The following is a 110,684-nucleotide window of genomic DNA, read 5'->3' as shown; positions in this document are numbered from 1 at the left end:
GAACTGCGCGACTTCAACCGCAAGCCGGTGTGGCTGGCGCTGGGCATCGGCGCGATCGGTTTCGCCGGCATGTTCTGCGTCTTCAGCTATCTCGCGCCGACCCTGGTGCACGTCACCGGCGTGCGTGAATCCTTTGTGCCGTTCGGGCTGATCGCCTTCGGCATCGGCGGCATCCTCGGCACGCTGGGCGGCGGCTGGCTGTTCGATCGTTTCGGCTTCCGTGCGGTCCCGCGCGTGCTGCTGTGGTCGATCGCGGTGCTGCTGGTGTGGCCGCTCGCGGCGAAATCGCCGTGGACGGTGCTGCCGACGGTGCTCGCGGTCGGCACGATGGGCGCGCTGGCGACGGTGTTGCAGGCGCACCTGATGGACGTCGCGCGCGAGGCGCAGACGCTGGCCGCGGCGTCGAACCACTCGGCGTTCAACTTCGCCAACGCACTGGGGCCGTGGCTGGGCGGAATGGCGATCACGGCGGGGTACGGCTGGACGTCGACCGGTATCGTCGGTGCGGCCACCGCGGTGGGCGGCTTGCTGATCTATGCGTGGGCGCGGGCGGATCTGCGGCGCGGTGAGGCTGCCGCCGACGAGATGGCGTGAGCCGCACGCTACCGTTGTAGCCGTTGTAGCCCGGGTAAGCGGAGCGCACCCGGGTTTCAGCCGCCCCAGCGCAGGTTCCCCGGGTGCGCTCCGCTTACCCGGGCTACAACGGCTTTCCTCGCGCCAGCGCTTCCTCCACCTCGGTGAACGCCGAATGCGCCCCGCGCGGTGCGTCCTCCACGCCGGTGGCGAAATACACCACGCCCTTGCCCGAAGCGCGGTCGATCCACAGCCCCGACAGCAACCCGTACGCCGAACCCGCGTGCCCGAAGCGTTCGACGCCGTCGCCGAACGGATCGTCGCGGCAGCCCTCGCGCTTCGTCGCCAGCGTCTGCACCGCCAGTCCGTAACGGCAGAAGAAACCGTGCCGCGACTTGCCGCTGGCATCCTCTTCCACGGTGAGGCCGTTGTCGGGTGCGTACGTCCACACCGGCTTCGTCAGCGTGCGCACCGAGGCGGGCGACAGCACGCGCACGCCATCGAGCTCGCCTTCGCCGAGCAGCATGCGACCGATCCTCGCCAGTCCATTTGCTGAAATGCGCAGCCCGCCCTGCGGCGAGAACAGGGCGCCGTTGCGGCCGGGCTTCCATTGCGACAGATCGCAGTCGCGCTTCGTCGAGCGGATCACCGCGCAGTCCGGCTTGCCGCCGCGATGGTTGTCGTACACCGGCTTGCGCGCGGCGTCGTACTGCACCACCGCGCGGCCTGCGGTCTCGCGGCTGCAGCTTTCCCAGTTGAAGCACGCGTCGATGCGCAGCGGTTCGAACACCAGCCGCTGCATCAGCCGGTCGAAGCGTTCGCCGGTGGCCTTCTCCATCGCCGAGGCGACGATGGGGAAATTGACGTTGCCGTAGCGGAAGAACGTGCCCGGCGCATGCGCGTCGTCCCACGCGCGCGGGTCGTCGGTGATGTCGCGCAGCGCACCGTCGAGCGGAACCGCGTAGTAGCCCGCCGCGTCCGTCAGGCCGGCGCGATGCGAAAGCAGCAGCCGCAGCGTTATCGGTTCGTCGGGATACGCCGGGTGACGCAGCCGCCAGCCGAGCAATGGCGACAGGTCCGCATCGAGATCGAGCTTGCCCTGTTCCACCAGCCGCATCGCGCCGATCGCGGTGACGAGCTTGGAGATCGACGCGATGCGCACCGGATCGTCGGCGCCGACCTTGCGCTGCGCGGCGATGTCGGCGAATCCATTCGCCTGCATGGACACGAGGCCGTCGCGATCGAACGCGATGCGCACGCTCGCCACCGGCGTGACCGCGCTGGCAGGCGAGGCCAGCAGGCCCAGGAGGATGGCGGTGGCGGCGGATCGGATCGCGTGCATCGGCCGGCTCGATGGGGGACGGACTCAAGCGTAGCGGCACGCGCGCGACGTTGCAGCGATGAAACGACGCGGCCCAACCGAATTTGCACGCGATCCTTCACGGATAACGTTCGTGGCGCGTCGCACACTGGCAGCGAACTCCGCGGGATCCGGCCATGAACGACCAGACGTGCCCCCCGGCGGTGGACGAACAGGTCATCAAGGAAATGCTCTGGGCGTTCGCCGTGCGTTCGCCCGAACACGCCGCGCTGCTGATCGGCACCGACGGCCGGATCACGTGGACCAACGCCGGCGCGGAGGTGATCCTGGGCGCGCAACCCGGCGGGCTGGTCGGCCTGGATCTGGCGCGCATCTTCACCGCGCGCGACGTGGAAGCCGGCATTCCCGACCATGAACGCGTGGAAGCGCGCGCTCGCGGCACGTCGTCGGACGATCGCTGGCTCGCGCGGCTGGACGGCTCGCGTTTCTGGGCGTCGGGCGTGACCGTGTACCTGGGGCCATTCACCGCCGAAATGGACTGCTGCGCGTTCCTGAAGCTCTTCCGCGATCTCACCGAGGTGAAGATGCAGATGGAGAGCAGCCGCAAGCGCTGCCGCGCCGCGACCGAGGCGAGCGAGAACAAGAGCGCGGCGATCGCGCTGCTCGCGCATGAACTGCGCAATCCGCTGTCGGGCATCAGCCTGGCGGCGGGGATGCTCCAGCGCAGGATCGGCGACCAGGTGCCGAACACGGACGAGCCGCTGCTGGTGATCGAGCGCAACGTGAACCTCGCCGTGCGCCTGATCGAGGACCTGATGCAGCACAGCAAGGTGGCTTCCGATGGCTTCCAGCTGCAGAAGAGCCGGACCTCGCTGCGCGATCTGCTGGAGAGCTCGGTGCGCATCGCGCAGCGGCAGATGCAGCAGGAGACGCGCCTGGTGCGCGTGCTGCTGCCACAGCACGAGATCGTGCTCGATGTGGATCGCATGCGCGCGCAGCAGGTGTTCGTGAACCTGATCGCCAACGCGCTGCGCTACACGCCGCTGCCGGGGCGCATCTGGGTCAGCGGCACGCTGGAAGGCGCCGAGGCGATCGTGCGCGTGGCCGACGAGGGCATCGGCATCGCGCCCGACCGGCTGGAGCGCCTGTTCGAGATGTTCACCCTGCCGCGCATGGACAGCTCGAAGCTGGGACTCGGCCTGGGCCTGGCGCTGGTGAAGAAGATCGTCGAACTGCACGGCGGCAGCGTGCAGGCGCGCAGCGAAGGGCCGGGGAAGGGCAGCCAGTTCGTGGTGAGGCTTCCGATGCGGTGACGTCCCCGGTGCCTCCCGAATCCCGAATCCCGATTCCGAATCCCGCTACAGCGCCCCGGTCCTCACATGGAACCCCAGCGCGCCCGCCACCATCCGCAGCGCCTCGTCGTCGCGCTGCCGCGTGATGAAGCCGGCCTGCGCGGGCTCGCCGGTTTCCCACGTCCACAGCGTGTAGTGGTGTTCGCGCAGGCGGTCGAAGGCGACGTTGATGAGCGCGGGGACTTCGGCATCGGCGAGGAAGTCGTCGTCGTCGGTGTCCTCGCCCCAGTCGATGCGCAGCCCCAGGCGCGAGGCGAGTTCGTCCAGCACCTCGATCAGGCCGGCCGGATCGGACTCGTCCACATGGAAGCCCGCGCGCCAGTCGATCGCCTCGCGCAGCGCCTGCACGGGCTCGGTGCCGTTGGCGAGGGCTTCGCGGCAGGCGGCGAACTGCTCCAGCGCGGCGTCCTCGTCGCCGGGATTGACCAGCAGCAGGAATTGCCAGGCCACCGCTTCGAGCGCGGCGTCCTCGTCGAGGTCGGCCTCGTCGTGGAAGGCGCGGGCGAAGTTGTCGTCGGGGTCGTATTCGGAATGCATGGCGCTGCACCGCGTGGGGCGCACAGGATACGGCGTGGCGTGGCGCCGGCGCGTGCAGGCGAAAAAAAAGGCTGCCGAAGGATGCGGCAGCCCTGAAAGGAGTGGACGCCCTGGGGGAGAGTGGGCGTCCCGGCCGACTCGCAACGGCCGCAGTCAGGGTCGTTGCAGGCGCGGTGTGCCCTCCATAGGACGAATCCGAAAACCGCCTTCTGTCGGGAGGTCGGTCGCGGGCATGGCGGGCACGTGCTGGCGGGGCCACGCTGCACGGAATCGTCCATGCGGAGCGATGCCTTGGCTTCGATCCAGCGCGACATCGAGGTGGACGTTCCGCTGCGCGATGCGTGGGATGCGCTGCGGGATGTCGGCAACATCCACCGCCGGCTGGTGCCCGGCTTCGTCTCCGACTGCCGCATGGAAGGCCGCGTGCGCGTGGTGACCTTCGGCAACGGCTCGGTGCTGCGCGAGCCGATCCTGGACGTCGACGACGCACGGCATCGCGTGGCGTGGGCCGGGGTCGGCGGCACGTTCGAGCATTACAACGCGTCGGTGCAGGCGTTCGAACTGGACGGCGATCGCGTGCGACTGCGGTGGATCGCGGACCTGTTGCCGGACGAGTCGGCGCCAACGGTGGCGGGGATGATCGAAGAGGGGCTGCGGGTGATGAAGCGGACGCTGGAAGGCGCGCGCTGATCGCTCCAGCACCTGCTTGCAGGGGAGGGGTGTGGAGGGATGGCGTGCACACCGCGGAAGCATTTGCGCCATGCAGCGGCCACATCGATGCATCGCACGCCTTGACCCGCACCCAACCCCTCTCAGCTCTGCACTCCCTGCGGTCGCCGAAATGAGAGGGGCTGGACCCATGGCCTCACGGCAACGCTGTCCCCTGATCCGCGATCGCCAGCCAACGGTGCCCGTCATGGCTGTAAGTCACGCCCGTATACGCATGCTGGCGAAAGCCGATGCGCGGGATCTCGTACACCGTCTCGTACAGGATGAACGCGGAGTTGCAGCCGTCGACCACGCGGTACAGCTCGGTCCAGGTCCACTGCGCCTCGCGGTTGGCGAAGTGGCTGGCCAGCGCGGTCATGATCGCGTCGACGCCGACGAACTTGTGGCCGCTGGCGAAGATGGTGACGGCGCGCTCGTCGTGCACGGCGCGGAAGGTTTCGGCGTCGTAATCGCGGAAGGATTCCATGTCCATGCGCTGGGCGAGTTCGAACTGGCGCGCGCAGCCTCGGGCACGGCCGTCGCCGTCCTGGTCGCCGGCGAAGGCGGGCGCGAAGGTGGACAGGAGCAGCAGCGCTGCACAGTGGCGCAGGAGCGGGCGGATCGTCATCGTCGTGTCCTCGACGTGGGGGAGGCTCGACGTTAGGCCCGCGAACGGCTCCCTTTAAGAGCCAATGCCGGGGCGGTTCGTGGGGCCAATCCGGCATCGCCTGCAAGCGCGCCTGCCGCCGCCGCGCCACAAATCGCCCGCATAATCGAACTCCCCACGTCCCCGGAGCCGCTCCCATGACCCTTCTCGTGACCGGCAGCGCAGGCCATCTGGGCGAAGGACTGATGCGCGAACTGCGCGCCGCCGGGCGCGCCGCCGTCGGCATCGACATCAAGCCGTCCGCCTTCACCGACCACGTCGGCTCGATCGCCGACCGCGACTTCGTGCGCCGCCACATGAAGGGCGTTCGCGCGGTGATCCACGCCGCGACCCTGCACAAGCCCCACGTGGCGACGCATCCGCACCAGGACTTCATCGACACCAACGTCAGCGGCACGCTGGCGCTGCTGGAGGAGGCACTGGCCGCGAACGTGGAGTCGTTCGTCTTCACCAGCACGACCAGCACGTTCGGCGCCGCGCTCACGCCCGCGATGGGCGAGCCGGCGGCGTGGATCGACGAGAGCGTCGCGCCGATCCCGAAGAACATCTACGGCGTGACCAAGCTGTCGGCGGAGCAGCTGTGCGAGCTGTTCTACCGCAAGCGTCGGCTGCCCGTGCTGGTGCTGCGCACGTCGCGTTTCTTCCCCGAGCCGGACGACAGCATCGACGTGCGCAACGGGTTTTCGACCGCGAATGCCCAGGCGAACGAACTGCTGTACCGGCGCGTGGACATCGCCGACGCGGTGGATGCGCACCTGCTGGCGGTCGAGCGCGCGAAGACGATCGGTTTCGGCCGCTACATCATCTCGGCGACGACGCCGTTCACGCGCGAGGACCTGCCGGAACTGCGGCGCGATGCCGCCGCGGTGATGGCGCGGCATTTCCCCGACGCGCCGGCGCTGTACGCCTCGCGCGGGTGGCGGATGTTCCCGCAGGTCGACCGCGTGTACGTGAACGCGCTCGCGCGCGAGCAGTTGGGCTGGCGGCCGAAGTACGACTTCGCGCGCGTGCTCGACGCGCTACGTCGCGGCGAGGATTTCCGCAGCCCGCTCGCCGAGGCGGTGGGCAGCAAGGGGTATCACGACGAGGTGTTCGCGGAAGGGCCGTATCCGGTGGCGTCGTGAGCGCGGCGCTTGGGCCCCTCTCCCTTCGGGAGAGGGTTTGGGGGTGAGGGGCGGGGCGGGCGGCGACACCGGCGCATCGGTTCTTGTAGCCCGGGTAAGCGAAGCGCACCCGGGGTGGGCGTGACAGGTCCCGGGTGCGCTTCGCTTACCCGGGCTACAAAGGCAGGCCGGAAACGCTGCGCCGTCTACCGTCCCTTCGCCCGCACCTGCACCGCCGCCGCTTCGGTGAACGCGACGCGCAGCATGTCGCCCACCTTCAGCTGGCCCAGCCGTGCCTGGTGCTCGGGCTTGCGCACGTCGAGCGTGACGACGTTGCCGCGCGGGCCTTCGACGGTGATGGTGTTGTTCTTGGTGTCGATCGCGCGGATCGGCGCGAGCACCGTCACGACTTCGGCCGCACCGGCACGCGGGCGCTCGCCCGTCCTGGCGACGTCCTCGTCGCGCTTGATGTAGGCACCGGGTTCGGCGCTGCCGGCGGGCTGGATGTCGACGGTGACGGCGCGCAGGTAATCCAGCGAGACCGTGTCGCCGACGCGCACCTGCTCGAAGTTGCGCACGGTCTCGTCGGCGTGGACCTGGACTTCGTTGCCCTCCGGCCCTTGCACGGTGATGAGGCGGTTCGGCGTGTCGATGTCGGTCACCTTGCCTTCGACGGTCACGGTGACGGCGGCGGTCTCGCTGCGGTCGGGATCGGGCGGCGTCGGCTTGGCCGCATGCGCGGCGGTGATGGCGAAGACCAGGGCGACGGCGAGGGAAACGGGGCGGAGCGGGAGCGGGGAAGTCTTCACTGCGTCCTCCGTGCGTTGGGATCGCGCATCGCGCAGGGGCGACGCGCTCGCGCCGCCCGGGTGGGCGGCGCGGTTCAGTCTGTGCACGGAAAAGTGAAGGCGGCGTGTGCCGGGCGCGGCGCGGCCGATCAGTGCAGGGTGGGGCCCTTCTGCTCGCGATGGCGCACCTTCTCCACCGCGGTGTCGCCGGCCGCGTCCTGCTTGGCCTTGGCGGCCGATTTGGGCTGGCGGCGGTTCTCCAGGTCCTTCTTCTGGTCCTTGGCGCCCGATTTCTGCTGCGCCTGCAGTTTCTGCTTGTCCGGTCGCATGGCGTCCTCCTCAGTGGTGGCGCTTGTCGCTGCCGGTGCGGTGGTCGTCGCGGCCTTCGTCGCGCGTGGACGGTTCCTTGTGCACCGCGTGCTTGCGTTGGGTCGGCCCGTCTTTGCCCGCGCGCATCGCGTGGTCGCGGTCGGTGTCGCGATTGCCGCCCGAGGGCGGCGTGGTGTGGCCGCTCTTGACCCGTTCCTGCGCGTGCTTGTTGCTGCCCATGGTGTCTCCGCTGGTGGTTGGAACGGCCACCCTAGGGACTGCCGCGTTAGCGGCGGCGCACCGCGGCGTAAGGCGGGCGTTACCGCGCCCGTGTTCAGCGTGGACGAAAAAAGGCCCCGGAGTCCGGGGCCTTTCCAGCGATCTGGGCGCGACGCGATCAGTGATGCAGCAGCACGTCGGCGATGATGCCGGTGGCGACCGCGATCAGCAGGTAGCGGCCGTCGTCGCTGCGCACCCAGCGGTGGCCCGGCGGCGGCGCATGCAGGTGGTAGCGCGGGTAGTCGTCGACGTAGATGCGGCGTTCGACGTAGACCACGCCGCGGCGGTAGTCGTGCTTGTAGTGGCCCTTCTTGCGACCACGGTCGTGGTGGTCGTCGTGGTCGTCGTAACGGTCGTGATGGTCGTGGCCGCGGCCATGGCCGTGACCGCCCTTGTCGTACGCGGAGGCGACGACCGGCGAGAGCAGCAGGAAGCCGACGGCGAGGGTCGAAATCAGGCGCTTCATGGAATCCCCTGTTGAATGCGAGTGCGTGGTGGTTCTTGTGCCACCGATCCTGACTGCGCCGCACGCGCTGGCAAGTCGGGTTCGTGCGGAACCATGACGCAGTTCGCGGTTCCGCATCGAAATGCTTCACCGGGCCTTTAGGTAAGCGCTTACAGGGAAGGCCGAAGGCGAAAAAAGACCGGGGCGACGCGCAAAGCCCAGTCCGCGCGCCGCCCCGGATAAGTCTCCCTGACGAGGAGCGCGCGCAGTCTGGCAGCCGGCCGTCGCAGGACACGAGACGGGCGCCGGGCCGCCCCCTAGACTCGGCCGGAACGTGATCGCCGAAGGGGAAGGGAATGAAGCGTCGTGCCGTCGCGGCCTTGGCGGGCCTGTCCGTTGCGCTGTCGATCGCCGCCGCCGTGTCGGCGCAGGGCCCCGCGCCTTCCGCGCCCGCCTCGGCCCCGCCCATCGTGTTGAGGGCCGCGCACCTGTTCGACGGACGCAGCGGCCGGCTGGTCTCGCCCGGCGCGGTGGTCGTGCAGGGCGGGCGCATCGCCGCGGTCGGCGATGCCGCCGTGCCGCCCGGCGCGAAGATCATCGACCTGGGCGACGCCACGCTGCTGCCGGGCTTCATCGACGCCCACACGCACATCGCCTCCAACCACGACGACAACTGGGCGCAGGGCTTCTACGAGAACCTGCTGCGCTTCCCGGTCGAGCAGTCCTTCCACGCCGCGCGCAACGCGAAGCTGACGCTGCAGGCGGGCTTCACCACCGCGCGCGAGGTCGGGGCGCCGGATTTCGTCGACGTCGCCCTGCGCAACGCGATCCGCGACGGTCTGGCCGAAGGCCCGCGCATGCTGGTCGCCGGGCATGCGCTCGGCTCCACCGGCGGACACTGCGACGCCGCGCCGTTCCCGCCGGAGCGCGTGGCGCCGCTCGGCCCGCGCGACGGCGTGTGCAACGGCGCCGAGCAGTGCCGCCTGGCGACGCGCGAGCAGATGAAGTACGGCGCCGACCTCATCAAGATCTGCGCCTCCGGCGGCGTGCTGTCGGAAGCCGATCCCGTGGACGTGCCGCAGCTCACGCCCGACGAGCTGCGCGCGATCGTCAGCGAAGCCCACGCCTGGGGCCGCAAGGTCGCGGCGCACAGCCATGGCGACCTCGCCGCGAAGCTCGCGGTGGAAGCCGGCGTGGATTCGATCGAACACGGGAGCTTTCTCACCACGCCGACGCTGCAGCTGATGAAGAGCAGGGGCACGTACCTGGTGCCGACGCGCATGACGCAGGTGTGGGTGGTCGAGAAGGCCGACACCTATCCGCCGCAGATCGGCGCCAAGGCGCGCGCGGCCGGCGCGGCGCACGAGACGATGTTCCGCGAAGCGCTGCGCGTGGGCGTGCCGATCGCACTGGGCACGGACGCGGCGGTGTACCCGCACGGGATGAACGCGCAGGAATTCGGCGACATGGTCGACCTGGGCATGACGCCATCGGCGGCGCTGCTCACCAGCAGCCAGGGCTCGGCGAAACTGCTGGGCATCGAGCAGGAGACCGGTACGCTGGAAGCCGGCAAGGCCGCCGACATCGTCGCTGTCCCGGGCAACGTGCTGCAAGACATCCGCGCGACGCAGACGCCGCTGCTGGTGATGAAGCAGGGCGTGGTGGTGCGCGGGCCGTAGGCGGGCAGGGCGTCGCGACGACATCGGTCGGTTTTCGAGAAGCGGCGTCGTCGGCGCCGCGTCAGCATCGCATCCGTCGGGCCGCACCGTGCGGCTCGCGCGCACGAGGAGCGCTCGAATGAACTGGAACAAGTGGATCCGCCAGGCGCATCGCTGGCTGTCGATGGCCTTCACGGCGTGCGTCATCGCGAACTTCGCCGTGATCGGGCGCGGGGACATCGCGCTGTATGTGGGCTTCGCGACGCTGGTGCCGCTGGCGCTGCTGCTGCTCAGCGGGATCTATCTGTTCGCGTTGCCGTACGTGACGCGGCGGCGTGGGGCGGTGTTGGAGCGGACGTGAGGCGGGAGTTGGGGCATTCCCCTCCGTTCCGTCCCGTCTCGTCCCCATTCCCCTTCATCCCGGCGGAGGCCCGGATGAAGGGGGAAGGTTGTGATTCCGGGTCTTTTGCAGCCCGGGAAGGCCGAGGCCTCACCCGGGGTTGCCGTCTCCGGAGCCGTTGATCCCGGGTGCGCTTCCCTTACCCGGGCTACAAAGGCTGCGGCCGCAAAACACGCAGGCGCTTGCGCCGACCCAATTACCTGACTAAAGTCAGGCAATGGACGCACGCCAGATCGAGCAGGTCCGCAGTTTCAACCGGTCGGTGACGCGCCGGATCGGCGCGCTGTCCGACGACTTCCTCGGTCGCGGCCGGCCGCTCGCGGAGTCGCGGCTGCTGTTCGAGATCGGCCGCGACGGCGCCGACGTGCGCGACCTTCGCGCGCGGCTGTCGCTGGATTCGGGTTATCTCAGCCGCCTGCTGCGCGGGCTGGAAGCGCAGGGACTGGTCCGCTCGCAGCCGGCGCCCGACGACGCTCGCGTGCGGCGCGCAAGCCTGACCGCCAGGGGCCGCCGCGAATTCGAGGCGCTCGACCGCCTCTCCGGGGATTTCGCGACCGCGCTGCTCTCGCCGCTGGGCGAATCGCAGCGCGAACGCCTGACCAGGGCCATGGCCGAAGTCGAACGCCTGATGCGCGCCGCCGCCGTCGTCATCGCGCCGGCCGATCCCGCCAGCGCGGACGCGCGCGCCTGCATCGACGCCTACCTGCGCGAACTCGACGAACGTTTCGAATCCGGCTTCGACGCATCGCGCGGCCCGAGCGCCGATCCGCAGGAGCTCGTGCCGCCGTCCGGCGTGCTGCTGCTCGCGCGGCTCGACGAGGAGGCGCTCGGCTGCGGCGCGCTGAAAGTGCTGGGCGCGGGCGTCGGCGAGATCAAGCGCATGTGGGTCGCGCCATCCGCGCGCGGCCTCGGCATCGCGCAGCGCATGCTAGACGCGCTGGAAGCGGAGGCACGCGCGATGGCGCTGCACACGCTGCGCCTGGACACCAACCGCACGCTGCTGGAAGCGCGCGCGTTGTACGCGCGCAACGGTTACGTCGAAATCCCGCGCTACAACGAGAATCCGTACGCGGACTACTGGTTCGAGAAGCGCCTGGGTTGAGGCTTCACGCCCCCACGCGTTCGCGCACCGCATTGAAGTCGCGCACCGGGCGCACTTCGATGGAACCGAAGCGCGACCACGGGAACGAATGCGCGATCTCCACGGCGGCTTCGATGTCCGGCGCCTCGATCAGGTTGAACCCGGCGAAGACTTCCTTCGCCTCGGCGAACGGGCCGTCGTACACGTGCGTGCTGCCGCCGCGCGTGCGCATCGAGCGCGCCGTGCTCGGCACCTCGAGCTGCTGCGAATCCAGCAGCACGCCGCGCTCGCGCAGCGCGTCGGCCTTCTCGATGCAGTCCTTCATCAGGCGGTCGTACTCGCCGGCGGGCAATGCGTCCAGCAGCGTCTGGTCGGTGTAGATCATCAGCAGGAATTTCATGGCGCGCAGGCTCGACAGGTCCTTGGAACGCGCATTGTGGACCACGACGGCGACGCGGCGCTGTACCGGAAGGCACCCCTCGCGCATTCGCCCGCTCATGGGACGGTTTTTCCCCGCGATGCGGACTTATCGAAGGCGCGTGCGCTGCCTACCCTGTCGCCTCCCCCGATGCACGGAATGCCCGCATGCTCACGCCACGCCAGGCCGGTTTCGCCTTCGTTCCACTGGTCGTCACGCTGATGTCGGGCGTGATGAGCTTCGCCATGGTCGTTCTGCATCGGGGCTTCGGCCCGGGGCTGGTCGAGGCGTGGCTGCGCGGATGGCCGGTCGCGTTCGCCGTGGCGCTCCCGGCGGCGTGGGTGATCCTGCCCGGCGTGCGCGCGCTGCTGGGACGCGTGACGAAGGCGTGCGACGAAGCGACGGCGCCCGCGCGGCGCCTTGGACGCATGGGATGACGGACGTCGCGCACGCGCCGCTCCGGTACGATGCCGCAGGTTCAACGCAGGAAAGGGAACACCGCATGGCGCCGACCGCCGGCACGCAGAGCCAGGACCCCGTCATCGATGTGAGGGGCCTCACCAAGACCTACGCCACCGGTTTCCAGGCGCTGAAGGGCATCGACCTGTCGATCCGGCGCGGCGAGATCTTCGCGCTGCTCGGGCCGAACGGCGCGGGAAAGACGACGCTGATCAGCATCATCTGCGGCATCGTCAACGCCAGTTCCGGCAGCGTGACCGCCGACGGACACGACATCGTCCACGACTACCGCGCCGCGCGCGCGAAGATCGGGTTGGTGCCGCAGGAGCTGTCCACCGACGCGTTCGAGAGCGTGTGGGCGACGGTGAAGTTCAGCCGCGGCCTGTTCGGCAAGCCGCGCGACGACGCGTACCTGGAAAAGGTGCTGCGCGACCTGTCGCTGTGGGACAAGAAGGACAGCAAGATCATGGCGCTGTCGGGGGGCATGAAGCGGCGCGTGCTGATCGCCAAGGCGCTTTCCCACGAGCCGACGATCCTGTTCCTCGACGAGCCCACCGCAGGCGTGGACGTCGAACTGCGCCACGACATGTGGGAGATGGTGCGTCGCCTTCGCGAGAACGGCACGACCATCATCCTGACCACGCACTACATCGAGGAGGCCGAGGACATGGCCGACCGCATCGGCGTGATCAACAAGGGCGAGCTGGTGCTGGTCGAGGACAAGGCCACGCTGATGCGCAAGCTCGGCAAGAAGCAGCTCACGCTGACGCTACAGGCGCCGCTTGAACGCATTCCCGACGACTTGGCCGAATACCCGCTGGAGCTGACCGAGGATGGCCATTCGCTGGTTTACACCTTCGACGTGCAGGCGCAGGAAACCGGCATTACCGCCCTGCTGCGCCGGTTGACGCAGCACGGCATCGACTTCAAGGACCTGCATTCCAGCGAGAGTTCGCTGGAGGACATCTTCGTCAGCCTGGTCCGCCAGAACCGGGAGGCGCGCGCATGAACCTGCACGCGATCCGCGCGATCTACCGCTTCGAAATGGCGCGCACCTTCCGCACGCTGATGGAGTCGATCGTCTCGCCGGTGCTGTCCACGTCGCTGTACTTCATCGTCTTCGGCGCGGCCATCGGCGGGCGCATGGGCGATGTCGACGGCGTGAGCTACGGCGCCTTCATCATCCCGGGCCTGATCATGCTGTCGCTGCTGAGCGAGAGCATTTCGAACGCGTCGTTCGGCATCTACATGCCGAAGTGGGCGGGCACGATCTACGAACTGTTGTCGGCGCCCGTATCGGCGCTGGAAATCGTGATCGGCTACGTCGGCGCGGCGGCGACGAAATCGCTGATGCTCGGCACGCTGATCCTGCTCACCGCGCGCTTCTTCGTGCCGTACGAGATCCAGCATCCGTTCTGGATGCTGTGCTTCCTGGTGCTGACGGCGCTGACCTTCAGCCTGTTCGGCTTCATCATCGGGTTGTGGGCCGACAGCTTCCAGCGCCTGCAGCTGGTGCCGCTGATGATCGTCACGCCGCTGACGTTCCTGGGCGGCGCGTTCTATTCGATCAGCATGCTGCCGCCGCTATGGCAGAAGGTCGCGCTGTTCAACCCGGTCGTGTACCTGATCAGCGGCTTCCGCTGGAGCTTCTTCGGGATTTCCGACGTCAACGTCGGCATCAGCGCCGCGGCGATCACCGGCTTCCTGCTGCTGTGCCTGGGCGTGGTGTACTGGATTTTCCGCACCGGGTGGAAGCTGAAGCAGTAGGAACGAGATAGGAGCAGGAACCAGAACCTCGAGAAAGGCATCGCCGCCGTTACTCGTTTCCCGTTCCTGTTTTCTTCTCGTTCCTCGCCTCACGCTTCCGGCTTGGCGGCAAGCTCATCCGCCAGCCACCGGTCGATCATGCGCTTCTCGAAGCGCAGCGGATCGGTATTGAGCGACGAGCTGTCGCTCATCATGAAACCCGGATCGCTGAGCTTGCGCTCGCCCTGCGCGATCACGTTGCCGCTCGCGTCGGTGAGGCGCATGTTGAGCGTCATGCGCGGCGGATAGACCTCGCGGATGATGCGCGTGTTCTGCAGGTTCGGCCCGCGCCACGGTTCGAAGGAACCGGCGCGGCGGATGTCGATGATGTCCACGTCCAGCCGCTGGCCTTCGGGCAGGCGTTTTTCCGCGCGATCGCGCAGGTAGGTGGCGAGCTGCTGCACCCAGTCGCCGCGCGAGGCTTCCCATCGGTTGCCGCTGTAGCGCAGTTCGCTGAAGCGCGAAGGGTCCTCCCATCGCACGTTGACCGAATCGCTTTCGGGCAGGGCGCGGGGGGCTTGCGGATCGGTGACGGTGCGGGTGCCCGCGATCGCGCCGGATGCGAGCAGGGCGAGCGCGAGGGAAAGGACGACGAGGCGCGGTTTCATGGCGGCCTCCGCAGAGGGGATGCCTCCGGATTCTCCCACTGCGCGCACGCGGCGGCGATGCGCATCGTGGCGGCGTACAGGCGCCGTTCGCATGCGCGTGGGGCAGCTGAACGATGGTGGCGGATCGCATTCGGCTGAACAGGTCAAGGGCCGCGCCTGAGACTTTTTCGGACACGTCTCATATCGATGCCGGGGCCCGATCCGGAGACTCCCTCCTGCGCCCCACGGCGCTCACGCCCGGCCCGCTGCCCACGCCGGAACACCCCCGCCAGGAGTCCACCTCGCGTCCGCAGAGCGGACGCGGCCGATACCCCACGGAGTCACCCATGTCCCCCGCCGTACGCAAAGCCCTTCGTCCCCAACGCTGCGGCTGGCGCAGCAGCCTGCAAGTGATCTGCGTCGCCGTGGTCCTCATGGCCGCCACCAGCATCGGACCCGGCTGGACGCGAACGCGCGCGTCGGCGCCGGCCGGGGTCGCGCTGGTCGTGCCGGGCATGGGCGGACCGTACATCCCGCCGGCGCAGTCTCCGCGATACGACCTCGCCACGGACCTTTACAAGGCGGACGCGATCCAACCGGGAAAGACCGGCGGGGTGCTCGACCTCTCCGCCGCGGCGTGGAACCCGCGCAAGCCGGTCTGGCACGAGCACCTGCTGCGGCTGCTGCCGGTGGCGCCGGTGCGGATCACCTCGGGCTTCGGCCGCCGGCACGACCCGTTCGGTCGCGGCGATGCCTTCCACAGCGGCATCGACTTCGCCGGCACGACCGGCACGCCCGTGCGCGCCAGTGGCGACGGGGTCGTCGTGCAGGCGCGTTACAGCAAGGATTACGGCAACGTGGTGATGATCGACCACGGCCAGGGCGTGGTGACGCTGTACGCGCACAACAGCCGGCTGGAAGTGCGCCCCGGCGACATCGTGCTGGCGGGGCAGGAGATCTCGAAGATGGGCTCGACCGGCCGTTCGACCGGTCCGCACCTGCATTTCGAGGTGCGGCAGTACGGGCAGCGGATCGATCCGGGCCGATATCTGGCGGGGCTTTGAGGGCCAGGTCGTCCCGGCGGAGGCGGGGGTCCGGCTCGTTCCGGGCTGACCGGTAGGGCGCGACGGCCGAGGCCGGCCCAGCCCAGCGTTACTCCGCCGCGTCCGCCTCGTCGCCGCGGAACCAGGCCTCGACCTTCCCCTTGTGCTTCATCGTCATCGGATTGCCGCGACGGTCCAGCGCCTTGCCCACCGGCAGCCGCACCCAGCCTTCGCTGATGCAGTACTCCTCGACATTGGTGCGCTCCACGCCGTTGAACCGGATGCCGATGCCGCGCTCGAGCACCGCCTCGTCGTAGAACGGGCTGCGCGGGTCGTTGGAAAGGCGGTCGGGAGGCGTGGCGGTCATGGTCGTTTCCGTGTGGCGGGTCCGGCGTGCGGCCGGGGCCGCACAGGATACGTGCGCCGGTGCGATCCCGCAGCCCGGGCGTGCGGCCTCAGGGATGCTCCCCGCGGCCCTGCGCCTTGGCGCGCGCGATCACCGCCCGGACCTGGGCGCGGTCGTGGTGGCGCGAGATGGCCACCGCGCCGAGCTCGATCGCCCGCTCGCGCAGTTCCGAGGGCACGTCGTAATGCGCCCCGGAGGTCTTGTTCTGGAAGGCCCGGCGCGGGATATCCAGCCGCCCGGCCATGTCGTGCAGCTCTTCCAGCGTGTCGGCCATCAGGTGCGCCCAGCGGCGACCGCGCCAGAGATGGACCGCATCGTCGACGTACACCGTCATGGCCCGACCACGACCTCCCGGGGAAACCTGAACGGGGATCGTATCTGAACCGTCCAGCTCGTTTCGGATTTGCAAAGCCGACCAAACACGTCCAACATGCCTGCGCTGCGTTAGCCAAGGGTCACGGTGAATGTGACCCGATGTGGATTCCGTTCTTCATCGTTGCACCTCGCTTTCTCCTTGCGACCAGCTCCATCCGCCGCCAAGTGCGGTCCCACCATCCGTATAGGAGAAAGTCATGTCGAACCGTGAAACCGGTACCGTCAAGTGGTTCAACGATGCCAAGGGCTTCGGCTTCATCAGCCGCGAGAACGGCGAGGACGTGTTCGTCCACTTCCGTTCCATCCAGGGCTCGGGCTTCAAGAGCCTGCAGGAAGGCCAGAAGGTGTCCTTCACCGTCGTCCAGGGCCAGAAGGGCCTGCAGGCCGACGCCGTGCAGGCGCTGTAAGCCTTTCGCACACGCGATACCAGAAAAGCCCGGCTCCGGCCGGGCTTTTCTTTTGGGCGCTGGAAAGTTCAGTCGCGCCGCAGGCGCACCATGCGGTCCATCAGGTGCTCCACCGCATCCGCCGGATGCAGGCAGCGGCCCAGGTGCACGGGCGAGGTCTGGATGATCGAGCTGCGTTTGGCGGTGAGCCAGTGGAACCGCGCGCGCTGCGGGAGCAGGCCGATCGGGCCGCTGCCGGGGCCGCCGGCGCAGATCGCCTCCATCGCGGCGAGGTGGCGACGCACCGTGTCCAGGTCGATGTCGGGATCGAGCGCGCGCAGCCGCGCTTCGTCCACTTCGATGCGCGCTTCCAGGAATTTCGCCGTCGGGCACGACAGCAGGATGCCGACGTTGACGAACTCCTCGCGCTCCACGCGCGGGACCACGCGGATCACCGCGTAGTCGTAGGTGTCGCGGCGCGGCGTGTCAGGCGCGTGCATGGATCGCCTCCTCGACGAACCGCTGGCGCTGCGCCAGCCGCTGCATGAAGTGTTCGACGTACGCGGCGCGGTGCTCGCGCGGATCGGCCGGCGTGTCCGCGCCGATGAGCCACGCGTCCGGTACGAGCGCGAGGATTCCTTCGAAATCGGCGCGCGTGAGCTTGCCCGACAACCGCGCATCGGCGCCGGCGATGTCGTCGGCCTGCGGCAGCAGCACGTGTTCGCGGATCATCGGGAACGCGCTGCCGGCGTGCGTTGGCGAACCGTCCCAGCCGTGATGGAAATACAGGGTGGCGCCGTGGTCGATCAGCCACGTGTTGCGATGCCAGACCAACAGGTTCGGATTGCGGAAGCTGCGATCGACGTTGCTGATGAAGGCGTCGAACCAGACGATGTCGGAGGCGAGCGCGCCGGGCACGCGTTCAGCGACCGGATCGAAGTTGATCGCACCGGGCAGGTAATCGAGCGCGAGGTTGAGGCCGTCGCTGGCCTTGATCAGTTCCTGGATCTCCGGGTCCGGCTCGGTGCGCGCGAGTTCCGCGTCGAGTTCGACGAAGACCAGCTCGGGAATCGGCAGTCCGAGCGCCCGCGCGATTTCGCCGGCGACGAGCTCCGCCACCAGCGCCTTCGCGCCCTGGCCGGCGCCGCGGAACTTCAGGACGTAGAGGCCGTCGTCGTCGGCTTCGATGATCGCGGGCAGCGAACCGCCTTCGCGCAGCGGCGTGACGTAGCGGGCGGCGGAAACGGTGCGCAGGGCCATGGGTCGCGGCGTGTGGAAGCCGCGACAGTGTGAGGCAGAAACGAGGAACTGGAAACGAGGAGCCGGAAACGAGTGGGCATCGCACGCCCACCCGTTTCTCGTTTCTCTACGCCCGTTCCTCGAACTCAGCGCCTATCCGCATCCTTCGCCGGTTCGGCGCCCGGCGCGGCGGGGGCGGAATCGCGCTGCGCGCCGCCGCTGAAGCCCTTCCAGTCCTTCTCGTTCTTCTTGGTGTTGCGATCGCCGGAGCTGTGCTCGTATTCGCGCTGGGACTTGCCGGCGGACTTGGGATCGGTCTCGACGTGACGCTGGCCCATGGCGGTCTCCCATCGTGTGGATGCCGCGTCGAGCCTGCGCGATCTGGCCTGAACCTGCCGTGTTGGCGATGTAAGCGCGGCGCGAAGGACGCGCAGTTCGAACGCGAGCTACCAGGTGTCCTCGAGCATGCGCGGACGGCTCGCGAGCCAGCCGCCGTAGAGCAGCGCGAGCAGGCACAGCGCCAGGAACGCGAACGGCCACGCCCAGCCGTGCGTGCCCTCGTGCAGCCAGCCGAACAGCAGCGGACCGAGGCAACTCAGGCTGTAGCCCACGCCCTGCACGAAGCCCGACAGCCGCGACGAACCGCCCGGCGTGCGCGTGCGCAGGTTGATCAGCGTGAGCGAGAGCGGAAACGTGCTCGGCCCCAGGCCCAGCAGTGCGACCCACAGCAGCGGCGCGGCCATCGGCGCGAGCAGCAGGCCGGCGAATGCGGCGAGGTAGCTCACGCCGCACGCGACCACGATCGGGAACGGATTGCGGATGCGCACCGCCAGCGCCGGCAGGAACAGTGCGCTCAGCAGGCCCATCGTCGAGAACAGCGCGACCATCGAGCCGCCCAGCGTCTGCGTGCCGCCGGCCTCGGTGAGCAGCTTCGGCAGCCAGGTGAACATCGAATACGTGGTGAGCGAGGTCATGCCGAACATCAGCGTGAGACCCCACGCGACCGGCGAGCGCCACACGCGGCCCGTCGCGGCCTGCGTGCCGTCGAGTTCGGGCGCGGGATCGCCGCACGCGACGGCGCGATCGTGCGCATCCGTCAGCGCCTTCGCCTGGCGCGAATGGCCGAAGCGTTCCATCCACAGCACGCCGATCCACGGCAGCGCCGCCGCCGCCGCGACCAGCGACCACGCGCCGAGCGACACGCGCCAGCCGGCCGCGTGCGCGATCGGCACCGCGAGCAGCGCCGGCAGGATCGTGCCCAGCTGCAGCACGGTGATGTAGAGCGTGCTGACGGTGCCGACGCGATCGCCGAAATAGCGCTTCACCAGCGGCGGCAGCACGACGTTGCCCATGCCCATGCCGGACAGGGCGATGGCCGAGGTGACCAGCAGCATCGACGTGTCGCCGACGAAGGCGCGCGCGAACAGGCCGATGGTGGCCAGCGCCATCGCCAGCAGCGCCGTGCGCTCCAGTCCCAGGCGATGCGCGATGGCCGGCGTCACCACGCCGAACAGCGCGAACGCCGCCGTCGGCACCATGCCGAGCACGCCGGTCATGGTCGGCCCGAAGCCGAAGGTTTCGCCGAGCGTGTCGAGCAGCGGCGTGAGCGAGGTCACCGCCGTGCGCAGGTTGAAGGCCGACATCGCGATGCCCGCCAGCACGAGCGCGCGGTCGCGCCACAACGGGCGGGCGAGCGGGGCGGCGAGGGCGTCTGCGTTCATCGGAAATAACCTGTGCGTCCCGCGCGGGGCGGGTGCGGGTGTCGTTCGGATTCGTGTCGCGCGCGTCGCGCGGGGGAAGAAAGCCAGCAAGGGCCGCGTGCAGTGTGCTGGAACGACGTCCGCGCGGCCACCGTTCATGCGACAACACTGGGTTCCACGGCCGATTGCGCAAAGGCGGTCTTCACCATGAGCTCACCATCCTGACCTCACCCGAACGCGCATCGCGCGAAACGGCCCGGATTCACCACCGATTCGCGTCCCCGGAACAAGACTCCAGTCCCCTGCCAGACAAAGAGGCTCCGGATGAAGAAGACCCTCATGCTGATCGCGCTGCTCCCCGCCATGGGCGTGGCCTTCGCGCAGAACGCCGCACCGACGGAGCCGCTGACGCAGGCGCAGGTGCGCACACGCCTGACCGAGCAGGGCTACACCAACATCAACGACGTGAAGTTCGAGGACGGCGTGTGGAAGGCCGACGCGCGCAGCGCCGAAGGCGAGCGCGTGGACCTGCGCCTGGACGCGAAGACGGGGCAGGTCTACCCCGACCAGCAGGTCGCCAACCTCGGCGAAGCCGACGTGCGCGCCCGCCTGTCCGCCGCCGGCTACACCAACGTGCACGACGTCGATTACGAGGACGGCATCTGGAACGCGGAGGCGGACGATCCGTCGGGCAAGGACGTCGAACTGAAGATCGATCCGGCGACGGGGAAGATCATCGGGAAGGAGAAGGATTGATCGTTGACCTTCCTGCCTTTTGCTCCCTCCCCTGCTTGCAGGGGTGAGGAGGGACGCATGCGCGTCACTGGCGCGCGTCCCGACGAACGCCATCGGGCTATGCCCGATGGTCGTGGGGTTGGGGGAGGGATGAAGCCCACAGCGCCTTATCGTTCGGCTTGACCTGCAAGCGCGGCGGAGCCAACGGCCACCCATGCCCAACGTTGGCTGGCACCCCGCCGCGACGCTCCTTACCATCGGCCGGCACTCCGCCCTCAGGTCCACTCCATGAAGCTACCGGCCGTATCGCTGCTCGCGCTGTCCCTCTCGCTCGCCCTCAACCCCGCGTTCGCCGGCAAGCCGGCCGCGACCGACATCGATCCCAAGCGCCTCTCGCAGGACGTCAAGGTCCTGTCCTCCGATGAATTCGAGGGCCGCGGCCCCGCCACGGCCGGCGAAACCAGGACCATCGACTACGTCGTCGCGCAGATGAAGGCCGCCGGCCTGCAGCCGGGCGGCGACCTCAAGGACGGCAAGCGCGAATGGACCCAGGCCGTGCCGCTGGCACGCGCCGAGATCAAGGGCACGCCGACGCTGTCCGTCGCCGTGAACGGCAGGTCGCAGACGCTGGCGCAGGGCGAGCAGATCGCCGTGCGCGCCGCGCAGGACGGCTCCACCGCCATCGACATCAGCAAGGCCCCGCTCGTCTTCGCCGGCTATGGCGTGAGCGCGCCGGAACGCGGCTGGGACGACTTCAAGGGCGTGAACCTGAAGGGCAAGATCGCCGTCGTCCTGATCAACGATCCGGACTTCGAAGGCGGCGAAGGCGACTTCGGCGGCAAGGCGATGACCTATTACGGTCGCTGGACCTACAAGTACGAGGAGGCCGCGCGCCAGGGCGCGCTGGGCCTGCTGATCGTGCACGAGACCGACCCGGCGTCGTACGGCTGGGCGACGGTGAAGAACTCCAACACCAACACGATGTTCGACGTCGTGCGCGACGATCCGGCGTCGGTGCATCCCAGGCTCGAAGGCTGGATCCAGCGCGATTTCGCGCAGCAGCTGTTCAAGCAGTCGGGCCTGGATTTCCACGCGCTCAAGGCGCAGGCGAAGACCAAGGCGTTCAAGCCGGTCGAATTGAAGGGCGCGACGCTGAGCGCGAAGTACGACGTGGATCGCCAGATCATCACCTCGCACAACATCGTCGGCCGCATCGATGGTACGAAGCGCCCGGACGAGACGGTCATCTATTCGGCGCACTGGGACCACCTGGGCGTCGGCCAGCCGGACGCGAAGGGCGACAAGATCTACAACGGCGCCGTCGACAACGCGACCGGCACCGCTGCGCTGATCGAAATCGGCCGCGCGTTCGCCAAGGCACCGACGAAGCCGGAACGCTCGGTCGTCTTCCTCGCCGTGACGGCGGAAGAGAAGGGCCTGCTCGGTTCGGAGTACTACGCCTCCAAGCCCCTGTACCCGCTGGGCAAGACGGTCGCGGTGATCAACATGGATGCGCTCGATCCGCACGGTCCGGCGCGCAACTTCACCACCTCCGGCAGCGCCAAGCAGGAGCTGCTGGATGAGCTGATCGATACCGCGAAGAAGGTTGCGAACCTGGATTACGTCAGCGATCCGAAGCCGGAAGCCGGCCACTTCTTCCGCTCCGATCACTTCCCCTTCGCCAAGCGCGGCGTGCCGGCGGTGTCGTTCGGCTCGGGCAACGACCTGGTCGACGGCGGCCTGGAAGCGGGCAAGAAGATGGAAGACGCCTACGTCGCCGACCGCTACCACCAGCCGGCCGACGAATGGGAAGCCGACTGGACCTTCCTCGGCATGGCGCGCGACCTGGGCCTGCTCTACACCGTGGGCCGCAACCTGGCCGATTCGGATCGCTGGCCGAACTGGGACGCGTCGAGCGAGTTCCGCGCGGCGCGTGACCAGACGGCGGGTGATCGGAAGTAAAGCGTCGTGTGATCTGCTTTGCCCCCTCTCCCGCGAGCGGGAGAGGGGTTTTTACCGCCGAGGGTGAGAGGCTCGACCGCAGGCAGATGAGGCGCTCAGCCCGCGCGGGCTTCCACCAGCCGCAGCGCCTCGATCACCGCCCCGCTCTCCTCCACCTGCGCGAACTCCGCCCGCAACGTCGCCAGATGCGCGCGCTGTATCGCGTCGGCGGGGATCACCGAGCCGTCGGCATCCTTCAGATCGAAACACGCGCACGCATCGCCGATGACGATCGTGCGATAGCCCAGGTTCGCCGCGACGCGTGCGGTCGTCGACACGCACATGTCCGTGCTGATGCCGAACAACACGACGGTGTCGATGTTCAGTCGACGCAGGCGCAGGTCCAGATCGGTGCCGATGAAGGCCGCATTGACCGACTTGGTCACCAGCGGCTCGCCTTCCAGCGGAACGAAACCCGGACGATGCGCGTTTCCCGGATGCCCCGGCGCCAACACCGAGCCTTCCATCACCGAATCGTGCCGCACGTGGATCAGCGGCAAGCCGGCGCGGCGCCACGCATCCAGCACGCGCAGCGCATTGGCTTCCATCGCCGGGTTATTGCGCGGCGGCCACGGCGGCAGGTCGAAACCGCACTGCACGTCGATGGGAATCAGCGCACTGCGCGTGTCAAGTTCGAGGGCGGAACGCGGGGCATTCATGGATCGGGGGATCTCGCGGGTCGGTGGGCGCCACGATGCGCGCTCGCCAGCGCCGGTCTCAACCCGGCAGAATGCCGGCGACACCGGCACTCCCGTTGCGATGAAGAACCTCGACGCCATCGATCGCCAGCTCATCGCCCTGCTGCAGGACAACGCGCGGATGTCGACGGTCGCGCTGGCGAAGGCGGTGGGCCTGGGGCGGAGCACCGTGCAGGAGCGCCTGCAACGGCTGGAGAACGCGGGCGTCATCGCCCAGTACACGGTGCGGCTGGGCAGCGCGGGCGATCCGCTGCAGGCCTGGCTGATGCTGCGTTATGCGGACGGCTTCAGTTGCGACGACGTGATGCCGCTGCTGGTCGCGATGCCGCAGGTGCGGCTGTGCCACAGCGTCGCGGGCGAACTCGACCTGCTGGTGCTGGTGCAGGTCGATTCGCCCGGCGAGCTGGCCGACCTGCGCGAGCGCATCATCGGCTTCAAGGGCGTGGACGACGTCACCACGGTGCCGGTCCTGCGCACGACGCTGGACCGGCGCTGACTGGCAGGCCCCTCCTCACCCCAGCTTGCGTGAAGCCGCATAGGCCAGCAGGTTGCCCAGCCCCGTCACGCCGAGCAGCACGGCGACCACGCCGGGGGTGATCTCGCGCCAGCCGAAGGCCTCGATCAGCGCGAATCCCACGGCGACCGCCAGCAGCAGGATGCCCCAGCGCAGCGACGCATGCCGGCGCTGCAACGCTTCGGCCTGCACCAGCGAGCGGATCAGCTCTTCCGAACCGTTGCTGGCGATGAGCTTGGCGCGGGTGCGGGCGTCCACGACCACCTTGATGGCGTAGACGACGCAGATGAACATGACGATGGGGATCAGGAATTCGAAGTTCATGGGTGTTCTCTCGGGCCGTGACGGTGGGTACGGAACGGGAGATACGGCCGGGCGGCGATCGGTTGCAGGGGCCGGATGCATTCCCGTGAAGGCCGCGTTGCAACCATCGGGCCCCTGAACGTATCCACACAGGTCATGACCGGTGAAACCCCGTGACCGAGGACGACCGCAAGCTGGTGGACGCCGTGCTGGGCAACGTGCCCGGCGCGTTCGAACGCCTTGTGCGCGAGTACCAGGGCCTGTGCTGGCACATCATCCAGCGCATGGTCCGACAGCCGGAGGACACCCGCGAGCTGTGCCAGGAGGCCTTCCTCCGCGTGCACCAGTGCCTGCACCAGTACCGTGGCGAGAGCGCGCTGAAGTCGTGGATCGGGCAGGTGGCCTATTCAGTCGCCAAGCGGCACCTGGAGAAGCGCCGCATCGCGATCGCCGAACCCGTGGGCGACGAGGACGACGGCCTCTCGCTGCTCGACCAGATCAGCGACGGTTTCGACCTGGAGACCGCCTGCGCCGACGCCGAGATCGCCGCCGGGCTGCACGAGGAAATCGAGGCGCTGCCGCCGTTGCAGCGCACGCTGCTGACGCTGTATCACCTGGATGAAGTGCCCATCGTCGAGATCGCCCGCATCACCGGTCTCGCCGAAGGTACGATCAAGAGCCATCTGTTCCGGACCCGCGCGCGGTTGCGCGAACGCCTGCAGGCCCGGATGGGAGTGACCGCATGAACACGCCCGGAAGCCATCGCCCCGACGACCCCAACGACCCGCCCGTGAGCCGTCCCGGCTGGCGCGGCCTCGACGCGTTGCGGCTGGAAGCCGAATGGCAGGCGCAGGAGCGCGCGTTGGAACAGGAACGCCGCGGCCTGCCGCTCGATCCCGCCGATTCGCGACTGGCCGAATACCGCCTGATCGCGCGCGCATTGCGCACGCCGGCGATGGAGTCGGTGCCTTACGACCTCGCCGCGCAGATCGTGCGCCACGTGGAAGGCACGCCGGCCGCCGGCGAGCTGCTGGAGCGCTGGCTGCTTCGCGTGCTGGCGACGGTGTTCGCGCTGGCGGCGATCGCGGTGGTGGGCGCGTACGGCGCGCAGTGGCTGCCCGCCTTCGCCCGGATGTGGCCGACGCTGTCGCCTCAATCGGCCGACTGGGCCGGCCTGCTGGTCGGCTGCCTCGCGGTGTCGCTGGCGTGGCAGGGCGTGGTGCGGTTGATGCGGCAGGATGCGGAGATGCCGGCTGGTTTGGCGTGATGCTTTGAGTCCCTCTCCCAGCGGGAGAGTGGCTTGTGGCCCTTGTAGCCCGGGTAAGCGAAGCGCACTCGGGAGCCTGCGCTGAGGCGGCTGAAACCCCGGGTGCGCTTCGCTTACCCGGGCTACAGAGGCTGCTTGATAGGGGTCGAAGCGCCGCTTCGAATGAAGCGCCGCTTCGAAGGACGCGAACGATGCCATCCATGGCCAGGCGTTCGGCAGGCCACGCGGCAGTGCCGCGAAGCACGGGCTTCGAACGGGCTGCCACTGCCATCCCTGGCGTCACACACCGGCTTCGGATCGCCCGGCCCGGCCATCCATGGCCGGTCGTTCGCGGCCGCGCGCGCCAGTGGCGCGCAAGCGCGGCCGCTCACCCCTTGATGCACACCACCTGCCGCAGCGTATGCACGATCTCCACCAGGTCGCGCTGCGCCGCCATCACCGCGTCGATGTCCTTGTACGCGGCGGGCGACTCGTCGATCACGCCCGCGTCCTTGCGGCATTCGACGTGCGCGGTGGCCTCGCGATGCTCCTTCAGCGTGATTCGTGCGCGTGCGGCGGTGCGGCTCATCACGCGGCCGGCGCCGTGGCTGCAGCTGTGGAAGCTGTCCGCGTTGCCCTTGCCGCGCACGATGAAACTGCGTGCGCCCATGCTGCCCGGGATGATGCCGAGCTCGCCCTCACGCGCGCTGACCGCGCCCTTCCGCGTGACCAGCAACGATTCGCCGAAGTGGTCCTCGCGCTGCACGTAGTTGTGATGGCAGTTCACCGCCGACTTCTCCGTCTGGAACTTCGGCAGGCGGTGGCGCATCTCGTGCAGCACGCGCGCCATCATCGCCTCGCGGTTCACACGCGCGTAGTCCTGCGCCCACGAGACCGCTTCGACGTACTCGTCGAACAGCGGCTCGCCTTCGAGGAAGAACGCGAGGTCGCGATCGGGCACGTGGAAACCGAGCACGCGCTTCTCCAGCTCGCGACGCGCCAGTTCGATGAAGTACGTGCCGATGAGGTTGCCGGTTCCGCGCGAACCCGAATGCAGCATCACCCACACGCGATCGGCCTCGTCCAGGCAGATCTCGATGAAGTGGTTGCCGCCGCCGAGCGTGCCGATCTGGCGATCGAGCTTGTCCGGACGGATCTTCGGATGCTTCTGGCGGATCTTCGCCAGCCGCGCGACGAGGTTGGACTTCTCCAGCGCCGTCTCCACGCTGTCGGGAATCCGGCGGTGCTCGCCGCCCGGACCGTTGCCGACCGGGACGCTGCGCTCGATGGAGTTGCGCAGCAGCGACAGGTCGTCGGGCAGGTCGTCGGCTCGCAGCGTCGTGCGAACCGCGGCCATGCCGCAGCCGATGTCGACGCCGACCGCGGCCGGGATGATCGCGCCCTTCGTCGGCACGACCGATCCCACCGTCGCGCCGATGCCCAGGTGCACGTCGGGCATCACCGCGACCCACGGCCCGACGAAGGGCAGGGTGGTGATGTTGCGCAGCTGCTGCCGCGCCTGGTCCTCGACCGGCACGCCGTGCGTCCAGCCCTTGATCGGCGTGGTCGCACCTTCGGCGTGCAGCAGGTCGAATGAAGCGTGTTGCGTGTTCATGGTTCCATTCCTTGTGAAAAACCGTGCGGCGCGTATCCGTTCGCCCCGCACGGAAGCTTACTGCTTGAGGCTCACCAGCTGCTTCATCACGCCGTCCAGGCCGCCGAACACGGTGAGCTTGTCGATCTTCTCGGTCACCTTCTCCAGAGCTTCCAGCTCCTTCAGGCGCATCAGTACCGGGCTCTCCTCGATCAGCTTCGCGGTGTTGAGCAGGGAACGCGTGGCGTTCGCCTCCTCGCGACGACGGATCACGTTGGCCTGCGCCGACTTTTCCGCCTGCACGACGCTGTTGAGGATCTCCTTCATCTCGCCCGGCAGGATCACGTCCTTCACGCCCACGCCGAGCAGCAGGGCACCGACCTCGCCGACGCGGCCGCGCACGTAGCCGAAGATGTCGGCGTCGAGCGATGCCTTGTCGCCGAGCAGTTCGTCCAGCGTCTTGGCGGAGACCGCCTTTCGCAGGCCGAACTGCAGCTCGCGATACACGTACTCGGCGTACTTGCCGACCTTCGTGATCGCGGCGACCGGATCGACGATGCGCACGCTTGCGGCGAGGTTCACGCGCAGGCTGACCTTGTCGCGCGTAAGCAGCTCCTGGCCGGAGACCTCGAGCGACTGCACGCGCAGGTCGACCGCCTGCACCACGACGTTCTTCCGGAAATTCCAGAAGGCGTACGAACCCGCGCCCACGACGCGCACGAGCTTGCCGTCGACGAACACCAGGCCGGCGAACTCGGCCGGGACCGGCAGCACGACGGCGACCTTCTCCAGCACGCCGAGCTGGCGCAGACGCGTCGCGACGTCGTTCGGCACATCCGGCTCGTCCTGCAGCGCGAGCGTGCGCACCTCGATCGCAATCGGGCCCTTCCAGTACAACCGGCGCGAACCCGGCGCGAGGATTTCCTCCAGGCGGCCGTTCTTCATCACCAGGCCGACTTCGTCCACGCCGATGTCGGCGAGCACGAACGTGGCGGCCAGGCACGTGCCCAGCGCGTCGATCAGCGCGTTCTCGTCGCTGCCGACGTACTCGGCGCGCAGCGCGATGTTGTGCACCTTCACCTCGACCGCGCCGAACGGGTCGAACCACGTGTGCACGCCCGGCGCGATGACGCCTTCGAATTGACGGTTGCGATACACCAGGCCGCGCTCGCCGTCGCCGATCACGACCTTCTTGGTCCAGAACATTGGAATGTCCTCCTTGTTATTGGCTCTGATGTTTCGATCCGCTTGGTGCGCGAGGGACCGGTTGCCGCGTTTGATTGGCGTCCCGGCGAAAGCGCCGCGACGCAGGAAAAAGTTGGAAACGCCCCGGACGTCGAATCCGCGGAGCACGTCGCGCCCGATGCATTCGATGCGATGGCGACCTGGATCGCGTCGCAGACCGACATCGCCTGCGACCGAATCCGTGCAGCCAGCGCACGCATGCGCGAGGGCGACGGCCCGGCGGATCCACCGCTGCGATATTCCGATCGCATCCGCATGAAGCCGGATGCGACACGGAACGCCGCAAGGGGCGTTTCCGATGGAGGGACTTTCGTCCCGATGTAACGACGTGAAAGGTCGTTTGGAGCGGGAATCGAACCCGCGACTCTCAGGCTTCGGACCTGATGCTCTACCCGACTGAGCTATCCAGTGGTGGACAAGCCGGAATCGAACCGGCGGCCAATGGCATGCGCCATTGCTCTACCTCTGAGCTACTGTCCAAGCACGACGCACTGCAATCCATCCCCGGCATGCGCCACGGCAATGCCGCGCGCACCGGGCAGGCACGGCTTCCGCCGCGAACCTGCGCCGCTGTGGACGTTTCGCATGGTGCGTCGTTCATTGGCGTCGCGATCCACCGCAAGCGATGTGCCGTGACGCCAATCCTGTGTGCGAATGCAACCGCCCGCCGCCCGCGCCGAAGCATCCAGGCGCAGCGCTGATGCGCTTCACGGCATTCCCCTCATCGAAACCAGCATGTTCCGGATGCTTCGGGATGCGCGATGCAATCGCGTTGTGATCGTGTGTGGTTGGCCTTTGCGAACGCTGGAAAACAAAACGCCCCCGGGTACGGACCGAGGGCGTTCGCGTTGCCTCGGGGAGATCGGGGTGACCGATCTCCCTCAGGAAGATCAGTCGTATCGGACCGTTTCGTCGCGCAGCCACGGCGCGCGCACGAAACCGCAGCAGCCGATGGGCCGCAGTGCGATGTGCTTTGCGATGTGGGCGAAGGATTTCATGGCGTGACGAAGATCGTGATGGTTTGTGTGCAACGAAGGGCGCGCACGTTACGCGTTCGAAAAAGCGAATGCAATACCGTTCGTCGGGGTCGAGCGGGCGAATGCGTCGTGCATGCGATCGAACGCACTCAGCGCAACAGCGGCGCGAGCTGCGTCCACACGTGATCGCGCAGCTTCGGTTGCGCGCTCGCGACCGGATGCAGGTTGTCGTCCTGGAACGCGTTGCGATCCAGCGCGATCGGTTCCAGCAGGAACGGTAGCAACGCCACGCCGTGCTGCTTCGCCAGCGCGTTGTAGTTCTCGCTGAAGCCCTGCGTGTATTCGCGACCGAGGTTGGGCGGCATGCGCATGCCGATCAGCAGCACCTTCGCGCCGCTTTTCTTCGACGCGGTGATCATGCGATCCAGGTTCGCACGCGATTGCGCCAGCGGCAGGCCGCGCAGGCCATCGTTCGCGCCGAGCTCGATCACCACCACCGCCGGCTTGTTGCGCTTGAGTTCGCCGTCGATGCGCGCGGCGCCACCGGCGGTGGTCTCGCCGCTGATGCTCGCGTTCACCACGCGCCAGCCGGGTTTGGTCTTCGCGATGCGGTCGGCGGTGAGCGACACCCAGCCCTGCGAGGCCGCCAGCCCGTATCCGGCCGACAGCGAATCGCCCATCACCAGTACGGTGCGGACCGCCTGCGGCGCGGGCGCGGCCTTCGCCGCGGGCTGGGCGAAGGCCGGGAATGCGACCGCCAGCATCAGCGACAGCGCCGCGACCCAGCCGATGGCACATTGAACCCGATGCGCAAAACCGGCATATCCGGACAGTGCGGCGGCTGAACCGCGGGCATTGGTCGTCTTAAAGAACATTTAATCCGCGCTCCCAAGAATGGATGTACAGCTGGACACGATGAACGAACACAGCATAAGGACGAACATGGCCGATTCCATCGCACCGCGCACACGCGCACAAGCCGCGCTTCAGGTGAGCGCGCTGGGCAAGCGCGTGATGCTGCCTTCTGGCGAGCTGACGATCCTGAGCGAGGTGTCGTTCGACATCGCGCCCGGCGATACGGTGGCGATCGTCGGAGCGTCCGGCTCGGGCAAGAGCACGCTGCTGTCGCTGCTTGCAGGGCTGGACACGCCCAGCGACGGGCGCGTGGTGCTCGACGGCGAAACGCTGTCCACGCTGGATGAAGATGGTCGCGCGCGCGTGCGCGGCGAGAAGGTCGGCTTCGTGTTCCAGAACTTCCAGCTGCTGCCGTCGCTCACCGCGCTGGAGAACGTGATGCTGCCGCTGGAACTGCGCGGCGACCGCGAGGTCGATGCGCCGGCTCGCGCGATCCTGGAGAAGGTCGGCCTCGGCCAGCGCCTGGACCACTACCCGCGCCAGCTGTCCGGCGGCGAGCAGCAGCGCGTCGCGCTCGCGCGCGCGTTCGTCACGCGGCCGTCGCTGCTGTTCGCCGACGAACCCACCGGCAACCTCGACACGCACACCGGCCAGGCCATCATCGAACTGCTGTTCGAACTGAACGCGCACGCAGGCACGACGCTGGTGCTGGTCACGCACGACGAACACCTCGCCTCGCGCTGCGGTCGCCTGCTCCGCCTCGACAGCGGCCGGCTGGTGGCGTCATGAAGCCGGGCAACGGCATCGTCGCGCTGGCCTGGCGCCAGTTGCGGCGCGATCTCGCGGCCGGCGACGTGCGCATCCTGATCGCCGCGCTGGTGCTCGCCGTCCTGGCGGTGACGGCGGTCGGCTTCGTCACCGATCGCGCCGAACGCGCGCTCGCGATCGAAGCCAACCGCCTGCTCGGCGGCGATGCCGTGGTGCGCGCCGATTCGCCCATCGTCGGCGCGGTGCGCGACGCGGCCAACGTGCCGGCGCTGCAACGCACGGAAACCATCGAGCTGCAGACGATGATCCGCGTCGGCGAACGCCTGCAGCTCGGCGACCTGCGCGCGCTGGGCGAAGGCTTCCCGCTGCGTGGCGCGTTCCGCATCGCCGGCACCGACCATGTCGAACGCGATGCGGGCGGCGTGCCCGCGCGCGGCACCGTGTGGATGAGCCGCGCCGGCGCCGACACGCTCGGCGCGAAGCCCGGCGACGAGATCTCGCTGGGCGACGCGCGCCTGCGCCTGGCGGCGCTGGTGGTGCAGGAACCCGACGCGGCGCTCGACTACTTCAACGTCGCGCCGAAGGTGTTCCTCAACCTCGCCGACGTGCCGTCCACCGGCCTCGTGCAGGAAGGCAGCCGCATCCGCTACCGCCTCGTCGTCGCCGGGCCTGCCGCCGCGGTGGAGACCTTCGTCGCGAAGGCGAAGCCGGCGCTCGGACGCGGGCAGCGCCTGGAAACCATCGCCGACGCGCGGCCGGAGATCCGCTCCGCGCTCGACCGTGCCGGCCGCTTCCTCGGTCTCGCCGCGCTCGTCTCCGTCGTGCTCGCCGCCGTCGCGGTCGCGATGGCCGCGCGGCGTCACAGCGCACGGCATCTGTCCGGCACCGCGGTGATGCGCTGCCTCGGCGCGAGCCAACGCACGCTGGTCGGCATCCAGGTCGGCGAACTGCTGATGCTCGGCGTCGTCGCCAGCACCATCGGCGTGCTGCTCGCGTTCGCGCTGCAGTGGGCGATCGGCGGCTGGCTCGCGCAGGCGCTGAAGCTGTCGATTCCGCCGGCGGGCTGGATGCCGGCCTTGCAGGGTTATGGCGTCGGGCTGGTGGTGCTGATGGCCTTCGGCGCGCCGCCGGTGCTGGCGTTGCGTCGCGTGCCGGCCTTGCGCGTGCTGCGTCGCGACCTCGATCCCACCGAGCCGAGCGCGTGGCTGGTCGGCATCGCCGGCTTCGTCGGGCTCGCCGCGCTGCTGTGGTGGAAAGCCGGTTCGGCCGCGCTGGGTTTCTCGATGCTCGGCGGCATCGCCGCGACGCTGCTGGTGCTCGCGCTGCTGGCGTGGGCGCTGATCGTCGTGGTGCGGCGCGTGCGGTCGCGCCTGCGCGGCAGCCTTCGCTACGGCCTGGCGAACGTGAGCCGTCGCGCCGGCACGAGCATCGCGCAGGTGTCGGCGCTCGGCCTGGGCCTGATGGCGCTGCTGCTGCTGACCTTCGTGCGCACGGACCTGCTGGACCGCTGGCAGCTCGCGCTCGCAAGCGATGCGCCGAACCGCTTCATCATCAACGTGCAGGACGACCAGGTCGACGCAGTGCGTGCGTTCATCGCCGAACAGGGCGTGGCCGCGCCGACGCTGTATCCGATGATCCGCGGGCGCCTGGTCGAGCACAACGGCAAGCCCGTCACCGGCAAGGATTACGAGGAGCAGGGCGCACGCGCGCAGCGGCTGGCCGAACGTGAGTTCAACCTGTCCGTCGCAGACCGGCTTCGCGACGACAACCGCGTCACCGAAGGCGAGTTCTGGACGGGCAAGCCCGCCAAACCCGAAGTCTCCGTCGAGGAGGAATTCGCCAAGCGGCTGGGCTGGAAGATCGGCGACCGCATCGCGTTCGACATCGCCGGCCAGGCGTTCGAGGCGACGATCACCAGCCTGCGCAGCGTGGAGTGGGAGAGCTTCCGTCCGAACTTCTTCGTGATCGCCTCGCCCGGTTCGCTCGACGGTTTCCCGGCCAGCCACATCACCGCGGTGAGCGTCCCGCCGCAGCGCACGCGCTTCACCGCCGAGCTGGTCGAGCGCTTCCCGAACCTGTCGGTGATCGACATCGACGCCGTGCTCAAGCAGGTGCGCAGCACGGCCGACCAGGTCTCGACCGTGGTGGAAGTGGTCTTCTACTTCTCGCTCGCCGCCGGCCTGCTGGTGCTGATGGCCGCGGTGAGCGCGAGCCAGGACGAGCGGCTGCTCGAAGGCGGCGTGATGCGCGCGATCGGCGGCAGCCGGCGGCAGTTGCGGCTGGCGCAGGCGTCGGAGTTCACGGCGATCGGCCTGCTGTCGGGACTCACGGCGGCGATTGCTGCGTCGTTGCTGGCGGGCGTGGTCGCCACGCAGGTGTTCGACCTGCCGTGGGAAGCGGACTGGCGCATGGCCGCGGTCGGCGCGGTGGCGGGCGTGCTCGCGGCGCTGCTCGCGGGCATGTTCGCGACGCGGCGCGTGCTGGATGCGCCGCCGTCGGTGACGTTGCGCGAACTACAGGGCTAGCAAGCTCCTGTAGCCCGGGTAAGCGCAGCGCATCCGGGATTGCCTCGCCGTTGCTGCAACCCGGGTGCGGCCTGCGGCCTTACCCGGGCTACAAATGCTGCAAACGCATCGCAACCGGATCGCGCTACTGCACCACTCCCTGCGGCTGCGCACCGAAGCGCCGCGGATAGTCCCGCTCCTCGATCACCCGATCGACTTCCTCGGTCGCCAGATCCGGCGCGCCGTAGACGGCATAGGCGATCTCGCCGTCGCGCACGCCGATCTGGTGCAACCGATAGCGCGGCCGGCCACCGCCGGTGTTCTCGGGGTAGTGCAGCGGCGGCTCGGCGCCGTCCATGTCCAGTTCGCTGTTGTCGACCGTTCCGCCGACGAAGAGGGCGCGCATCGCGGTTCTCCTTCTGGGCCTTTGCACGCGATGGTGGCCCGCGCGGCGTTGAATCGGCATGAAACCGCGCGCGGATGCCGCATCGCGCACAGGTAGAATTGACGGCGATCACCTTTCACGCAGCCCCGGACCCGCCCATGCGCGCCGAAGACGGCGACGTCGCACTGGAAACCCTGTTCCTGCCGTTCATCGACGGTTCGCTCGCGTGGCCGTCTTCCGGCGGTGCGTTGTTCCTGCGCGCGCGCGATGGCTGGCCGCTGCACCAGCGCGCCTGGCCCGGACTGCGTTGCGAACAGAGCTTCCGGCCCGCGGCCGATGCGCTCGAACGCTCCGGCATGACGCGCGCCGACGAGGACGAAACCACGCGTTTTCCGCTCGTTCTCGTGCTGCCGCCGCGCCAACGCGACGAAGCGCGCGCGCTGTTCGCACGCGCCGTCGCGCGCTGCGCGCCGGGCGGTCGCATCGTCGCCTGCCTTGCGAACAACGAAGGCGCGAGGTCGGGCGAAGCGGACCTGGAGCGCATCGCCGGCGCCGTCGCGAGCCTGTCGAAGAACAAGTGCCGCGTGTTCTGGACCGCGCCCCTGGACGGCCCGGCCGACGCCGCGCTTGCCGCGCAATGGGCCCAGGCCGACGCGCCGCGACCGGTCGCCGAGGGCCGCTTCATCAGCCGCCCCGGCGTGTTCGCCTGGGACCGCATCGATGCGGCCTCGCGCCTGCTTGCCGAACACCTGCCGCACGATCTCGCCGGGCACGCGGCGGATCTGGGCGCCGGTTACGGCTATCTCTCGGTGGAACTGCTCACGCGCTGTCCGGGCATCCGCGCCGTCGATTTGTACGAAGCCGAACGACGCGCGCTGGATCTCGCGCGCGTGAACCTCGCGCCGTTCGCCGATCGCGCCGCGCTCGGTTTCCACTGGCATGACGTCACGCGTGGCGTGGACGGCGCATTCGACGTGGTGGTCTGCAATCCGCCGTTCCATGCGCAGGGCCGCGCGGACCGCCCCGACATCGGCCGCCGTTTCATCGCCGTCGCAGCGCAGGCGCTGAAGCCGGGCGGGCGGTTGTGGCTGGTGGCGAACCGCCATCTGCCCTACGAGTCCGAGCTGGACGCGCGCTTCGGGCGCGCACGCATCGTCGCGCAGGAAGGTGCTTTCAAGGTGGTCGAAGCCGTGCGCTCGCAACAGGGATCCACTGCATGAAGCTCGTCAAACTCATCGCCAACCTCGGCTACGGCAGCCGCAAGGACGTGACGGCGATGTTCCGCGAAGGCCGCATCACCGATCCGCAGGGCGAGGTGCTGTACGCCGACGACAAGGTCGGTCACGACGCCATCCGCGTCGACGGCGAACCGCTCGATCCGCCGCCCGGCATGACGCTGATGCTGCACAAGCCGGTCGGCTACACGTGTTCGACGAAGGATCCCGGCCGCGTCATCTACGACCTGCTGCCGCCGCGCTTCCGCCTGCGTTCGCCGCTGTTGTCGAGCGTGGGCCGGCTCGATCGCGACACCAGCGGCCTGCTGCTGATGACCGACGACGGCGCGCTGCTGCATCGCATCGTCTCGCCCAAGGCGAAGCTGGCGAAGGTGTACGAGGCGACGCTCGCGCAGGACCTGCGCGGCGACGAAGGCGCGGTGTTCGCCAGCGGCACGCTGATGCTCGAATCGGACACCACGCCGCTCGCGCCCGCCGCGCTGCACGTGCACGATGCGCGCCACGCCGCGTTGACGCTGACCGAAGGCCGCTACCACCAGGTGCGGCGCATGTTCGCGGCGGTCGGCAACCACGTCGAGGCGCTGCATCGCAGCCGCATCGGCGGACTTTCGCTCGGCGACCTGCCCGCCGGCCGCTGGCGTTTGCTGGACGCCGGCGATCTCGACATCCTCTTCGGAGCCAATGCATGAGCCTTCTCGCGCCCGTGGACTTCACGCCCGCCGCGGTGCTGTTCGACATGGACGGCCTGATGATCGAAAGCGAACGCGCGCTGCTGCAGTGCTGGCGCGAGGCGTCGCAGGAGCTGGGGCTCGAACTCGAGGACGCGCTGTGGCTGTCGTTCGTCGGGCTTTCCGATCGTGCGTGCCATGAGCTGCTGCGCGCGCGCCTGGGCGACGAGGACATGCTGCAGGCGCTGCTGCACGGCCTGCAGGTGCGCTACGACGCGCACGTCGAGGCGGGCCTGCCGTTGAAGGTGGGCGTGCTGGAGCTGCTCGCGCTGCTGGAGGAGCGCGGCATCCCGCGTGCGGTCGTCACCTCGACGCGCCGCGAGCGCGCGCTGCAGAAGCTCACCACGACCGGCCTGCTGCCGCATTTCGACGAGGTGGTCGCCGGCAACGAGGTGCGGCACACCAAGCCCGCGCCGGACATCTACCTGCTCGCCGCGCAGCGCCTGCGCGTGTCGCCGTCCGACTGCGTCGTGCTGGAGGATTCCGTGCCCGGCGTGCGCGCCGCGCTCGCGGCGGGCATGACGCCGATCCAGGTGCCGGACCTGGTGATTCCCGACGACGCCGTGCGCGCGCTCGGCCATCGCATCGTCGATTCTCTGGTGCATGCGCGGGCGTTGATCGAGCCGGCGCTGAAAGCCTGTGATTGAAGGCCCTCTCCCTCGGGAGAGGGGTGGGGTGAGGGGTAACGGAAGGGAAGCGTACGAAAAGCAGGTGCGGTGAGTGCCGCGAGCTTCGACCTTGCCCCTTCGTCGCCCCTCATCCGCCCTCCGGGCACCTTCTCCCGCAGGGAGAAGGGAAGGGATCACTCCATCAACCGGTCCCAGCCCTCAGGCCCCAGCTTCTCCAGCGTCGCGATGTTCCGCTCCACGATCACGTCAGGATCCGGAAACGCCGCCACCGCCCGATCGATGCTCGCCTCGCGCAACAGATGCAGCGTCGGATACGGCGAGCGGTTGGTGAAGTTGCCCATCTCGTCGGCATACGTGCCGGCGAACCGGTACTGCGGATGGAAGCTCGCGACCTGGATCTCGCCTTCCAGGCCCAGCGCCGCGACCGCAGCATCAGCGCGATCGAGGAAATCGTTGTAGTCGAGGAAGTCCGCCAGCACGCGCGGATGCACCAGCAGCGTGGTGTCCACGACGTCGGGATCCGTACGCGCGAGCAGCGACAGTTCGGAGGCGAGCTCGTCCAGCAGCGCGTCCGGCGTGGTCGCCTCGCTGAGCACGAAACGCACCTGCTGCTTCACGTACACGGCTTTCGCGAACGGGCACAGGTTGAGCCCGATCACCGCGCGTTCCAGCCAGCGGCGGGTCGCGGCGATGGGGTCTTCGACGTCCACGCGCGTCAGTCGCGGAAGTTTTCGAACTGCAGCGGACGCTCGAATTCGACGCCGCGCAGCAGCGCGATCGCCGCCTGCAGGTCGTCGCGTTTCTTGCCGGTCACGCGCAGCTTGTCGCCGTTGATCTGGCTGTCGACCTTGAGCTTGGCGTCCTTGATCGAGCCCTGGATCTTCTTCGCCAGCTCGCGCTCGATGCCCTGCTTCACCGTGATCTTCTGCCGCGCGCCGGCCAGGTTGGTTTCCACGTCGCCGAACTCCAGGCAGCGCACGTCGATGCCGCGCGCGATGAGCCGCGCACGCAGGATGTCGTTCATCTGCTTGAGCTGGAAATCGCTCGGCGCCGATTGCGTGATGACCTGGTCCTCGAGCACGAACTTCGCGTCCACGCCCTTGAAATCGAAGCGCGTGCCGAGCTCGCGGTTGGCCTGGTCTACGGCGTTGGTCAGTTCGTGGCTGTCGACTTCGGAGACGATGTCGAAGGAAGGCATGAGCGGCTCCGTGGACGGTTTCGGGGGCGCAAAGGGTAGCGCAGCGGGCGCGAAGGTGCAGCGTTGGAACGCTGTGTCGACGCCATGCCGACCATTGGCGCACGGTGCGCGCATGCCGGCGCGACTAGACTTCCCGTCATCCGCCGCATTCTCAGGAATCCCCATGTCCAAGACGCCCGCCTACGCCGCGCTCGGCGCGACCACGCCGCTCGTTCCATTCGCCATCGAGCGCCGCGAGCCCGGTCCGCACGAAGTCCTCATCGACATCCTCTACTGCGGCGTGTGCCACTCCGACATCCACCAGGCGCGCGACGGCTGGGGCGGCTCGGTGTTCCCGATGGTGCCGGGCCACGAGATCGTCGGCCGCGTGTCCAGGGTCGGCAGCGAAGTCGCCGCGTTCAAGATCGGCGATGCGGTCGGCGTGGGCTGCTTCGTCGATTCGTGCCGCACGTGTCCTTCGTGCGAAGCCGGCGAGCAGCAGTACTGCGATTTCGGCATGACCGGCACGTACAACAGTTTCGAGCGCGATCCTGGCGACCGTCGCCGCCAGGACCGCACCCGTCCGACCTACGGCGGCTATTCCACGCAGATCACGGTCGATGCGGGCTACGTGCTGCGTATCCCCGATTCCATCCCGCTCGACCGCGCCGCGCCGCTGTTGTGCGCGGGCATCACGACGTATTCGCCGCTGAAGCATTTCGGCGTCAAGGCGGGCGATCGCGTGGCGGTCGTCGGACTGGGCGGACTGGGCCACATGGCGGTGAAGCTGGCCGCGGCGATGGGCGCGCACGTCACGGTGCTGAGCACGTCCGAGTCCAAGCGCGCCGATGCGCTCGCGCTGGGCGCTCGGGATTTCGCTGCGACGCGCGATGGCGACGTGTTCAAGGCGCTCGCCGGCCGTTTCGATTACATCCTCGACACCGTCTCGGCCGAACACGACTACAACGCGTACCTCAACCTGCTCAAGCTCGACGGCACGATGGTGCTGCTCGGCCTGCCGGAAGCCCCGGAGCCGGTCGCCGCCGGTGTGCTGATCCGCAAGCGCCGGCGCCTGGCCGGCTCGATGATCGGCGGCATCGCGGAGACGCAGGAGATGCTGGATTTCTGCGCTGAGCATGGCGTGGCGTCGGACATCGAGCTGATCCGGATGGACCAGATCAACGAGGCGTACGAGCGGATGTTGAAGTCGGATGTGCGGTATCGGTTCGTGATCGATATCGACAGCCTGCGGCATGCGGCGGGGTGAGGCCGCGCGCTTGCGAGCCACTGGCTCTCGCGCGGCCGAACGCCCGGCCATGGATGGTCGGGCAGGGCGACGCGGAGCCGGTGCGTGGCGCCATGGCCGGGATGGCGGGATTGCCCGCGAAGACGGTGCTGCTCTTGTAGCCCGGGTAAGCGAAGCGCACCCGGGGTTGGAGAGGCGAACGCGCTCCCGGGTGCGCTTCGCTTACCCGGGCTACAAAGGCTACAAAGGCTACAAAGACTTCAAAGGCGGGCATTGTTTCCGCACCTCGCCGTCGCGTCCTTACGGCAACAACGAGAGCGATCAAAGCGGCCCCACCGCGCGGAAAGACACACGAATCCGGCCCCTGCCGCCCCAACCCCCGCGCGCCGTATAGTGCCGACCCCACCCGTCGGTTCACGCCATGTCCCCCTCCCGCAATCCGCAACAGGGCCGCGCCATGCTGACCATGCTGGTCGCGGTGGCGATGTTCGCGATGATGGACGCGGGGCTGAAGCAGCTGGCCACGCACTATCCGCCGTTCCAGGTGGCGTCGCTGCGCGGTGCGGCGTCCCTGCCGCTGGTGCTGGTGTGGGCGATCGCCACGGCCGGCATCGCGCCGCTGCTGCGCGTGCGCTGGTCGCTGCACCTGCTGCGCGGCGTGCTGGGCGTGGCGATGATGGCGACGTTCGTCTATGCCGTTGCCCGCTTGCCGCTGTCGACGACCTATTCGATCTTCTTCGTCGCGCCGCTGCTGATCACCGCGCTGTCGGTCCCGGTGCTCGGCGAGAAGGTCGGACCGCGGCGCTGGGCCGCCATCGTCGTCGGCCTCGTCGGCGTGATCATCCTGCTGCGCCCCACCGGCGAGGGCATGATCAGCCTGGCCGCGATCGCCGTGCTCGTCGCGGCGGTGATGTACGCCGTCAGCGCGATCACCGTGCGCGTGCTCGCGCGCACCGACAGTACGCAGTCGATGATGGTCTGGCTGATGGTGATGATCGCCGCCGGCGCGGGCGCGATGGCGTGGCCGGACTGGGTGGCGATCCGTCGCGAGGACCTGTGGCTGATCGCCGGCATCGGCGTGGCCGGCGCGCTGGGACAGTACGCGATCACCGAGGCGTTCCGCCTCGGCGAGGCGTCCGCGATCGCCCCGCTGGAATACACCGCGCTGGTATGGGGCGTGCTGTTCGACCTCACGTTCTGGGGCGTGTTGCCCGATGCGATCACCTGGATCGGCGCGGCGATCATCGTCGTCAGCGGCCTGTACCTGATCCGGCGCGAGAAGGTGCACGCGGAGGCGGAGCATCCCTGAGGGCGAGGAAAGCGTGGAGGGGAACGAGGAACGAGAGACAGCCAGGACGCCTCGTTCCCCGTTCCTCTAGACCCGTTCCTGGCGGTAAAGCTTCTGGCACCGCTCGCAGAAAAACGCCCGCCGCTGCGCGCGTCCCAGCTTCGCCCGGTACGTCAGTCGCTGGCCGTCGCGCGGGCAGAGCGTCTTCGTATGCACCTGGTAGTGCTTGCGCAGCACGTAGGCCTTTTTCCAGCGCAGGAAATCGAAGCTGTATTCGCGCGCCTGCGTCACCAGTTCGCCGAGCTTGCGCGAGGACAACGCACCCACCCGGCTCTCCGGATGCACGCGGATCCGGTGCAGCACCTCGTTCTTGATGATGTTGCCCACGCCGGAAAAGATCGTCTGGTCGAGCAGCGCGTCGGCGGCGAGCATCTCCGGCCGCGCGCGCAGTTTGCGTCGCGCCTGCTTCGGGTCCCAGGCGTCGGCCATGACGTCGGCACTCCAGTCGTAGACCGTGTCGAGGTCGCCTTCGATGTAGCGCAGCGAGCAGGCGTAGAAGTTCAGTTCGTCGCCATCGTCGAAGCGCAGGCTCATGCGCGGCGCGGCTTCGCGGCGTTCGTTGATGCGGTAGCTGCCGAACAGCATGAAATGCACGCGCATCGTGAACGCGGGAAAACGGATCAGGAAATGCTTGCCCCAACTGCACAGCGCGGTGATGCGTTCACCGCGCATGCGTTGCAGGTCCAGCCGGCTGTTGCCGGCGACCTGCGTCACCAGGCGCCCTTCGAACCCCGCCGCCTCCTCGCGCAGGATGACGATCGAGGGACCTTCGGGCACGGCGGATCAGCGTTCGGTGCTGGCCGAAAGCGCCGCGTTCAACGCCGCGTTGCCGTTCACCAGGTCGGCCCAGCGCAGCTCCTGGCCGTTGCGTCGGCCCTTCTCCACCAGCTTCAGGCCATCGCCGTCGATGGTCAGGGTGTAGGCGCGTTCCTCGATCTGGATCTCGCGACGAAGGGGCTTGTCGAGCTTCGTGGTCATGCGCAATTCCTCGCAGGGGTGAATTCCGGGGATCACCGCGACCCTACGGGGAGGCGGTTAGCGTGGCGTGAATACGTTCAGCGCGCGGTCGAGCTGTCCCCGCGCGCGCGTCGGCGACGTACCGCGGCCGACATGAAACGGGCCCCAAACGGGGCCCGTTTCGCCGTGCATGGAACGATGCGACGCGGGGCGCCTTAGAAGCGCGCGCCCAGGCCCACGCCGACGGTGACCGGGTTCAGTCCGGCCTTGCCGACGTTGGTGCCGTCGACGGTGACGTTCGGCTGGCCGGTGGTGTCGTGCATGTAGCGCACGTCGGCGCGGGCGAACCAGGTCGGGGTGATGTTGACGTCCACGCCGGCGGTGGCCATCGCGCCCTTGGCGGTTTCCACGCCGATGCGCTGGCCGGCGAGCGCGCCGGTCGGCTCGGCCTTCTCGCCGTCGGTGTTGGCTTCGAAGTAACCCAGGCCCACGAACGGACGCACGATGCTCTGGGTGTTGCCGAAGTGGTACTGGCCGCTCAGCGCGTAGGGCTGCGTGTCGACGCTGGCGATCTTGCCGTTGGGCGTGCGCACGCGGTTGCCGAACTTGTCGGCCGCGCCCCACGCCTCAATGGCGATGTTGTCGGTGACGTAGTAGTTCGCGCTCAGCGTGGCGGCGCCGTCGCCGTCGACGTTGGTGCGCGTGCCGTCGATCTGCGGGTTCTTGGTCGGCTCGGCCAGCGAGTAGCCGCCGACCACCGCGAAACGCTTGCCGCTGGTGTCCGGACCGGTGATCTCCTGCGCGAATGCGGCAGGCGCGATGGCGAGGGTGGCCACGACGGCCAGGGTCAAATGACGAAAGTGCTTCATGGAGACATCTCCTGTTATTGGATTCGTGCCTTGGGGGAGGCAGCCTTCGAAAGGCGCGGCCAACGTAGCGATCGGTCGATGAACCGTTCTTGCGTCGCGATCGCGCGATCACGGAACTTTCGCGATGCGGACGTCGCCGCGCGTTGCGCGCGTGCCTGCCATGGGCTGGATGAACCACGCTTGACCATGCCGCCCCGGCGTTGACGAACGCTCCACGCCACGGCTTTCCGACGAACGTGCGGGTGCGGTGGAGGACAGCGCGCCGCGCCCGAGGCAAGATGGCAAGCCACGGACCGGACGGGGAAGCGCTCCATGAATCGACTGTTAGCGTCGTGCGTGCTGTGCGCCGCGTGCGCGGCGAACATCGCGCCCGCGGCGGAGATCGAACTCGATGCGTCGTGCGACATCGACAGTGACTACGACCTGACCATCGACGAACGCAGCGTCATCCTCACGCGCGAGGCGGGTACGCCCCACGCGATCGTCATGCGCCAGGGCCGGCTGTTCGTCGACGACCGCTGGGTCGGGTTGAACGCCGCCGACCGCCAGCGCATCGCCGACTTCGAGAAGGGCGCGCGTGCGGCGATGCCCGAGGCGCAGGCCATCGGCCGCGACGCCGCCGACATCGCCTTCACCGTGCTGGGCGAGGTGGCGGCGGGTTTCGCCAGCGATCCGAAGCTCGTGCAGCAGAAACTGGATCGCGCGCGTGCGCAGATCGACGCACGGCTGGCGCGTTCGGTCACCGCGACCCGCTTCAACGGACGCGAGCTGGGCGACGGCATCGGCGAGGCGGTGGCCGAGGTGATCCCGAGCATGATCGGCGACATCGTGTCCGGCGCGATCGGCGCGGCCTTCAGCGGCGACGCGTCGCGGCTGAAGCGGCTGGAGGACCTCGACGCGCAGATCGACGCCCGTGTTGAACCGCGCGCCCGGGCGCTGGAGAAGCGTGCGCAGGCGTTGTGCGGGCGGCTGGCCGAACTCGACCGGATCGACGATGCGCTGGAATTCCGCCTGCCCGGCGGCCAGCCGCTGGGCCTGCTGGAGTCGCGCCGCGCGGACGGCGGCACGCCCGCCGCCGATGCCGCCGAACAGGCCGCCCGGGCGGAACCGGCCGGCGAAAGGACACGTTAGGTACTGGATACCGTGACGTACGGCCGGCGCGGTTGGCGCATGGGCCGGCAAACCGCACAATAGGGTTTTCGCGTCTGCGGGACCCCCCACACATGGCTGAGCTCAAAGAAGCACGCGTTCCCGACATCGGGAACTACGACGGCGTGCCGGTGATCGAATTGCTGGTCGCGGTCGGCGACACGGTGAAGCTGGACCAGGGACTGGTCACGCTGGAATCGGACAAGGCCACCATGGAGGTTCCGGCGCCGTTCGCCGGCGTCATCCGCGAGATCAAGGTCAAGATCGGCGACGAGCTGGCCGAAGGCAGCGTCGTGGCGCTGATCGAGCCGACCGACGGAGCGCCGGCCGCCGAAGTGCCGCAGCCCGCCGCCGCTCAGGCTCCGGCTCCGGCCAAGGCCGCCGCGCCCGCGCGTGCCGAGCCGGCCGCGCCGTCGCAGCAGGTCAAGACCGCCGAGACCGGTGCCAAGGTCGAGCCCGTCGTCGTGCCGCAGCAGCCCGACCGCATCGCCCAGGCCTCGATCGACGCCTCGCGTCCGGGCGTGGATCCGGAAGCGATGCCGCCGCGCAGCCCGCCGGTCACCTTCGACTCGGGCGAGTTGATGCCCGACAAGGTGCCCTACGCCAGCCCGGCAGTGCGCCTGTTCGCGCGCGAGCTCGGCGTGGACCTGTCGCACGTCGCCGGCAGCGAGCGCGGTGGCCGCATCAGCCGCGAGGATGTGCAGAAATTCGTGAAGTCGGTGATGGAAGGCGGCGCCGCGCCGTCGGCCGGTGCCGCGCCGGTCGCCGGTGGCGGCGGCCTCAACCTGCTGCCGTGGCCGAAGGTCGACTTCGCCAAGTTCGGCGAGATCGAAAGCAAGCCGCTGTCGCGCATCCAGAAGCTGTCCGGCGCGAACCTCGCGCGCAACTGGGCGATGATCCCGCACGTCACGCAGCACGACGATGCCGACATCACCGACCTGGAAGAGCTGCGCGTCGCGCTCAACAAGGAAAACGAGAAGAGCGGCGTCAAGCTCACCATGCTCGCCTTCCTGATGAAGGCGTCGGTCGCGGCGATGCAGAAGTACCCGACCTTCAACGCATCGCTCGATGGTTCCGGCGAGAACCTGGTGATGAAGAAGTACTTCCACATCGGCTTCGCCGCCGACACGCCGAACGGGCTGGTCGTGCCGGTCGTGCGCGACGTGGACAAGAAGGGCGTGCTGCAGATCGCCCAGGAAACCGCCGAACTCGCCAAGAAGGCGCGCGACGGCAAGCTGGGCCCGGCCGACATGAGCGGCGGCTGCTTCTCGATCAGCTCGCTGGGCGGCATCGGCGGTACCAAGTTCACCCCGATCGTGAATGCACCGGAAGTCGCGATCCTCGGCGTGTCGAAGTCGGCGATCCGTCCGGTGTGGGACGGCAAGCAGTTCGCGCCGCGCCTGATCCTGCCGCTGTCGCTGAGCTACGACCACCGCGTCATCGACGGCGCCGCCGCCGCGCGCTTCACCGCGTACCTGGCGCAGCTGCTGGCCGACATGCGGCGCGTGCTGCTGTGACGTTCCGCGCGCTGGGCCTGACGCTGGCGGCCTTCGCCGCCCTCGCGACGACGTCCGCCGCGCACGCCGACGAGGCGTGCGCGCTGGACCTCGGCCGCGGCTGGCCGCCGGCGACGGAGAACTACGGCACCGCCGTGGAGCAGCTGTTCTTCGGCGGCGACAAGCCCGTGCTCAGCCTGACCCGCCTGCCCGCGCGCAGCGCCGAAAGCGGCGTGCAGCTGTTCGCCGGCGAAGGCGAGGGCGACTGGCGCCTGCGCTACACGCAGGCCGACGAACGCATCGAAGTGTGGAGCGGCGGCAAGCGCGAACTGCGCATCGGCCAGCAGCCCGAGGTGATCGAAGTGCCGATGCCGGCCGCGCTCGCGCGTCGCGTCGTCGCCGACTGGCAGCGTGCGCTGAGCACGCAGGTCCCGGCCGATCGCACCGCGCAGTTCCACGAGGGCGAGGTGCTGCTGTTCGTCGTGGACGATGCGGCGGCCGGCGGGTCGCTGCGCGTCAGCGGCCTGCAGCCCGGCTGCGGCCCCACGGCCGAACTCATGGAACAGGTCGGCCTGCTGATCGAGGCCACCGACGATAGCGACGAGAAACGCTACAAGCGCTGGCGCGAGCTCGAGGAATCGCTCGACGAACTCGACGTGCAACTGGAACAGACGCTCGCCGGCGCCACCGGCTGAGCCGCAGGAGAACCCCACAATGGCGACCATTGAAGTCAAGGTGCCGGACATCGGCGACTACGACGGCGTACCGGTGATCGAGCTGCTCGTCGCCGTCGGCGATACGGTGAAGAAGGACCAGGGCCTGGTCACACTGGAATCGGACAAGGCGACGATGGAAGTCCCGTCGTCCGACGAAGGCGTGGTGAAGGAGATCAAGGTGAAGGTCGGCGACAAGGTCGCCGAGGGCGCCGTGATCGTCGTGCTGGAAGGCGCCGGCGAAGCCGCCGTGCCGAAGCCGGCCGAAGCCCCCGCGCCGGCCGCCGCCGCGCCGTCCCCCGAGCAGACGAAGCCGCCGGTCGCGCCGTCCCCGGCCGCGCCGCCGAGCGAGGCGCCCAAGCCCGCGCTCGGTACCGGTCGCAAGGCCGACATCGAATGCCGCGTGGTCGTGCTCGGCTCGGGTCCCGGCGGCTACACCGCCGCGTTCCGCGCGGCCGACCTCGGCCTCGATACCGTCATCGTCGAACGCTACGCCACGCTTGGCGGCGTTTGCCTCAACGTCGGCTGCATCCCGTCGAAGGCGCTGCTGCACGCGGCGGCGCTGATCGAGGAAGCCGCGCATTCGGCCGACATCGGCATCAGCTTCGGCAAGCCGAAGATCGACCTCGACAAGCTGCGCGACTTCAAGCAGAACAAGGTCGTGTCGCAGTTCACTAAGGGCCTGGCCGGCATGGCCAAGCAGCGCAAGGTGCGTTCGGTGCAGGGCGTCGGGAAATTCGTGTCGCCCAACGAACTGGAGATCACCGGCGACGACGGCAAGACGCAGCTGCTGCGTTTCGAGCAGTGCATCATCGCGGCCGGTTCGCAGGCGGTGAAGCTGCCGAACTTCCCGTGGGACGACCCGCGCATCATGGATTCCACCGATGCGCTGGAGCTGGCCGAAGTGCCGAAAAAGCTCCTCGTCGTCGGCGGCGGCATCATCGGCCTGGAAATGGCGACGGTGTATCGCGCGCTGGGCAGCGAAGTGACCGTCGTGGAATTCATGGACCAGCTGATGCCGGGCGCCGACAAGGACCTGGTGAAGCCGCTGGCCGATCGCCTGAAGAAGCAGGGCGTCGTCGTCCATCTCAAGACCAAGGCCGCGAAGGTCGAGGCCGCGAAGGGCGGCATCACCGTGTCGTTCGAAGCCGCCGACGCCGGCGCGACGCCCGCGCTGGAGAAGGGCACGTGGGATCGCGTGCTGGTCGCCGTGGGCCGCGCGCCGAACGGCAACAGGATCGACGCCGACAAGGCCGGCGTGCAGGTGACCGAGCGCGGCTTCATCCCGGTCGATCGCCAGATGCGCACCAACGTGCCGCACATCTTCGCCATCGGCGATCTCGTCGGACAGCCGATGCTCGCGCACAAGGCGACGCACGAGGGCAAGCTCGCGGCGGAAGTGATCGCCGGCGAGAAGCGCGAGTGGGTCGCGCGCGTGGTGCCGTCGGTGGCCTACACCGATCCCGAGATCGCGTGGGTCGGCGTCACCGAGACCGAAGCCAAGGCCAAGGGCCTGCACGTGGGCGTGGGCAAGTTCCCGTGGGCCGCGTCCGCCCGCGCGGTCGGCATCGGCCGTGGCGAGGGCTTCACCAAGCTGGTCTTCGACGAGAAGACGCATCGCGTCATCGGCGGCGGCATCGTCGGCGTGCACGCGGGCGACCTGATCAGCGAAGTGGCGCTGGCCATCGAGATGGGCGCCGAAGCCGGCGACATCGGCGCGACGATCCATCCGCACCCGACGCTCAGCGAAACGGTGGCGATGGCGGCCGAAGTCTACGAAGGCACGATCACCGACCTGTACATCCCGAAGAAGAAGTAGGTCGGGGTTCCAGGCGGCAGCAACGAAACAGGCGCGGAGTTCCGCGCCTGTTTCGCTTTGGTGCGTTGCAACTTCGATCAGAACGAGAACGACACCCCCGCGACCGGCCCCTTGAAGCGATGGTCGAGGCCGAGCGATCCATCGCGTCCGCCGCGACGCGCATCGAGCTTGAACCAGTCGTAGCCGACGAATGCGCCGAACACCGGCGTGAAGCGGTACTCCACCGCCGCGTTCGCGCGCGAGATGCTGCCGTCGTAGTCGCCGAAGTCGCCCCAGTCGGCGTCCAGGTACTGGCCCTGCAGGTTGATCAGCCACTTCTCGCCCGGCGCGAACGTGAACCGCGCACCGACCACGGGTGCGTAGCCGTCCTGCTGGTCGCGGTCTTCATACCGGTACGGGCCGGCTTCCGCGAGCAGGCGTCCGTCGAGCTTCGCCCATTCGGCGCCGATCTGCAGGCCCAGTTCGAAGGTATCGGTGTCCACCACCGCGTAGTCGTACATCAGGCTCGCCAGCGTGAACTCGGCTTCGGCACGCGCGAAGCTGCCCGCGGGGATCGTGACCTCGCCGAACGACAGGTCGCCATCGAGCGTGGTGGTGTTCTCCTTGTCGTACTGGAAGTAGTCGAATACCAGCCGCTGGCGTTCGCTGAAACGGAAGGTGCCGTCGATTCGCGGCGACACCTCGTTGCTGCCGAAATCGAATTCCTGGCTGTAGCGATAGTCCTGCCCCATGAACTGCGTGCGGGCGGTGAGTTCGCTGGACGCGTCGGCATCCATCACGCCGAGGCGAAGGGTGAAACGATCGTTCTGTTGCGCCTGCGCGGCGCTCGCGAAGAGCAGGGAAGACAGGCCCAATGCAAGGCCCAAATGCTTCAACTCCATCATCAGTCCACTCCATCGAAACGAATGCGAGTGGCTATGGAGCCGCAGGCGCGATGCAGCAGAAGTGAAAGTCGCCGCGTCGTGCGCGTCGATGCGGCGACGACGCGTTCGAGGGCATATGCGATCACATGCGGCTCACGCGCATCGCAGCGCGACTGCGCGATTCGCGATGGCCGGACAAGGCGAAGCCCCGGCGCGAGCCGGGGCTTCGGAGGGCCCACCGGGACTGCCGTTGACGAGGAGAGACCGTCGGCGGGCGATCGGTGGATGGGACCGGGGGACTCGGGAAAGGTTCCGCAACCGGTCGCGATGGGACGCCGGAAGCGGAACTGCGTCACAACGCGACGGCGCCGCTCGCAGCATCGGGTTGGCGCGCGGCCTGGCCGCGCGCTTCGATGCGCTTCCACACCTTCTCGTGGAAGTGGAACGCGACCGTGTTGCACGCCGGCTCGACCAGGGCCAGCGCACCGCCCACCCAGACGCTGCCGGTCATCAGGTAGCCGACGGTGAAGGCGACGCTGAAATGGACGGCGGCGAAACTGAAGGTCTTGGCCATGAGCGGGTCCTCAAATGAGAGTGGTTCTCATTATGCAGCTGCGGCCCTCGCGGTCCAATCGAATGTTCCAGCGGCGGCGATAGGTTGCGGCTATCGTTCAGGAAAATGTCGCAGTCGGGGCGAAACGTGGGGATTGGCCCGAAATCCGGCCTCCGTAACCCTCGCCGGTTGCCCGGACTTAAGGCGACCTTTATACTTTTGCGGCTCTACCGGGCGCTTTGCGCCTGCCCCAGACCGACGAGTCCCGCGTGCACGATCCCTTGTCCGCAGGCCGCCGGCTGGCGTCGCGCGCGGCTGCCTGGCAGGCCGCCGCGGCAGCGCTGGTCGCGCTGGCGTTCATCCCCCTCGGGGCGCCCATGGCGCTGGCGGCGGCGGTGGGCGGCGGCGCAGTCGTCGCGGGCGGGGTGGTGGCGGCCCTGATGGCCCTGGGCGGCGGCATCCAGCCGGCCGGCATGGCGATGGGGCGGCTGCTCGCCGGGGTGATGTTGAAGTGGGTGGTGGTGTTTGGAGTTTTAACCCTCGGCCTGGCCGGGTTCAAGCTGCCGCCATTGCCGATGCTGGTGGGAGTGCTCGCGGCGACGCTGGCATTCGTACTGGCCAATCTTTTGAAACGATAAGGTGTCTTTCGTGAGCGAACAGACCGGTTCGGGCGGCCTGAACGAATACATCCAGCATCACCTGCAGCAGAACACGATCGAAGTGTTCGGCGGCGCGTTCCATATCGACACCTGGGCGGTGTCGCTGGTGCTGGGTCTGATCTTCATCGGCTGGTTCGCGCTCTTCGCGCGCAAGGCCACCGCCGGCGTGCCGTCCAAGGGGCAGGCATTCGTCGAACTGATTCTGGAGTTCATCGACGGCCAGGTGAAGGACAGCTTCCACGGCGACCGCCGTTCGATCACGCCGCTGGCGCTGACGATCTTCGTCTGGGTCGTGCTGATGAACTGCATGGACCTGTTGCCGCTGGATGCACCGCATACGGCGATCACGCTCTTCGCAGGTGCGGAAACCGCTCACCACACGTATTTCCGCTGGGTCCCGACGGCCGACCTCAACACCACGCTGGCGATGTCGGTGGTGGTGTTCTTCCTGATCCTGGGTCATTCGATCAAGGCCAAGGGCGGCTTCGGCTTCGGCAAGGAACTGCTGACCGCGCCGTTCCACGCGCATGGCGCCGGTGCCAAGATCGCGCTGGCGCCGGCCAACCTCGGCCTCAACGTCATCGAGTACCTCGTCAAGCCGGTCAGCCTGGCGATGCGACTGTTCGGCAACATGTATGGCGGCGAGCTGGTCTTCATGCTGATCGCCGGCCTGCTGGGCGGCAGCATCCTCATGTTCATCCCGGGCGTGTTCTTCAACATCGCATGGGCGCTGTTCCACATCCTGATCGTGCTGCTGCAGGCCTTCATTTTCATGATCCTCACGGTCGTCTACATCGCCGGCGCGTACGAGAGTCACTGATTTCGCTTTACCGCTTCACCTTCCAAGCTTCACCTTCCTTAGTCGTCCAAACCAAAACGTTTCAGTAGGAGAAAACCATGGAATTCATCGCCAGTGTGCAGGGCCTGACCGCTATCGCGATCGGCATGATGGTCGGCCTCGGCGCGATCGGCGCGTGCCTCGGCATCGCGCTGATGGGCTCGAAGTTCCTTGAGTCGGCTGCCCGCCAGCCGGAACTGGTTCCGATGCTGCAGGGTCGCATGTTCCTGCTGGCCGGCCTGATCGACGCGGCGTTCATCATCGCGCTGGCCGTCGGCCTGCTGTTCGCCTTCGGCAATCCGCTGCTGGGCGCGCTGCAGACCGCTGCTGGCGCCTGATCCCGGGCCGCAAGCCGATCTATTGAGCCGTCCGAGACCCGGACGGCTCTCCCGGGCGTAAAGCCCGAAAAACCCGCGTTCCATCGGAGCTGTCATGAATCTCAACATGACCTTCTTCGGCCAGATGATCACGTTCATCGTGTTGATCTGGTTCACGATGAAGTTCATTTGGCCGCCGCTGAACAAGGCGATCGAAGAACGTCAACAAAAGATTGCCGAGGGCCTGGCTGCCGCCGAGCAGAGCCAGAAGAACCTCGCGCAGGCACAGCAGAGCGTCGACGCCGAGCTGCGTAGCGCGCGTACCAAGGCCAACGAGATCATCGAGCAGGCGCACCAGCGCGCCAATCAGATCATCGACCAGGCCAAGAACGACGCGATCGCCGAAGCCAACCGGCAGAAGTCGGCGGCCGAAGCCGAGATTGCGGCGGCATCGAACCGCGCCCGCGAGGAACTGCGCAAGCAGGTCTCCACGCTGGCCGTGACCGGCGCCGAAAAGCTGCTTAAGCGCGAAATCGACGCCAACGCCCACAAGGCGCTGCTCGACGAGCTGGCAGCCCAGCTTTGATCTGTGCACACGGCATCACCCAGGCTCGCTCGAGCGGAATGATCTGAAATGACCCAGGCCTTGACCCTCGCCCGTCCGTACGCACGTGCCGCCTTCGCGCTTTCGCGCGAGGGCGGTCGCACCGCTGCGTGGTCGCAGGCGCTCGCCTTCGCTTCGCGCGTGGCTGCCGATCCGCAGGCGCAGGCGCTGCTCGGCCACCCGCTGCTCAACCCCGCCGACGCGGTCGGCCTGCTTGCGCCGGACGGCGCCGATGAAGCCTTCACCCGCTTCCTCGGCCTGCTCGCCGACAACCGCCGCCTCGTGCTGCTGCCGGAAATCACCGGCCAGTTCGAAGAGCTGCGCGCCGAAGCCGAGCGCGTGGTCAAGGCGAAGGTCACCGCTGCGAGCGAGCTGCCGTCCGCCGAACTCGACGCCATCAAGGCCGCGCTGAAGAAGCGCTTCGGCCGAGAGGTCGAGATCGAGACGGCGGTCGATGCCTCGCTGATCGGCGGCGCGGTGATCGACGCGGGCGACGTGGTCATCGACGGCTCGCTGAAGGGCAAGCTCGAGCGCCTGCAGTCGACGCTGTCGCAATAACGAATTCATCTGCAATTCCGGTCTATGCCGGATCAAGGGACTCAACCCATGGCAACCACCACGCTCAACCCGTCCGAAATCAGTGAACTGATCAAGACCCGCATCGAGAAGGTCAAGCTGACCGCCGAAGCGCGCAACGAAGGCACCGTCACCTCGGTGTCGGACGGCATCGTGCGCATCTACGGCCTGGCCGACGTGATGCAGGGCGAAATGATCGAGCTGCCGAACAGCACCTACGCGCTGGCGCTGAACCTGGAGCGCGACTCGGTCGGCGCCGTGGTCCTGGGTGACTACGAGCACCTGCGCGAAGGCGACGTCGCCAAGACGACCGGCCGTATCCTCGAAGTGCCGGTGGGTCGCGAACTGCTCGGCCGCGTCGTGAACGCGCTGGGCGAGCCGATCGACGGCAAGGGCCCGATCGGCGCCTCGCAGACCGCTCCGGTGGAGCGCGTCGCCCCGGGCGTGATCTGGCGCAAGTCGGTCGACCAGCCGGTGCAGACCGGTTACAAGACCGTCGACGCGATGATCCCGATCGGCCGCGGCCAGCGCGAGCTGGTCATCGGCGACCGCCAGACCGGCAAGACCGCCCTGGCCATCGACGCGGTGATCAACCAGAAGGGCACGGGCATCAAGTGCGTGTACGTGGCGATCGGCCAGAAGGCCTCGACCGTCGCGAACATCGTGCGTCGCCTGGAAGAGAACGGCGCGCTGGCGCACACGATCGTCGTCGCCGCCACGGCGTCCGAATCGGCCGCCATGCAGTACATCTCGGCCTACTCGGGCTGCACGATGGGCGAGTTCTTCATGGACCGCGGCGAAGATGCGCTGATCGTGTACGACGACCTGTCCAAGCAGGCCGTCGCCTACCGCCAGATCTCGCTGCTGCTCAAGCGCCCGCCGGGTCGCGAAGCCTACCCGGGCGACGTGTTCTACCTGCACAGCCGCCTGCTCGAGCGCGCCGCGCGCGTGTCCGAGGAGTACGTCGAGAAGTTCACCAACGGCGAAGTGAAGGGCAAGACCGGTTCGCTGACCGCGCTGCCGATCATCGAAACGCAGGCCGGCGACGTGTCCGCGTTCGTGCCGACCAACGTGATCTCGATCACCGACGGCCAGATCTTCCTGGAAACCGACCTGTTCAACGCCGGCATCCGCCCGGCCGTGAACGCCGGTATCTCGGTGTCGCGCGTCGGTGGTGCGGCCCAGACCAAGATCATCAAGAAGCTGTCGGGCGGCATCCGCATCGCGCTCGCCCAGTACCGTGAGCTGGCTGCGTTCGCGCAGTTCGCCTCCGACCTGGACGAAGCCACCCGCAAGCAGCTCGAGCGCGGCCAGCGCGTCACCGAGCTGATGAAGCAGAAGCAGTACGCGCCGATGTCGATCGCGCTGCAGGCCCTGTCGATCTACGCCGTCAACGAGGGCTACCTCGACGACGTGCCGGTCAACAAGATCCTGGCGTTCGAAGAGGGTCTGCACGCCCACTTCGTCAACACGCAGGGCGAGCTGGTCAAGACGATCAACAGCACCGGCAACTGGAACGACGAGATCGAGGCGACCTTCAAGAAGGGCATCGCCGAGTTCAAGCAGACCGGCACCTGGTGAAGCCGTGATTCGTGATTCGGGATTGGTGATTCGCAAAAGCAGCACGCGGATCGCCAACCATACGAATCACGAATGACTAATCACGAATCACGAGCGAGCAGAGCGAGCGACAGATGGCAGGCGGACGCGAAATCAAATCCAAGATCAAGAGCGTGCAGAACACCCGCAAGGTGACGCGCGCGCTCGAGATGGTCTCGGCTTCCAAGATCCGCAAGGCGCAGGAACGCATGAAGGTCTCGCGTCCGTATGCGCGCGTGATGAAGCAGGTGATCGGCCACCTGGCGCAGGCCAACTCCGATTACCAGCATCCGTACCTGGTCGAGCGCCAGGACGTGAAGCGCGTCGGCTACATCATCGTGTCGTCGGACCGCGGCCTCGCCGGTGGCCTGAACAACAACCTGTTCCGCAAGCTGCTCGGCGAGTTCCGCAAGTGGCACGAGCAGGGCGTCGAGATCGACGTCGTCACCATCGGCCAGAAGGCCTCGGTGTTCTTCCGTCGCATCAAGGTCAACATGGTCGGTTCGGTCACCCACCTGGGCGACCAGCCGAAGCTGGAAGACCTGGTCGGCGTGGTCAAGGTGATGCTGGACGGCTACAGCAGCGGCAACCTCGACCGCGTGTTCGTCTGCTACAACGACTTCGTCAACACGATGACCCAGCGTGCGGCGTTCGACCAACTGCTGCCGCTGCCGCCGGCGGAGACGCAGGTCGCCAAGCACGACTGGGACTACATCTACGAACCCGATGCGGCGACCGTGCTCGACCACGTGCTCAACCGCTACGTCGAGTCGCTGGTGTACCAGGCGGTGCTGGAGAACGTCGCGTCCGAGCATGCCGCGCGCATGGTCGCGATGAAGGCCGCCTCCGACAACGCCACCAAGCTGATCGGCACGCTGAACCTGGTCTACAACAAGGCCCGCCAGGCTGCGATCACGCAGGAAATCTCGGAAATCGTCGGCGGCGCCGCGGCGGTGTAAGGCGGTGATTGGTGATTCGGGATTGGTGATTCGTTAGAAGCAGCGTTTCGCGCTCGACCGAATCACGAATCACCAATCACGAATCACAACGAATCAATCGGGCGACGCAAGCCGCCGAAACGAACAAAGTTAATCGGAGCAACCACAATGAGTCAGGGCAAGATCGTTCAGATCATCGGCGCCGTCGTCGACGTCGAGTTCCCGCGCGAGTCCGTGCCGAAGGTGTACGACGCGCTGAAGGTCGACAACACCGCCATCACGCTCGAAGTCCAGCAGCAGCTCGGTGACGGCGTCGTCCGCACCATCGCCCTGGGCTCCACCGACGGCCTGAAGCGCAACCTGGTCGCCACCAACACCGGCCGCGCGATCGCGGTGCCGGTCGGCGCCGGCACGCTCGGCCGCATCATGGACGTGCTGGGCAACGCCATCGACGAAGCCGGCCCGGTGCAGGCGGCCGATCATTGGGAAATCCACCGCGCGGCCCCGACGTACGAAGACCAGTCCTCGGCCAACGAGCTGCTGGAAACCGGCATCAAGGTCATCGACCTGATGTGCCCGTTCGCGAAGGGCGGCAAGGTCGGCCTGTTCGGCGGCGCCGGCGTCGGCAAGACCGTCAACATGATGGAACTGATCAACAACATCGCCAAGGCGCACTCGGGTCTGTCCGTGTTCGCCGGCGTGGGCGAGCGTACCCGCGAGGGCAACGACTTCTACCACGAGATGAAGGACTCCAACGTCCTCGACAAGGTGGCGATGGTGTACGGCCAGATGAACGAGCCGCCGGGTAACCGCCTGCGCGTCGCGCTGACCGGCCTGACGATGGCCGAGTACTTCCGCGACGAGAAGGACGCCTCGGGCAAGGGCCGTGACGTGCTGCTGTTCGTCGACAACATCTACCGCTACACGCTGGCCGGTACCGAAGTGTCGGCACTGCTGGGCCGCATGCCGTCGGCGGTGGGTTACCAGCCGACGCTGGCCGAGGAAATGGGCGTCCTGCAGGAGCGCATCACCTCGACCAAGACCGGTTCGATCACCTCGATCCAGGCCGTGTACGTTCCCGCGGACGACCTGACCGACCCGTCGCCGGCGACCACCTTCGCCCACCTCGACGCCACCGTCGTGCTGTCGCGAAACATCGCCTCGCTGGGTATCTACCCGGCCGTGGACCCGCTCGACTCCACCTCGCGCCAGCTCGATCCGAACGTGATCGGCCTGGAGCACTACGAGGTCGCGCGCAAGGTCCAGTCGACGCTCCAGAAGTACAAGGAACTGAAGGACATCATCGCGATCCTGGGCATGGACGAGCTGTCGGAAGAAGACAAGCAGGCCGTGTCGCGCGCCCGCAAGATCGAGCGCTTCTTCTCGCAGCCGTTCCACGTGGCCGAAGTCTTCACCGGTTCGCCGGGCAAGTACGTGTCGCTGAAGGACACCATCCGCGGCTTCAAGGGCATCGTGGAAGGCGAGTACGACCACCTGCCCGAGCAGGCGTTCTACATGGTCGGCGGCATCGAGGAAGCGGTCGAGAAGGCCAAGAAGATCACCGGTTGATCGGTTGATCTTGTTCCCTCTCCCATCGCAGCACTGAACGGTGCGCGAAGGTGAGAGGGTCAGGGTGGAGGCTCCGCTTCCGCCCTCACCCCAACCCTCTCCCGCAGGCGGGAGAGGGGGACGCAGAAGAAAGGCACGTTCTCCATGGCATCCACGATTCGTTGTGACATCGTCAGCGCCGAGCAGGAAATCTTCCACGGCGACGCCGAGCTGGTGGTCGCCACCGGTGAGATCGGCGAGCTCGGCATCGCGCCGAAGCACGCGCCGCTGATCACCCGCCTGAAGCCGGGCAAGGTCGTGGTGACCCTGCCCGGTGGCGAGCAGCTGGACTTCGCGATCTCGGGCGGCATCCTCGAGGTGCAGCCGACGGTCGTCACCGTGCTGGCCGACACCGCCGTGCGCGCGCAGGACATCGACGAAGCCGCCGTCCGCGCCGCGAAGGAAGAAGCCGAGCGGATCCTGTCGAAGAAGGATCCGAAGATGAGCATGGAAGAAGCCCAGGCCCAGCTGGCCATGAGCATCGCCCAGCTCAGCGCGCTGGAGCGTTTGCGCAAGAACATGAAGCACTGAAGGACGGGATTGGGGATTCGGAACAACGAACTCCCTTCACCGCGGACAAGGCGACGGCGACCCCGTCGCCTTTGTCGTTTCTGGGCCCCGGCAACTCACGGAGCCGCGTACGCTCTTCCCGAATCCCGAATCCCGAATCCCGAATCCCGAATCCCGAATCCCGAATCCCGAATCCCGAATCCCGAATCCCGAATCCCGAATCCCGAATCCCGAATCCCGAGTCCCGAGTCCCGAGTCCCGAGTCCCGAGTCCCGAGTCCCGAGTCCCGAGTCCCGAGTCCCGAGTCCCGAGTCCCCAGCAGGGGAGCCAAGGTCGCGTACATGCAAGATAATGCGCCGAACTTTCACCGAACCATCACGATGGATACCCCCGTTCGAGTCGCGGTCGTCGTTCCCTGCTACAACGAGGCCACGACGATCGCCAAGGTCGTGACGGATTTCCGCGCGGCGTTGCCGGATGCCACCGTGCACGTCTTCGACAACGCGAGCACGGACTTGACGGCCGCCACGGCCGAAGCGGCCGGCGCGCGCGTGACCCGCGTTCCCATGAAGGGCAAGGGCAACGTCGTGCGCGCGATGTTCCGCGAAGTCGATGCCGACATCCTGCTGATGGTCGATGGCGACGATACCTATCCCGCGGCCCATGCGCGCGAACTGCTCGCGCCGGTCATCGCCGGCTCGGCGGACATGGTGGTCGGCACCCGCCTGGAGCAGCATCACGATGGCGCGTTCCGGCGATTCCACGGATTCGGCAACCGGCTCGTGCGCGGCGTGATCACGCGACTGTTCGGTTACGGGATCTCCGACGCGCTGTCGGGCTATCGCGCGTTCAACCGCCGGTTCGTGCGATCCATGCCGGTGCTGTCGCAGGGCTTCGAGATCGAGACGGAAATGACCGTCTTCGCGCTCGCCAACGGCATGACCGTCCGCGAGATCCCCGTCCCTTACGGCGCGCGGCCCGTCGGCAGCCATTCGAAACTCCACACCTTCCGCGACGGCTACCGGGTGCTGCGCACCATCGCGTTCCTGTACAAGGATTACCGCCCGCTGCGGTTCTTCGGATGGCTCGCGCTGCTGTGCCTGCTGGGCGGTATGGCCGCCGGCTCCATCGTCATCGGCGAATTCGCCACCACCGGGAAGGTCACGCATCCTTCCACGGCGGTCCTGGCGGCGGCTCTGGTGCTTTCGGCGTTGCTGTCGGTTGCCACCGGCCTGATTCTCGATACCGTGAATCGCAGGAGCCAGGAGCTGATGCGCCTGCTGGCAGACCAGGTGGTGCATGCCATCCGCAAGTAAGGATGCTGGCCGGAAGATTCACCAGAACAACTGCTGCGCCGGGCAGAAAATCTTCCCGGGCTGAGGCGTGGGGCTGCCAACACAAGCGTGGTGAGCTCGGCGTTCATAGCGCGTGTCAAAGCACGCGCGCAGCTGATTGCGCACTGTCCGTGCGCGGGAGCGTCGTGCAACGTCGCGAAGCAGGGAACGTTCCCGCACAATGCCCAACGACGGGCGCCGGATCGTGTCCGGTCCGGCGCATGACTTCAATCGCCCAGCAGTCGATGCAGCGGCTGCCTGGGTTCCGACGCGATGTCGAAATTGAGCCACGACAGGATCAGCTGGCTACCCAGGATCAGGGGCAGGGCCGCCAGCATCACGGTGCCCGCGGTGGATACCTCTCCCAACGCGATCGAACGGCACCACGCGATCGCTCCGAAGATGACACCAAAGGCCAGCATCGGTATGCCGACCAGCAGCTCCAATGACGCCACCGAGAAACCGCGAACGAAGTAGCTGTAGATGAGGCGACGGAAAGCGTTGCGCGAATGTCCTGCAAGAAAAGGACCAATCACGCGCATCGGGCGCAGGCTCGAAGGCTCGCCTTCGTAACGTGCGGACATGGGCATCTCCGCCACGACAGCGCGAACCTGATTGAGCTGGTACAGCATGTCCGACTCGAAAAAGTAACGTCTGGCCACGCGGTCCAGCGGAATCTCGGACACCACCTTGCGATGGATCGCCGTGAAGCCATTGGTCGGGTCGAACAGCTGCCAGTAGCCGCTGGACAGCTTGGTCATGAAGGACAACACCGCGTTGCCGATCAGGCGGACGGCCGGCATTGCGGCCACGTCGGCAATATGGTGGAAGCGATTGCCTTTGGTGTAGTCCGCGCGCCCGGCGAGGATCGGCGCCGCCAACCGGTCGATCATGGCCGGATCCATCTGCCCGTCGCCGTCGATCTTCACGATGGCCACCGCGTCGCTTTCCAGTGCCGCCGTGTAGCCGGTGATCACCGCGCCGCCCACGCCCTGGTTCTTCTCGTGATACAGGACGGTGACCCGTGGGTCACGGCATTCGCGTTCGACCAGTCGTCCGGTGGACAACGGGCACTGGTCATCCACGACGTAGATCCATCCCGCTTCCGGCCCGATGCCGGCGATCACATCGAGGACCAGGGCACCGACGCCGTAGCACGGAATCACGACGGCAAGGCGAGGCGGAGTTCGTTCATTCATGGGCGTTTCCGTCCTGCTGTTTGCGCACGAATAGCGAAGCAATGGATTGGCGGAGCCCGCTCGCGAGATCCCGATCGCGGGCGACATCGGAAGCCGGGATCGTGGCGGCGCGAATCAGGGAGAAACGCATGGGCTTGGTTGGCGAAGCGGTCACCACGAACTCCTTGACCGGTTCGTTCAGCGTGAGCGCGTTCTCGATGCTGGCCACTTCCGAAGTCGTGCAGGTGGCCCAGCGCGACTCCAGATGCGTTTCGCCGGGGCGGTCCGCGTAACGCGCCGACCAGGAGACGATGATCGGGACGTTCACCTGGTCGCAGTGCATGGAAATGCTGGAATCGAACCGTCGAACGTCGCCCGACACCGGATAGCGGACCTTGATGTACTCGGGCTTCTCGACAGTCGTGGCGGCCGGCAGCGAGATACCGGCTATCTCCCAGATTTCATAATTGCCCACGCTCGACACCTGGCGGCTCTCGCTGGAGCGCAGGGCCGCGCTCAACGCCGGACTCGGCCTCTGCGTGTCGACCACCACGACTTCCACGCCGAAGTCCGAGAGCAACTTTCGCCATGCCTTGCCGGTCGGATCCGAATCGGCGGCGGCGGCAAGTCCTCTGAGACGCCAGTCGTACCAGGCTGTCGTGTACGCGGTCCCCGCCAGTTCGGCGTTGCCGTGCGAAATCACATTGTGGAAGAGGGCCTGCTTGCTGCCGTGGTACAGATCCCGAACGCGGGCCGCGACCTCACGCTGCGGAACGAACTTCCGCAACGCCTCCCTGCTGCCTTCGAGCAGGAACACATGCAGCATCCCGCCGTGGATCTGCCAGTAACCCGTGGAAAGCAGGCTCAGGTTCAGAACGACGATCGCGCCGACAGCTGCCAGCGTCTGCCTGCGCAGCTCAAGCTGGTTCAAGCCGGCCATCGCGACGGGCACCAGCAGTGCGAAGGACGGATGGACGTAGCGCACGTACTGGATCTGGAAGAAAACCAGCAGGAAGCAGCCCAGGCCCACCAGAGCCAACGCACGCGCGCGACGTCGGAGCAGCGCAAGCAGGGTGCCGGCGAAGATCAGCAGGAGCGCCATTCCGGATGCGCCGTCCTTGGCGCTCAGGTAGCGCGTGGTATGGAACGTCAGGTCCCAGGGCGTCCTCCAGTTCACACCGGCATCCCACAGCTCGTCCTTCCAGTTGATCGGCTGGAAGTAGGGCGACTGGAAGATGCCGTTGAGGAAGGGCAGGGTGGGATTGCCGGTGAGCAGGTATGCGTAGAAGTAGCTCGATGCGGCAACGAGGAGACCCAGCGCGCTGGCCGGCAGCAGCCACTTCCACGGCAGCCCGCGACCGGCTCTGGCCACCAGCCAGACGCCCATCGGAATCAGCAACAGTGCATTGGACAGTTTCAGCGCCAGCAGCAGGCCGGCGAGTACGGCAATCAGGCAGAGCCGCTTTCGGCCGTAGACGGCAGGCCTGCCGATCGCGATGGCGAGCCCGAGCAGCGTGGCCGTCGTGGCCGTCTCCGTCTGCATGCCCGCCAGCAGGGAACTCGACATGGGGAACGTGACGTAAAGCGCGATCGCCATCCAGCGCAGTGCGGAGGGCAGTCCAAGCAGGAGGCCGAGCTGCCAGAGCGCTCCGCAGATGAGCAGCAACCAGATGCCGTTGACGGCGCCGCGCGCCTCGCTCCCCGCGAGCAGCTGCGCAATCGCATGCACCACATCGCTCGCCCACGGCGCCACGGCCCAGAGCGAATCGCCCGCGGCCATGCGGTAGTAGCCCAGTTCCTGCAGTTGCCACGGCAGCGCCAGGTGGTAGCTGACGTCGTCGGACTGCGCGGTGGGCAACCAGGCGGCGGTCGATGCGATGCCCACGCAGGTGATCGCGACGAACGCGGCCACAGGGGCCTGGTCGATGGCGGAAACGAACCGGCTACCGAGCGGTCGTACCGCGGACACGATCGCCCGGCGTCGCAAGGAGATGACGAGCGCGGCGACGAGGAAATACACCGAAGGACGATGGATCGGAAACGGCAGCAGCCAGCCGACCGCCGCGCAGATGATGCCAAGGCCGGCAAGCAGTGCGAGCTCCGCACGGGCAGGCTCGTCGTCGGCCACGAGCAACGTACCCAGGCCGAGGGCCACGGCCGCGATGACGAGGGCTGCCGCCGTCGGCCCGAGTCCGGCGAAACACGCCAGCGCCACGAGCCACGCCCCGGCAGCCGTCGCGACGAACCGGCGTCGCTGCACCATCCACACCAGGCCCGTGATGGTGGTGATCGCAGCAGCGATGAGGGCATAGTCCACCACGGTGAATACCGCGACGTTGCGCCACGTCGAATGGAAAAGGAAGCCAAAAACCGTCAGTAGCGGTGTGACCCACAGGATCAGCTGCCGCACGGACGACGGCAGCGACAACGTTCGGGGAACTGCGTCCATGCACTCTGCGCCTAGGGAAATCGGCCTAGTCTATCTGCGAAAAAAGACGACTGTCTGCGAGAACAGTTCGGCTGGGCCGGGGTGGTGGGCGGGCCGGGCCTGGAGCGATCAGCGCCGGTACACCCAGTGCCGCGAGAGAAGGAATCCGACCGCACTCAGCGCCAGGTCGATGGCCGGCTTGGCCAGCCACGCCCATTTGAGGCCAACCGCCGCGTCGATGTTCGCCATGGCCCACGTGCTCACTGCCGTGGTCCCGAGCCACATCAGCACGAAGCGCGCGAACTGGCGCCGCCCCAGGGTGCCTTCCGAGCCGAAGGTGAACCGGCCGTTGAACCAGAACCCGAGCACCGCGCCACTGACGCGACCCACCACGTTGGCGGGCTCGACGGCGACGCCGGCGGCGCTCAGGCTCACGAAAACGGCCCAGTCCACCAGCAACTGCAACATGCCGATCAGGAAGTAACTGCCGCCCTGCCGGAGCAGTGTGGGGGTGGGGATCAGTCGGCGCATGCCGTGATTCTAGACCAGCCGTCGGTCACACTTGCTGAAGGCCGCGCCGCACGGGAAGCCTGTCGCCGGACCATTGCTAAGATTCCGCTCGCGGCGTCGACGTCCGGGCCGGCATCAGGAACAGAACAGGAACACGCATGAACCAGTTGCACGTCGTCATCCTCGCCGCCGGCGAGGGCAAGCGCATGAAATCGTCCACGGCCAAGGTGCTGCAGAAGATCGCCGGCAAGCCGATGCTGGGGCACGTGATCGACACCGCGCGCCAGCTCGGTGCGGCCGGCGTTCACGTCGTGTACGGGCACGGGGGCGAGCAGGTGCGTGCGGCGTTCGCCGACCAGCCGGACCTGCACTGGACCGAGCAGGAGCAGCGCCTGGGCACCGGCCATGCGGTGCAGCAGGCGATGCCGTCGGTGCCGGTCGACGCGCGCGTGCTGGTGCTGTACGGCGACGTGCCGCTGATCACCGCGCAGACGCTGCAACGCCTGTTGCAGGCGCCGGGACGCATCGCGGTGCTGGTCGCCGATCTCGACGATCCCACCGGCTACGGCCGCATCGTGCGCGATCCGCAGGGTCGCGTCGGCCGCATCGTCGAACACAAGGACGCCGACGACGAGCAGCGCGAGATCCGCACCGTCAACACTGGCATCCTCGTCGCCGACGGCGAGGCCCTGCGCCGCTGGCTGCAGCACCTGGGCAACGACAACGCGCAGGGCGAGTACTACCTCACCGATGTCTTCGCCTCCGCCGCCGCCGAATTCAACGCGGCCGAGATGGTCCACGTGCAGGATCCGATCGAAGTCGAAGGTGCCAACGATGCGTGGCAACTCGCGCAACTCGAACGCGCCTTCCAGCGTCGCGCGGCGCGTGCGCTCTGTGTGCAGGGCGCCCGCCTGGCCGACCCGTCGCGTTACGACCAGCGTGGCGAGGTGAGCGTCGGCCACGACGTGGAGATCGACGTGGACGTGGTGCTGGAAGGCAAGGTCGTGCTCGGCGACGGCGTTCGCATCGGCCCGTTCTGCCGCCTGAAGGACGTCACCCTCGGCCCCGGCACCGAAGTGCGCGCGCATTGCGACCTCGATGGTGTCGTCGTCGAAGGCGCGGCGCAGATCGGTCCGTATTCGCGCCTGCGTCCGGGCACCGTGCTCGCCGACGGCGTGCACATCGGCAACTTCGTCGAGACCAAGAACGCGCGCATCGGCGTGACCAGCAAGGCCAACCACCTCACGTACCTCGGCGATACCGTCATCGGCTCGCGCGTGAATGTCGGCGCCGGCACGATCACCTGCAACTACGACGGCGTGAACAAGTCGACCACGATCATCGAGGACGGCGCGTTCATCGGCTCCAATTCCTCGCTCGTTGCGCCGGTGACGATCGGCCGTGAGGCGACGATCGCCGCGGGTTCGGTCGTCACGCGCGATGCGCCCGAAGGCAAGCTCACCGTGGCGCGTGCGCGGCAGTCGGTGGTGGAGGGGTGGCAGCGGCCGGTGAAGAAGCCCAAAGGCTAGGAACGAGTGAAAGGAACCAGCAACGAGCAGGGCGTTCTTCACTCGTTTCCCGTTCTCCGCTCGTTCCCCGTTACTCGGCGGGCAGCGTCAAACTCACCGTCAGCCCGCCGCCGTCGCGATTCGCCAGGCCGATCCGGCCCCCGTGCGCCTCGCAGATCTCGCGCGCGAGCGCCAAACCCAGGCCACTGCCACTGCGCTTGGTCGAGTAGAACGGCACCAGCGCGTTGGCGAGCACCGCATCCGACATGCCCGGACCGCGATCGCTCACTTCCACCCGCAGCACGCGCCCGACCTGCCGGACCGACACGGTCACGTCCTCGTGCGCGGAGCCGGATTCGTGCGCGTTCTTCAGCACGTTGATCAGCGCCTGCTCGACCTGCGCGGGATCGAAGCGCGCCGGATCGTCCGGCACCGGGCCATGCTGGAACGCGTAATGCTGCTGCAGCCGCGACAGGAACGGCGCCCATTCCACCGTTTCCAGTTCCGGCACGGGCAGCTTCGCCACGCTCGAGTACCCGCGCAGGAAGCCGTGCAGATGCCGCGCGCGTTCCTCGATGGTTTCGAAGATGCGCCCGAGCTTCTCGTAGTCCTCGCGCCGCAGCAGCTCGGCGCCCGAATGCGCCAGCGACGTGATCGGCGCCAGCGAGTTGTTGAGCTCGTGGCTGATCACGCGGATCACCTTCTTCCACGTCGCCACTTCCTGCCGGTTCAACTCGGCGGTGAGCCGCTTGAACATGTACAGCGTGTGCACGCGGCCATTGAGATGGAAGTCGCGACGCGCGAGGTGGTAGGTCTCTTCCTGCCCGGCATGCTCGAAGCTGAAAAGCCGGTCACGGCCTTCGCCGAGTGCCTCGCGCAACGGCGCGGGCGTGTGTTCCATCAGCTGCGCGAACTTCAGTCCTTCGACCTTGCGCCCGTCATGGAACAGCTGGCGCGCGGCGACGTTGCCGTACACGATCGCGCCGCGGCTCTCGGTGAGCAGCAGCGCGGTCGGCGTGTTCTGCACGACCGTGTCGAGCAGCAGTTCGCGCTGGAACAGCGACTGGCGCTCCTCGCGCAGAACGCGGCCGAGTTCGTTGTGCGCCTCGACCAGGTCGTCGAGTTCGTCATGCGACCGGCGCGTCACGCTGAAACTGAAATCGCCGTCGCGGAAGCTCGCCACCGAACCCGACAACGCGCGGAACAGACTGAGTTGTCGGGCGAGATAGCGTTGCGCGATCCATGGCGCGACGATCGCACAGGCCAGCATCGCCAGGCTCGCGCCGAGCAGCGCGTTGTCGAGCCAGTCGATCAGCAGCGCCGCGAGCCCGGCGGCGCCCAGCATCGCCACGAACAGCAGCAACGCGAGCTTTCCGGCCATCGAGAACTGGCGCGTCTGCGGCTGCATGGCATCACCGGGCAATGCCGAGCTTGTCGAGCCGCCGGTACAGCGCCTGCCGGCTGAGGCCCAGGTCCGCCGCGGCCTGGCTCATCACGCCGCCGGCGCGCTGCAATGCCGATTCGATCGTCTCGCGATCGAGTTCGCCGTCGTGCGTGCGCGGGCTGGCTGCGATGGCGGCGAGGCCGAGTTCGTCGGCATCGATCACGTCCGCACGGCCGAGCAGCAATGCACGCTGGATCGCGTTCTTCATCTCGCGCACGTTGCCCGGCCACGAATGCCGCAGCAACGCGCTGCGCGCCGAGTCGCTCAGGCGGCGCCGGCCTTCGAGGAAGTGCTCGGCCAGCGGCAGGATGTCGCCGCGACGCTCCGCCAGCGGCGGCACGCGCAGCTCGATCACGTTGAGGCGGTAGTAGAGATCCTCGCGGAACGCGCCGGCGCGGATCATCGCCGGAATGTCGGCATTGGTCGCGGCAATCACGCGCACCTTCACCTGGCGCTCGCGGTTCGAACCCAGGCGCTGGAAGCGGCCGGTTTCCAGGACCCGCAGCAGTTTCATCTGCCCGGCCGGCGGCAGGTTGCCGATCTCGTCGAGCAGCAGCGTGCCGCCGTCGGCCGATTCGAACTTGCCTTCGCGCGACTTGTTGGCGCTGGTGTACGCGCCGGCTTCCGCGCCGAACAGCTCGGCCTCGATCAGCTCCGACGGCAATGCGCCGCAGTTGAGCGTCACGTACGGGCCTTCGCGCACGGCGGAATTGGCCTGGATGATCTCGGCGATGCGCTCCTTGCCGGCGCCGTTCGGACCGGTGACCAGCACCGGCACGTGGGCGCGCGCGACGTGGCACGCGAGGCTGACGACGCGTTCGCTCGCCGGATCGCCGAACACGATGCCGCGCAGGTCGTACTGGCGTTCCAGTTCCTGCCGACGACGGCGCTCGCCGTCGCGATGCTGCGCGAGCGCGCGATTCGCCTCGCCCAGTTCCAGCAGGTTGGTGACCGTGGTCATCAGCTTGCGGTCGTCCCACGGTTTGCCGAGGTAATCGGCGGCGCCGGCCTTCACCAGCGCGACGGCCGACTCCAGCCGCGTCCACGCGGTGAGCAGGATGATCGGCAGGTCGGGGAAACGGTCGCGGATCGTGCGGAACAGCGCGATGCCTTCCTCGCCGGAGGTCGTGTCGGCGGTGAAGTTCATGTCCTGGATGACGAGATCGATCGTCTCGCGTTCCAGCAGTTGCAGGCCTTCCTCCGGCGACTGCGCGCTGAGCACGCGCAGGTCGGCCAGCGAGAACAGCACGTCGAGCGCGACGTGCACGGCATGGTTGTCGTCGATGACCAGGATGGTCCGCATCGGCCTAGGGTAGCAGTGGGGCGCATGGGGCGGCGGCCGTTCCGGAGAGAGGAGCGAACGGCCGCCGCCGGTTACAGGGTTCGCGTCGGGACGATGTCAGATCCTTGGGAACCATGACATCGCGCCCTGATGGATTCCCGCCCGCGCGGGAACAGCATGTCTTCGAATCCCGAATCCCGGAACCGCTCACACCGTCCGCGTCGCCACCGCCGGCGACACCCGCGACGCACGCGTCGCCGGTCCGAACACCGCCAGCTGTCCCAGCAGCAGCACCGTCAGCGCGCCCAGCGGCGCGTAGTACCACGACAGGCGCGGCAGCTCGTAATGCTTCATCAGCCAGATGTTGAAGCCGTACGTGAGCAGCAGGCCGAGCGCGATGCCCACGCCCACCACGATCACGTTCTCGATCATGAAGTAGCGGCGGATGTCGAAGCGGCGCGCACCCAGCGCACGGCGCGTGCCGATCTGCTTCACGCGGCGCGTCACCCAGAAGCTGACCATGCCGACGATGCCCAACCCGGTCACCGCGAGCAGCGAGAAGATCACCGTGCCCAGCACGACGGTCATCGCGCGGTCCTGGCGGTAACTTTCGCCGCGCACTTCCTCGACCGAACGCAGCCCACGCACGATGCGGCCGGTGTTGATCTCGCCCAGCTTGCGTTCGGCTTCCTTCATCACCTCGTCGCGGCGGCCGGGTTCGGTGCGGATGAGATAGCGCGCGGAACTCGAATCGAACTCGCCGTCCTGGTACTGCGGCACCAGCATCGCGTGCTCGACCTTGTCCCAGCCCACCCACGGCGCCTGCAGGCGCTCGATGATGCCGACGATGGTGATCGGCCCGTTCCGGCCGCCGATGCCGCTGTAGATCACCTTGCCGACCGCGTTGCCTTCCGGATACAGCTGGTCGGCGAGCGCCTGGGTGATGATCAGCGTGTGCGGCGTGCCCTTGTCGTCCTTCGAGCGGTAGCTCACGTCACCGACGGTGAAGTTGCGGCCGGCGACGAGCTTCACGCCCAGCGTGTTCACGCCGTGCTCGTCGACCAGGTACAGCGCGGTCGGCACGTTCTTGCGCTGTTCCTCCGGCACGCTCTCGGGCTGCGTGGTGATGCCCTCGCTCCAGCCGCCGTTGGACAGCGGCACGGAGTTGATCGTGGTGGCGTCGACCACGCCGGGAATCGAGCGCAGCGTCTCCAGGTCCTCGCGAATGCTGCCGCGCAGGTCGAAGTCCTGCGCGAATCCCAGGCTGGTGATGGTGAACAGCGCGCTTTCGTCCATGCCGCTGGGACGGTTCACCTTCTCGATGCGCTGCAGGATGATGAAGACGCTGTTGCACACGATGGCCAGCGTGATGGCGACCTGCAGCGCGATCAGCAGCAGGCCGGTCTTGTTGCGCATGAGCGCGTTGAGGATCGGGCGGAATTCCATGATGGTTTCCTCGCGGTTACTGCGTCTTCAACTGCGTGGCCGGCTGCACCTGGCAGGCGCGCCACGTCGGATAGAGACCGGCGATGAGGCTGGCGATCAACGCGATCAGCAGGGATGCGAAGACCATGCTCCAGTCCAGTTCGGCGAGCCGTTCGATCGAGGTGCCCGCATACAGCTTTCGTAGCGCCAGCAGCCCGAGGCCCGTCAGCACCAGCCCGCACAGGCCGCCGGCGAGGCCGACCAGGCCCGATTCGGTCAGGTACTGCGCGAACACCGCCGGCTTGCTCGCACCGACCGCGCGACGCAGGCCGATTTCCGGCGCCTTGCCCATGAACTTCGCCAGCAGCAGGCCCACCGTATTGATCAGGCACACCGCGAAGAACGCGAACGCCAGCCACACCTGCGTGCGCACGTCGCGACCGACCACGCGCTGCGCTTCCAGGAACTCCGACACCGTGTAGACGCGGTTGTTGGTCGGACGCTGGAAGCGGCCGGTCTTCTTCTGCTCGGCCACGTAGTCGTTGAGGAAGCTCGCGTAGCGTTGCGCGTCGGCGTCGTCCTTCACCTGCACCCACAGGTCGATCCAGATGCATTCCGACGCGAGCAGGCCGGCGTAACCCGGTTCGGCGTCCTTGTAGCAGCTGTTGTTCGAGTTGCTGTTGAGCTGCTTCTCGATGCCGATGGCGAAGGGCACGAACACCGACTGCGGATCATTGAAAGCGCCGTTGGCGACGTGGTAAACGCGCGGCGTCGGACGCCACTTCTCCAGCACGCCGACGACGGTGTAGTCCTCGCCGCCCAGCCGTACCTTGCGGCCCACGCTGTTCTCGCCGCCGAAGAGTTTGTCGTTGGTCTCGCTGTCGATCACCGCCACGCGCGCGGCGTTGCGGTCTTCCGCGGGCGACCAGCCGCTGCCGTAGCGGAATGGCGGCTCGAAGATCGGGAAGAAGCCCGACGTGGTGAACAGCGCTTCGACCATGTACGGCTTGACCTCGCGCTTGTCCGGCTCCAGCGGAAGCACGTTGGGGAAGAACGCCGCCTCGTGCTCGGCCTTGTGCGCCTGCACGAGGTTGTTGGCGTCCTGGTAGGTCACCAGGTCCGGCGGTTCGGTCGGGTTGTCCTCGTCCCACGGGTCGTTCACGTCCCAGTTGTCGAGCAGGATGCGCCGGACCTTCTCGTCCTTATGCGACAACGGATTGGCGCTCATCATGTGCAGCACGGTCATCGAGGTCATCGACATGCCGATGCCCAGCGCGATCGCCGCCACCATGAGGGCGGTGAGGATGCGGTTGCGCTTGAGCGAGATCGCCGCCAGCCGCAGGTAGTAGGTGAACATGGTCGCGCGCTCCTCAGGCTTCGGTCGCGGTGGCGGCGGTCGTGGCGGCGACTTCGCCGCCCAGGCGCGGCGCATCGTCCAGGTCGGTCACCTGGCCGTCGATGATGTGCACGTTGCGCTGCGCGCGCGCGGCGAGTTCGGGGTCGTGCGTCACCATCACGATCGTCGTGCCCTGCGCGTGGATCTCCTCCAGCAGTTCCATCACGCCGCGCGCCATCAGCGAGTCGAGGTTGCCGGTGGGTTCGTCGGCGAGCAGCAGGCGCGGCGAACCCGCCAGCGCACGCGCGATCGCCACGCGCTGCTGCTGGCCGCCGGACAGTTCGGACGGATAGTGCTTCATGCGCGAGGACAGGCCCACGCGGCCCAGCGCGTGCTCGATGCGCTCCTTGCGCTCGGCCGACGTCATGCGGCGATAGCGCAGCGGGACGTCGACGTTGTCGAACAGGTTCAGGTCCGGAATCAGGTTGAAGCCCTGGAAGATGAAGCCGATCTTCTCGTTGCGCAGCCTCGATCGCGCGTTGTCGTCCAGGCCCTTCACCGACACGCCGTCGAGCAGGTAGTCGCCGTCGTTGAAGTCTTCCAGCAGGCCGGCGATGTTGAGGAACGTCGTCTTGCCCGAGCCCGACGGGCCGGTGACGGCGACGAACTCGCCTTCGCGCACGTGGATGTCGAAGCCGCGCAGTGCATGCGTTTCGATCATGTGGGTGCGGTAGACCTTGCTCAGGTGGGTCATCTTCAGCATGGCGGGCTCCTGGTGGTGCGTGTTCGGCGAAGGTTTCGGGGCGTGGACAGGGATGCGCGAAGGCGAGGGAACGTTACCGGTCAGTCGTTGACCATGACTTCCTCGGCGCCGTTGAATGCGGTGGTGTCGGAAATCACGATGCGGTCGCCGGGCTGGAGGCCCGACAGCACTTCCACGTCGGACAGGCTGCTGGCGCCGGTGGTGATCGCGGTCTTGATCGCGCTGTCGCCGTCGAGCTTGTAGGCGACCCGACCGCCGCCGGTATCGAGGAACGGGCCGCGCTGCACCATCAGCACGTTCGGCTTCTCCTCGATCATCACGCGCGTGCTGACGCGCTGGTTCTGGCGCAGGCCGGTCGGGCGCTTGCCGTCGGGCTGGTCGTCGGCGAAGCGCACGCGCGCCATCACCTGGCCGTTGACGACTTCGGGCGACACCGAACGCAGCTGGCCGTTGTACTTCTGCCCGCCGTAGCTGATCTCCGCGCCCATGCCCAGGCGCAGGTCGTCGGCGTAGCTTTCAGGCACGGGGAGTTCGACCTCGAGTTCGCGCAGATCGACCACCACCAGCAGCGGCTGATTGGCCGGCACCACCGTGCGATCGGTGATGTTCACCGTGCCGACCATGCCGTCCACGGGCGAGCGGATGTTGAGTTCGTCCACCTGGCGCTGCAGGTCGTCGACCAGCGCCTGCTGGCGCTGTGCGAGCAGGTGCTTGTTGCGCGTGTCCAGGCCGGCGCCGCGATCCTGCAGGCCGTAATCGCGCTGCGCGTGCAGCAGGCCGATATCGGCCTTCTTCAGCGTGTCCTGCGCGCGGGCCACTTCGATGCTCGACACCGCGCCGCCATCGAAACCCTTCTGGCTGCGTTCCAGGTCGCGCATCGCCGCGGTGCGGTCGATCTGTGCCTGGTCCAGCGCCTTCTGCGCGGTGGAGCGCGCCAGTTGCGCGTCGAGCGCGGCGCGGCTGGCTTCGGCCTGCAGGCTCGCCAGGGTCGACTGTTCCTGCACGAGCTTGCTGCGCAGCTCCGGGCTGTCGATCACCGCCAGCGTCTGGCCCTGCTTGATGGTGTCGCCGGCCTGCACCTTCAGCGTGACCGTGCCGGCGGCCGGCGCATACAGGGTGGGGCTGACCGCGGCGACCATCCGGCCCTGCACCGAGACGTCGCGCACCAGCGTGCCGCGGCGGACCTCGGCCGTGCGCAGGCGCTCGCCGCTGACCGACTGTCCGGCGCCCAGCCAGCGCCCCAGGGTGGGCACGCTCAAGGCCAGCAGCAGGGCCGCCGCCACGCCGCCGCCGATGAGCAGCTGCTTGCGACGCGGGTTCGCGGGGGGCGCGGCGATGACGCGGTCTTGGCCGGAGGTGTCGCGGATCATGCGGTCGGTCGGTGATGGGAACCCACCTGAACACGCACGGAGCGTGCCAACCCCCGCGCTCTTTGTTTTCAACCACTTGCGCGTGCGGCACGGTGTCCGCGGTGTCCGCGCGGACACTCCGGTGTCCGCCGTAAAGCCGCCATCGCGTACCTCCCGCTAAACTGTCCGTCTTCCCGATCTGGAGTGCCGCTGCATGTGCGGAATTGTGGGTGCGATCGCCGATCGCGACGTGGTACCGGTGCTGATCGAAGGCCTCAAGCGCCTGGAATACCGCGGCTACGACTCCGCCGGTATCGCCGTCCTGGACGGTGCCGACGTCCGCCGCGTGCGCCGCACCGGCCGTGTGGCCGAGATGGAGGCCGCCGCGCAGTCCGAGGACTTCCACGCCACGCTCGGCATCGGCCACACGCGCTGGGCCACGCACGGCGGCGTGACCGAAGCCAACGCGCATCCGCACATCTCCTTCGGCGAGCTGGCGGTGGTGCACAACGGCATCATCGAGAATCACGACGAGCAGCGCGAAGCCCTGCGCGCGAAGGGCTACGTGTTCGAGTCGCAGACCGACACCGAGGTCATCGCGCACCTGATCCACTTCCACCAGTCGCAGGGCGCGGATCTGCTGACGGCCGTGCAGAACTCGGTGCGTGAACTCGTCGGTGCCTACGCCATCGCCGTGGTCAGCAAGCGCGAACCCGGCCGCCTCATCGCCGCACGCATGGGCTGCCCGCTGCTGGTGGGGCTGGGCGAGGGCGAGAATTTCGTCGCGAGCGATGTGTCCGCGATCGTGCAGGCCACGCGCCAGGTGATCTTCCTCGAAGAAGGCGACACCGCCGAAGTGACCCGCGAGGGCGTGCGCGTGTTCGATGCGAACAATGCGCCGATCGAACGCGAAGTGCACGTGTCCGACGTGTCGCTCGCCTCGCTGGAGCTGGGCCCGTACCGCCACTTCATGCAGAAGGAAATCCACGAGCAGCCGCGCGCCATCGCCGACACCATCGAGGCGGTGATGGACGCCAACGCGTTCAGTCCGCTGCTGTTCGGCGCGAGCGCGGAGGACGTGTTGCGCGGCGTCGAAGGCGTGCAGATCCTCGCCTGCGGCACCAGCTACTACGCCGGCCTCACCGCGCGTTACTGGATCGAAGCCATCTCCGGCTTGCCGTGCTCGGTCGAAATCGCCAGCGAATACCGCTACCGCAAGGCCGTTGCCAACCCGAAGCACCTCATCGTCACCATCTCGCAGTCGGGCGAAACGCTCGACACGATGGAAGCGCTGAAGTACGCCAAGTCGCTGGGCCACGACCGCACGCTGTCCATCTGCAACGTGCCCGAAAGCGCCATCCCGCGCGCCAGCCGGCTGGTGTACTACACGCGCGCCGGCGCCGAGATCGGCGTGGCATCCACCAAGGCCTTCACCACGCAGCTGGTGGCGCTGTTCACGCTGGCCGCAACGCTGGCGAAGCTGAACGACCGCCTGGGCGTGGAGCAGGAAGGCCAGTACCTGGACGCGCTGCGCTTCCTGCCCGGCAGCGTGCAGCACGCGCTGAACCTGGAGCCGCAGATCACCGCCTGGGCCGAGCGCTTCGCGCCGAAGCAGCACGCGCTGTTCCTCGGCCGCGGCGTGCATTACCCGATCGCGCTGGAAGGCGCGCTCAAGCTCAAGGAAATCTCCTACATCCATGCCGAGGCCTACCCGGCGGGCGAACTCAAGCACGGCCCGCTCGCCCTGGTGGACGCCGCGATGCCGGTGGTGGTCATCGCGCCGAACGACACGCTGCTGGAGAAGGTGAAGTCCAACATGCAGGAAGTGCGCGCCCGCGGCGGCGAGCTGTTCGTCTTCACCGACGAGGACAGCCAGTTCGGCGCCTCCGAAGGCGTGCACGTCATCCGCGCCCCGCGTCACGTCGGCGTGCTGTCGCCGGTGGTGCATGCGATCCCGGTGCAGCTGCTGGCGTACCACGCCGCACTGGCGCGCGGTACCGACGTGGACAAGCCGCGGAATCTGGCGAAGTCGGTGACGGTGGAATAGTTTCCAACGGGGGTTCGGTTCGGTACCTGGTTCGACTGACCTGCCCCCAGCTCTGGCAGTCCAGGCATCGCCAAGAGCACCTTGCGTTGGCGGCAGAGGTGTCCCGATTACGGGACACCCTGTGTCAGTCCTTTGCGGCAATTGCCGAAGAACTGGCTGTTCGGAACATCCTCAGTCCCCGTGGGCTCCCGCTCACCGCAGCTCTTGTCTACTCGATCTACCAGAAGTGGAGTGTGCGGCAGCGCCGGGTTAGCCAGGCGCCACGGATGGAACTACTAGCCGTGACCATCGAGAGCGATCCAGCTGGCGGCTGGGTATGATCTGCGAAAGGCTGGGCGCTCGCGGAAAAGGCGCACGTTGAGTCGATAAAGGGGAGCTCATTTGCCACTTCTCACATTCTGGGAATCGAATAAGGACGCCGTGCTCGGCATGAGCATCGTCCAGGTTGTTGCAAACGCGGGGGATGGGACGTTGCGGGATGCCGCGCCGTCATCTTTGGAACTGCGCGAGTTTCTTAGGTATGTCGATGCGAGCGTCCTAGAACGCTATGCGACGCATTGCCTGACTCAATCCTTTCCAAACTCAGGGTTTGTACTCCAAGACGTGGTGAACGAGTTGGGGCGAAGGCTCGGGTACAAGGTGTCAAATGGGCTTTACCGCGGAAAAGTGAACGCCATTGGGTTTGATGGCGTTTGGCAGCACCCGGGGTCAAGGCAGTTGGTTGTCGAGGTCAAAACAACCGACTACTACAACATTGATCTCAGTAAGGTCTTCGCTTACCGCGAAAAGTTGGTGGCGACAGGGGAGGTGGCTGCTGACTCCGCAGTTCTCTTCGTTGTAGGTCGAGACGACTCAAACTCCCTGGAGGCTCAGATTCGCGGGTCGCGGCATGCTTGGGACGCAAGGCTCGTCAGCGTTGACTCCCTCGTGAAGATGGTGAAGGTCAAGGAGTCAACCGATGACCAAACGACAGCTAATCGACTGCGCACACTTCTTGAGCCGCTTGAGTACACCAGGATCGACAGATTGATTGATGTGGTGTTCGAGACGGTGGCTGACGTTCAGGCTGCATCGAGTGCAGAAGAAACGTCAGTGGTAGTTGGAGTGCCAATTGAAGCCGTTCAAGGCACTGCACCGAAAAGTGCAGCTGACGCAACGTCACGCGAAGACATTAAGGCAGTCAGGGATCAAGTCGTAGCCGCGCTCTCGAAAAGCCTTGGAGTTCAGCTAAACAAAGAAACACGGACTGCATACGAAAGCGATGATGAAAGCACCCGAGTAGTCGTCGCTGTATCTAAGCGTTATCCGCATGCCGCTCAAGCCTACTGGTACGCCTACCATCCGTATTGGCAGACGTTTCTTGAGGGCGCAAAGAGAGGGCTCTTCGTAATGGCATGTCTCGACAAGCAGGAGGCATACGCCATTCCGATCGAGGCGCTCACGCCACTTCTGCCTAAGCTAAACAAGACTGAGAAGGAAGATCGGAGCTACTGGCATGTCGTCTTGCAGGATGACTCCGCGGGCACCGCGCTTCGGTTGACGAGGTTTGGCGAAGTCATTCCGTTGACCCAGTACGCAATCCAGCTTTGAGTCGCCAGAACGATGGGCAATCCAATAACTGATCGCGTAAAGATTGGCACCATCGGAGAGTTGCTAGTCCAGCTACGACTACTGCAGTACAACGTTCAAGCCGCTCCCCCAATAAAGGATTCAGGGAACGACCTGATTGCGGTGAAGGGGGAAGCCTTCCGCGGCGTGCAGGTTAAGACCACCGCTGGACAGCGCGTATCTCAGCGCGATCTACCTGACCACTATCACATACTGGCAATTGTCAGGCTGAGCTCCACAGAGACCGATCTGCTGCTTGATAGGTCCGATGTATACCTGGTGCCTCGGGCAGTTGTGGACGCCAACGGTGGGCGTGCTCCGGCGCGACTAGACGCCCATGCGATCTCCGAAAGACTGGTGGCTGAGCTTTTCCGGCAACCCGATGCTGCCGAGTAAGCGCTAGAGCGCGTTGAAAACCCAGGCGCGGGCGAAGGGACATGGGCTCGCTTGCCCTGCGGACTAAACGACTCGCCCGCGCGGACGGATCTGCGCCTCCTGGGCGAGTCCGAGGCGACGGATTTGGACGCCTACTACATATGACTAACGACGGTCCGGCAATTCCGCCGGGCGACTGAAACGGGAGTCATTGCATGGAATTCAACATTGAGTACGCAGGTTGCCTGGGCGTCAAAGGCGCGTGCCTAATCAACGTACATAGATCGGAGCGAAGAGCCGTCGATGTGCTCTCGTTCGAAGGTCCATTCAGAAGCAACGTAACCGTCATAGCAAGCGATCTAGCTTCTGCTCTCAAAGCTGTTCGGGAGAGGCTCTCCGGCTCGGAGTTTCAACTCGTTGGGTTCGAAGGGGAGGTCTCCCTTGACAGCATCCGTCTAGTTCGCGCCTTTCAAAGAACTGACGATGATTGGGTTGAAGTTTGGGAGAACGACCGAGACGAGGCGATTTGGGTTCGAGTCGTGTAATCGCTCAAACACGGGAAAATCACCTGCAGGCGGGTAACGAAGTGCGCTAAATAGTAGTACGGAGCCACTCCATCCTTACACCTTGGCGCTACAACTGCGCTGCCTCGATGGATGCCCTCAAACAATCTTGTGCGCGATGGACACTGCTCCGCGTCAGAGTCGACGGTAAGTGAGTAAGTCCCCGAATTCTAATCATGATGCACCAAAGGCGAACTGGGTGCTAAAACCTCTCGCCACGATGAAGGCTCTGCCGCACTTGTAACCTTCAAGCCCATGCAATGTAGGCGCGTTTGCCTGCGTGGGTTCCCGTTGTTCGTGAGAGCACGGGGCATAGGGAGACCGGATAACCGCCCCTGCCAGCAGCTTCTGTTGGAGTCCCGTAACGCGCTGCTGATGGCGTCCCTAGACGTAACGATCAGATTGCACTTTCCCTTCGACGGGGAAAGTGCATCTAGCAAACCCTGCCGTAATGAGAGATCAAAACCTAACCCCGGCGCTTGCGCCGCGCGGGCTATGCCCGCGTCACTGATAAGGAGATATAGATGAGTCTAGTAACGCCGAAGAGAGTTAAGTCAAAGACAGAACTAGTTCGAGCTCTTGGTTCAACTTCAGTCGAGTTCATCGTCGAGTTCGAGCCTGAAGAGGACGGAGATCTTCGCTCTATATCCGAACGCATCAAGGCAATGATGCGGAGCGGAAGACGCGTGCACGTCGTGCTTCTTGAGCGCAAGAAGGGAGGTGTCAGGTGATCTCGGTGTCAGAATGGATTGAGCTTATGAAGCTGCTAAGTGATCCCAACAATGAGATCAACGCGGTTGAGTTTGAGTCCGTTCGGCAGGACGTTGAGAGACTCGCGATCCAATTCCACCCTTCCGTTGAGCAGAGAATGGGTGGGGGTCAATAATGGCGAAGCGATACGCTCGGCATAGAAACTATCGAATGCCTGAAGATCTCGTTCGCGGCGTGAAGAAGTACGCGCTTGATCATGGCGTGAGCGAGAGCGAGGCAGTTCGGCGCATGATCCATCAAGCGCTGTGCTTGGGAGGGAGAACGGCAGAGCCGAGTTTGGCGCAAGAACATGTTCCGGTCTCCACGGACAACGGGCAGAAATAGAGAAGCCAGGCTTCTATCGAAACCTGGCTTCGGGCATCAGTCTATTCATGCGGTGGCGTTACCGAACTCAAGCTGTGCGCGTTTGATCATGCGCCTCATGTCCGGAAACTCTTCTCTAACAATCGCTCGCAAGGAGATCGTACACGGTTGCGCATGCCCCTCTGAGAGAACAATGGCTCTGAGCCGTTGCGTCATCTCCTCTGTCAGTTCGTTGTCTCGCAAGAAGTCAAACGCGATTGGGAAGAACCGAGACATCATGGCTGGGCTCAGACGTTCAGGGTCGTTAGCCGTCATTACGAAGTCGTTTACGGGGGATAGCGCTTCTACTACGCCGCGGAGCGCGGCTTGCGCCTCCTTTGATAGGAAGTCTCCCTCGTCTAACAGCACGAGCCGACGTTCTCCAGTCAAAGGGCGACTGGTACAGGTTCGTTCTAGACTCCTGACCATCTCGATCGAACCAGCCGACGAGCAGTTGATGAAGTACGTGTTCTCGGGGTTCAGGAGACGCGCGACTGTAGTCTTCCCCGTGCCTGGTGGACCATGAAGCAAGAGTGACATGCTTCCACTGGCATTGACGAGGCGTTGGAGCTTCGTCGCAATGCCAGCAGGAAGAACTAGATCCGAGAACCGCGCCGGACGATACCTCTGCGCCCAATCTGCCTCTGCGCTGATCATGCCGCTTCCTTCATGGCGTTAGCGCTGAGTGCCGACTCCAGATTCTCAGAGAGTTGGATAGCCGCCTGGAGCCCACGCAGAAGGTCTTGGACCTTACGAACTGTAGCGAGCTGCTGACTCGACAGGGAGCCAGAGAAGCGAACCACGATGTCTCCGCCTGTTCCATTTGGAACATGGGGGATGCTTGCCTTACGCGCCGGACTCTTAGCCTTGGTCTTTGTGTTTCCCAGTAGCCCGGCAAGGTCATTCGCCGTCATGCTGGAGAAGATCTTGCCCTCTTTGACCGCGTCATCGAGGTTGCGACTGTCCATGTCCGCAAGCCGATAAATGGTGGTCCATGCCGCCGGTAGTGCTGCGGCGTGCCTGCTGAGCACGGTGTGCTTGGAGCCGATGAGTGCGAGCTTTCGGATGGCGCTTGAGTCGGCATCAAAGCGGATGCCCTTGCAGAAGAGCTCGAAGTCGTTCTTGGGGCGCTGTTTTGCCTTGTGGACCGTGAGCGCCATGGCTAGTACGCCCTCGGCGGGTTTCACGGCGAAGGCGTTGAACTCGCTGATCAAGGCGGTTACTTCCGCCGGTATGACATCGTCTGCGTCAATAGTGTTAATGGTCAAATCATTCATTTCCTGAGTTCTCCGATTGAGTGGTCCCAGATTGGGCGGCTGTTGAGCCCCTCCTCTGGTGCACACATTGTCGCAGTGGCTAGTGAGACAGTCAGGAAGCAACACAAATGCTACGATTAAAATGTTAATGAACTGGAGTTCGAGTGGTGGGCGTGGGCAAGAGGCATTTCCCATACAAGCACCCGACGTTCGGGACGAAGACTCGCCCTAAACCTAGGAGCGCTTGGCAGCAGTCCGTCTACTACTGGTGGTGGGCGTACCTGCGGCGCAATGAGTCGTACCTGGCAACCTGTGCCGCAGGTGGTATCGGTGCGATGACTGAGCTCTATGCGGACTTCGGAGATGTCCGCGACGATGACTTCAAGGCGTGGTGGAGTAAGCGGGGCGTCCACATCTTCGCGGAGCCCGCGGCGGAAGACTCGGTTCGCGTCATTACCGATCCTTCCGCACTCGTACTAGACGAGTCGACGCTGACGATCTCGCTGCCGCTCGGGTTGCCGAAGCGATTCTTGGAGAAGCGAATCAAAGATCTGCTCGCCGAGCATCACAAGGGCAGGCGCGGTCATCAGCTAGCGAAGAAGAGCCGAGCCCGATACCAGGTACAGGGGCAGCCAAACATCCCGGCGCTGAAGCAAGGCTTGGCGGTATATGACCATTGGAAAGCGAATCCTGGAATGCCGTTGTGGCAGGTCGGGAACACCCTCCCGAAGTTCCAGCTGGAGCAGAGGATCGCGCCGGGTGAACGTAAGACCGCTGACAAGCGGAATGTCCTAGCAGCGACCGTGAGTCGTTACCTGCGTAGGGTGAAGCAGTCCATAAACAACGCCGGACAAGGGGTGTTTCCCTAAACCCTGAGTAAGCATTACCTTACCTTGGGGTAGCGGGAGGGGTCGCCCGCTGCAAACAGAAAAATCCTACTGAGCCTGATCGGGCACAGACATCCTACGAAGCAGATAGGGACGCATCGCGCCGTGAAAATTACGCGCCTCAAGGTAGAGAACTTCAGGTCTATCAAGGCACTTGATATGCCGTTGTCTTCCACGACGGTTCTCATTGGTCAAAACAATGCTGGTAAAACCGCCATTCTTGAGGCGCTGAGAATTGCGCTGACCCGTAGGTGGGGGCAGAGAGGAACTGGTTTCACTGAGTACGACATTCACCTTGAGAGTGACGGGAGTGATCCGAAACTTGCGCCGCCTATCAAGATTGAGATCGAGCTTTCGGAACAAACAGCGGGCGAATGGGACCAGGAGCTGCATGACGAACTTGCAGACATAGTCCAGATCGACCCTACGTCAGGTGCAGCAACAATCATCTTGAGGGTAACGTGCGCCTGGGACTCGGTATCCGAGAGCTACAATCCGAAGTGGGAATTTCTAGGATCTACTCGGGTTCCGCTCACTGGCAAGGGTGCTCGGCTCGTCAATATGAGCCGGTTCTTCGAGTTCATCCCTGTCTTCTACCTCGACGCCCTACGCGATGCGAGCGATGAGTTCGCCGCGCGGTCCCAGTTCTGGGGGAGACTGCTCCGGTCGATAAACATCCCCACGAAACTGTCGCAGCGCGCGGAAAAGATATTCGACGTATTGAATCGAAGGTTTCTTGCCGCGGATCCCATGGTAGGGCGCGTATCCGACACCTTGAAAGGTGTCAGAGAGATAGCCACCGATGACGAGCCAGGTGATGTCGCGATTCGCGTTGTGCCATTCAGGACGTGGGACTTGGTGTCAAGGTCGCAGGTCATTCTAAAGAACTCAAGTTCGCATCCCTGGCTTCCACTTGGTCAACACGGGCGTGGGGTGCAGAGTCTCTCGGTGATCTTCGTCTTTCATGCGTTTGTTTCGGAGCTCCTAAAGGGGCTGTATCGACAGGGGTCGGAGGCATTTCTTGAGCTTGAAGAGCCCGAGACGCATCTTCATCCGCAGGCTGCCAGAAGTCTTTGGCGCCATGTGAAGGATCTTCCTGGGCAAAAGCTTGTTACGACGCATTCGCCATATTTCGTTCAGCACGTGCCGTTCAGAGATCTACGATTAGTTCGAGTGGACGCTGGAGGGACAACATTTAGCTCTCTTCCGGACAAGTTCGAAACGAATATTCCGTTCATAGCGCCGCTCAGTGCCTTTGCAGCTAGTCGCGCCGGAGCAGTTTCGTATGACGCCGGTACTGGGCGCATATCCGTCCACGGGAAGCTTGAGGAGAATGATTACCGTGCGCTGGTGGCGCTCTACGGCACCCATGCAGACAAGGCGGACATCATTGCGCGTCTTAAGGACCTCAAGCAGCGGTCTGAGAAGTACGTTTCAGATGCGGTGCTAGCCAACCTTCAAGAGTGGGCTAGGCGGATTAGGGGTGAGATCTTCTTCGCTCGGCGGTGGTTGTTGGTGGAAGGTCAGAGTGAGTACCTTTTGGCGCATGCCATCGGCGATGCGCTCGGATACTCACTGGACGCAAACGGCGTAGCCGTCGTTGATTGTCAGAACAACGGGAACCCTCCTTCATTTGCGATGTTGGCAAGGGGATTGGACATTCCGTGGTGTGCGGTGTTCGACAATGACAGCGAGGGTCGGAAGTTCAAGGATTCGATCAAGGGCTGCGGGTTTGAGCAGGCGGAGGTGGACGAGCGCTGCCGCCTCCACGCTGCTGGAGACCTTGAGCAGCAGATGGCTGCAGGCATGGGAGAGGCGATGGTGCGTGAGGTGGCTGCCGAGATTGGAGTGTCCAGTGCAGCGACTTGCCCTTATGCAGATCTCATTTCGGCGGTGAAGAAGAGAAAGGTAGAGTTCTCCGTCGCGCTTTCCAGGAGACTCGAGGCAGACGCAACGCTAGTTGAAAAGATGCCGCCCGAGCTAGTTGCGGCAATTCGCGGAATGCGAGGTCTTAAATGAGTATGGATGCCTACGAACAGCAGTTTGAGCAACTCAAGTCTGCCCAGCGCCTTGCGGTGAACTGGGGCGAAGGACCAATGCTCGTTCTGGCTGGACCCGGGTCCGGAAAGACCAAGGTCCTCACTTCTCGAATTGCTCGACTCCTATTGGAGTCGAGAGGCGAGAGCTTCCGGGTACTGGCACTCACCTTCACGAACAAGGCTGCAGATGAGATGCAGACCCGTGCTCAGTCGCTCTGTGACCTGGTTGAAGATCGTGCTGCTATTGGTACGTTCCACTCGTTCTGCATGCAGATGCTGCAGCAGCATGGTTCTCATATCGGCGTGATGCCAGACTTCGCAATCTATTCGCAAGACGATGATCGTCGTGAATTGCTTCGAGAAGGACTGAGGAGAAAGCAGATTGGTTCGGAGAGCCAAGCGCTTGACCGCTACCTTAGGCTCATAGATAAGTTGAAGGGGTTGCTGATCGAGCCGGGAGAGGCGCAGGCAAAGTTCCGCGACCAAGTTGAAGGAAAGAACGTAGCGGAAGCTTATGCGGCGTACGAGGAGCAGCTGGCGCGTTCTAATGCGCTAGATTTCAATTCGTTGATAATGCGCGCGTATCAATTGATCAGTAAGTTCGACGGTATCGCTCAGCGTTACAGGAAGACTTACCGCTATTGGCTGCTCGACGAGTTTCAAGACACGAACAAGGCGCAGTACCGATTTCTTCAGGCATTGGCTGGCGCGTCGTTCAAGAACATATTCGCTGTCGCTGATGATGATCAGATCATCTATCAGTGGAACGGTGCCAGCTCCGCTCAAATGCAGAAGTTCAGGGACGACTTCCATCCCGAGTTGGTTCAGCTTCCGACGAACTTTAGATGTCCAGCGCCGATCGTCAACGCTGCTAACAACCTGGTGCGCCATAACCTATCTCGGACGCCCGAGAAGCTGCCTCTGGAGGCAGGGAAGTTGGAGACTGTGATCCCAACGGATAGTTCGATTCTATTGGGTTCGTACGCGGTCGATAGCGAAGAAGCGCAAGCCGTGGCTGCGATGATCGCTTCTCGTGAGCAGAGTACGTGGGCTGAGACGGTCGTTTTGGCAAGGAACAAGGCGCTACTTGAGAAGATCAAAATAGCGATGGTCCAAGCCGGAGTTCGCGTGTCGCTCGCTCAGAGGCGTGATGACTTCGTGAGCCCGCAGTTCCGGTGGCTGCACGCTCTTCTACGGCAAGTGGTGCGTCCGCAAGATGCTCGGAACTTCATTGCACTTGTAGAAGCCTTCAATAGATGGGTGGGAATAGAAGACTCTGCGGATCTTCTCATCGCTCAAGCAGAGGGGTCGGGGCGATCCCTCCTTGATGAATGGTTATACGCGAAGGTTTCAGACTCTAGCTTTTCCCGTCCTGATGTCGCGTCGGTGGTCGCTCGCTTCCTTCAAGTGCCCACTGCTTACGTGGAGACTATTAAGTCCTCAATTGAATGCTTTGCCATTGGTGAGGTCGAGGCGGACAGCGATCTTGGTGAGGATGCGCGTGCCTGGCAGTACCTGGAGCGCTCCATCGCCCAAAGCTATGGTAGGAGTCTGCCTTTAGATCAGTTTCTACAGTACATGGCGCTGCAATCTAAAGAACCGCCGGTTGCAGACCGGACAGTCACTCTGATGACAATCCACGCGGCAAAAGGCAAGGAGTTCGACTACGTCTACCTCCTCGGGCTGGCAGAAGAAGTTCTGCCATCGTTCCAAGCGCTCAAGGCGGGCGAAGCCTCGGCGGAGCTGGAGGAGGAGCGACGCAACTGTTTTGTCGCGATTACACGAGCGAAAGAGCAGCTGATCCTTACGTGGGCGCGCAAGTACAACGGATGGAACAAGCGACCGTCCCGGTTTCTTGCGGAAATGGGGTTCCCTCCGCCCAACTAGCCTGCACGCCCCCAATTTCACGGAGACGTGTGCTCCGCTATGGGTTGCCGAACAGTATCGCTTCCATCTTGGGTTTAAGAGCAGAGGCGATCTGAACCGAGCGACGAGGTGCAATTTCTTCCAGAGTGGCTTGTGATGTCCGAAGCCGCTTGTCGCATTCCGACACAGCATCTGTCGTCGTCAACGATCCAAGTAGCGTCTTCAACTTTGCAGTGGACTCCCCGCCGAAGCGTTCAGCGAACGCCTCTTGTAGCGCCTTAGTGAATGCTCCCTTTCTGGTCACTGCGGATGCCATTGACCAAAACTCGAAGTCGTCGGCTGCCTCTGCAATACGTTCAAGAATGGGCTTGTCCAGGTAGCGCTCTAAGTCGTGGGTGATTCTTGAGTTGATGTCATCGATCTGGCTCTGCTCAATGGGTGCCTTGTCCCTTTGAAATGCGCCATTCATGGAAAACCAAAGGATCGCCCTGCATCGAATGACGAAGGAGGGGTGGGTTGTCATTGCCCCCTGAAGACTCTGGGATCCGCTCTCCATCGATCTAATTTGAGAGACGAAGCCCGCTATATCCAGAATGAGGTGCTTCTCAGATAGCCCGGACATCGTCTTCATCATCGCTGAAAGTGCTGCAGGCAGCGATCGACAGGCTAGTAGCCCTACGCGATCAACCGAAAGTTCCCTGCGGCGTGAGACCAGCAGCTCCTCAAGATCTCCTTCTGCTGGCTTTCGGCGATCCCAGAGGTGGCGGAGCAGAAAGTGTCCGAGTTCATGCCCAATCACGAACATGAGCTCATCTTCACTTAGTGCTTCGACCAGGGAGGACGAAAGCCGCACAATGCAGCTGTCAAGATCCGTGAGATGACATTCAGCTTGGAAGTAAGGGGATGCATACACGAACGTTTGAACGTTCTGTGGTGGCATTCCTAGGCGATCGCAGACGGTTCCCACCAGCGCTGCAATTCGCGGGAGCACTTCAGGTTGGACCAAAAGGTCGTTCAACAAGAAGGCATTGATCAATCCAGACCGAGCAGGTGCGCTCGGTCGAGAAGGCTCTTCGTCGCCAGGAAATCGAAGAGTCTGGATTGTCCCGTTGAACGCGTTCACGTCACTGGTACTTCTTTCGAGCATCAGAGATCAGGTTTAGCATTCGCTGGGCGTTCTCTCGCTCCGCCATATCCGTAAGTGACGTAAGGCGATTGTTCCACTTCTGGAACTGCTCTCGCAGATGCTTCTTAATAGCGTCGTTGCTCCAAGACTGGTCTATCCCGAGAAGGTCCTCAAGTTCGGAAGACGAGTTAACCTTGGCTTCGACACCTACAAGGCTGCGATCTGCAATCCGCTGAACCTCTTCAGTGTCAACGTTCAGGGCTGCGGCGATTTTCTTCGCAAGCGCTAGTTCATTGGCGTTGACTTCCCCGTCCGCTCCGACGATGGCGAAAAGGAGATCAACGCACTCGGTGTTGTTGGCTGTCGATCCTTTCTCAGAGAGGATGCTTGTGAGTTCGGAATAGGAGAGCGTTCCGCTAGATGCCTGATGGAATCCATCCTTGAACGCTGAGTTGAGGTCAGCCTTCCACGATTCTCGCGATTGCTGATCAATGGTGGCGAGCTTCCTTTGCATCCAGTTTTGAATTGCCAGCGCTTCCTGCTCGTGCAGTGTGCCGTCCGCCATTGCCACCGACACAGCCAACTTTACTGACGCCTTCGCTGCCTCTCTGTTGCCCTCAAGCTCGTCCAGATAGCCTGCTTCATTGAACTTGAGGCTGAACTCGTGTGCGCCAGTCCAGAGCAGCTTTGCGTTGTCGTCATGAAAACCATTGGTAATTACGGGCGGCTCATTCAGATCGATAAGGCGAACGAATGCGGCAAGCTTCCTGGTGCCGGTTCGCGGTGGCTGTAACAGATCAGGAATAACGACGCCTACCCTTACCCATCGGGTGAATCCATAGTTTTCTTGGATTACGCCGACTTCAGTTGTGTTCTGGTAACAGAAGGTCTCGTCTTCTTGAAACTGGTGAACCGTAGAAATGACGGACTTCCACTTCCCATCGCCCTCCGTCTTGTCGAAGACCGAAGTGATGAAGGCTCCCTTCCTTGCGACGCTGGTGGGAAACAGCCCTTTTACTTCGAGTTCGATGACTTTGAACTTGGCGCCATCCTCACCTACGTCTTTTTCAACCCCGCGGAGCTGCATGGGTCCCATTCCATGCAACTCAAGGTCAAAATTCTCCTTGAATGTGCCTTTGCCAAAAGCCGCCTTGGCAGAGGACTTGAGTGCTACAGCGCCGTAGGAAAGGGCAAGTCGGAAGAGGACAATGCCGCCAAAAACTAAAATAATGGTAAAGATCCCTTCCATCACTCCACCAAGAATTTGTCGATGTTGATAGTGGCGTCGGCTTTGGCGTCCGGGCGGAGATCAACGATCACCTCCTTCTTGGTGCCAACGTCAACAAACTTGCAAGTCATCACATTGTTGGCGTCAAAGCCAAACGTGACCTGTATCTCTTGACCGGCAGGGCGCCCAGGTGGAAGCGCTAGGTCTCCCTCCCAAATTGTCTTGACGAATCGAGGGTCACTCTCAACGGCGACGGACTGTGTCACGACGCAACAAACAGATTCCTGACCGTCTGCGACTGTGTAGAACGGCTCCGTTACCGAGCAAGGAATCCTTTCGTTCTTCTGGATGAGTACAGAGTTTGTAGTCACGCGCTTCGCGCGGCTGTCGTCGTAGTTTGCTACGAGTGTGCCGAAACAGAAGTTTGTGATTTCACTAAACTTGATAGCGCTGACCGCTGCTTGTTGAGCGCTCGAGAGGTGCTTTCGGTCGCTCTTGTATGCCGCGTACAAAGAAGCGCCGAGTGCGACTACTTCGTCCACATTGACTGTCGATGTCGGCTCCTGCGCAAAAACCCGCTTCACGCTTTCCATGACCGCAGGGACTCTCGTGCTTCCGCCAACTAGGAAGACGCCGCTAAGCCCGCCTGGAGCCACCCCAGCTTCATCCATGGCGGATTCGCAGAGCATTTCGGCTTGTGCGATCAGGCTAGAAATTGCTGTTTCAAATTCTTGACGCTGGATCTGAATGACCTGTTGCGCAACGCGCGTTACTACCTGTTCGCGCTTGGAAAGGGACTTCTTGTCCTCTTCCGCGTTGTTTTTGGAGTAATCAGCGGGGTGCAGGATCTTCCCGGTCTGAACCCGGTATTTGTCAGAGACGATCTTTTGGAGGGCGCCGTCGAAGTCATCGCCCCCGAGCTTAGAGACGCCATGCGACGCTAGGACTTCGATCTCTTGTCCATTTACTTTAATGATGGATACATCGAAGGTGCCGCCACCGAAGTCGTACACAGCGTACGTGCCGCGTAGATCGTGTCCGATCTTGAAAGCATAGTAGAGTGCTGCAGCAGTAGGTTCGTTGATGATGAACCTAACGTTGAGTCCAGCCTCTTTCGCAGCTTGAAGAGTTGCCTCACGCGCTTCATTTGAGAAGTTTGCGGGAATGGTCACCACTGCTTCTGCGATCGAGCCAATAGCGCTCTCGGTGTCATTCTTTAACTTCTTCAGTACCGCAGTGCTTAGATCAGTTGGGCTAAGTTGATTGCCATTCAATCGATAGTGGGTACCGGTGCCCATGTCACGCTTGAATCGCGCGCCCACGCTGTCAGGACTTATTCCCCACTGCCGGCGAGCATCTTCCCCGACAATCATTTGCGCGCCATCAACCAGGACGCACGAAGGAGTGATGTTCTCGCCGTCTCGGTTGTGAACAATCACGGGGCGACCGGTGTCATCCAGCATCGAAACCGCAGAGAACGTGGTTCCGAGATCAATTCCTACATAACTAGGCATTAGCGTCCTCCAGTGGTGCATAAACTTCGACTCGTGCGGGAATGACGATCACGTCATCTCCATTTGCTGCGCGAACGCTATAGCCGGGGGAAGCGACACTTCTGATCGTAAAGAACAAGTCTTTGTCACTGACGTGGGTCAGTATGGGTTGGTCGTCGACACCCTTTTCGGTTCGATAGTCAGATCCGATTCGTGGGTGGAATGGTTCAACGCCGCACTCGTCGAGTGCGTCTCGCATCATCAGGCGCGCTTGTGTCAGAGCAGCGTGTGTATCAATGGTCGGGTCATTTAGTACCTCGTCCACCCTTGCGAATCGAACCAAGAACTTCCTGAAGATCTGAAGCTCCCAGCCTTGCTCAGCGCGCTTAAGTTGCTGGTCGCGTTGGTCCAGCGCGCGCTGGAGGGTCAAGAAGGTTTGTGACATCTCGACAAAAGCAACCTGGAGGCTGGCTTTGCTCTCCCGTACGTCATGCGTATTGCTATTTGTTGCCCGGATGACGCTTTCGAGCACGTCTTCAACTTGACCTGTCCACTTGTGGAAGTTCTCTGGCGTAACCAAGTGAGGGCTGAGCAGTAGTTCGTCGCGCCTCTTCTTCAATGCCGCGAGAATTAGCGCGGCGAGGGCGACGATGAGGAGCGAAGCAATGGCGAACCGAACGTTACTGGAGTCGAACACCGATCCATTGTTCGATTGCTTCGACGGCTGTCCGTTGGTGCGTGGAGCCGCTGGAGCTACGGTGTTGCCGACAGGCGTCGGCAGTGGGCTACTACTCAGCGCGGTCGCAGTAGTTGGGCGACTAACTGAGAAGTAGATGTAACCAGCGAGCGACGCAGCGAGTAGAGCGGCAATAGCTGCCGCTATTCTTATGTTTAGTTTCATCAAGTCCCCCTACTTGAGTCTTGAACTTAGCAGGTCCTTCGCCGTGCGGGCAAAGCTCCACCCTTGGTCTACAGGGAGCCTGATGGGGGGGGGGGCGGGTAACTTGGGGGGGGCGCCTAGTAAAGGACGCTGTAGCGCGCTTTACGGGCTGTAAAGGTTACAGCGCAAAACTTTACTTTTAGCCAAGTCACATTCAAGCTCAGTCCCTATGGGCTGTTCCATTTGGAACGCCGTTTAGGGGGCTGGGGCATGGCGGTTTACGGGTACGTGCGCGTCTCGACGCTGACGCAGGCTAGGGAGGGCGAGAGCCTTGAGGCTCAGTCCCGACAAATACAGGCTTACGCTGTCTCCAAGGGCTTGCAGCTGTCCGAGGGGGACGTTTTCGTCGAGGCGGGCGTCAGCGGAGGCGTGGAGTTTCAAGAGCGCCCGGAAGGTGGGCGGCTCTATCAGCTCGTTCAGAAGGGCGACCTGATCATCTTCCCTAAGCTTGACCGGGCGTTCCGAAACACCCGTAACGCGCTTAACGTCCTGCACGACCTGAAGGAGCGCGGGGTCCATATCCATTTCATTGACCTGGGCGGCGACGTCACCGGAAACGGCGTGGGCGCCATCGTCTTCACGATCCTCTCCGCGTTTGCCACCTTCGAGAAGGAGCGGATTGCCACCCGCATCCGCGAGGTGAAGCAGATCAAGAAGGCGCAGGGGAAGTTCACTGGGGGGCGGCGAGCATTCGGCTATGAGGTGGTTGATCTCGTCAAAGTCCCTAAGCCGGACGAGCAGAAGATCATTGCCGAGATGCGGTCGCTTCGTAAGAAGGGCACGAGCTACCGTGGAATCGAGAAGTGGCTGATCGAGAAGAAGAAGCTCAACATCTCGGCAATGGGTATCAGGCACATCCTCAATGAAGCCAACTGAGCCGGCTCCTGTTCTTCATATCTATACCCGCGTCTCAACAACGGCGCAGGAAGAGCAGGGTACGTCCCTAAGTTCGCAAGAGAAGCTCGGGCGCGAGCGCGCCAAGGCGCTCGGCTTTGACGCCAGGCTTTGGAACGAAGGTGGCAAGAGTTCGAACCACGAGGAAATCGCGGGGCGACCAGTGCTGCAAGCGCTGGTCAACGAGATTGCAAGCGGCGGTGCGAAGCACGTGTTCGTCTACGACCAGTCGCGTCTATCCAGAAACGACAACGTCGCATCTGCCATTCGCTATCAGTGCAAGAAGAACGGCGTAACCCTCTATACGAAGGACGGTAAGTACGACTTCACGAATGCTTCGGACACCTTCTGAAGCAGGTGCTAGACGCGATGGCGGAGTTCGACAACGCCGGTAGAGCGGAGCGCACGCGGCTCGGTAAGCTGCAGCGGGTTAAGCAGCATCAGTGGCATGGCGGTCCACCGCCTTTCGGCTATCACCTCGATAGCAAGAAGTTGGTGGTGGAGAAGAGTGAGGCTGCCAAGGTCAAGGAGATCTATCAGCGCTACGCATCTGGCGAGTCAACTCACGCCATCAAGAAGTTCCTGGACAAGAGTGGAGTGCTTCCGCGACGAGGCGGCGCATGGACTCTAGGATCCATACTGAAAATCCTAGAGAACACTCACTACGTCGGCTACTACACCTATCGCGACAAGAAGTCGGACGAGCATGTCCGCGTTGAGTGCAGTCCGATCGTGCCTGCTGCTATCTGGCAGGCAGCCCAGGAGAAGCGAAAAGCCACCCTAGAGCGTAAGGGGCAAGCCAACCGAACAAAGCACTTCTACCTCCTGCGTGATCTGATGTATTGCGGGTTCTGCAACGCTCCGTTAGGCGCGCGAACCAAGCCAGCTAAGAACGAACACTTCTATTACTGCCCGACGAAGGAACGCAACTGGCGGAACGGCGTCGAGCCGAAGGTCAAGCACTCCAAGAAGGATGGGTGCGGGTTCTCGCGGTCAATGAACATCGACCAGGCGGATGCGCTGGTTTGGGGCGTGGTCGTGGACATCCACGCCAAGTCGAGCTTGCTTAAGGAAGAGGTGAAGAAGCGGCTCGTTGGCGAAATCGTCTCTCCAGATTCGGGTTACGAAGCCACTCAGAAGAAGAACGAGAAGAGCATCAAGCTGGCTGAGAAGGAGCTTCAGCGGGCAGACGAGGCGATCACCGAGTTAGAAGTCGAGCACAGACTTGGGCAGACGGACGCCAAGCGTTATCCGCAAATCATGAAGAGGCTACGAGAGCAGCGGACCGCCATCGAGGCTCGAATCGAGACTCTCCGCGAAGGCGTAAAGAACCAAGCCCAAGAGCGAAAGTGGGTGGACTGGATCAAGGCGTTCGGCGATGAGGTCAAGCTCAAGTCGAAGATGACGCCGGAGGAGCGAAAGGCTTACCTCCGGGGAATGATTGAACGAATCGACGTCAAGTTCCTGGGGGACACCAAAGAGCACCAGCTGGAGATCCGCTTCATCAAGCCCATAGTGGGTGATGGGCTCATCCCGCAGAAGCCCAGGGGCTACAAGGTGAAGAAGGGATCTGCCAGTAAGCGCGTAGCGCTCCCAATGCGGGGTCCGCCGGGAAAACGGTTGACCCCCGTTGGAAACAATTCCATTACGGTGGAGTAATTCCCCGGGCACGTTCGGTCGTTGTGTGTAGAAGTAAAAAAGTCCTATCTCAAGTAATAAAGTGCTATTTCAGGTAATAAAGCTCTATTCCGATCGATTAACGTTCTGTCCCCCGGGGCCAGATAGCGCCCAGCTGTTGATTGTGTCCTGATGGTTTTAAGGAGCGGCCACAATGAATCGTGGCCTCTTGGATTGGCCTGCGGCGTCGTCATCCGTGCCGCGATGATCGGGGGTATGCGCGCAACTCGGGTCAATCCTTGGACGTCGAGCTGTGTGTGGGACCGCAAGCGCTAATCATGTTGGGCTCAAGAATCTTCCGCGGCGAAAGCAAGATCTTGTTCGCGCATCCTCCCGGGCCTGGCGCTGCTACATTCAATGGATGAGCCGACCCGAACTTCAGCGCATCGCAAAGAACTTGGGGCTGCCCGCCACCGGGCCAACAGATCGGCTTTGTTCGGCTGGTGGCTGCCTTCAGGCGGGATCCGGCAAGTTGGAGCTTCAGCGACTTCCTTCTGATCCTGCCGCACCTGTCTGTCCATCAGGGCGGCCACACGCTCGGTTTCTGGAGCAACAAGAACGGCCAGGACCGCATGAACGACGGCGGCGAAATGGCGACCGAACTGGGCCTGCTCTCCACGCTCAACCTGGTCGGCGCGAGCGGCACCGCATTCGATCCGCTCAACTACGACGGCTTCCGCGCCTGGCTGCTGGGCGGCAACTCGGTCAACATGGCCTACATGCTCTCGGTGCAACTGGCCGCGATGACGTTGAACGTCGAAGCCGGCTTCGTCGACGGCGATGCCTACTTCCTGCCCTGCAAGTGCACCATCAACGAGCTGATGGACGATGCCAATGCGTCGCTGGGGCTATACCCCAACACGCCTTCCGGCCATTCGCAGCGCGATGAGCAGGCCACGCTGAAGACCTGGCTCGACCAGCTCAACAACGGCGCGAACATCATCCCGGTCACGCCGTGCACGCGCACGTTCTACTGACCCGACCTCACGGAGCCGCGACGCATCGTCTCCGTGCGTCGCGCGCTCCGGGCCGGGAAGACGGCTGCCACTCCTGTCGCGGTGATCGCTCGCACCGGGCGGCTCCCCCGTGCGTTGCCGAGTGAGCCCACCGCTGGCGCTCGGGTTCAGGAACATCGCGCCCGCGCGCCATCACATCCCAGCGAACGGCCCGACTCCGCACAGTGGCTCGATCCTGTCCGCGCGCCGGCGAACCGAGCGCACAGTTCCATCCGCGCCCGGCCGTGGAGGGCGCCCCTATAGCCCGTTCGTCACTTGACGGCCCCCGAGCCCCCCACCCACAGTCGGTGCGATTTTGTCTCGATCGCCTGCCCGCCCGCCGTTCCGGCGTCCGCGGGCCCACTCCGGGGGTACTACAACAGTGGATAGACGTTCCTTCCTCACCATGTCCGGCATCGGTGCCGCCGGGCTGATGTTGCCGTTCGGCCGCGCCATCGCCGCCGAAGAGCTGCTCACCACCCTCGACGTGGCCAAGAAGAAGCAGCTGGCCGACGCCGCGCTGCAGGCCGCCACGTCCGCGGGCGCCAGCTATTCCGACGTCCGCATCGGCCGTTACCTGCGCCAGTTCGTCATCACGCGCGAGGACAAGGTCCAGAACGTCGTGAACACCGAATCCACCGGCATCGGCGTGCGCGTGCTGGTCAACGGCGCCTGGGGCTTCGCCGCCACCAACGCACTGAACACGCAGGGCGTGGTGAAGGCCGCGCAGCAGGCCGCAGCGATCGCCAAGGCCAACGCGAAGATGCAGACCACGCCGGTCCAGCTGGCCAAGGCGCCTGGCGTGGGCGAGGTGTCGTGGAAGACGCCGATCAAGAAGAACGCGATGGAAGTGCCGCTGAAAGACAAGGCCGACCTGCTGCTGGGCGTGAACGCCGCGGCGATCAACGCCGGCGCCAACTTCGTCAACTCGATGCTGTTCCTTGTCAACGAGCAGAAGTACTTCGCGTCCACCGACGGCAGCTACATCGACCAGGACGTGCACCGCATCTGGGCGCCGATGACCGTCACCGCCATCGACCAGGCCACCGGCAAGTTCCGCACGCGCGACGGCCTGTCCTCGCCGATGGGCCTGGGGTTCGAATACCTGGACGGCGCATCGTCGGGCAAGGTCATCTCGCCGAACGGCGTGGTGAACTACGGCCTGTCGTACGACATGAAGGAAGACGCCATCGCCGCCGCAAAGCAGGCGAAGGCCAAGCTGAAGGCGCCGTCGGTCAAGCCCGGCAAGTACGACCTCGTGCTCGATCCGTCGCACACCTGGCTCACCATCCACGAGTCGGTCGGCCATCCGCTCGAACTCGACCGCGTGCTCGGCTACGAAGCCAACTACGCCGGCACCAGCTTCGCCACGCTGGACAAGCAGAAGGAGCGCTTCCAGTACGGCAGCGGCATCGTCAACATCTTCGCCGACAAGATCCAGCCGGGCAGCCTCGGCGCCGTCGGTTACGACGACGAAGGCGTGAAGACCAAGAAGTGGGACCTCATCAGCGACGGCAAGCTGGTCGACTACCAGACCATCCGCGACCAGGCCCACATCCTCGGCAAGACCGAATCCGACGGCTGCTGCTACGCCGACTCGTGGTCGAGCGTGCAGTTCCAGCGCATGGCCAACGTGTCGCTGGCGCCGGGCAAGAACAAGCTGTCGGTCGCCGACATGATCAAGGACGTCGAGAACGGCATCTACATCATCGGCGACGGCTCGTTCTCCATCGACCAGCAGCGTTACAACGCGCAGTTCGGCGGCCAGCTGTTCTACGAGATCAAGAACGGCAAGATCACCCAGCAGATCGAGGACGTCGCCTACCAGATCCGCACGCCGGAATTCTGGAACGCCTGCGCCGCCGTCTGCGACGAAAGCGACTATCGCCTCGGCGGTTCGTTCTTCGACGGCAAGGGCCAGCCGGGCCAGGTCTCGGCGGTCTCGCACGGTTCGAGCACGGCGCGCTTCAACGGCATCAACGTCATCAACACCGCCCGCAGCCTCGGCTGATCGCGCGCTGGAGAACTGAATAAATGAGCATCTTCACCGAAGAACAGTCCAAGGCCATCCTGGACAAGGTCATCAAGCTGTCCAAGGCCGACCAGATCAGCGCGACGCTGTCGGGCTCGGTCGACGGCAACATCCGTTTCGCGCTGAACAACATCTCCACCAGCGGCATCGTCGACAACACCGAACTCGCGGTCGAAGTCGCCTTCGGCAATCGCGTGGGCACCGCGACCATCAACGAGTTCGACGACGCCTCGCTCGAACGCGTCGTGCGCCGCGCCGAGGACCTCGCGCGCCTGGCGCCGGAAAACCCGGAGTTCATGCCGGCGATCGAGAAGCAGACCTACAAGCCGAGCCCGACCTTCAGCGAATCCACCGCGGGCATCACGCCGGAATACCGCGCCAAGGTGGCGGCCGATTCCATCGGCCCGTGCAAGGGCGAGAAGCTGATCGCCGCGGGCTTTCTGGAAGACGGCCAGAACTTCGTGGCCATCGCCAACTCCAACGGCAACTTCGCCTACCAGCGCGGCGCGAACTTCAACTACACCTGCACCGTGCGCACCGAAGACGGCCGCGGTTCGGGCTGGGTCGGTCGCAACCTCAAGGACGCGTCCGACTTCAAGGCCGACGCCGACATCCGCACCGCCATGCGCAAGGCCACCGAATCGGCCGAAGCCAAGGCGCTGGAGCCGGGCAAGTACACCGTGATCCTGGAACCGGCTGCGGCCGCGGGCCTGATCTCGTTCATGATGAATTTCTTCGACGCGCGCCAGGCCGATGAAGGCCGCAGCTTCCTGTCGAAGAAGGGCGGCGGCAACAAGCTTGGCGAGCAGGTCTACGACTCGCGCGTGAACATCAGCGCCGACCCGTGGGATCCGCGCGCGCCGGTGCTGCCGTGGGATTCCGAAGGCCTGCCGCGCGAGAAGATGAACATCGTCGAGAACGGCAAGGTCGTCGCGCTCAACTACTCGCGCTACTGGGCCAAGAAGCAGGGCAAGCGCGCCGTGGGCGAGCCGGGCAACCTGCTGGTCGCCGGCGGCGACAAGTCCACGGCCGACCTGGTGCGCGGCACGCAGAAGGGCATCCTCGTCACGCGCACCTGGTACATCCGCATGGTCGATCCGCAGACCGTGCTGCTGACCGGCCTCACGCGCGACGGCACCTTCTACATCGAGAACGGCCAGATCAAGCACCCGGTGAAGAACTTCCGCTTCAACGAGTCGCCGGTGATCATGCTCAACAACATCGAGGAACTCGGCCGTCCGGTGCGCGTGGCCGGCGACGAATCCTCGTTCGTGATGATGATCCCGCCGATGAAGCTGCGCGATTTCACCTTCACCTCGCTTTCCGACGCGGTGTGACGGGGAAGTTCGATCGTGCAACGTCGTGATTTCCTCAGCTTTACCGGTTTGACCACGGCAGGCGCGCTGCTCCCGTTCGGGCGCAGCGTTGCTGCGGAAGCGCTGCTGGAACCGGTCGATCATGCGCGTCGTCGGCAGCTCGCCGACGCCGCGCTCGCTACGGCCCGTGCTGGCGGCGCGCAGTATTCCGACGTGCGCATCGGCCGTTACCTGCGCCAGTCGGTCATCACCCGCGAAGCGCGCGTGGAGAACGTCGTCAACGCCGAGTCTTCCGGCGTCGGCGTGCGCGTGCTCGCCGACGGCGCGTGGGGTTTCGCCGCCACGCACGTGCAGACGCCGGAAGCCGTCGCGCAGGCGACGCGCACCGCGTTGTCGATCGCGAAGGCCAACGCGCGCAACCAGACGCGCAAGGTCGAACTGGCGCCCACGCCCGCATTGGGCGAGGTGCGCTGGGCCACGCCTATCCGCAAGAACGGCATGGAAGTGCCGATCAAGGACAAGGTCGACCTGCTGCTGTCGGTCAATGCCGCGGCGATGAAGGCCGGCGCGGATTTCTTCAACTCCACGCTGTTCCTCATCAACGAACAGAAGTACTTCGCGTCCACCGATGGCAGCTACGTCGGCCAGGACATCCACCGCATCTGGCTGCCGGTGACGGCCACCGCGGTGGACAAGGCGAGCGGCAAGTTCCGCACGCGCAATGGCCTGTCCGCACCGATGGGCATGGGCTACGAATACCTGGACGGCGCGGCGGCCGGCAAGCGCGCGCTGCCCGGCGGCATCACCGCATACGCCACCAGCTACGACGTGGTGGAAGACGCGGTGCAGGCCGCGCGTGACGCACGCGCGAAGCTCAAGGCACCGTCGGTGAAGCCGGGCAAGTACGACCTGGTCATCGACCCGACGAACCTGTTCCTCACCATCCACGAGAACGTCGGCCATCCGCTCGAACTCGACCGCGTGCTCGGCTACGAAGCCAATTACGCCGGCACCAGCTTCGCCACGCTCGACAAGCGCGACGCGGGCTACAAGTGGGGCAGCGACATCGTCAACTTCGTCGCCGACAAGACGCGTCCGGGCAGCCTCGGCGCGGTCGGTTACGACGACGAAGGCGTGAAGACGAAGCAGTGGGACCTGGTGCGCGATGGTGTACTCGTCGATTACCAGGCCACGCGCGATGAAGCGCACATCCTCGGCCACACCGAATCGCACGGTTGCAGCTACGCCGATTCGTGGTCGAGCGTGCAGTTCCAGCGCATGGCGAACGTTTCGCTGATGCCGGGCAAGACGCCGCTCAGCGTCGCCGACATGGTCAAGGACGTCGAAAACGGCCTGTATGTGCACGGCCGCGGGTCGTATTCCATCGACCAGCAGCGCTACAACGCGCAGTTCGGCGGCCAGCTGTTCTACGAGATCAGGAACGGCAAGGTCACCGGCCTGGTTGAAGACGCCGCGTACCAGATCCGCACGCCGGAATTCTGGAACGCGTGCGTGGCGATCTGCGACGAGCGCGACTTCCGCCTCAACGGTTCGTTCTTCGACGGCAAGGGCCAGCCGAGCCAGGTCTCGGCGGTGTCGCACGGCGCGGCTACGGCGCGGTTCAACGGAATCAACGTCATCAATACCGCGCGGTCGATATGAACCGCGCGCAGTTCCTCCGCCTGATGCTGGGAAGCGCGGCAGCCGCGATGCTGCCGCCTCTCGCGCAGGCGGCGGCTGCGGATTACGACTTCTGGCTGACGCGGTTGAAGTACGACTCCGGCGACTGGGACGTCGACCAGCGGATGCCGGCGAACCTGATCACCTCGCTGATCGACTACACCCACCTGCGCGTGGACCCGAAGGAGCACGTGCTGGCGCTGGCCGATCCGAAGATGCTCACGGCGCCCTTCTGCTACCTCGCCGGCCACAAGCTGGTGGACTTCAATCCGGCCGAGCGGCGCAACTTCGAGCGTTACGTGCGCAACGGCGGCTTCGTCTTCGTGGACGACTGCAACCACGACATCGACGGATTGTTCGCCAAGTCGTTCGAGGAACAGATGGCGAAGATCTTCGGCCCGAAGGCGCTGAAGAAGCTGCCGAACAACCACGCGCTGTACCGCAGCTTCTTCGAGTTCAAGGACGGCCCGCCGGCCACCACGTTCGAACTCAACGGCTGGGGCGACGACCTGGTGCACGACTATCTGAAGGCCATCGAGATCGACGGCCGCCTGGGCGTGCTCTACAGCAACAAGGATTACGGCTGCGAGTGGGATTACGACTGGCGCAACAAGCGTTTCCTCGCCGAGGACAACACGAAGTTCGCCGTCAACATCGTGATGTATGCGTTGAGCAGTTGATGCCCCAGGGTCGTCATCCCCGCGAAAGCGGGGATCCAGCGACTTCAGGGCGGACGACGAAGGCACTGGATTCCCGCGTGCGCGGGAATGACGAGCAAGAGCGAACACGGACTCCACACATGAACCACACCCTCACCGAAGCGCAACTCAAGACCCAGCTCGAACGCCTCGGCACGCTGCGCAACGCCATCGCGCAGGCGATCGTCGGACAGGAATCCGTCGTCGAGCAGTTGCTCATCGGCCTGCTCGCCGGTGGCCACTGCCTGCTCGAAGGCGTTCCGGGCCTGGGCAAGACGCTGCTGGTGCGCTCGCTCGGACAGGCGCTGGAACTGCAGTTCCGCCGCGTCCAGTTCACGCCCGACCTGATGCCCAGCGACATCCTCGGCACGGAACTGCTGGAAGAAGACCACGGCACCGGCCATCGCCATTTCCGCTTCCAGCCGGGCCCGATCTTCACCAACCTGCTGCTCGCCGACGAACTCAATCGCACTCCGCCGAAGACGCAGGCCGCGCTGCTGGAAGCGATGCAGGAACGCACCGTCAGCTATGCCGGCGTGACGCACACGCTGCCGGCGCCGTTCTTCGTGCTGGCGACGCAGAACCCGATCGAACAGGCCGGCACGTATCCGCTGCCCGAAGCGCAGCTGGACCGCTTCCTGCTGCACATCCGCGTGGATTACCCGACCGAGCGCGAGGAGCGCGACATCCTCGCGCAGACCACCGGCACGCACAGCGCGCACGTGCCCAGCGTGATGCACGGCGAGGAAGTGCTCGCGCTGCAGGCGCTGGTGCGCGAGGTGCATTTCGGCGACGACCTGCTCGCGTGGGTCACGCGCCTGGTGCGCGCCACGCGCCCCGGCGCCGACGTTCCCGACGAAGTGAAGCAGTGGGTGAAGTGGGGCGCCGGTCCGCGCGCGGGCCAGTCGCTGGTCCTCGCCGCGAAGGCGCGTGCGCTGCTGCACGGCCGCCTCGCCGCGACGCGCGAGGACATCGCCGCGCTCGCCGCGCCGGTGATGCGCCATCGCCTGCTGTTGTCGTTCGCCGCGGAAGCCGAGCAGAAGAGCGCCGACGACGTGATCGCCGCGCTGCTGCGCGCGGTGCCGTTCACCGGCTGATCGCCACGTTCCGATGAACGCGCCCGGTACCCGCATCGCCGACTTCATCCCGCCCGCCGTGCGCGCGCGGCTGAAGGACCTGCGCCTGACCTCGCGACGCGCGGTCGGGCTGCAGGGGCTCGGGCTGCATCACAGCCGCAGTCGCGGCGCGGGACTGGAATTCGCGCAGTACCGCGCGTACGAGCCGGGCGACGAACTGCGCCAGATCGACTGGAAGCTCTACGCGCGCTCGGATCGCTTCTTCGTTCGCGAAGCCGAACGCGAAAGTCCGCTTGCCGCGTGGTTGCTGATCGACGCGAGCGCGTCGATGGCGCAGGAAGACAAGGCGCGGCCGGGCTGGTCGCGGCTTTCGGCCGCAAAAGGATTGGCTGCCTGCGTCGCCGAACTCGCGCTACGACAGGGCGATCGCTTCGGCCTGGTCGCGTTGCGCGACGACGGCGTGCGCCTGCTCGCGCCCGGCGCGGGGCTGCGCCAGCGCGACCGTTTCCTGCTCGAACTGCACGGGCTTGAGGCACGCGGGCAGTGGCCATCGCCGGAGAAGCTGCGCCCGCTGTGGGAACGCATCGGCGCGGGCGATCTGGTGGTGCTGCTCAGCGACGGCTTCGACGAAGGCGCCATCGACGTGATGACGCGCCTTGCGGCGGCACGTCGCGAAGTGTTGACCGTGCGCATCCTCACCGCCGAGGAGCGCGACTTCCCCTTCAGCGGCGGCCATCGCTTCCACGACCCGGAAACGGGCGAGGAACTGCTTGGCGACGGTGCGGCGATGCGCGCGGAGTTCCTCGCGCGCTTCACGCAGGCGCGGCGTGAACTCGATGCGCGGCTGGATTCCAGCGGCATCCGCCATGCCGAATACGTGCTCGACCAGCCGCTCGACCTGCCGCTGCGGCGGCTGTTCGGCGCGCGCGACGCCGCGGAGTACGCGTGAGCCTCGCGTTCCTGATTCCCGCCGCGCTGGCCGCACTGGGCGCACTGCTGATCCCGCTGGCGATCCACCTGGCGCGGCGCAGCGAGCAGCGCCCGACCGCGTTCGCCGCGCTGCGCTGGCTGCGGCAGAAACCCAAGCCCCGTCATCGCATCCGCTTCGACGAATGGCCGCTGCTGATCGTGCGCCTGCTGCTGGTCGCGCTGATGGCGCTGCTGCTCGCGCGTCCCGTGCTTCACGGCGGTGAATCGCATGCACCGTACGTCGCCGTGACGCCGGGCGTCGATCTGGCAAAAGCGCGAGCGGCGTTCGATTCGCCGCAGGCGCGTTGGCATTGGCTGGCGCTGGGTTTTCCGGAAGTAGAGGCGATGCCGGATGCGGCCCACGCATCGCTTCCGAGCCTGTTGCGCGAGCTCGATGCGAACCTGCCGGAAGAGGTCGCGCTGACCGTGTTCGTGCCGGAGCGCATCGATCATGCCGATGGCCGGCGCATCGTGCTGTCGCGAAAGATCGACTGGCGCGTCGTGCCGGGTGCGATGCCGGCGGAAGTGGCGCAGAAGGCACCTGCCGCTCCGACATTGATTGTGCGCCATGCGCCCGATCGTGCGGCCGCCGCGCGTTACCTGCGCGCCGCTTCGCTCGCGTGGCAGCCGGCCAACGTGAACGCGAAGGTGGATATCGCGCCTATCGGACAGCCCTTGCCTGCCAACGCCGAGCAGCTCGCGTGGCTCTCGGCGGGCGATGTTCCGACGAATGTCCGCGACTGGGCGCGCAATGGCGGCACGCTGCTGCTGGACGTCGGTGCGCACCTTCCCTTGACCGCAGAAGTGCCCGCATGGGCAACGTTGTGGCGCGACGAAGCCGGTTCGGCCCTCATCGAAGGCGCCGCCTACGGTCACGGCCGTGTGCTGCGCTTTACGCGCACGCTCACTCCGCAGGCGATGCCGCAGCTGCTCGACGCCACGTTCCCGCAGTACCTGCGCGACGCGCTCGAACCGCCGCCTGCATCGCCGTCGCGCGCTCTTTCCGGTGAACATGATCCGCTGACGGGCGGAACGACGTTCCCGATCTCGCCGCGCGATCTCCAGCCATGGCTGGCGTTGCTCATCGCGCTGGTCTTCCTGCTCGAACGCTGGCTCGCGACGTCGTCGCGACGCGCGGTGGCGCCATGAACGCGACCACGCTGCTGCGCCAGACCTTGCAGCACGCCCGCACGCGCGTCGCGCTCGACGCCATCGCGCGCACGCTGCCTTGGGCCTTCGCCGTCGCAGCCATCGCTTGGCGATGGCAAGGCGTCGGCATCGCCGTCGCGTCGTTCCTCATCACGGCCGCCGTCGTCGTGGCGTTCGCAATGCATCGCGCGCGCAAGCTCGACACGCATTGGCTCGTACAGCGCCTGGACGCGACGCGCCCGGACATGGAAGACAGCACGGACCTGCTGTTCGCGCACGAAGCGTCGCTGACGACGCTCGAACGCCTCCAGCGTGCTCGCCTGATCGACCGTCTTGAGCGCGGCGCGGCGCCGGAGCTCCGTCCGCGCTGGTCGACGCGCGCGATCGTGCTTTCAGTGGCGATCGCCGCCATCGTGTTCGCCGCCGCGCTGTTATGGCCGAATCGCCCCGCGCAGGCCTTCGACGACGTCGTCGCGCAGCTCAGTGGCGAAGCCGCCAGGCCGACGCACACGCGCATCGTCGAACAGAACCTGCGCGTCGCGCCGCCCGCCTACACGCGGCAGGCCGCGCGCGACGAACCTTCGCTCGACACGCGCGCGCCGCTGGGCACGAAGCTTGCGTGGACGCTGCGCCTTGCGCCGCAGCCCGCTGCCGCCGAACTGGTCTTCCACGACGGCCGCCGCGTCGCGCTGCGTCGCGATGGCGAGATCTGGCGCGGCGAGCACGTGCTCACGCGCTCGGCGCTGTATCGACTGAGCCTGAAGGATGCGCCGCCGCTGCGCGACGCGAAGCCGCATCGCCTGGATGCCGTCGCCGACCGCCCGCCGCAGGTGCGCGTGCTCGAACCCGATCGCAGCCTCAGCCTCGCCACCGCGAACCAGAAGGCGTGGGCCGTCTCGTTCGAAGCCACCGACGATTACGGCATCGCGAACACCGCGAAGCTGCGCGTCACCCTCGCGCAGGGCAGCGGCGAGAACATCACCTTCCGCGAACAGACGGTCGCGCTGCGTGGCACAGGCAGCGCAACGACCAAGCGCTTCGCGCATTCGCTCGATCTGCGCTCGCTCGGCTTCGCGGTGGGCGACGACCTGATCGCGCAGCTGGAAGTGGAAGACAACCGCACGCCATCGCCGCAGAACGCGCGCAGCGCGAGCCTGATCCTGCGCTGGCCGTCGGATCTGGGCACCGAAACCAGCGACATGGAAGGCATGGTGCGCAAGGTGATGCCGACGTACTTCCGCAGCCAGCGGCAGATCATCATCGATGCCGAAGCGCTGCTGAAGGAGAAGCGCCGGCTCGATGCCACCGAATACCTGCGCCGCAGCGACGCGATCGGTGTCGACCAGCGCATCCTGCGCCTGCGTTACGGCCAGTTCCTCGGCGAAGAGGCCGAAGGTGCGCCGAAGCCGCCGCCGACGTCGGACGATGTTTCTGCGGTCACCGAGTCGCAGACCGAGGCCACAGACGAGCACGAACACGCCGACGAGCCCGCCGACGATCATGCGCACGACGAACCCGCGACGCCCGCGACGTTCGGCCAGGAAGGCGCGGTGCTCGAGGAATACGGCCACACGCACGACCACGCCGAAGCCGCGACGCTGCTCGATCCGGAAACGCGCGCCACGCTGAAACTCGCGCTCGACGCGATGTGGCAGTCGGAAGGTCATCTGCGCCAGGGGCATCCGGACCAGGCGTTGCCCTACGCATACACCGCGCTCAAGCACATCAAGCAGGTGCAGCAGGCCAGCCGCATCTACCTCGCGCGCGTGGGCCCGGAGCTTCCGCCGATCGACGAATCGCGTCGCATGACCGGCGACCGCGCGGGCATCGCGCGTCGCGGCGATGCACTGGTCGCGGCGACGCCGCCGGATCCGGCGCTCCTGCAGCTGTGGCAGGCGCTGGACGAGGCGCACGTCGATGACGGTGTCGCGCGCGACATCGACTTTGCCTCGCTCGACCGCTGGCTGCGTGCCAACGAATCGCGTGTGGCCGATCCGCTGTCGCTGATCGCCGCGATCGATGCGCTGCGCGCCGAGCCGGCGTGCGTGCCGTGCCGCCGCGAGTTGCGCGCGCAGCTGTGGCCGCTGCTGCCGCGTCCGCCGACCACCGTTCCGCGTCGCGATGACGGCGATGCCGCAGGTCGTCGATACCTGGATGCGCTGCGGCAGGAGAACGCACGATGACGCCGCTGTTCACGCCGACGACGACCGCATGGCTGCTCGCGTTCGCCGCGCTGCTTGCGATCGTGCGTCTGGTGTATCGCCATCTGCGCGCCGGGCCAGCGCAGCGTTCGCACGCCGCGCGCATCGCGGTGTTGCTGGTCGCGCAGCCGGTCTGCGCCGCGCTGTTGTACTTCGCGCTGTGGCCGCCGACCGTACCGGGCCGTGCGGGCACGCTGGTCGTCGCGACGTCCGGCGCGCAGCGCGCGAAGGCCACGGCCGGCGATGCGCTGGTCGCGCTTCCAGAAGCGCCGCAGTGGTCCGACGTCGAGCGCGTACCCGATCTGGCCACGGCATTGCGTCGTCATCCCGGAACGCAGCGCGTGCGCGTGATCGGCGATGGGCTGGACGCGCGCGATCTCGACGCCGCCAACGGCGTCGCCGTCGAGTTCACGCCATCGCCGCTTCCGCGCGGTGTGCTCGAACTGCATTCGCCCGGGCGTATCGCGGCGGGCGACGAGTTCAACGTGGGCGGTCGCGTGGGCGGCGTCGCGAACGGCGCAGCCGAACTGCTCGATCCCGCGCGCCGCCGTGTCGATCGCACGACGCTGGCCCGCGATGGCCGATTCGACCTGTCCGCCACCGCGCGAGGCGAGGGGAGTGCGACGTTCCGCCTGCGCGTGCTTGATGCCGGCCAGCGCGTGATCGAGGAGATCGACGTCCCCCTGCTGGTCGAAACGCCCGTGCCGCCGCGCGTGCTGCTGCTTGCCGGCGCGCCGGGCCCGGAGGTGAAGTATCTGCGTCGCTGGCTGGAAGATGCGGGCTTGCCGTCGCAGGCGCAGGTCGCGGTCGGCGGTGGCGTGCAGCTCGGCGATGCGCCGGTTGCGATCAACGCGGGGACGCTTGCGCGTTTCGACGTCGCGGTCATCGACGAACGCGCGTGGTCGTCGATGGGCGAGGCGCAACGCGGCGACCTCGATGCGGCGGTGCGCGACGGGCTCGGGTTGCTGGTGCGCGTCACCGGTGCGCTGTCGGCGCACGAGCGCGCGCGCTTGCGTGCGCTCGGATTCGCGTTCGATGGCGGTCGCGATTCGACTCCGGTGCGGCTGCCAGCCACCGCGCGCGACGATGCGGCCGAACGCGCGCGCCTCGGCCCTGGTTCGCAGGATGCCCCGCGCTCGCGTGAGGAGCCGCCGCCGGAGCTGCCGGTCCTGGCGCGCCGCGATGCGACGGTGCGTGCGTCCGACGGCGTGCCGCTGCTGCGCGATGCCGACGGTGCGCCGCTTGCCACGTGGCGCGCGCACGGACGCGGACGCGTCGGCGTGTGGCTGGTGACGGACAGCTTCCGCCTGGTGCTCGTGGGACGCGACGACCGGCACGCACAGATGTGGAGCGGTGCGTTCGCGACGCTCGCGCGTGCGCGTCCGCAGACGGCGTTCGACATCGATCGCGATGCGTGGGAAGGACAGCGCATGTCGTTGTGCGGCGTGCAGGAGGGTGCGCGGGTGATCGCGCCCGGCGCCCGCGAACATGGATTGGTGCGCGATCCGGCCGCGCGCGGATGCGCCGCGTTCTGGCCGCGTTCGGCGGGATGGCACCGGCTTCGGTCCGGCGATCGCGAGCAGGCGTTCTTCGTGCGTGCGCGCGATGCCGCGCCGGCACTCAAGGCGCAGGCCACGCGCGAGGCGACGCTGCGGCTCGCCGCTTCCTCATCGGGTGCGACTCCCGCGAGCGGCGCGTTGCAGGCGCCGCGTCGCCCCGGTGCGCGCTGGCCGTGGTGGCTGGGCTGGCTGGTCGCGAGCGCCGCGTTGTGGTGGTTCGAGCGTTCGCGCGTTGGGCGCCGGCTCAGCGCAGTGTGATCGCGCGCGACGGCCGCGTATCCACCTGCAGCGAGTCGCGCAGCAGCTTGAGCGAAGCCGTGCGTCGTCCCGGCGTTTCCGACGCGACGCAATCGGAGGGCACGTGCAGCTTGAAGCCGTGCATGTTGGCGTCGGAGGCGGTGGCCAGCACGCATGCGTCGAGCGCGATGCCGGTGAGGATCAGCGTTTTCGCGTCGAGCTTCCCCAGCAGCATGCGCAGCGGGGTGTCGCGGAAGCCGCTGCGTTCGGGTTTCAGCACGAAGAAGTCGTCTTCTTCCGGACGCAACAGGGTCACCAGTGGCGCGCCGAGCGAGTCCGGCGCGGCGCATCGCGCCACGACCTGCTTGAAATCCGAACGCCACTGGCCGTAGTTGTCGTTGACGTAGATCACCGGCACGCCGCGCGGCTTCAGCCGCTGCTTCAAACTCGCGATGCGGCGCGCGGCCGGCTTCGCGGTGGCGAGCAGCTTTTCGCCCTCGGGGAAATCGAGGGCGTTGATCATGTCGATGATGAGGAGGGCGTGGCCTTTCACGTCGCGCGCGACTGGGGACTGAAGGGTAGGATCGCGATGCGGTCGTGATCGCGGCGTCGCGCGATGGTTGAGGCTGTCTTCCGGTGGGAGAGGTCGCGGGCTGGGAGGTGCGGTGACCTGAACGACGCCTTCGTCCGGTCGGCCGCGCTGTGTACGCAGCCCCTCCCCACCCTCCCCTGCATTCGCAGGGGAGGGAGCAGAAGCAGGAAGCTCAGTTCACCGGCGCATACCGCAGCGTCAGGAACCACTCGCGGCCGGCCTGGTTGTAGAACGCCACCGTCTCGTAATCGCGGTCGAACACGTTCGCCACGCGCGCCTGCACCGTCAGGGCCGGGGTGATCGCGTACTCGGCGCGCAGGTCGAGCGTGCCGTAGCCGCCGAGGCGGCGCGTGTTGGCGACGTCGTCGAAACGCGAACCTTCGCCTGCCGCGGTGACGCCCAGGCGGAACTTGCCGAAGGCGCGATCCACGTCCACGCGCGCGCTCTGCTTCGCACGGCGGGCGAGCTCGTTGCCCGCGTAGAAGCCGCTGCGGTTCTCGGTGTCGAGGTAGCTGATCGCGCCGTTGATGGTCCAGTCGGCGACCGTCGTGTCGATGCCGAGCTCGGCGCCGCGCATGCGCGCGCGTTCGACGTTGTTCGGCAGGCCGATCGCGGCGTCGAAGGCGATCAGGTCGTCCACGTCGGTGGTGAACGCGTCGAGTCGCACGTTGAAGGTGTCGCCGCGCCAGGCGGTGCCGAGTTCCCAGGTTTCCGATTCTTCCGGATGCAGGTCCGCGTTGCCGAAGAACGGGTAGTACAGTTCATTGAACGTCGGCGCCTTGAACGCGCTGCCGTAGCCGGCGGTGATGCGCCAGCCGTGCGCGAACTCGATGCCCCACGCGGCGCTGCCGGTGGTGTGGCCGCCGAACTGCTCGTTGTCGTCGCGGCGCACGCTGGCTTCCAGCGATTGCGCACCGAAGCGCCCCTGGTACTGCACGAACGCCGCCTTGTTGTCGCGCGAGGTCTCGTCGTACTGCGTCGTGCTGCTCACGCTGTCGTCGAGCCAGTCCAGGCCGATGCTGAGCAGGTGCTTCTCGGCGAGGCCGAAATCGCCCTGCAGCGTGGCGCTGTCGCGGTAGGTGCTGAAGTAGTCGAGGTAGGTGTCGCCGAGGTAGTTGTCCGACGCATCGGTGTTGCGGCCGGCGGTCAGGTGCAGGTCGACGCGGCTGTTCGGGTGCCAGCGCAGCTTGCCGCCGACGACCTGCTGCACGGTCTTCGCGCGATCGGTGAAATCGCCGTCGAACTCGTTGTCGCCTTCGTTGCGCAGCGCGTGGCCTTCCAGGCTCCACTGTTCGTCGAACTCGATGCCGCCGCGGACCGACAGTGCATCGCGCGTGTAGCCGTCGCGATCGGGCTGCGAGCCCGGTGCGATGAAGCAGCCCGCGCCGTCGAAGGTCACCGGATCCAGGTAACCGCTGCACGCGTCGATGCCCTGCGTGTGGCTGTACGAGTAGTCCGCGCCGAACCACGCGCGCCCACTGCGACCGCCGAAGCCGGTGGAGAATTCGTTGAGGCCGTTGGAACCGCCGCCGACGCTCACGCGCGGCGCGAAGCCGTTGCGGTCGCGGCGCGTGAACACCTGGATGACGCCGCCGATGGCGTCGGCGCCGTACAGGCTCGAACGCGGGCCGCGCACGATTTCGACGCGATCGATCAGGTCGACCGGCAAGTCCTGCAGCGATGCCAGGCCCGAGGTCGCCGAGCCGATGCGCACGCCGTCGACGAGCACGAGCACGTGGTCGGATTCGGCACCGCGCAGGAACAGCGTGGTGAGCTTGCCCGCGCCGCCCTGGTTCGACAGCGAGATGCCGGCGCGGCCACGCAGCAGGTCCGGCAGCGAACGCGCCTGGCTGCGGCGGATCTGTTCGGCGTCGATCACTTCCACCGGCGCGAGCGCGTCGTTGACGGTGACGGCGGTGCGGTTGGCGGTGACGACGACTTCGTCCAGGTCGGTCGCCTGCGGCGCCGCGTGCGCGAGCAGGGGCAGGGCGGACGCGCAGGCCAGGGCGAGCGCTTGGACGTGGACGGTGCTGCGGAAGGACATCGCGATTCTCCGGCGCGGATCGGGCGCCAACGGCAAAGGGAACGGTTGCCGGAAGAATCGAGGCCGCTACGGGGCGCGGGCGCGCCGACGTCGCCGCCGCGACGCCCTCCGCATCGCAACCAGTGGAGGCCGGCCTGTCGCCAGGCGGCCTGCTTCGTGGCCGGTCTCCGGACTCGCGGGCGAGGACGATGTCCTCCGGCTGCGGCGCCTTCCCGTGCATGCGCACAGTGGCGGTGTGCCGAGCCTGTTGCTCGCTTACCGTTGCGGGGGCAGTGCCGGACTGGCCGTGGTGCGGCGTCACCGGCTTCCCGTTTCAACCCGTGGGCAGGACGCCGGCGGGTCACCTCGAAGCGGGGCGAAGTCTACGGCATTTTCGCGGTTGTGCTTCGTTTGGGTGTTTTTGGGGCTCAGGGGGAGCCGCTGCCTCGGCGTGGAGGGCGCGATAAGGAGGCTGCTAGATCTGGAGCGAGTTGCTTCCAGGGCCGCGGGTGATGCTTCACCCCTCCCCAACTCTCCCTGCAAGCAGGGAAGGGAGCAGAAGCCGAGGCGGTGACGCTACGGACTCACTCCCGATCCGCCGGCTCGTCGAACAACGCCGGCATCGCCATCGAATCCTCGCGTGCCATCTGCGTGGTGGTCACCGGCGCGGCGGCCGGCTTGTAGCGCGGCGGCGGGAGCAGCGCGGTGGCGGCGTCGGCGGCGAGGATCAGTTCGCTGCGGCGTTCGTCGGAAATCTCCTGCCAGTGGCAGTCCTGCAGCGCGCCTTCGATCGCGTACAGCAGGTTCAACGTCGGCTTGAAGCCCGCGCGCTTGACGCGCATGAAGGCTTCCACCGTGCCCACCGCGGCGAGGTCGTCGCGCGTGCGCAGTCCGACCTGGCGCAGCCAGGCGGCGGACTTCGGGCCGATGTTGCGCAGCTTGTCGGTGCTGGTCATTCGAGTGACTCCACGAAAGCCCGCGCGATCGCCTCCAGGCCGTGCTGGTCATCAACGTCGAAACGATCGTGAACCGGACTGTCCAGGTCGAACACGCCGATCAGCTCGCCCTTCGACGACACCAGCGGGACGACCAGCTCGGAGTTCGACGCCGAATCGCAGGCGATATGGCCCGGGAAGGCGTGCACGTCGTCGATCCGCTGGGTCTGGCGAGTCGAGGCCGCCGCGCCGCACACGCCCTTGTCGAGCGGGATGCGCACGCAGGCCGGCAGGCCCTGGAACGGGCCGACCACCAGTTCGGTGCCGTCGAAGAAGTAGAAACCGACCCAGTTGAGCTGCGGCAGCGCGTGATAGACCAGCGCCGACAGATTGGCCGCGTTGGCGATGCGGTCGCGCTCGCCGTGCACCAGCGCGCGGGCCTGCGCGAGCAGCTGTTCGTACTGTTCCGGCTTGCTGCCGCTTAGACTTTCGCTGGTGAACATGAGCGCCTCGTTTCCACATCGCAATAGTGCCTCAGATACCGACGTAGATGGGGTCGCCACGGCCGCGTGCAACCGGGAGGCGGCATGAACCGCGGCTGGTTCGTCACCGGCACCGACACGGGCATCGGCAAATCCCTGGCCAGTGCGACGCTGCTGCATGCGTTGCGCGCACGCGGGCTGCGGGCGGCCGGCATGAAGCCCCTCGCCAGCGGCTGCGAGGCCACGCCGGAGGGTTGGCGCAACGAGGACGCGCTCGCGCTGCAGGCCGCCAGTTCGCCGCGGCCGGCCTATGCGGACGTGAATCCGTTCGCCCTGCCCAATCCGCTGGCGCCGGAACTGGCTGCCAGCGACGCCGGTATCCGCGTTACCCTTGCGCCCATCGTGTCCGCGTTCGAGCGCCTGTCCGCGCAGGCCGATGTGGTGGTGGTGGAAGGCGTCGGCGGTTGGGCCGCCCCGCTGTCGGCCACGCTGGACCAGGCCGACCTGGCGCGCGTGCTGGACCTGCCGGTGGTGATGGTCGTGGGGCTGCGGCTGGGCTGCATCAGCCATGCGCGCCTGACCGCCCGTGCGATCGAACGCGACGGGCTGCGGCTGGCGGGCTGGATCGCCAACGACATCGATCCGGCCATGGCCCGCGCCGACGACAACTTCGAACTGCTGAAGCAGCGGCTCCCGGTGGCGTGCTGGGGACGGCTCCCGTACCGCGACATGCCCGATCCCGCACAGCTGTGGTCTTTGCTCCAAACGGCCTGATCGCCGATAGACGTGACCAATGGGAGATGGGCCGCTCCCGACGAATGCTAGACTGAGCGGTATAGGAATTAGAACCCGTCCGGGCTTCGACGCTCGTAATGAAGGAACTGGAGTCTTCCCCCATGGTCAAGAACCCGCGCACGGTGGCGATCGCCGCCGCGTTGGCCCTCGCACTGTCCGCCTGCGGCGGCAAGGATCAGCAGCCCCAGGGCGGCATGCCTCCGCCGGAAGTCGGCGTGGTCAAGGTGCAGCCGCGCGATGTGCCGTTGCAGAAGGATCTGGTGGGCCGCCTGGCCGCATTCCGTAGCGCCGACGTGCGCGCCCGCGTCCCGGGCGTGCTGCAGCGGCGCGTCTATGAGGAAGGCAGCGACGTGAAGGCCGGCCAGGTGCTGTTCCTGATCGACCCGGCGCCGCTGCAGGCCGAAGTCGGCCAGGCGCAGGCCTCGCTCGCCTCGGCGCAGGCGAACTACGCCAATTCGAAGGCCGCGGCCGACCGCGCGCGTCGCCTCGCCCCGGACAAGTTCGTCTCGCAGTCCGACCTCGACAACGCGCTCGCCGCCGAGCGCAGCGCAGGCGCCGCGGTGAAGCAGGCCGAAGCCGCGCTGGCCAACGCCCGCATCAACCTGGGTTATGCGACGGTGACCGCGCCGATCAGCGGTCGCGCGAACCAGCAGATGGTCACCGAGGGCGCCCTCGTCGGCCAGGGCACGGCGACATTGCTGACGACCGTCGACCAGATCGACCAGCTCTACGTGAACTTCTCGCTGAGCGTGTCCGAACTGGAGCAGGTCCGCCGCGCGCACGGTTCGCAGAGCGACTCCACTGTCACCGTGCTGCTGCCGGACGGCACGCCCTACGAGCATCCGGGCAAGCTGAACTTCTCCGGCGACGTGGTCGATCCGACCACCGGCGCGATCGCGCTGCGCGCGCTGATCCCGAATCCGGAGAAGAACCTGCTGCCGGGCACCTTCGTGACGCTGCAGGCGACGCTCGGCACGCAGCCGAACGCCTACCTCGTCCCGCAGGCCGGCCTGCAGCGCGACGCGAAGAGCGCGTTCGTGCTGGTCGTGGGGGCCGACGGCAAGGTCGCGCGCAAGGACGTCCGCGCCGATCGCCAGCAGGGCGGCAACTGGGTCGTGACCCAGGGCCTGGCGCCGAACGACCAGGTCATCGTCTCGGGCGTGCAGCGTGCGCAGCCGGGTTCGCCGGCCACGGCCAAGCCGGCGGACGCCGCCGGCAGCGCCGCCGCCGCGCCCGGCGCTCCGCAGGGACAGGCCGGCAAGGCCGCCGGCGAGGAGCCGGCCAAGAAGGCAGCCGGTCAGGAACCGGCCCAGAAGGACTAATCCCCCGCCATGTCCAGATTCTTCATCAACCACCCGGTCTTCGCCTGGGTCATCGCGATCCTGATCTCGCTTTGCGGCGTGCTCGCGATCCTGAACCTCGGCGTCGAGTCGTATCCCTCCATCGCGCCGCCGCAGGTGACGGTGTCCGCGTCGTATCCCGGCGCGAGCGCCGAGACGGCCGAAGGCGCGGTCACGCAGGTCATCGAGCAGCAGCTGACGGGCATCGACAACCTCGTCTACTTCTCCTCGTCGTCCAGCTCCAGCGGCGGCTCGAACATCACGCTCACCTTCGCGCCGGGCACCGATCCGGACATCGCGCAGGTGCAGGTGCAGAACAAGGTCGCGCTCGCCACGCCGCGTCTGCCGACCGAAGTGACCCAGCAGGGCGTGGTCGTCGCCAAGGCGAATGCGGGCTTCCTGAAGGTCGTCGCGCTGCGTAGCGACGACGACACGATGGACCGCGACGCGCTGAGCGACATCATCGGCTCGCGCGTGCTCGACCAGATCGCGCGCGTGCCGGGCGTCGGCAGCACCCAGCAGTTCGGCAGCGAATACGCGATGAACATCTGGTTGAACCCGGATCGTCTGCGCGGCTTCGGCCTGTCGGCGACGCAGGTGCTGCAGGCGGTCCGCTCGCAGAACGTGCAGTTCGCGGCCGGCAAGATCGGCGCCGATCCCGCGCCGGTCGAGCAGGGCTTCACCGCGACGGTGTCCGCCGAAGGCCGCTTCAGCACGCCCGAGCAGTTCGGCAACATCATCCTGCGCACCAATGCCGACGGCACCACCGTGCGCCTTCGCGATGTCGCGCGCGTCGGCCTGGGCGCCACCTCCTACGGCTTCGACAGCCGCTGGGACGGCAAGCCCGCGGCCGGTTTCGCGATCCAGCTGGCGCCGGGCGCCAACGCGCTGGGCGTCGCCGAAGCCGTCACGCAGCGCATGAACGAACTGCAGGCCACGTTCCCCAAGGGCGTGACCTGGTTCTCGCCGTACGACAGCTCGACCTTCGTCGCCGTCTCGATCAAGGAAGTGATCAAGACGCTGTTCGAGGCGATCGTGCT

110 protein-coding genes, 2 tRNA genes and 1 riboswitch (2 of these 113 only partly in view) are annotated in these 110,684 nt (G+C 66.0%); of the genes, 63 read left to right on the top strand and 49 right to left on the bottom strand.

Features of this window, described 5'->3' with window-relative positions:
• Positions 1-594, top strand: partial view of an MFS transporter gene (locus AC3ANK_RS17135; RefSeq protein ID WP_206862328.1) — the final stretch only. Its footprint begins 621 nt before the window's first position; the window shows 594 of its 1,215 coding nt (coding positions 622-1,215); its start codon lies off the left edge, out of view; its stop codon occupies positions 592-594.
• A gap of 103 nt (positions 595-697) precedes the next feature.
• Here AC3ANK_RS17135 and AC3ANK_RS17130 read toward each other — a convergent pair whose 3' ends face one another.
• The gene (locus tag AC3ANK_RS17130) at positions 698-1,915 is read right to left on the bottom strand and encodes a serine hydrolase domain-containing protein (protein ID WP_206862327.1); all 1,218 of its coding nucleotides are present in this window, start codon (positions 1,913-1,915) and stop codon (positions 698-700) included.
• Positions 1,916-2,070: 155 nt separating this feature from the next.
• Between AC3ANK_RS17130 and AC3ANK_RS17125 the strand changes: the two genes are divergently transcribed.
• Positions 2,071-3,207, top strand: coding sequence for a PAS domain-containing sensor histidine kinase (locus AC3ANK_RS17125; protein ID WP_206862326.1), 1,137 nt, complete (start codon positions 2,071-2,073; stop codon positions 3,205-3,207).
• A 45-nt stretch (positions 3,208-3,252) separates the two neighbouring features.
• Here AC3ANK_RS17125 and AC3ANK_RS17120 read toward each other — a convergent pair whose 3' ends face one another.
• A complete protein-coding gene (locus AC3ANK_RS17120) occupies positions 3,253-3,783 on the bottom strand; it encodes a DUF6630 family protein (protein ID WP_206862325.1) in 531 nt (176 codons plus the stop codon).
• Positions 3,784-4,059: 276 nt separating this feature from the next.
• On the opposite strand from AC3ANK_RS17120, the gene AC3ANK_RS17115 reads away from it, so the two are divergent.
• Positions 4,060-4,473, top strand: coding sequence for an SRPBCC family protein (locus tag AC3ANK_RS17115; RefSeq protein WP_206862324.1), 414 nt, complete (start codon positions 4,060-4,062; stop codon positions 4,471-4,473).
• A 175-nt stretch (positions 4,474-4,648) separates the two neighbouring features.
• Here the strand turns inward: AC3ANK_RS17115 and AC3ANK_RS17110 are convergent, their stop codons facing one another.
• Positions 4,649-5,119 carry a hypothetical protein gene (locus AC3ANK_RS17110; RefSeq protein WP_206862323.1) on the bottom strand — a complete coding sequence of 157 codons (471 nt, stop codon included), beginning with the start codon at positions 5,117-5,119 and terminating at the stop codon, positions 4,649-4,651.
• Between the two features lie 176 nt (positions 5,120-5,295).
• On the opposite strand from AC3ANK_RS17110, the gene AC3ANK_RS17105 reads away from it, so the two are divergent.
• Complete coding sequence (locus AC3ANK_RS17105; RefSeq protein ID WP_484171562.1) at positions 5,296-6,282, top strand: NAD-dependent epimerase/dehydratase family protein; 987 nt, start codon at positions 5,296-5,298, stop codon at positions 6,280-6,282.
• Positions 6,283-6,467: 185 nt separating this feature from the next.
• On the opposite strand, the gene AC3ANK_RS17100 is transcribed toward AC3ANK_RS17105, so the two are convergent.
• The 4 genes from AC3ANK_RS17100 to AC3ANK_RS17085 all read right to left on the bottom strand — a co-directional run bounded on the left by AC3ANK_RS17100 (position 6,468) and on the right by AC3ANK_RS17085 (position 8,103).
• The gene (locus AC3ANK_RS17100; RefSeq protein WP_206862321.1) at positions 6,468-7,070 is read right to left on the bottom strand and encodes a hypothetical protein; all 603 of its coding nucleotides are present in this window, start codon (positions 7,068-7,070) and stop codon (positions 6,468-6,470) included.
• A 128-nt stretch (positions 7,071-7,198) separates the two neighbouring features.
• The gene (locus AC3ANK_RS17095) at positions 7,199-7,378 is read right to left on the bottom strand and encodes a hypothetical protein (protein WP_206862320.1); all 180 of its coding nucleotides are present in this window, start codon (positions 7,376-7,378) and stop codon (positions 7,199-7,201) included.
• A gap of 10 nt (positions 7,379-7,388) precedes the next feature.
• The gene (locus AC3ANK_RS17090; protein ID WP_206862319.1) at positions 7,389-7,598 is read right to left on the bottom strand and encodes a hypothetical protein; all 210 of its coding nucleotides are present in this window, start codon (positions 7,596-7,598) and stop codon (positions 7,389-7,391) included.
• A gap of 157 nt (positions 7,599-7,755) precedes the next feature.
• Positions 7,756-8,103 carry an RcnB family protein gene (locus AC3ANK_RS17085; RefSeq protein WP_206862318.1) on the bottom strand — a complete coding sequence of 116 codons (348 nt, stop codon included), beginning with the start codon at positions 8,101-8,103 and terminating at the stop codon, positions 7,756-7,758.
• A 335-nt stretch (positions 8,104-8,438) separates the two neighbouring features.
• On the opposite strand from AC3ANK_RS17085, the gene AC3ANK_RS17080 reads away from it, so the two are divergent.
• The 3 genes from AC3ANK_RS17080 (at position 8,439) to AC3ANK_RS17070 (ending at position 11,242) form a co-directional block, all read left to right on the top strand.
• Entirely contained in the window at positions 8,439-9,761 is a 1,323-nt protein-coding gene (locus AC3ANK_RS17080) for a metal-dependent hydrolase family protein (protein WP_206862317.1), read from the top strand.
• Positions 9,762-9,879: 118 nt separating this feature from the next.
• A complete protein-coding gene (locus AC3ANK_RS17075; RefSeq protein WP_206862316.1) occupies positions 9,880-10,101 on the top strand; it encodes a hypothetical protein in 222 nt (73 codons plus the stop codon).
• Positions 10,102-10,357: 256 nt separating this feature from the next.
• On the top strand, positions 10,358-11,242 hold the full coding sequence (locus AC3ANK_RS17070; RefSeq protein ID WP_206862315.1) for a bifunctional helix-turn-helix transcriptional regulator/GNAT family N-acetyltransferase: 885 nt from the start codon (positions 10,358-10,360) through the stop codon (positions 11,240-11,242).
• A 4-nt stretch (positions 11,243-11,246) separates the two neighbouring features.
• On the opposite strand, the gene AC3ANK_RS17065 is transcribed toward AC3ANK_RS17070, so the two are convergent.
• Positions 11,247-11,621, bottom strand: coding sequence for a YciI family protein (locus AC3ANK_RS17065; RefSeq protein ID WP_206862442.1), 375 nt, complete (start codon positions 11,619-11,621; stop codon positions 11,247-11,249).
• A 185-nt stretch (positions 11,622-11,806) separates the two neighbouring features.
• On the opposite strand from AC3ANK_RS17065, the gene AC3ANK_RS17060 reads away from it, so the two are divergent.
• The 3 genes from AC3ANK_RS17060 to AC3ANK_RS17050 all read left to right on the top strand — a co-directional run bounded on the left by AC3ANK_RS17060 (position 11,807) and on the right by AC3ANK_RS17050 (position 13,865).
• Complete coding sequence (locus tag AC3ANK_RS17060; protein WP_206862314.1) at positions 11,807-12,076, top strand: DUF2798 domain-containing protein; 270 nt, start codon at positions 11,807-11,809, stop codon at positions 12,074-12,076.
• A 65-nt stretch (positions 12,077-12,141) separates the two neighbouring features.
• Entirely contained in the window at positions 12,142-13,107 is a 966-nt protein-coding gene (locus AC3ANK_RS17055; RefSeq protein WP_206862313.1) for an ABC transporter ATP-binding protein, read from the top strand.
• Positions 13,104-13,865 carry an ABC transporter permease gene (locus AC3ANK_RS17050; protein WP_206862312.1) on the top strand — a complete coding sequence of 254 codons (762 nt, stop codon included), beginning with the start codon at positions 13,104-13,106 and terminating at the stop codon, positions 13,863-13,865. The genes AC3ANK_RS17055 and AC3ANK_RS17050 overlap by 4 nt, the downstream gene beginning before the upstream one ends.
• 89 nt (positions 13,866-13,954) lie before the next feature.
• Here the strand turns inward: AC3ANK_RS17050 and AC3ANK_RS17045 are convergent, their stop codons facing one another.
• Positions 13,955-14,512: a DUF3016 domain-containing protein gene (locus tag AC3ANK_RS17045; protein WP_206862311.1), complete on the bottom strand. Its 558-nt coding sequence runs from the start codon at positions 14,510-14,512 to the stop codon at positions 13,955-13,957.
• Positions 14,513-14,838: 326 nt separating this feature from the next.
• Here AC3ANK_RS17045 and AC3ANK_RS17040 point away from each other — a divergent pair, with 326 nt between their 5' ends.
• The gene (locus AC3ANK_RS17040; protein WP_206862310.1) at positions 14,839-15,555 is read left to right on the top strand and encodes a M23 family metallopeptidase; all 717 of its coding nucleotides are present in this window, start codon (positions 14,839-14,841) and stop codon (positions 15,553-15,555) included.
• Positions 15,556-15,643: 88 nt separating this feature from the next.
• On the opposite strand, the gene AC3ANK_RS17035 is transcribed toward AC3ANK_RS17040, so the two are convergent.
• Together AC3ANK_RS17035 and AC3ANK_RS17030 are read right to left on the bottom strand one after the other, a co-directional pair.
• Positions 15,644-15,901, bottom strand: coding sequence for a DUF3297 family protein (locus tag AC3ANK_RS17035; protein WP_206862309.1), 258 nt, complete (start codon positions 15,899-15,901; stop codon positions 15,644-15,646).
• A gap of 88 nt (positions 15,902-15,989) precedes the next feature.
• Positions 15,990-16,274 (bottom strand): DUF4031 domain-containing protein, encoded by a 285-nt coding sequence (locus AC3ANK_RS17030; RefSeq protein WP_206862308.1) that lies wholly within the window; start codon positions 16,272-16,274, stop codon positions 15,990-15,992.
• Positions 16,275-16,512: 238 nt separating this feature from the next.
• Between AC3ANK_RS17030 and AC3ANK_RS17025 the strand changes: the two genes are divergently transcribed.
• A complete protein-coding gene (locus AC3ANK_RS17025) occupies positions 16,513-16,722 on the top strand; it encodes a cold-shock protein (RefSeq protein WP_115841954.1) in 210 nt (69 codons plus the stop codon).
• Positions 16,723-16,790: 68 nt separating this feature from the next.
• Here AC3ANK_RS17025 and AC3ANK_RS17020 read toward each other — a convergent pair whose 3' ends face one another.
• The 4 genes from AC3ANK_RS17020 to AC3ANK_RS17005 all read right to left on the bottom strand — a co-directional run bounded on the left by AC3ANK_RS17020 (position 16,791) and on the right by AC3ANK_RS17005 (position 19,661).
• The gene (locus AC3ANK_RS17020; protein WP_206862307.1) at positions 16,791-17,201 is read right to left on the bottom strand and encodes a DUF3037 domain-containing protein; all 411 of its coding nucleotides are present in this window, start codon (positions 17,199-17,201) and stop codon (positions 16,791-16,793) included.
• The gene (locus AC3ANK_RS17015; RefSeq protein ID WP_206862441.1) at positions 17,188-17,955 is read right to left on the bottom strand and encodes a HipA family kinase; all 768 of its coding nucleotides are present in this window, start codon (positions 17,953-17,955) and stop codon (positions 17,188-17,190) included. Before AC3ANK_RS17015 ends, AC3ANK_RS17020 begins: the two co-directional genes overlap by 14 nt.
• Before the next feature lie 131 nt (positions 17,956-18,086).
• Positions 18,087-18,278 (bottom strand): hypothetical protein, encoded by a 192-nt coding sequence (locus AC3ANK_RS17010; protein ID WP_206862306.1) that lies wholly within the window; start codon positions 18,276-18,278, stop codon positions 18,087-18,089.
• A gap of 108 nt (positions 18,279-18,386) precedes the next feature.
• On the bottom strand, positions 18,387-19,661 hold the full coding sequence (locus AC3ANK_RS17005) for an MFS transporter (RefSeq protein ID WP_206862305.1): 1,275 nt from the start codon (positions 19,659-19,661) through the stop codon (positions 18,387-18,389).
• A gap of 303 nt (positions 19,662-19,964) precedes the next feature.
• On the opposite strand from AC3ANK_RS17005, the gene AC3ANK_RS17000 reads away from it, so the two are divergent.
• The gene (locus AC3ANK_RS17000; RefSeq protein WP_484171561.1) at positions 19,965-20,396 is read left to right on the top strand and encodes a PepSY domain-containing protein; all 432 of its coding nucleotides are present in this window, start codon (positions 19,965-19,967) and stop codon (positions 20,394-20,396) included.
• Between the two features lie 267 nt (positions 20,397-20,663).
• Positions 20,664-22,337 (top strand): M28 family metallopeptidase, encoded by a 1,674-nt coding sequence (locus AC3ANK_RS16995; RefSeq protein ID WP_206862303.1) that lies wholly within the window; start codon positions 20,664-20,666, stop codon positions 22,335-22,337.
• A gap of 95 nt (positions 22,338-22,432) precedes the next feature.
• Here AC3ANK_RS16995 and AC3ANK_RS16990 read toward each other — a convergent pair whose 3' ends face one another.
• A complete protein-coding gene (locus AC3ANK_RS16990) occupies positions 22,433-23,035 on the bottom strand; it encodes a cysteine hydrolase family protein (RefSeq protein ID WP_206862302.1) in 603 nt (200 codons plus the stop codon).
• 100 nt (positions 23,036-23,135) lie between these two features.
• Here AC3ANK_RS16990 and AC3ANK_RS16985 point away from each other — a divergent pair, with 100 nt between their 5' ends.
• Positions 23,136-23,570 carry an Lrp/AsnC family transcriptional regulator gene (locus AC3ANK_RS16985; RefSeq protein ID WP_206862301.1) on the top strand — a complete coding sequence of 145 codons (435 nt, stop codon included), beginning with the start codon at positions 23,136-23,138 and terminating at the stop codon, positions 23,568-23,570.
• Between the two features lie 15 nt (positions 23,571-23,585).
• On the opposite strand, the gene AC3ANK_RS16980 is transcribed toward AC3ANK_RS16985, so the two are convergent.
• Positions 23,586-23,912 carry a DUF6249 domain-containing protein gene (locus tag AC3ANK_RS16980; protein ID WP_206862300.1) on the bottom strand — a complete coding sequence of 109 codons (327 nt, stop codon included), beginning with the start codon at positions 23,910-23,912 and terminating at the stop codon, positions 23,586-23,588.
• A 152-nt stretch (positions 23,913-24,064) separates the two neighbouring features.
• Here AC3ANK_RS16980 and AC3ANK_RS16975 point away from each other — a divergent pair, with 152 nt between their 5' ends.
• Positions 24,065-24,637 carry a sigma-70 family RNA polymerase sigma factor gene (locus AC3ANK_RS16975; RefSeq protein WP_206862299.1) on the top strand — a complete coding sequence of 191 codons (573 nt, stop codon included), beginning with the start codon at positions 24,065-24,067 and terminating at the stop codon, positions 24,635-24,637.
• Complete coding sequence (locus tag AC3ANK_RS16970; RefSeq protein ID WP_206862298.1) at positions 24,634-25,158, top strand: hypothetical protein; 525 nt, start codon at positions 24,634-24,636, stop codon at positions 25,156-25,158. The genes AC3ANK_RS16975 and AC3ANK_RS16970 overlap by 4 nt, the downstream gene beginning before the upstream one ends.
• Positions 25,159-25,525: 367 nt before the next feature.
• On the opposite strand, the gene AC3ANK_RS16965 is transcribed toward AC3ANK_RS16970, so the two are convergent.
• Both AC3ANK_RS16965 and AC3ANK_RS16960 read right to left on the bottom strand, forming a co-directional pair.
• Positions 25,526-26,752 carry an RtcB family protein gene (locus tag AC3ANK_RS16965; RefSeq protein WP_484171560.1) on the bottom strand — a complete coding sequence of 409 codons (1,227 nt, stop codon included), beginning with the start codon at positions 26,750-26,752 and terminating at the stop codon, positions 25,526-25,528.
• 57 nt (positions 26,753-26,809) lie between these two features.
• The gene (locus AC3ANK_RS16960) at positions 26,810-27,937 is read right to left on the bottom strand and encodes a slipin family protein (RefSeq protein WP_206862297.1); all 1,128 of its coding nucleotides are present in this window, start codon (positions 27,935-27,937) and stop codon (positions 26,810-26,812) included.
• Between the two features lie 45 nt (positions 27,938-27,982).
• Between AC3ANK_RS16960 and AC3ANK_RS16955 the strand changes: the two genes are divergently transcribed.
• Positions 27,983-28,300 (top strand): hypothetical protein, encoded by a 318-nt coding sequence (locus AC3ANK_RS16955; RefSeq protein WP_206862296.1) that lies wholly within the window; start codon positions 27,983-27,985, stop codon positions 28,298-28,300.
• A gap of 16 nt (positions 28,301-28,316) precedes the next feature.
• Here AC3ANK_RS16955 and AC3ANK_RS16950 read toward each other — a convergent pair.
• The 3 genes from AC3ANK_RS16950 to AC3ANK_RS16940 all read right to left on the bottom strand — a co-directional run bounded on the left by AC3ANK_RS16950 (position 28,317) and on the right by AC3ANK_RS16940 (position 29,717).
• Positions 28,317-28,384: transfer RNA gene (locus AC3ANK_RS16950), tRNA-Ser, on the bottom strand.
• Between the two features lie 3 nt (positions 28,385-28,387).
• A tRNA-OTHER gene (locus tag AC3ANK_RS16945) sits at positions 28,388-28,456 on the bottom strand.
• A 646-nt stretch (positions 28,457-29,102) separates the two neighbouring features.
• A complete protein-coding gene (locus tag AC3ANK_RS16940; protein ID WP_206862440.1) occupies positions 29,103-29,717 on the bottom strand; it encodes an arylesterase in 615 nt (204 codons plus the stop codon).
• A 178-nt stretch (positions 29,718-29,895) separates the two neighbouring features.
• On the opposite strand from AC3ANK_RS16940, the gene AC3ANK_RS16935 reads away from it, so the two are divergent.
• Positions 29,896-30,597, top strand: a complete 702-nt coding sequence (locus tag AC3ANK_RS16935) for an ABC transporter ATP-binding protein (RefSeq protein ID WP_484171559.1) — start codon at positions 29,896-29,898, stop codon at positions 30,595-30,597.
• Positions 30,594-33,101, top strand: coding sequence for an ABC transporter permease (locus AC3ANK_RS16930; protein ID WP_206862294.1), 2,508 nt, complete (start codon positions 30,594-30,596; stop codon positions 33,099-33,101). Before AC3ANK_RS16935 ends, AC3ANK_RS16930 begins: the two co-directional genes overlap by 4 nt.
• Before the next feature lie 124 nt (positions 33,102-33,225).
• Here the strand turns inward: AC3ANK_RS16930 and AC3ANK_RS16925 are convergent, their stop codons facing one another.
• Entirely contained in the window at positions 33,226-33,486 is a 261-nt protein-coding gene (locus tag AC3ANK_RS16925; protein WP_206862293.1) for a hypothetical protein, read from the bottom strand.
• Between the two features lie 137 nt (positions 33,487-33,623).
• Between AC3ANK_RS16925 and AC3ANK_RS16920 the strand changes: the two genes are divergently transcribed.
• The 3 genes from AC3ANK_RS16920 to AC3ANK_RS16910 are packed head-to-tail and all read left to right on the top strand — an operon-like array spanning position 33,624 to position 36,075.
• Positions 33,624-34,685: a class I SAM-dependent methyltransferase gene (locus tag AC3ANK_RS16920; RefSeq protein ID WP_206862292.1), complete on the top strand. Its 1,062-nt coding sequence runs from the start codon at positions 33,624-33,626 to the stop codon at positions 34,683-34,685.
• Positions 34,682-35,389 (top strand): pseudouridine synthase, encoded by a 708-nt coding sequence (locus AC3ANK_RS16915; RefSeq protein WP_206862291.1) that lies wholly within the window; start codon positions 34,682-34,684, stop codon positions 35,387-35,389. Before AC3ANK_RS16920 ends, AC3ANK_RS16915 begins: the two co-directional genes overlap by 4 nt.
• On the top strand, positions 35,386-36,075 hold the full coding sequence (locus AC3ANK_RS16910) for an HAD family hydrolase (protein WP_206862290.1): 690 nt from the start codon (positions 35,386-35,388) through the stop codon (positions 36,073-36,075). The genes AC3ANK_RS16915 and AC3ANK_RS16910 overlap by 4 nt, the downstream gene beginning before the upstream one ends.
• Positions 36,076-36,230: 155 nt before the next feature.
• Here the strand turns inward: AC3ANK_RS16910 and AC3ANK_RS16905 are convergent, their stop codons facing one another.
• A complete protein-coding gene (locus AC3ANK_RS16905; protein ID WP_320415215.1) occupies positions 36,231-36,767 on the bottom strand; it encodes a DUF1415 domain-containing protein in 537 nt (178 codons plus the stop codon).
• A gap of 5 nt (positions 36,768-36,772) precedes the next feature.
• Positions 36,773-37,255 carry a YajQ family cyclic di-GMP-binding protein gene (locus tag AC3ANK_RS16900; RefSeq protein ID WP_206862289.1) on the bottom strand — a complete coding sequence of 161 codons (483 nt, stop codon included), beginning with the start codon at positions 37,253-37,255 and terminating at the stop codon, positions 36,773-36,775.
• Positions 37,256-37,418: 163 nt separating this feature from the next.
• Between AC3ANK_RS16900 and AC3ANK_RS16895 the strand changes: the two genes are divergently transcribed.
• Together AC3ANK_RS16895 and AC3ANK_RS16890 are read left to right on the top strand one after the other, a co-directional pair.
• Positions 37,419-38,501 carry an NAD(P)-dependent alcohol dehydrogenase gene (locus AC3ANK_RS16895; protein ID WP_484171558.1) on the top strand — a complete coding sequence of 361 codons (1,083 nt, stop codon included), beginning with the start codon at positions 37,419-37,421 and terminating at the stop codon, positions 38,499-38,501.
• Between the two features lie 400 nt (positions 38,502-38,901).
• Positions 38,902-39,789 (top strand): DMT family transporter, encoded by an 888-nt coding sequence (locus tag AC3ANK_RS16890; protein ID WP_206862287.1) that lies wholly within the window; start codon positions 38,902-38,904, stop codon positions 39,787-39,789.
• Positions 39,790-39,855: 66 nt separating this feature from the next.
• Here the strand turns inward: AC3ANK_RS16890 and AC3ANK_RS16885 are convergent, their stop codons facing one another.
• The 3 genes from AC3ANK_RS16885 to AC3ANK_RS16875 all read right to left on the bottom strand — a co-directional run bounded on the left by AC3ANK_RS16885 (position 39,856) and on the right by AC3ANK_RS16875 (position 41,654).
• Positions 39,856-40,605: a DNA-formamidopyrimidine glycosylase family protein gene (locus tag AC3ANK_RS16885; protein WP_206862286.1), complete on the bottom strand. Its 750-nt coding sequence runs from the start codon at positions 40,603-40,605 to the stop codon at positions 39,856-39,858.
• Between the two features lie 6 nt (positions 40,606-40,611).
• Positions 40,612-40,806 (bottom strand): hypothetical protein, encoded by a 195-nt coding sequence (locus AC3ANK_RS16880; protein ID WP_206862285.1) that lies wholly within the window; start codon positions 40,804-40,806, stop codon positions 40,612-40,614.
• Between the two features lie 194 nt (positions 40,807-41,000).
• Entirely contained in the window at positions 41,001-41,654 is a 654-nt protein-coding gene (locus AC3ANK_RS16875; protein WP_206862284.1) for an OmpW/AlkL family protein, read from the bottom strand.
• Between the two features lie 312 nt (positions 41,655-41,966).
• On the opposite strand from AC3ANK_RS16875, the gene AC3ANK_RS16870 reads away from it, so the two are divergent.
• The 4 genes from AC3ANK_RS16870 (at position 41,967) to lpdA (ending at position 46,831) form a co-directional block, all read left to right on the top strand.
• Positions 41,967-42,785, top strand: coding sequence for a DUF2884 family protein (locus AC3ANK_RS16870; RefSeq protein ID WP_206862283.1), 819 nt, complete (start codon positions 41,967-41,969; stop codon positions 42,783-42,785).
• Between the two features lie 92 nt (positions 42,786-42,877).
• Complete coding sequence (locus tag AC3ANK_RS16865) at positions 42,878-44,320, top strand: dihydrolipoyllysine-residue acetyltransferase (RefSeq protein WP_206862282.1); 1,443 nt, start codon at positions 42,878-42,880, stop codon at positions 44,318-44,320.
• Positions 44,317-44,994, top strand: a complete 678-nt coding sequence (locus AC3ANK_RS16860; RefSeq protein ID WP_320415214.1) for a hypothetical protein — start codon at positions 44,317-44,319, stop codon at positions 44,992-44,994. The genes AC3ANK_RS16865 and AC3ANK_RS16860 overlap by 4 nt, the downstream gene beginning before the upstream one ends.
• A 19-nt stretch (positions 44,995-45,013) precedes the next feature.
• Entirely contained in the window at positions 45,014-46,831 is a 1,818-nt protein-coding gene (gene lpdA / locus AC3ANK_RS16855) for a dihydrolipoyl dehydrogenase (RefSeq protein WP_206862281.1), read from the top strand.
• A 77-nt stretch (positions 46,832-46,908) separates the two neighbouring features.
• On the opposite strand, the gene AC3ANK_RS16850 is transcribed toward lpdA, so the two are convergent.
• Together AC3ANK_RS16850 and AC3ANK_RS16845 are read right to left on the bottom strand one after the other, a co-directional pair.
• Positions 46,909-47,715 (bottom strand): YfaZ family protein, encoded by an 807-nt coding sequence (locus AC3ANK_RS16850; protein ID WP_425492609.1) that lies wholly within the window; start codon positions 47,713-47,715, stop codon positions 46,909-46,911.
• A gap of 331 nt (positions 47,716-48,046) precedes the next feature.
• Positions 48,047-48,268, bottom strand: a complete 222-nt coding sequence (locus AC3ANK_RS16845; protein ID WP_484171557.1) for a DUF2061 domain-containing protein — start codon at positions 48,266-48,268, stop codon at positions 48,047-48,049.
• A gap of 248 nt (positions 48,269-48,516) precedes the next feature.
• On the opposite strand from AC3ANK_RS16845, the gene AC3ANK_RS16840 reads away from it, so the two are divergent.
• From AC3ANK_RS16840 to AC3ANK_RS16795, 10 genes are all read left to right on the top strand, one after another.
• Positions 48,517-48,885, top strand: a complete 369-nt coding sequence (locus tag AC3ANK_RS16840; RefSeq protein ID WP_206862279.1) for a hypothetical protein — start codon at positions 48,517-48,519, stop codon at positions 48,883-48,885.
• A gap of 10 nt (positions 48,886-48,895) precedes the next feature.
• The gene (gene atpB, locus AC3ANK_RS16835; RefSeq protein ID WP_206862278.1) at positions 48,896-49,726 is read left to right on the top strand and encodes a F0F1 ATP synthase subunit A; all 831 of its coding nucleotides are present in this window, start codon (positions 48,896-48,898) and stop codon (positions 49,724-49,726) included.
• Positions 49,727-49,803: 77 nt separating this feature from the next.
• Entirely contained in the window at positions 49,804-50,082 is a 279-nt protein-coding gene (atpE, locus tag AC3ANK_RS16830) for a F0F1 ATP synthase subunit C (protein WP_115841924.1), read from the top strand.
• Between the two features lie 94 nt (positions 50,083-50,176).
• On the top strand, positions 50,177-50,647 hold the full coding sequence (locus AC3ANK_RS16825) for a F0F1 ATP synthase subunit B (RefSeq protein ID WP_206862277.1): 471 nt from the start codon (positions 50,177-50,179) through the stop codon (positions 50,645-50,647).
• Positions 50,648-50,695: 48 nt separating this feature from the next.
• On the top strand, positions 50,696-51,223 hold the full coding sequence (locus AC3ANK_RS16820) for a F0F1 ATP synthase subunit delta (protein ID WP_115841922.1): 528 nt from the start codon (positions 50,696-50,698) through the stop codon (positions 51,221-51,223).
• A 48-nt stretch (positions 51,224-51,271) separates the two neighbouring features.
• Entirely contained in the window at positions 51,272-52,822 is a 1,551-nt protein-coding gene (gene atpA, locus AC3ANK_RS16815) for a F0F1 ATP synthase subunit alpha (protein WP_115841921.1), read from the top strand.
• 113 nt (positions 52,823-52,935) lie between these two features.
• The gene (gene atpG, locus AC3ANK_RS16810; protein ID WP_206862276.1) at positions 52,936-53,799 is read left to right on the top strand and encodes a F0F1 ATP synthase subunit gamma; all 864 of its coding nucleotides are present in this window, start codon (positions 52,936-52,938) and stop codon (positions 53,797-53,799) included.
• A gap of 147 nt (positions 53,800-53,946) precedes the next feature.
• Positions 53,947-55,347, top strand: a complete 1,401-nt coding sequence (gene atpD, locus AC3ANK_RS16805; protein ID WP_115841919.1) for a F0F1 ATP synthase subunit beta — start codon at positions 53,947-53,949, stop codon at positions 55,345-55,347.
• 144 nt (positions 55,348-55,491) lie between these two features.
• Positions 55,492-55,917, top strand: coding sequence for a F0F1 ATP synthase subunit epsilon (locus tag AC3ANK_RS16800; protein ID WP_206862275.1), 426 nt, complete (start codon positions 55,492-55,494; stop codon positions 55,915-55,917).
• A 359-nt stretch (positions 55,918-56,276) separates the two neighbouring features.
• Entirely contained in the window at positions 56,277-57,212 is a 936-nt protein-coding gene (locus AC3ANK_RS16795) for a glycosyltransferase (protein WP_206862274.1), read from the top strand.
• 245 nt (positions 57,213-57,457) lie between these two features.
• Here the strand turns inward: AC3ANK_RS16795 and AC3ANK_RS16790 are convergent, their stop codons facing one another.
• The 3 genes from AC3ANK_RS16790 to AC3ANK_RS16780 form a co-directional block, all read right to left on the bottom strand.
• Positions 57,458-58,429 carry a glycosyltransferase family 2 protein gene (locus AC3ANK_RS16790; protein WP_206862273.1) on the bottom strand — a complete coding sequence of 324 codons (972 nt, stop codon included), beginning with the start codon at positions 58,427-58,429 and terminating at the stop codon, positions 57,458-57,460.
• Complete coding sequence (locus AC3ANK_RS16785; protein WP_206862272.1) at positions 58,422-60,857, bottom strand: hypothetical protein; 2,436 nt, start codon at positions 60,855-60,857, stop codon at positions 58,422-58,424. The genes AC3ANK_RS16790 and AC3ANK_RS16785 overlap by 8 nt, the downstream gene beginning before the upstream one ends.
• Before the next feature lie 108 nt (positions 60,858-60,965).
• Positions 60,966-61,367 (bottom strand): GtrA family protein, encoded by a 402-nt coding sequence (locus tag AC3ANK_RS16780; RefSeq protein ID WP_206862271.1) that lies wholly within the window; start codon positions 61,365-61,367, stop codon positions 60,966-60,968.
• Between the two features lie 137 nt (positions 61,368-61,504).
• Here AC3ANK_RS16780 and glmU point away from each other — a divergent pair, with 137 nt between their 5' ends.
• The gene (gene glmU, locus AC3ANK_RS16775; RefSeq protein ID WP_206862270.1) at positions 61,505-62,875 is read left to right on the top strand and encodes a bifunctional UDP-N-acetylglucosamine diphosphorylase/glucosamine-1-phosphate N-acetyltransferase GlmU; all 1,371 of its coding nucleotides are present in this window, start codon (positions 61,505-61,507) and stop codon (positions 62,873-62,875) included.
• Positions 62,876-62,945: 70 nt separating this feature from the next.
• Here glmU and AC3ANK_RS16770 read toward each other — a convergent pair whose 3' ends face one another.
• The 6 genes from AC3ANK_RS16770 to AC3ANK_RS16745 all read right to left on the bottom strand — a co-directional run bounded on the left by AC3ANK_RS16770 (position 62,946) and on the right by AC3ANK_RS16745 (position 70,474).
• Positions 62,946-64,262, bottom strand: a complete 1,317-nt coding sequence (locus AC3ANK_RS16770) for a sensor histidine kinase (RefSeq protein ID WP_206862269.1) — start codon at positions 64,260-64,262, stop codon at positions 62,946-62,948.
• A gap of 4 nt (positions 64,263-64,266) precedes the next feature.
• On the bottom strand, positions 64,267-65,601 hold the full coding sequence (locus AC3ANK_RS16765) for a sigma-54-dependent transcriptional regulator (RefSeq protein WP_484171556.1): 1,335 nt from the start codon (positions 65,599-65,601) through the stop codon (positions 64,267-64,269).
• 186 nt (positions 65,602-65,787) lie between these two features.
• Positions 65,788-67,026, bottom strand: coding sequence for an ABC transporter permease (locus AC3ANK_RS16760; RefSeq protein WP_206862267.1), 1,239 nt, complete (start codon positions 67,024-67,026; stop codon positions 65,788-65,790).
• Between the two features lie 16 nt (positions 67,027-67,042).
• Positions 67,043-68,362 (bottom strand): ABC transporter permease, encoded by a 1,320-nt coding sequence (locus AC3ANK_RS16755; RefSeq protein WP_206862266.1) that lies wholly within the window; start codon positions 68,360-68,362, stop codon positions 67,043-67,045.
• 13 nt (positions 68,363-68,375) lie between these two features.
• Positions 68,376-69,104, bottom strand: a complete 729-nt coding sequence (locus AC3ANK_RS16750; RefSeq protein ID WP_206862265.1) for an ABC transporter ATP-binding protein — start codon at positions 69,102-69,104, stop codon at positions 68,376-68,378.
• 80 nt (positions 69,105-69,184) lie between these two features.
• A complete protein-coding gene (locus tag AC3ANK_RS16745) occupies positions 69,185-70,474 on the bottom strand; it encodes an efflux RND transporter periplasmic adaptor subunit (RefSeq protein WP_484171555.1) in 1,290 nt (429 codons plus the stop codon).
• A 193-nt stretch (positions 70,475-70,667) separates the two neighbouring features.
• On the opposite strand from AC3ANK_RS16745, the gene glmS reads away from it, so the two are divergent.
• The 4 genes from glmS (at position 70,668) to AC3ANK_RS16725 (ending at position 75,777) form a co-directional block, all read left to right on the top strand.
• The gene (glmS, locus tag AC3ANK_RS16740) at positions 70,668-72,500 is read left to right on the top strand and encodes a glutamine--fructose-6-phosphate transaminase (isomerizing) (RefSeq protein WP_206862263.1); all 1,833 of its coding nucleotides are present in this window, start codon (positions 70,668-70,670) and stop codon (positions 72,498-72,500) included.
• 429 nt (positions 72,501-72,929) lie between these two features.
• A complete protein-coding gene (locus tag AC3ANK_RS16735; protein ID WP_484171554.1) occupies positions 72,930-74,090 on the top strand; it encodes a hypothetical protein in 1,161 nt (386 codons plus the stop codon).
• A gap of 608 nt (positions 74,091-74,698) precedes the next feature.
• Positions 74,699-75,028 carry a hypothetical protein gene (locus AC3ANK_RS16730; protein ID WP_484171553.1) on the top strand — a complete coding sequence of 110 codons (330 nt, stop codon included), beginning with the start codon at positions 74,699-74,701 and terminating at the stop codon, positions 75,026-75,028.
• 542 nt (positions 75,029-75,570) lie between these two features.
• Positions 75,571-75,777, top strand: a complete 207-nt coding sequence (locus tag AC3ANK_RS16725) for a hypothetical protein (RefSeq protein WP_484171552.1) — start codon at positions 75,571-75,573, stop codon at positions 75,775-75,777.
• Between the two features lie 409 nt (positions 75,778-76,186).
• Here the strand turns inward: AC3ANK_RS16725 and AC3ANK_RS16720 are convergent, their stop codons facing one another.
• Together AC3ANK_RS16720 and AC3ANK_RS16715 are read right to left on the bottom strand one after the other, a co-directional pair.
• A complete protein-coding gene (locus AC3ANK_RS16720; protein ID WP_484172892.1) occupies positions 76,187-76,699 on the bottom strand; it encodes an AAA family ATPase in 513 nt (170 codons plus the stop codon).
• A gap of 113 nt (positions 76,700-76,812) precedes the next feature.
• The gene (locus tag AC3ANK_RS16715; protein ID WP_484171551.1) at positions 76,813-77,436 is read right to left on the bottom strand and encodes a hypothetical protein; all 624 of its coding nucleotides are present in this window, start codon (positions 77,434-77,436) and stop codon (positions 76,813-76,815) included.
• Between the two features lie 314 nt (positions 77,437-77,750).
• Here AC3ANK_RS16715 and AC3ANK_RS16710 point away from each other — a divergent pair, with 314 nt between their 5' ends.
• The 3 genes from AC3ANK_RS16710 to AC3ANK_RS16700 all read left to right on the top strand — a co-directional run bounded on the left by AC3ANK_RS16710 (position 77,751) and on the right by AC3ANK_RS16700 (position 82,228).
• Complete coding sequence (locus AC3ANK_RS16710; RefSeq protein ID WP_484171550.1) at positions 77,751-78,284, top strand: hypothetical protein; 534 nt, start codon at positions 77,751-77,753, stop codon at positions 78,282-78,284.
• 123 nt (positions 78,285-78,407) lie between these two features.
• The gene (locus AC3ANK_RS16705) at positions 78,408-80,321 is read left to right on the top strand and encodes an ATP-dependent nuclease (RefSeq protein ID WP_484171549.1); all 1,914 of its coding nucleotides are present in this window, start codon (positions 78,408-78,410) and stop codon (positions 80,319-80,321) included.
• On the top strand, positions 80,318-82,228 hold the full coding sequence (locus AC3ANK_RS16700; protein WP_484171548.1) for an ATP-dependent helicase: 1,911 nt from the start codon (positions 80,318-80,320) through the stop codon (positions 82,226-82,228). The genes AC3ANK_RS16705 and AC3ANK_RS16700 overlap by 4 nt, the downstream gene beginning before the upstream one ends.
• Before the next feature lie 37 nt (positions 82,229-82,265).
• Here the strand turns inward: AC3ANK_RS16700 and AC3ANK_RS16695 are convergent, their stop codons facing one another.
• From AC3ANK_RS16695 to AC3ANK_RS16680, 4 genes are read right to left on the bottom strand one after another with little or no spacing between them, the layout of a single operon-like run.
• Entirely contained in the window at positions 82,266-83,330 is a 1,065-nt protein-coding gene (locus tag AC3ANK_RS16695; RefSeq protein ID WP_484171547.1) for a M48 family metallopeptidase, read from the bottom strand.
• A 1-nt stretch (position 83,331) separates the two neighbouring features.
• The gene (locus AC3ANK_RS16690; RefSeq protein ID WP_484171546.1) at positions 83,332-84,582 is read right to left on the bottom strand and encodes a TerB family tellurite resistance protein; all 1,251 of its coding nucleotides are present in this window, start codon (positions 84,580-84,582) and stop codon (positions 83,332-83,334) included.
• Positions 84,582-86,075 carry an Hsp70 family protein gene (locus AC3ANK_RS16685; protein ID WP_484171545.1) on the bottom strand — a complete coding sequence of 498 codons (1,494 nt, stop codon included), beginning with the start codon at positions 86,073-86,075 and terminating at the stop codon, positions 84,582-84,584. Before AC3ANK_RS16685 ends, AC3ANK_RS16690 begins: the two co-directional genes overlap by 1 nt.
• Positions 86,068-86,751 carry a hypothetical protein gene (locus AC3ANK_RS16680; RefSeq protein WP_484171544.1) on the bottom strand — a complete coding sequence of 228 codons (684 nt, stop codon included), beginning with the start codon at positions 86,749-86,751 and terminating at the stop codon, positions 86,068-86,070. The genes AC3ANK_RS16685 and AC3ANK_RS16680 overlap by 8 nt, the downstream gene beginning before the upstream one ends.
• A gap of 453 nt (positions 86,752-87,204) precedes the next feature.
• Between AC3ANK_RS16680 and AC3ANK_RS16675 the strand changes: the two genes are divergently transcribed.
• The 13 genes from AC3ANK_RS16675 to AC3ANK_RS16615 all read left to right on the top strand — a co-directional run bounded on the left by AC3ANK_RS16675 (position 87,205) and on the right by AC3ANK_RS16615 (position 103,498).
• On the top strand, positions 87,205-87,870 hold the full coding sequence (locus AC3ANK_RS16675) for a recombinase family protein (RefSeq protein WP_484171543.1): 666 nt from the start codon (positions 87,205-87,207) through the stop codon (positions 87,868-87,870).
• The gene (locus tag AC3ANK_RS16670; RefSeq protein ID WP_484171542.1) at positions 87,857-88,240 is read left to right on the top strand and encodes a recombinase family protein; all 384 of its coding nucleotides are present in this window, start codon (positions 87,857-87,859) and stop codon (positions 88,238-88,240) included. The genes AC3ANK_RS16675 and AC3ANK_RS16670 overlap by 14 nt, the downstream gene beginning before the upstream one ends.
• Positions 88,241-88,257: 17 nt before the next feature.
• The gene (locus tag AC3ANK_RS16665; RefSeq protein WP_484171541.1) at positions 88,258-89,547 is read left to right on the top strand and encodes a recombinase family protein; all 1,290 of its coding nucleotides are present in this window, start codon (positions 88,258-88,260) and stop codon (positions 89,545-89,547) included.
• A gap of 461 nt (positions 89,548-90,008) precedes the next feature.
• Positions 90,009-90,542, top strand: a complete 534-nt coding sequence (locus tag AC3ANK_RS16660; protein ID WP_484171540.1) for a hypothetical protein — start codon at positions 90,009-90,011, stop codon at positions 90,540-90,542.
• Between the two features lie 400 nt (positions 90,543-90,942).
• Positions 90,943-92,571: a metallopeptidase TldD-related protein gene (locus tag AC3ANK_RS16655; RefSeq protein WP_206862257.1), complete on the top strand. Its 1,629-nt coding sequence runs from the start codon at positions 90,943-90,945 to the stop codon at positions 92,569-92,571.
• Positions 92,572-92,594: 23 nt separating this feature from the next.
• Positions 92,595-93,929: a TldD/PmbA family protein gene (locus tag AC3ANK_RS16650; protein ID WP_115841874.1), complete on the top strand. Its 1,335-nt coding sequence runs from the start codon at positions 92,595-92,597 to the stop codon at positions 93,927-93,929.
• A 15-nt stretch (positions 93,930-93,944) separates the two neighbouring features.
• Positions 93,945-95,570 (top strand): metallopeptidase TldD-related protein, encoded by a 1,626-nt coding sequence (locus AC3ANK_RS16645; protein WP_206862256.1) that lies wholly within the window; start codon positions 93,945-93,947, stop codon positions 95,568-95,570.
• Complete coding sequence (locus tag AC3ANK_RS16640) at positions 95,567-96,268, top strand: DUF4159 domain-containing protein (RefSeq protein WP_206862255.1); 702 nt, start codon at positions 95,567-95,569, stop codon at positions 96,266-96,268. Before AC3ANK_RS16645 ends, AC3ANK_RS16640 begins: the two co-directional genes overlap by 4 nt.
• 119 nt (positions 96,269-96,387) lie before the next feature.
• The gene (locus AC3ANK_RS16635) at positions 96,388-97,383 is read left to right on the top strand and encodes an AAA family ATPase (protein WP_206862254.1); all 996 of its coding nucleotides are present in this window, start codon (positions 96,388-96,390) and stop codon (positions 97,381-97,383) included.
• Positions 97,384-97,396: 13 nt separating this feature from the next.
• The gene (locus tag AC3ANK_RS16630) at positions 97,397-98,311 is read left to right on the top strand and encodes a DUF58 domain-containing protein (protein WP_206862253.1); all 915 of its coding nucleotides are present in this window, start codon (positions 97,397-97,399) and stop codon (positions 98,309-98,311) included.
• Positions 98,308-99,480: a BatA domain-containing protein gene (locus AC3ANK_RS16625; RefSeq protein ID WP_206862252.1), complete on the top strand. Its 1,173-nt coding sequence runs from the start codon at positions 98,308-98,310 to the stop codon at positions 99,478-99,480. The genes AC3ANK_RS16630 and AC3ANK_RS16625 overlap by 4 nt, the downstream gene beginning before the upstream one ends.
• Positions 99,477-101,663, top strand: a complete 2,187-nt coding sequence (locus AC3ANK_RS16620) for a hypothetical protein (protein ID WP_484171539.1) — start codon at positions 99,477-99,479, stop codon at positions 101,661-101,663. Before AC3ANK_RS16625 ends, AC3ANK_RS16620 begins: the two co-directional genes overlap by 4 nt.
• Positions 101,660-103,498 (top strand): carboxypeptidase regulatory-like domain-containing protein, encoded by a 1,839-nt coding sequence (locus tag AC3ANK_RS16615; protein ID WP_484171538.1) that lies wholly within the window; start codon positions 101,660-101,662, stop codon positions 103,496-103,498. Before AC3ANK_RS16620 ends, AC3ANK_RS16615 begins: the two co-directional genes overlap by 4 nt.
• Here the strand turns inward: AC3ANK_RS16615 and AC3ANK_RS16610 are convergent.
• From AC3ANK_RS16610 to AC3ANK_RS16595, 4 genes are all read right to left on the bottom strand, one after another.
• Positions 103,485-104,030 (bottom strand): isochorismatase family protein, encoded by a 546-nt coding sequence (locus tag AC3ANK_RS16610; RefSeq protein ID WP_206862249.1) that lies wholly within the window; start codon positions 104,028-104,030, stop codon positions 103,485-103,487. The two genes, AC3ANK_RS16615 and AC3ANK_RS16610, sit on opposite strands and share 14 nt — an antisense overlap.
• Before the next feature lie 211 nt (positions 104,031-104,241).
• Positions 104,242-106,113: a TonB-dependent vitamin B12 receptor gene (gene btuB, locus AC3ANK_RS16605; protein WP_206862248.1), complete on the bottom strand. Its 1,872-nt coding sequence runs from the start codon at positions 106,111-106,113 to the stop codon at positions 104,242-104,244.
• Between the two features lie 141 nt (positions 106,114-106,254).
• Positions 106,255-106,476: riboswitch (cobalamin riboswitch) on the bottom strand.
• Positions 106,477-106,676: 200 nt separating this feature from the next.
• Entirely contained in the window at positions 106,677-107,048 is a 372-nt protein-coding gene (locus AC3ANK_RS16600) for a TfoX/Sxy family protein (RefSeq protein ID WP_206862247.1), read from the bottom strand.
• Entirely contained in the window at positions 107,045-107,530 is a 486-nt protein-coding gene (locus AC3ANK_RS16595) for a GAF domain-containing protein (protein ID WP_206862246.1), read from the bottom strand. Before AC3ANK_RS16595 ends, AC3ANK_RS16600 begins: the two co-directional genes overlap by 4 nt.
• An 84-nt stretch (positions 107,531-107,614) precedes the next feature.
• Here AC3ANK_RS16595 and bioD point away from each other — a divergent pair, with 84 nt between their 5' ends.
• The 3 genes from bioD to AC3ANK_RS16580 all read left to right on the top strand — a co-directional run.
• Positions 107,615-108,283, top strand: coding sequence for a dethiobiotin synthase (gene bioD, locus AC3ANK_RS16590; protein WP_206862245.1), 669 nt, complete (start codon positions 107,615-107,617; stop codon positions 108,281-108,283).
• 122 nt (positions 108,284-108,405) lie between these two features.
• Positions 108,406-109,626 (top strand): efflux RND transporter periplasmic adaptor subunit, encoded by a 1,221-nt coding sequence (locus AC3ANK_RS16585; protein ID WP_206862244.1) that lies wholly within the window; start codon positions 108,406-108,408, stop codon positions 109,624-109,626.
• A 9-nt stretch (positions 109,627-109,635) separates the two neighbouring features.
• A protein-coding gene (locus tag AC3ANK_RS16580; protein ID WP_206862243.1) for an efflux RND transporter permease subunit crosses the window boundary here: on the top strand, positions 109,636-110,684 show its 5' portion. 2,122 nt of this gene lie beyond the right edge of the window; the window shows 1,049 of its 3,171 coding nt (coding positions 1-1,049); it begins with the start codon at positions 109,636-109,638; its stop codon lies off the right edge, out of view.

Source organism: Lysobacter sp. SCRH-1R (genome assembly GCF_057747855.1).
This window is presented reverse-complemented; position numbering and strand designations above follow the sequence as displayed.

Coding starts and splice junctions, on each gene's coding strand:
- AC3ANK_RS17105 (WP_484171562.1), top strand. CDS start 5,296: ATGACCCTTCTCGTGACCGGCAGCGCAGGCCATCTGGGCGAAGGACTG.
- AC3ANK_RS16990 (WP_206862302.1), bottom strand. CDS start 23,035: ATGAATGCCCCGCGTTCCGCCCTCGAACTTGACACGCGCAGTGCGCTG.
- AC3ANK_RS17025 (WP_115841954.1), top strand. CDS start 16,513: ATGTCGAACCGTGAAACCGGTACCGTCAAGTGGTTCAACGATGCCAAG.
- AC3ANK_RS16845 (WP_484171557.1), bottom strand. CDS start 48,268: ATGGCCAAGACCTTCAGTTTCGCCGCCGTCCATTTCAGCGTCGCCTTC.
- AC3ANK_RS17075 (WP_206862316.1), top strand. CDS start 9,880: ATGAACTGGAACAAGTGGATCCGCCAGGCGCATCGCTGGCTGTCGATG.
- AC3ANK_RS17045 (WP_206862311.1), bottom strand. CDS start 14,512: ATGAAACCGCGCCTCGTCGTCCTTTCCCTCGCGCTCGCCCTGCTCGCA.
- AC3ANK_RS16785 (WP_206862272.1), bottom strand. CDS start 60,857: ATGGACGCAGTTCCCCGAACGTTGTCGCTGCCGTCGTCCGTGCGGCAG.
- AC3ANK_RS16790 (WP_206862273.1), bottom strand. CDS start 58,429: ATGAATGAACGAACTCCGCCTCGCCTTGCCGTCGTGATTCCGTGCTAC.
- AC3ANK_RS16595 (WP_206862246.1), bottom strand. CDS start 107,530: ATGTTCACCAGCGAAAGTCTAAGCGGCAGCAAGCCGGAACAGTACGAA.
- AC3ANK_RS17030 (WP_206862308.1), bottom strand. CDS start 16,274: ATGACGGTGTACGTCGACGATGCGGTCCATCTCTGGCGCGGTCGCCGC.
- AC3ANK_RS16965 (WP_484171560.1), bottom strand. CDS start 26,752: ATGAACACGCAACACGCTTCATTCGACCTGCTGCACGCCGAAGGTGCG.
- lpdA (WP_206862281.1), top strand. CDS start 45,014: ATGGCGACCATTGAAGTCAAGGTGCCGGACATCGGCGACTACGACGGC.
- AC3ANK_RS16820 (WP_115841922.1), top strand. CDS start 50,696: ATGACCCAGGCCTTGACCCTCGCCCGTCCGTACGCACGTGCCGCCTTC.
- AC3ANK_RS17080 (WP_206862317.1), top strand. CDS start 8,439: ATGAAGCGTCGTGCCGTCGCGGCCTTGGCGGGCCTGTCCGTTGCGCTG.
- AC3ANK_RS16685 (WP_484171545.1), bottom strand. CDS start 86,075: ATGCCTAGTTATGTAGGAATTGATCTCGGAACCACGTTCTCTGCGGTT.
- AC3ANK_RS16780 (WP_206862271.1), bottom strand. CDS start 61,367: ATGCGCCGACTGATCCCCACCCCCACACTGCTCCGGCAGGGCGGCAGT.
- AC3ANK_RS16635 (WP_206862254.1), top strand. CDS start 96,388: ATGAACCACACCCTCACCGAAGCGCAACTCAAGACCCAGCTCGAACGC.
- AC3ANK_RS17050 (WP_206862312.1), top strand. CDS start 13,104: ATGAACCTGCACGCGATCCGCGCGATCTACCGCTTCGAAATGGCGCGC.
- AC3ANK_RS17020 (WP_206862307.1), bottom strand. CDS start 17,201: ATGCACGCGCCTGACACGCCGCGCCGCGACACCTACGACTACGCGGTG.
- AC3ANK_RS16915 (WP_206862291.1), top strand. CDS start 34,682: ATGAAGCTCGTCAAACTCATCGCCAACCTCGGCTACGGCAGCCGCAAG.
- AC3ANK_RS17065 (WP_206862442.1), bottom strand. CDS start 11,621: ATGAAATTCCTGCTGATGATCTACACCGACCAGACGCTGCTGGACGCA.
- glmS (WP_206862263.1), top strand. CDS start 70,668: ATGTGCGGAATTGTGGGTGCGATCGCCGATCGCGACGTGGTACCGGTG.
- AC3ANK_RS17125 (WP_206862326.1), top strand. CDS start 2,071: ATGAACGACCAGACGTGCCCCCCGGCGGTGGACGAACAGGTCATCAAG.
- AC3ANK_RS17055 (WP_206862313.1), top strand. CDS start 12,142: ATGGCGCCGACCGCCGGCACGCAGAGCCAGGACCCCGTCATCGATGTG.
- AC3ANK_RS16890 (WP_206862287.1), top strand. CDS start 38,902: ATGTCCCCCTCCCGCAATCCGCAACAGGGCCGCGCCATGCTGACCATG.
- AC3ANK_RS16920 (WP_206862292.1), top strand. CDS start 33,624: ATGCGCGCCGAAGACGGCGACGTCGCACTGGAAACCCTGTTCCTGCCG.
- AC3ANK_RS17110 (WP_206862323.1), bottom strand. CDS start 5,119: ATGACGATCCGCCCGCTCCTGCGCCACTGTGCAGCGCTGCTGCTCCTG.
- AC3ANK_RS16630 (WP_206862253.1), top strand. CDS start 97,397: ATGAACGCGCCCGGTACCCGCATCGCCGACTTCATCCCGCCCGCCGTG.
- AC3ANK_RS17040 (WP_206862310.1), top strand. CDS start 14,839: ATGTCCCCCGCCGTACGCAAAGCCCTTCGTCCCCAACGCTGCGGCTGG.
- AC3ANK_RS16615 (WP_484171538.1), top strand. CDS start 101,660: ATGACGCCGCTGTTCACGCCGACGACGACCGCATGGCTGCTCGCGTTC.
- AC3ANK_RS16730 (WP_484171553.1), top strand. CDS start 74,699: ATGGAATTCAACATTGAGTACGCAGGTTGCCTGGGCGTCAAAGGCGCG.
- AC3ANK_RS17005 (WP_206862305.1), bottom strand. CDS start 19,661: ATGAACGCAGACGCCCTCGCCGCCCCGCTCGCCCGCCCGTTGTGGCGC.
- AC3ANK_RS16960 (WP_206862297.1), bottom strand. CDS start 27,937: ATGTTCTGGACCAAGAAGGTCGTGATCGGCGACGGCGAGCGCGGCCTG.
- AC3ANK_RS17120 (WP_206862325.1), bottom strand. CDS start 3,783: ATGCATTCCGAATACGACCCCGACGACAACTTCGCCCGCGCCTTCCAC.
- AC3ANK_RS16665 (WP_484171541.1), top strand. CDS start 88,258: ATGGCGGAGTTCGACAACGCCGGTAGAGCGGAGCGCACGCGGCTCGGT.
- AC3ANK_RS16900 (WP_206862289.1), bottom strand. CDS start 37,255: ATGCCTTCCTTCGACATCGTCTCCGAAGTCGACAGCCACGAACTGACC.
- AC3ANK_RS16910 (WP_206862290.1), top strand. CDS start 35,386: ATGAGCCTTCTCGCGCCCGTGGACTTCACGCCCGCCGCGGTGCTGTTC.
- AC3ANK_RS16795 (WP_206862274.1), top strand. CDS start 56,277: ATGGATACCCCCGTTCGAGTCGCGGTCGTCGTTCCCTGCTACAACGAG.
- AC3ANK_RS16765 (WP_484171556.1), bottom strand. CDS start 65,601: ATGCGGACCATCCTGGTCATCGACGACAACCATGCCGTGCACGTCGCG.
- AC3ANK_RS16755 (WP_206862266.1), bottom strand. CDS start 68,362: ATGTTCACCTACTACCTGCGGCTGGCGGCGATCTCGCTCAAGCGCAAC.
- AC3ANK_RS16720 (WP_484172892.1), bottom strand. CDS start 76,699: ATGTCACTCTTGCTTCATGGTCCACCAGGCACGGGGAAGACTACAGTC.
- atpD (WP_115841919.1), top strand. CDS start 53,947: ATGAGTCAGGGCAAGATCGTTCAGATCATCGGCGCCGTCGTCGACGTC.
- AC3ANK_RS16715 (WP_484171551.1), bottom strand. CDS start 77,436: ATGAATGATTTGACCATTAACACTATTGACGCAGACGATGTCATACCG.
- AC3ANK_RS16750 (WP_206862265.1), bottom strand. CDS start 69,104: ATGCTGAAGATGACCCACCTGAGCAAGGTCTACCGCACCCACATGATC.
- AC3ANK_RS16880 (WP_206862285.1), bottom strand. CDS start 40,806: ATGACCACGAAGCTCGACAAGCCCCTTCGTCGCGAGATCCAGATCGAG.
- AC3ANK_RS16725 (WP_484171552.1), top strand. CDS start 75,571: ATGAGTCTAGTAACGCCGAAGAGAGTTAAGTCAAAGACAGAACTAGTT.
- AC3ANK_RS17115 (WP_206862324.1), top strand. CDS start 4,060: ATGCGGAGCGATGCCTTGGCTTCGATCCAGCGCGACATCGAGGTGGAC.
- AC3ANK_RS16980 (WP_206862300.1), bottom strand. CDS start 23,912: ATGAACTTCGAATTCCTGATCCCCATCGTCATGTTCATCTGCGTCGTC.
- AC3ANK_RS16640 (WP_206862255.1), top strand. CDS start 95,567: ATGAACCGCGCGCAGTTCCTCCGCCTGATGCTGGGAAGCGCGGCAGCC.
- AC3ANK_RS16935 (WP_484171559.1), top strand. CDS start 29,896: ATGGCCGATTCCATCGCACCGCGCACACGCGCACAAGCCGCGCTTCAG.
- AC3ANK_RS16970 (WP_206862298.1), top strand. CDS start 24,634: ATGAACACGCCCGGAAGCCATCGCCCCGACGACCCCAACGACCCGCCC.
- AC3ANK_RS16770 (WP_206862269.1), bottom strand. CDS start 64,262: ATGCAGCCGCAGACGCGCCAGTTCTCGATGGCCGGAAAGCTCGCGTTG.
- AC3ANK_RS16760 (WP_206862267.1), bottom strand. CDS start 67,026: ATGGAATTCCGCCCGATCCTCAACGCGCTCATGCGCAACAAGACCGGC.
- AC3ANK_RS16650 (WP_115841874.1), top strand. CDS start 92,595: ATGAGCATCTTCACCGAAGAACAGTCCAAGGCCATCCTGGACAAGGTC.
- AC3ANK_RS16675 (WP_484171543.1), top strand. CDS start 87,205: ATGGCGGTTTACGGGTACGTGCGCGTCTCGACGCTGACGCAGGCTAGG.
- AC3ANK_RS16930 (WP_206862294.1), top strand. CDS start 30,594: ATGAAGCCGGGCAACGGCATCGTCGCGCTGGCCTGGCGCCAGTTGCGG.
- AC3ANK_RS16600 (WP_206862247.1), bottom strand. CDS start 107,048: ATGACCAGCACCGACAAGCTGCGCAACATCGGCCCGAAGTCCGCCGCC.
- AC3ANK_RS16670 (WP_484171542.1), top strand. CDS start 87,857: ATGAAGCCAACTGAGCCGGCTCCTGTTCTTCATATCTATACCCGCGTC.
- AC3ANK_RS16995 (WP_206862303.1), top strand. CDS start 20,664: ATGAAGCTACCGGCCGTATCGCTGCTCGCGCTGTCCCTCTCGCTCGCC.
- AC3ANK_RS17035 (WP_206862309.1), bottom strand. CDS start 15,901: ATGACCGCCACGCCTCCCGACCGCCTTTCCAACGACCCGCGCAGCCCG.
- AC3ANK_RS17010 (WP_206862306.1), bottom strand. CDS start 18,278: ATGGGCCAGCGTCACGTCGAGACCGATCCCAAGTCCGCCGGCAAGTCC.
- glmU (WP_206862270.1), top strand. CDS start 61,505: ATGAACCAGTTGCACGTCGTCATCCTCGCCGCCGGCGAGGGCAAGCGC.
- AC3ANK_RS17000 (WP_484171561.1), top strand. CDS start 19,965: ATGAAGAAGACCCTCATGCTGATCGCGCTGCTCCCCGCCATGGGCGTG.
- bioD (WP_206862245.1), top strand. CDS start 107,615: ATGAACCGCGGCTGGTTCGTCACCGGCACCGACACGGGCATCGGCAAA.
- AC3ANK_RS17090 (WP_206862319.1), bottom strand. CDS start 7,598: ATGGGCAGCAACAAGCACGCGCAGGAACGGGTCAAGAGCGGCCACACC.
- AC3ANK_RS16825 (WP_206862277.1), top strand. CDS start 50,177: ATGAATCTCAACATGACCTTCTTCGGCCAGATGATCACGTTCATCGTG.
- AC3ANK_RS17060 (WP_206862314.1), top strand. CDS start 11,807: ATGCTCACGCCACGCCAGGCCGGTTTCGCCTTCGTTCCACTGGTCGTC.
- atpG (WP_206862276.1), top strand. CDS start 52,936: ATGGCAGGCGGACGCGAAATCAAATCCAAGATCAAGAGCGTGCAGAAC.
- AC3ANK_RS17095 (WP_206862320.1), bottom strand. CDS start 7,378: ATGCGACCGGACAAGCAGAAACTGCAGGCGCAGCAGAAATCGGGCGCC.
- AC3ANK_RS16735 (WP_484171554.1), top strand. CDS start 72,930: ATGAGCATCGTCCAGGTTGTTGCAAACGCGGGGGATGGGACGTTGCGG.
- AC3ANK_RS16620 (WP_484171539.1), top strand. CDS start 99,477: ATGAACGCGACCACGCTGCTGCGCCAGACCTTGCAGCACGCCCGCACG.
- AC3ANK_RS16745 (WP_484171555.1), bottom strand. CDS start 70,474: ATGATCCGCGACACCTCCGGCCAAGACCGCGTCATCGCCGCGCCCCCC.
- btuB (WP_206862248.1), bottom strand. CDS start 106,113: ATGTCCTTCCGCAGCACCGTCCACGTCCAAGCGCTCGCCCTGGCCTGC.
- AC3ANK_RS17130 (WP_206862327.1), bottom strand. CDS start 1,915: ATGCACGCGATCCGATCCGCCGCCACCGCCATCCTCCTGGGCCTGCTG.
- AC3ANK_RS16800 (WP_206862275.1), top strand. CDS start 55,492: ATGGCATCCACGATTCGTTGTGACATCGTCAGCGCCGAGCAGGAAATC.
- atpE (WP_115841924.1), top strand. CDS start 49,804: ATGGAATTCATCGCCAGTGTGCAGGGCCTGACCGCTATCGCGATCGGC.
- AC3ANK_RS16700 (WP_484171548.1), top strand. CDS start 80,318: ATGAGTATGGATGCCTACGAACAGCAGTTTGAGCAACTCAAGTCTGCC.
- AC3ANK_RS16925 (WP_206862293.1), bottom strand. CDS start 33,486: ATGCGCGCCCTCTTCGTCGGCGGAACGGTCGACAACAGCGAACTGGAC.
- AC3ANK_RS16850 (WP_425492609.1), bottom strand. CDS start 47,715: ATGATGGAGTTGAAGCATTTGGGCCTTGCATTGGGCCTGTCTTCCCTG.
- AC3ANK_RS16690 (WP_484171546.1), bottom strand. CDS start 84,582: ATGGAAGGGATCTTTACCATTATTTTAGTTTTTGGCGGCATTGTCCTC.
- atpA (WP_115841921.1), top strand. CDS start 51,272: ATGGCAACCACCACGCTCAACCCGTCCGAAATCAGTGAACTGATCAAG.
- AC3ANK_RS17070 (WP_206862315.1), top strand. CDS start 10,358: ATGGACGCACGCCAGATCGAGCAGGTCCGCAGTTTCAACCGGTCGGTG.
- AC3ANK_RS16865 (WP_206862282.1), top strand. CDS start 42,878: ATGGCTGAGCTCAAAGAAGCACGCGTTCCCGACATCGGGAACTACGAC.
- AC3ANK_RS16585 (WP_206862244.1), top strand. CDS start 108,406: ATGGTCAAGAACCCGCGCACGGTGGCGATCGCCGCCGCGTTGGCCCTC.
- AC3ANK_RS16710 (WP_484171550.1), top strand. CDS start 77,751: ATGACTGAGCTCTATGCGGACTTCGGAGATGTCCGCGACGATGACTTC.
- AC3ANK_RS16870 (WP_206862283.1), top strand. CDS start 41,967: ATGAATCGACTGTTAGCGTCGTGCGTGCTGTGCGCCGCGTGCGCGGCG.
- AC3ANK_RS16940 (WP_206862440.1), bottom strand. CDS start 29,717: ATGCTGGCGGTCGCATTCCCGGCCTTCGCCCAGCCCGCGGCGAAGGCC.
- AC3ANK_RS16875 (WP_206862284.1), bottom strand. CDS start 41,654: ATGAAGCACTTTCGTCATTTGACCCTGGCCGTCGTGGCCACCCTCGCC.
- AC3ANK_RS16985 (WP_206862301.1), top strand. CDS start 23,136: ATGAAGAACCTCGACGCCATCGATCGCCAGCTCATCGCCCTGCTGCAG.
- AC3ANK_RS16895 (WP_484171558.1), top strand. CDS start 37,419: ATGTCCAAGACGCCCGCCTACGCCGCGCTCGGCGCGACCACGCCGCTC.
- AC3ANK_RS17085 (WP_206862318.1), bottom strand. CDS start 8,103: ATGAAGCGCCTGATTTCGACCCTCGCCGTCGGCTTCCTGCTGCTCTCG.